Raw genomic sequence first — 115,343 nt, 5'->3', positions numbered from 1 at the left:
CTGAAGAAGCCCGCCCAGTCGGGCAGCTTGGTCCGGTGGAACTTCTGGTAGAGCAGGGCGACGACTATGCCCATCACCACGCCGCCCAGCACACCGGCGTTGACCGGTGCGTCATTCATGACGATCTTGCCGTCCACGACACTCGCGACCTTGGGCAGGTTGCTGTCGGTGAAGGTGGCGAGCACGTTCTTGAAGACCAGATAGCCGGTGACCGCGGCGAGCGCGGTCGAGCCGTCCGACTTCTTGGCGAAGCCGATCGCGATACCGACGGCGAACAGCAGGGCCATGTTGTCGAGGATCGCGTTGCCGCCCGCCGCCATGAAGCCGGCGATCTTGACGACGAAGTCCGGGAACGAGTCCCGCCCGAGCATGTCGGGGTTGCCGAGCCGGACCAGGAGCGCGCCCGCCGGCAGCACCGCGACCGGCAGCATGAGGCTGCGGCCGATGCGCTGCATGACGGCCATCACGCCTGCGCCCTTCTTCTTGCCGACCGCGGGTGCGGTGTCAGCCGTGGACATCAACTTCCTCCATGGGGCATGTGCCGCCCAGGTCATTGATGAAGGGAGGCGGCGACTCGAAGTAACGCGGCAGACGGCCACGTGGTCTGGACCACTCAGTGGTGTAGACCAGTTTTAGCACGGTGAGGGTTAGATAAGGAACCTGCAATTTGCCACTTCTTCGCAGTAGCAGATCGGGCACTTTCGGTGACATGACGAAGGCCCCCGGACCGGATGGTCCGAGGGCCTTGCGTGACCGGGACCGAAGTCCCGTAGAGAGGGTGCTACTTGGTGAGATCCTTCTCGATCTCCTGCTCCACTTCCTCGGGTTCGCGCCCTGGGGTCTGAAGATTGAACTTGGTGATCGCGAACCGGAAGATGACGTAGTAGATCACCGCGAAGCACAGTCCGATCGGGATGATCAGCCACGGTTTCGTGTCCAGATGCCAGTTGACCACGTAGTCGATCAGGCCCGCGGAGAAGCTGAATCCCGCATGGACCCCCAGTGCCCAGGTGACGCCCATCGAGACGCCGGTGAGGACCGCGTGCACGCCGTACAGCAACGGCGCCACGAACATGAACGAGAACTCCAGTGGCTCGGTGACACCCGTGACGAAGGAGGTCAGTGCCACGGACAGCATCAGGCCCGCCACCTCCTTGCGCCGCTCCGGCCGCGCGGTGTGCGCGATGGCCAGTGCTGCCGCCGGGAGGCCGAACATCATGATCGGGAAGAAGCCCGAGGTGAACTGTCCGGCCGACGGGTCCCCGGCGAAGAAGCGGGAGATGTCGCCCTGCACCGTCGCGCCGTCCGGGCCGGTGTACTCGCCCGCCTGGAACCAGAAGAAGGTGTTCAGGAACTGGTGCATGCCGATCGGGATCAACAGGCGGTTCGCGAAGCCGAAGATGGCCGCGCCCCATGCGCCGAGGTTGATCAGCTGCTTGGAGAACGAGGTCAGCGCGTCGCCGACCGGCTGCCACAGCAGGCCGAACAGCACGCCCAGGATCACGCAGAGGAACGCCATCAGGATCGGCACCAGGCGGCGGCCGTTGAAGAAGCCCAGCCAGTCCACCAGCTTGGTGCGGTGGTACCGCTGCCAGACCACGGCGGTGAGCAGGCCGATGAGGATGCCGCCGAGTACGCCCGGGTTCTGCGGAGTGCCGTTGGGCAGCGCCTCGGTCACCGAGTCGTCGACGGGGAAGGCGCCGAGCACACCCCGGTAGACGAGGAAGCCGACCACGGCGGCCAGTGCCGTCGAGCCGTCCGCCTTCTTCGCGAAGCCGATGGCCACACCGATGCAGAAGAGGAGGGGCAGGCCGGTGGTGCCGTCCAGGATGGCGTTGCCGCCGTTGAGCATGACCTTGGACGTCTTGTCCCAGAAGGCGCCGTGCAGATACGAGCTGAACAGGTTGCCGAGACTGACCAGCAGACCCGCCGCCGGGAGGACGGCCACCGGCAGCTGTAGGCTCCGCCCCACCTTCTGGAGGCCCTGGATCGGTCCGTTCCACCACTTTCGCTGCGGTACCGCAGCCGCGCTCGCACTCATCGGCATCCTCCCGGAACAAGCCACGTTTGGCGGTCGTTGCAAACTGGTGTAGACCAGTTGCGTTACGGTGCGGAGCCCGCCCGGAGGGCAGGGCGCCGGTGATCGTCATCCTTTGGGATAGTTCGGTTACTCGCCCGCGAAGATGGGCCAACCGTGCGTTAACGTGACGAAGCGGACCTATTGGTGGGCGCCGCGAAGCACGCGAAATCCAGGGAGAAGGACATGGCCAGCAAGGCTGAGAAGATCGTCGCCGGGCTCGGCGGTATCGAGAACATCGACGAGATCGAAGGCTGCATCACTCGCCTTCGCACCGAGGTCCACGACCCCAGCAAGGTCGACGAGGCCGCTCTCAAGGCGGCCGGTGCGCACGGCGTCGTGAAGATGGGCACCGCGATCCAGGTCGTCATCGGGACCGACGCGGACCCGATCGCCGCCGACATCGAAGACATGATGTGACCCGCTGACCCGCTGACCCGCTGACCCGACGGCAGGCGGTTCGAAGGCCCACGGTTCACCGCTCGACGGCCCCCCGCACGACCGCGCGACGGCCCCACCCCTGACCACCCGGGTCCGCGGCCCGCAGGCCCCGCTCCTCCCGAGGAGCGGGGCCTGCGCCGCTCCCGCGCACGGCCCCGCCCGCGCGGGTTCTTCACACCCGAACGGAGCCCCGCCGCCAGCGGATAAAGTCGACGCCATGTCTCGCATCGACGGCCGCACCCCCGAACAGCTCCGCCCCGTCACCATCGAACGCGGCTGGAGCAAGCACGCCGAAGGCTCAGTCCTCATCTCCTTCGGCGACACCAAGGTCTTCTGCACCGCCTCCGTCACCGAAGGTGTCCCGCGCTGGCGCAAGGGCAGCGGCGAAGGCTGGGTCACCGCCGAGTACTCCATGCTGCCCCGCTCCACCAACACCCGCGGCGACCGCGAAGCGGTCCGCGGCAAGATCGGCGGCCGCACCCACGAGATCAGCCGTCTCATCGGCCGCTCGCTGCGCGCCGTCATCGACTACAAGGCACTCGGCGAGAACACCATCGTCCTGGACTGCGACGTCCTCCAGGCCGACGGCGGCACCCGCACCGCCGCGATCACCGGCGCCTATGTCGCCCTCGCCGACGCCGTCGCCTGGGCCCAGGGCAAGAAGATCATCAAGCACGGCCGCAAGCCGCTCACCGACACCGTCGCCGCGATCAGCGTCGGCATCGTCGACGGCATCCCGCTCCTCGACCTCTGTTACGAGGAGGACGTCCGCGCCGACACCGACATGAACGTCGTCTGCACCGGCGACGGCCGCTTCGTCGAGGTCCAGGGCACGGCGGAGGCCGCACCGTTCGACCGCACGGAACTGGGCGCCCTCCTCGACCTCGCCACCGCGGGCTGCGTGGACCTCGCCGCGCTCCAGAACCAGGCACTGGCCGGCACCCTCCCCGAGTAGGACCGGCCGGCACCCTCCCCGGGTAAAGAAGCAACCAAGTACGCACCACATGGCGTCGTTACGTTCACGGGCGCACGGGTCGAACCGTGCGCCCGTCCACGTATCGCCCCCCGGGGAGGGACCGCATCATGGCCTCGCGCCGCCACCACCGCACCGCAATAGCCGTCACCGCCGCCCTGCTGACCCTCACCGCCGCGGCCGGCTGCGGCGCCGTCGACAAGGCCATCGACTGCGTCCGTACCGCCGACGCCATCGCCACCAGCGTGAACAACCTCCAGCAGGCCATCTCCAACGCCTCCGAGGACCCGACGCAGGCGTCCGAGGCGCTGGACGAGATCGACAAGGAACTGAAGAACCTCGGCGACACCACCGACAACGCCGACCTCGGAAAGGCCGTCGACGATCTCCAGGACGGCGTCGGCAACGTCCGCGCCTCCATCGAGAAGGGCGACGCCACCCCGGACATCACCCCGGTCACCGACGCCGCCACCGAGATCGGCAAGGTCTGCACGTCGTAGCGCCCATGCCCCGGCCGGGACCCCGGCCGCGCACGGCGATAATCGGGGCATGACCCGCCTGATCCTCGCCACCCGCAACGCCGGGAAAATCACCGAACTCCACGCGATCCTCGCCGACGCGGGCCTGGCCCACGATCTCGTCGGCGCGGACGCGTACCCCGACATCCCCGACGTCAAGGAAACCGGCGTCACCTTCGCCGAGAACGCCCTCCTGAAGGCCCACGCCCTGGCCAGGGCCACCGGCCACCCGGCCGTCGCCGACGACTCCGGCCTCTGCGTCGACGTCCTCGGCGGCGCCCCCGGCATCTTCTCGGCCCGCTGGTCCGGGACCCACGGCGACGACCGGGCCAACCTGGACCTGCTCCTGGCACAACTCGCCGACATCGACGGCGAGCACCGCGCCGCCCACTTCGCCTGTGCCGCGGCCCTGGCCCTTCCCGACGGCACGGAACGCGTGGTCGAGGGCCGCCTCCTGGGCACCCTGCGCCACACCCCGTCGGGGACGAACGGCTTCGGCTACGACCCGATCCTCCAGCCCGAGGGCGAGAGGCGTACCTGCGCGGAGCTCACCCCGGCGGAGAAGAACGCCATCAGCCACCGGGGCAAGGCGTTCCGGGCGCTGGTGCCGGTGGTACGGGAGCTGGTGGGCTGAGCCCGCAGACACGGAAACGGCCTGCGCATCGGTCCTTCGATGCGCAGGCCGTCCGTTCTGTGCGGCGGAAGGGATTCGAACCCTCAAGCCGTTTCACGGGCCACAGATCCTAAGTCTGCTGTGTCACCTCTGCACCACCGCCGCCGGCCGCCTGCCATGGTACTCGCCGCGAGGCCGATCAGAACTTGGGTTCCGGTGTCTGGGCCGCGCAGATTTCCGCGGCCTCCTCGTCCGTCTCCACCGAGGGCGGGGAGCCGGCCAGGGGCTTGTTGGCCGTTTCCTTCATACAGGCCACGGCGATCACACCGACCAGGGCGGCCGCCATCGCGTAGTACGCGGGCATCAGGTTCGAGCCGGTCCAGCTGATCAGCGCGGTGATCACCAGGGGGGTGGTGCCGCCGAAGATCGACGCGGAGAGGTTGTAGCCCACCGAGAGGGAGCCGTAGCGGACGTTGGTGGGGAAGAGCGCGGGCAGTGCGGCGGACATCGTGCCGAGCATGCAGACCAGGGACAGGCCCAGCATCAGCATGCCGATCGTGATGGCGGGGATGCTGCCCTGGCGGATCAGCAGGAACGCCGGAAGCGACAGGACGAGGAAGCCGAGCATGCCCGCCATCAGCAGCGGCTTGCGGCCGAAGCGGTCGGAGAGCTTGCCGACCTGGCTGATGATCAGCATCAGGAAGACCATGACGGCGAGCAGGATCAGCAGGCCGTGGGTCTCGCTGTAGCCGAGTTCGTCGGAGAGGTACGTCGGCATGTACGACAGCAGCATGTAGTCGGTGATGTTGTACGCGCCGACCAGACAGATGCAGAGGATCAGCGTCGGCCAGTACTCGCGGAAGATCTTGGCGAGATCGCCCTTGGCGGTGGACTCGACGCCGTCGGCGGCCTCGGTCGCGTGGGCGGTGCCGCCCTCCAGCTTCTGGAAGGCCGGGGTCTCGTCGAGGCGCAGCCGCAGATAGAGGCCGACCAGGCCGAGGGGGCCCGCGACCAGGAACGGGATGCGCCAGCCCCAGGACTCCATCTGGCCGGTGTCCAGGAGCGCGTAGAGCGCGGTCACCAGACCCGCGGCGCCGACGTATCCGGCGAGGGTGCCGAACTCCAGGAAGCTGCCGAAGAAACCGCGGCGCTTGTCGGGGGCGTACTCGGCGATGAAGGTGGACGCGCCGCCGTACTCACCGCCCGTGGAGAAGCCCTGGAGCATCCGGAAGAAGATCAGCAGGGCGGGGGCCCAGATGCCGATCGTGCCGTGGGAGGGGATGAGGCCGATGGCGAAGGTGCCGACCGCCATCAGGATCATGGTGAGGGCGAGGACCTTTTTCCGGCCGACCTTGTCGCCCATGGGACCGAAGAACATTCCCCCGAGTGGCCGAACGAGGAAGGCCACGGCGAAGGTCGCGAACGAGGAAAGCAGCTGGGTGGTGTCGTTCCCGGACGGGAAGAAGACATGCCCGATGGTGACGGCCAGGTAGGAGTAGATACCGAAGTCGAACCACTCCATGGCGTTCCCGAGCGAGGCCGCCTTCACCGCACGCTTGACCGCCTGGTCGTCGGTGACCGTGATGTCGGTCCGGCGCAGCTTGGGATTCTGACGCTTCCGGATGGCCCGGAACAGCGCGGGATGGCGTTTGACCGCTTCGGGGTCGGCCGCCTGGTGGGGGTCGGAGGCCGCCATGGCCGGGTCCTTTCCTCGGAGGGTGTTCCAGGAAAGGCTTCTGCGCGGGCATGGCGGCTGCAAACCGAATCAGGGACCGATTGCGATGTCCCTCACATATTTTCGGCCATGGAGGAGACCCGGAACGGCCCCGGCTGCCGGTGCTCGGACTGCCGGGGCCGTCGGTGTCCGGGCAGCCGGGCCGGCGGGGACGCGCGGCTCAGATACCGAGGTCCTTGATGATCTTGGCGACATGGCCGGTCGCCTTGACGTTGTAGAAGGCGTGCTCCACCTTGCCCTCCTCGTCGACCACGACGGTCGAACGGATGACGCCCGTCACCACTTTGCCGTAGAGCTTCTTCTCGCCGAAGGCGCCGTACGCCTCAAGGGTCTCCTTGGACGGGTCGCCGACCAGCGTGACCTTCAGGTTCTCCTTCTCCCGGAACTTGGCGAGCTTCTCCGGCTTGTCGGGGGAGACGCCGATGACGTCGTATCCGGCGGTGGCCAGAAGGTCCAGGTTGTCGGTGAAGTCGCAGGCCTGCTTGGTGCAGCCGGGCGTGAGGGCGGCCGGGTAGAAGTACACGATGACCTTGCGGCCCTTGTGGTCCGCGAGCGAGATCCCGTTGCCGTCGGCGTCGGGGAGGGTGAAGGCGGGGGCGGTGTCGCCGGGCTGGAGTCGCTCGCTCATGGTTCTCCTCAGGTGGCACGTGGGGTGTATGGGACCGAGCGTAATAGGGGTGCCGCCGGGTGTGCGGGCGGTCGAGCTGACAGACTGTCGATGACGGTTTACCGGACGAGGACCACGGAGGCGGCGCAGTGTCGGATGCCAGGAGCCCTGCGCAGATCGAGGCGGACATCATCAGCAGGCGCGAGCAGCTCGCGGTGGTGCTCGATGAGATCGGGGTGCGGGTGCACCCGAAGACGATCATCGGCGACGCGAAGGCCAAGGTCGCCCAGACGGTGGACCGGACGGCCGGCCGTGCGTTCGTCGCGGTGAACCGTTCGGTGTCGGACGTGAAGGCCCAGTTCGTGTCGGAGGACGGTGCTCCGCGTCTGGAGCGGGTGATCCCGGCGGCGCTGCTGGTGGTCGGCGTGGTGGGCCTGCTCACCCTGTCGGCGCGGCGCGGGAAGAAGTGACCGGTCGCACCCCGGAGGCGTACGGATCAGGGCGGGGCAGGTAGGTTTCGGGTCGTGAGCGACGACACCCACGACGACAAGCTGCCCATCCGTATGCTGCACGACCGCGTGCTGGTACGGAGCGATACGCCCGAGGGCGAGCGGCGTTCCGGCGGCGGCATCCTGATTCCGGCCACGGCCGCGGTGGGCCGGCGGCTCGCCTGGGCCGTGGTGGTCGCCGTCGGTCAGAACGTGCGGACGGTCGAGCCCCGGGACCGGGTGCTGTACGACCCCGAGGACCGTGCCGAGGTCGAGGTGCGGGGCGTGGCGTACGTGCTGATGCGGGAGCGTGATCTGCACGCGGTGGCCGCGGACCGGTTCGAGGGCTCGGTGGATTCGACCGGGTTGTATCTGTAGCCGCGTTTCGTTGCGTGTTCCGTCCCGCGCCGTGGTGTGAGCTGTGGGGAAGGGCCTGGTGACCGGTGTCACCGGGCCCTTTGCCCGTTCTTTGCTACGGTGGGGGGACCCCGACGAGACGCGCCGTACCGGGCTGGCAAAGACGACGCACCCGTGTTGTTCACGAGTTTTCGTCGGAGGTGCCGTCATGGCCTGGGTTCTGTTGATTGTCGCCGGTCTGCTCGAAGTGGGCTGGGCGATCGGGATGAAGTACACCGAGGGGTTCACCCGGCTGTGGCCGAGTGTGTTCACCGGCCTCGGGATCGTGGCGAGCATGGCGCTGCTGTCCCAGGCGGCGAAGACGCTCCCGATCGGTACGGCGTACGGCGTGTGGGTCGGTATCGGTGCGGCCGGAGCCGCGGTGGTCGGCATGCTGGTCCTGAACGAACCGGCGACCGCCGCGCGGATCTTCTTCGTGTGTCTGCTGCTGATCGCCGTGGTGGGCCTGAAGGCGACCTCCGGACACTGATCCGGTCACCGCGCTCCGACCGGTCACCGTTCGCACGCCCGCGGCCCCCGCCCACGCCATCCGGTCACCGGTCGCGTGGGCGGGGGCCGCGGGCGCCTTCGGTGAAGCCGCCGCCGTCGCCGCCCGCGGTGTCGGTCCCCCCGTCCGCCGCGCCGCCGTTGCCTCCGTTGCCGCCGCCGGTGTCCGCGCCGCCGTCCGTCCCTCCGGTGGTCCCGCCGTCGGTGCCGCCCGTGTCCGTACCGCCGTCGGTCTGCCCGCCGGTGTCCGTCGCGCCCTCGGTCGGGCCGGGGGTGGTGGGGGCCGTGCTGGAGGGGCTGGACGGGGGCGGGCCGGAGGGGGTGTCGCTCGGTTCGGCCGGTGCGCTGGATCCGGGTTCCTCCGTGGTGGGCGGTGCGGATTCGTCCGCGCCGTCTTCCAGTTCGAGGTCGAAGTCCTGTACGTCGGAGGAGCGCAGGGCGGCGGCCGTGTAGGCGGCCCAGGTCTGGGCGGGAGCGCCGCCCCCGTTGACGCGGGGCAGTCCGAGCGCTCCGTAGAGCGGTTTCTGTACGCCGGTGTCGGGGTCCTGGCCCATGACCGCGATGACGGTCGCGAGGTCGGGGGTGTACCCGGCGAACCAGGCGGCCTTGTCCTCCTCGGCGGTGCCGGTCTTGCCCGCGGCGGGGCGGCCCGCGGCTTGGGCTGCGGTGCCGGTGCCGCCGTCGACGACGCTGCGCAGGATCGAGGTGGTGGTGTCGGCGGCCTCGCGGGTGACGGTCTGCTTGGTCTTCCGGCCGGGGAGGGCGACGTCCGCGCCGTCCTTGCTGACCTTCTCGACGAGGGTGTACGCGCCGTGCCGGCCGTGGTTGGCGAGGGTGGCGTACGCCTCGGTCATGTCCAGGACGCTGGCGGTGGCGGGGCCGAGCGCGATGGAGGGCGACGCGGTGAGGTCGGGGGTGTTCGCGGGGATGCCGAGGGCGACGGCGGTGTCCTTGACCTTGCCGGGGCCGACGTCCTGGGCCATCTGTGCGTAGACGGCGTTGATGGACTTGTCCGTGGCGGTCCGGACGGTGACGGGGCCGTAGCTGACGTCGTCCTCGTTGGCCGGGGCGTATCCGGTGGAGCCGCCGGGGCCCTGGACGGTGCGCTTGTTGGTGCCGTCGTAGATCGTGTTGGGGGTGATCCGCCGGCCGTCCCGCGTGGTGGAGTCGTTGGCGACGGCGGAGGTGAAGACGAATGGCTTGAAAGTGGAGCCGACCTGGTAGTCGCGGCGGGTGGCGTTGTTGACGTACTGCTTCGTGTAGTCGATGCCGCCGTACATGGCGACGACCTCACCGGTGCCGGGTGTGATGGAGGCGCCGCCGACGCGGACGTTGCGGTCGGCCTCCCGGTCGTCGCTCGTCCTGGACATCACCTGGGTGTCGACGGCCTTGACGAGGGCGTTCTGCTTCTTCTTCTCCAGTGTGGTGGTGATCCGGTAGCCGCCGGTGGCGAGGGTCGTCTCGTCGATGATCCCGTTGCCGGTGAGGTAGTCCTCGACCGCCTGGACGAGGTAGCCGCGCTGCCCGGAGAGCCCGGTGGCCGGCTTGGCCTTGCCGGGGACGGGGAACTTCGTCGCGGCGCGCTCCGCGGTGCCGAGCCACTGCTCCTTGACCATGCCGTCCAGGACGTAGTTCCAGCGGCCGAGGGCGGCGGCCTTGTTCTCGGGGTGGACGACGACGTCGTACGCGCTGGGCGCGTTCAGCAGCGAGGCGAGGTAGGCGCCCTCGCCGGTGCTGAGGTCCTCGACGTTCTTGCCGTAGTACGCCTGCGCGGCGGCCTGGATGCCGTAGGCGTTGCGGCCGAAGTAGCTGGTGTTGAGGTAGCCCTCGAAGATCTGGTCCTTGCTCTCCTCGCGATTGAGCTTGACCGCGATGAAGAACTCCTTGGCCTTGCGGACGACGGTCTGTTCCTGGCCGAGGTAGTAGTTCTTGACGTACTGCTGGGTGATGGTCGAACCGCCCTGCTTGCCCTTGCCGGTCAGGGTGTTCCAGGCGGCGCGGACCATGGCCTTCACGTCCACGGCGCGCTCGGAGTAGAAGTCGCGGTCCTCGGCGGCGAGCACGGCGTGCTGGACGGTGAGGGGGACCTGGGAGAGCTGGACCTTCTCCCGGTTGATCTCGCCGTCACGCGCGATGACGCTGCCGTCCTGGTAGAGGTAGACGTTGGACTGTGCGGTGGCGCTGGCGTTGGCGGCCGGGATGTCGACGAGCTGGTATCCGGCGATGAAGCCGCCGACGAGCAGCAGGGCGATGCCGAGTACGGTGCCCAGGACCATGCGCCACGTGGGGACGAGGCGGCGCCAGCCGGTCCTCCTGGGGCGCTTCTTGCGCCCCTTCTTTCCCTTCGCGCCCGGCGCACCACTTCCGTCGTCGGGGGTGGCCGCGGCGTCCGTGTGGTCCCGCGGGGCCCAGTTCTGTGGGTCGTCGCTCATATCGGTGGAGACTCCTCGGCCGCGGTCAGTTCTCCCATAGTGCCCGTTTCGCCGGGAAATCTTCGGATCATCCTTCAATGAGGGTCCCGGATAACCGCTCGCGGTGGCCGCCCGGCGTGCACTAGGGTCGTGCGCTTTGGTGTCGGGGCCGGGTCGGGGGCCCGGCCGGGGTGGGGGGAAGGGGGCGACGTGCGGCTCTACGCAGTGGTGGCGGCCGGTGGATTCCGGCGCCATGCCACGTACCGGATGGCGACGGCGGCGGGCGTGTTCACCAACACCGTCTTCGGCTTCATCATGGCGTACACCTATACGGCGCTGTGGGACGAGCGTCCGCAGCTCGGCGGCTACGACACCGCGCAGGCGCTGACCTATGTGTGGCTGGGGCAGGCGTTGCTGATGACCTGCGCCATGATGGGCGGCGGCTTCGAGGACGAGCTGATGGAGCGGATCCGTACCGGCGACATCGCCGTGGATCTCTACCGGCCGGCCGACCTCCAGCTGTGGTGGCTGGCGGGGGATCTGGGCCGGGCGGCGTTCCACCTGCTGGGGCGCGGCATCATCCCGATGGCGCTCGGCGCGTTCGCCTTCGATCTGGCGCTGCCCGGCTCGGCGTGGACATGGCTGGCGTTCCTCGTCTCGGTGGCGCTCGGTGTGGTGGTCAGTTTCGCGGTGCGCTACGTGGTCGCGCTGTCGGCTTTCTGGCTGATGGACGGGGCGGGCGCGATGCAGATCACCTGGCTGGCGGGGCTGTTCTTCTCCGGGATGCTGCTGCCGCTGAATCTGTTCCCCGGGGCGCTGGGCGAGGTGGCGCGGGCGCTGCCGTGGTCGTCGCTGCTCCAGGTGCCGGCCGATGTGCTCCTCGGGAAGCACGAGGGGTGGGGGCTGGTGCGGGCGTACGCCTTCCAGGCGGGCTGGGCGGTGGCGCTGCTGCTGGCGGGGCGGCTCCTTCAGGGCGTGGCGACCAGGAGGGTGGTGGTTCAGGGTGGTTGAGACGGTGGTGGCCGCGGACGCGGGGGGAGAGCCGGGCAGGGGGCTGGACGAGGTGCCGCGGGAGTCGCCCCCGATCGCGTTCGGGGAGCGGTCCCGGGTGGTCGAGGGGTTCCGGGCGTACGGGCTGATCGTGGCGATGTGGCTGCGCTCGACGATGGCGTACCGGGCCTCGTTCGTCATGACGACGTTCGGGAACTTCGCGGCGACGGCCTTCGACTTCGTCGCGATCATGCTGATGTTCTCCCACGTCGACTCGCTGGGCGGCTATTCGCTGCCCGAGATCGCCCTGCTGTACGGGGTGTCGGGGACCGCGTTCGGGCTGTCCGATCTGGTGCTGGGGTCGATGGACCGGCTGGGCAGGCGGGTGCGGGACGGGACGCTGGACACCCTGCTGGTGCGCCCGGTCCCGGTGCTGGCGCAGGTGGCGGCCGACCGGTTCGCGCTGCGCAGGCTGGGGCGGGTCACCCAGGGGCTGCTGGTGCTCGGGTACGCGCTGGTGTCGCTGGACATCGCGTGGACACCGCTGAAGGTGCTGATGCTGCCGCTGATGGTGCTGAGCGGGGCGGCGGTCTTCGGGGCGGTGTTCGTGGCGGGGGCGGCGTTCCAGTTCTTCGCGCAGGACGCCTCCGAGGTGCAGAACTCCTTCACGTACGGCGGGACGACGCTGCTCCAGTACCCGCCGTCGATCTTCGCGAAGGATCTGGTGCGCGGGGTGACGTTCGTGGTGCCGCTGGCCTTCGTCAGCTGGCTGCCCGCGCTGTATGTGCTGGGCCGGGACTACCCGTTGGACCTGCCGCAGTGGGTGGCGTTCCTGCCCCCGGTGGTGGCGGCGCTGTGCTGGGTGCCGGCGGGTCTCGCGTGGCGGGCGGGGCTGCGCGCGTACCGGAGCACGGGAAATTGACCGGCGGACGTGAGGACGGCGAGAGGGTGACGCGGGACATGGGTACGGATACGGACACGGGTACCGGAATCGGTAGGGGCGGCACCGGCGCGGACGCGGATTTCATCGTGCTCGACGGGGTCGAGAAGGTCTTCGACGTACGCCGCAGAACGGGCTTCCTGCGCCGGGAGCGGCACGAGGTGCGGGCGGTCGACGGCATCAGCTTCCGGGTGCCGCGCGGCGAGATGGTCGGGTACATCGGCCCGAACGGGGCCGGCAAGTCGACCACGATCAAGATGCTGACGGGGATTCTCACCCCGAGCGGCGGCAGCCTGCGGGTCGCGGGCATCGATCCGTCCCGGGAGCGTACGCGGCTGGCGCACCGGATCGGGGTGGTGTTCGGGCAGCGGACGACGCTGTGGTGGGACCTGCCGTTGCGGGACTCGTACCGGCTGATGCACCGGATGTACCGGATTCCCGACCGCCGCTTCCGGGAGAACCTGGACCGCTGTGTCGAACTCCTGGACCTGGGCGAGCTGTTGGAGGTACCGGTACGTCAGCTCTCGCTGGGTCAGCGGATGCGCGGGGACATCGCGGCGGCGCTGCTGCACGATCCGGAGGTGCTGTATCTGGACGAGCCGACGATCGGGCTCGATGTGATCTCGAAGGCCAAGGTCCGGCAGTTCCTGCGGGACCTGAACGAGGAGCGGTCCACGACCGTTCTGCTCACCACGCACGATCTGACCGATATCGAGCAGCTGTGCAAGCGGGTCATGGTGATCGACCACGGGCGGCTGATGTATGACGGGGCGCTCGCCGGGCTCCACGAGGTGGGGGAGAGCGAGCGCACGCTGGTGGTCGATCTGGAGCGTGAACTCCCGCCGATCGACCTGGACTCGGGCACGGGCCCCGGAGCGGGTGCGGCGGCCGGGGGGCCGGGCTCGGGGGTCCGGGTGGTGAAGGTGGAGGGGCCCCGGCAGTGGCTGTCCTTCCCGGCGTCGGTGTCGGCGGCCCCGCTGGTGGCACGGATCGCGGCGGAGTATCCGCTGGTCGACCTGTCGGTGCGGGAGCCGGACATCGAGGCCGTGATCGCGAAGATGTACGCGTCGGCCCCGTAGCGGAGCGGGCGCGTTCCGGCCGCGGCGCGCGGGCGTGGGCGCGCTCGTCTGTGACGGGAGCCGGTGCGTTCAATAGGCTGCGCGGTATGACAAGTGAACTTCCGGAAATGCGTGCCTCCGACGCCGAGCGTGAGCGCATCGCCGAGCTGCTGCGTGAGGCGGTGGCCGAGGGCCGGCTGGACATGGACGAGTTCGAGCAGCGCCTCGACGCGACCTACAAGGCCCGTACGCATGGGGAGTTGGAGCCGATCGTCCGGGATCTCCCGGCACCGGGCACCGTGGTCGCGCCGCCCGGTGCGCCGACGCCCCCGGTGCCGGGCAGGCCGGGGAGCTGGCCGTCGCGGATCGGGGGCCCCGCCACCTCCACGGGGGCCTTCGCGTTCTGGAGCGGGTTCACCCGGAAGGGTCACTGGACGGTGGGCCGGAAGTTCACGGCGTTCGCGATGTGGGGCGGCGGTGAGATCGATCTGCGCGAGGCGAACTTCGAGGACCGCGAGGTGGTCATCCGCTGCTTCACGGTCATGGGCGGCATGCATGTGACGGCGCCGCCGGAGCTGAACGTCGAGGTCAAGGGCATCGGCATCATGGGCGGCTTCGGCGAGGGCTCGAACGAGGAGGGCGCACCCGCACCGGACGCCCCGCAGGTGCGGATCACCGGCTTCGCGCTGATGGGCGGTGTCGGCGTGGACCGCAAGCGGACCAAGGCGGAACGGCAGCGGCTCCGGGACGCGGAGCTGGCGCGGGACCGGGAGCGGAACGCGCTGGGGAAGCCGGACGAGGGCGACGGCCGCAAGGAACTGGGCTGAGCCCTGCCCCCGTGCCGGACACTCCCGACGGACCGGAGCCGTCCGGCACGGGGGGTTCGCCCCGCGCGGGGGACGTCCCGCGCCGACGTCGCCCCGCACCGGGGCGGCGTCAGAACGTGTCGGACTTCGGGGCGCCGACCAGGGACTTGAGGTCGATGTGCCGGCCGAGGGTGCGGTAGCCGTCGTCGTTGAGGTGCAGATGGTCGCCGGAGTCGTACGACGGGAGGAGCCGGTTGGGCGCGTACGGGTCGCGTACCGCCCGGTCGAAGTCGACGTACGCGTCGAAGATCCCGCCCGCCCTGATCCGCTCGTTGACGGCCAGCCGTACGGCGTTGCGCGCGGGCGTCCAGGTGGCGTACCCCTCGTACGGGGTCAGCGTCGCCCCGACGACCCGCAGCCCGCGGGCGTGCGCCCGCTCGGTGAGGGCGCGGAAGCCGTCCAGGATGCGCTGTGGGTCCGTCTCCTGCGGGGCCTGCTGCACGTCGTTGATGCCGAGCGCGACGAACACGGTCTTCACTCCGGCGACCGAGAGGACGTCGCGTTCGAAGCGGCCCGTTCCGCCCTGGCCGCTGATGCCGGTGAGGCCGTCGCGCAGCAGCCGGTTCCCGGCTATGCCCTGGTTGGCGACGCCGTACGTGCCGCGCAGCCGGTCGGCGAGGACATCGGGCCAGCGGGCGTTGGCGTCGGTGGTGGAGCCGCTGCCCGCGGTGATCGAGTCGCCGATGACGACGACGGTGCCGGGCGCGCGCTCGTTGCGGACGTCCACGGCGGTGAGGTAGCGCCACCGGGTGGTGCTCCAGGTGCCGTGCTCGTCGGCCAGGTAGGACGTCTGGTGCGCGTTCGGGTGGAAGGTGACGGGACCGCCCCCGTGCGGGGTGCGCAGCGTGACCAGCAGGTCGGTGTCGGCGGCGACGGGCACCACGACGGGGTCGCTGACGACCTGTCCGCCCGCGGCGACGGTGACACGGGGCGCGCCCTTGAAGGTCACCGGACGGGTGTTGACGGTGGCCTGGTCGACCACCAGGGGAGCCGCGCCGAAGAGGTTGGAGAGGGTGATGCGGGCCGCGTCACCGCCGACGCTGGTGTGCACGGTGTTGCGGATGGTGCGTCCCGGGAAACCGTGCGCGGTACGCGGCTCGGCGCTGACGGGTGCGCTGGTCCAGGTGGCGACCCAGTTGCCGCCGGAGTGGGCCGGGGCGGCGGGACTGCGGGCCGCCGCGTGCGCCTCGGCGCCGGTGAACGGGGCCGGGGGCCGCGGGCCGGAGAGCAGCGTCGTGCCGAAGGCCACGGCGGCGGCGAGTGCGGCGGTGCCCGCCACAAGGGCGATGAGCAGGGCATACCCCTGGCGCCTGGGCATGTGCGGTGTTTCTCCTTGTGCTGATCGGGCTGGTCCCATGATGCGACAGGCCGCGGGGAACTCGACGTGCGGCCCGGGAGTAGGTGAGGTAAGGACAATGCGTACGGCGCGGGGGCGATGCGTACGCGGACGGGTGGAGCGGATGGAACGGGCCGGAGCCGGAGAGCAGGACGCGGTGCAGAAGTCAGTGGAGGGCCCACAGGACCGGCAGGTCCCGGAGGGGCAGGGGCGCGCGGAGGGCGGGTCCGGCACGCCGCCGGACCCGGACGACGGGTCCGGTTCCGGGCGCCGGGCGGCCTCGCCGCTCGCCTCGTTCGCGTACACCGCGGCCGACGAGGAGAAGCGGCGCGGAGTACGCCGTATGAAGACCACCGCCACGGGTCTCCTTCTGCTCGTCGCGCTCGTGTACGTCCTCGCCACCTGGGCGAAGAACGCGGGTGTGGGCGGCTGGCCGGGCTACGTCGCGGCGGCCGCCGAAGCGGGAATGGTGGGCGCGCTGGCGGACTGGTTCGCCGTCACGGCGCTCTTCCGGCGCCCGCTCGGCCTGCCCATCCCGCACACCGCCATCATTCCCACCAAGAAGGATCAGCTCGGAGCGTCACTTGGTTCCTTCGTGGGGGAAAACTTTCTCTCCTCAGGGGTCGTTCGTGACCGAATTCACGCTCTGGGCGTCGGCCGGCGGGTGGGTGCCTGGCTCGCGGAGCCGGATCACGCCGACCGGGTCACCGCCGAGCTGGCGACCGCGCTGCGCGGTGCGCTGACCGTCCTGCGGGACTCCGACGTCCAGGCGGTGGTCGGCGAGGCGATCACCCGGCGGGCGGACGCGGTGGAGGTCGGCCCCGGACTCGGCAAGATGCTGGAGAAGGTCGTCGCGGACGGGGGGCACCGCAGGGTCGTGGACCTCGTCTGCGTACGGGCGCACGACTGGCTGGTGGAGCACGGCGACTCGGTGATGGACGCGGTGCAGGGCGGGGCGCCGGGGTGGACGCCGCGCTTCGTGGACAAGCGGGTGGGGGAGCGGGTCTACAAGGAGCTGCTGCGCTTCGTCACGGAGATGCGCGACATGCCGGGGCACCCGGCGCGCGGCTCGATCGACACGTTCCTGACGGATTTCGCGGCGGATCTCCAGACGGACTCCGACACCCGGGCCAGGGTGGAGCGGCTGAAGTCGGAGGTGCTGGGCCGCCGTGAGGTCCAGGACGTCATCGCGTCGGCCTGGTCCTCCGTACGCACGATGATCATGGCGGCTGCGGAGGACGAGCAGAGCGAACTGCGGCTGCGGGCCCGCGCCTCGCTGATGTCGCTGGGCGCCCGGCTGGCGACGGACGAGCGTCTGCAGGCCAAGCTGGACGGCTGGCTGGAGGACGCGGCGGCGTATGTCGTCACGACGTACCGCGCGGAGATCACCTCACTGATCAGCGACACGGTGGCGGGCTGGGACGCGGACCAGACCTCGAAGAAGATCGAGGCGCACATCGGCCGTGACCTGCAGTTCATCCGGATCAACGGCACGGTGGTGGGCGCGTTGGCGGGGCTGGTCATCTACACGGTGTCGCGGGCACTGGGGGGGTAGGGGCCGGCCCCGGACCAGGGCCTCGCGTCCGGACCGGGGCCTCGCGTCCGGACCGGGACTTCTCGTCCGGACCGGGACTTCTCGCCCCCGGACGAGACCTCTCCTCCGGGGGCGAGAGCTCTCGTCCGCACCAGGAACCGGAGCAGGGCCTCTCGTCCGGACGAGAGGCCCCGCGGGTGGTGCGTTTCTCAGGCGGCGCGGCGGGTGACCGCCCAGGACGCGGCGGCCACGCCGCCCGCGACGGCGAACACGGCGGGCCAGGCGCCGACCTTCTTGGCGAGCGGGTGCGATCCGGCGAACGCGGCGACGTACGCGACGGTCAGCCCGGCCGCCGCGCGGGGGCCCGCCTGCCGGTTCCACTCGTACGCGGCGAGGGACCCGGCGGCGGCGAGCGCGACCCCGCCCAGCGGCCGCTTCTTGGTCCACCGGGCGACGCCGTAACCCCCGACAAGTCCGCTCGCAGCCACTGCCGCTGCCGGAACCTTCGCCATTGCCGCCACCTTCGCTCTCGTGTTCTCGACTCCCGGCCTCCGGCCCCCGGCTCTCGCCGTCGGGGCCGTCGGGGCCGCCGAGCCGTCGTCAGGTCTCGCCACCGAGGCTAACGCGGACACGGGAGGGGCGCTCCGGCGGCTTCGTTAGGGTGCCGGCATGAAGGACCAGCCCATGGATCTCGACTTATCCGCCCTCGCTGACACCCTCGCCGCCTGGGAAGTGGACCCCGCGTCACTGACGTACGCGCCCGTCGGCTTCGGCGATCACCACTGGACCGCGCGGACCGCCGACGGGCGGCGCTGGTTCGTGACGGTGGCCGACCTGGCGCACAAGCCGTACTGCGGCGCGGGTGTGGAAGCGGCCCGGGAGGGGCTGCGCCGGGCGATGGACACGGCCGCCGCACTGAACGCGGACGCCGGTCTGGACTTCGTCGTCGCACCTCTGCGGACGGCCTCCTCCGGTGCCTCCTCCACGGCCTCCTCCGGTGCCACCGTGCGCCGGCTCGGGGACCGGTACGCGGTGAGCGTCTTTCCGTACCTGGACGCGTCCGCGGGCCGCTTCGGGCGGGAACTGCCGCCGGAGCACCGCCGCCTGCTCGTGGAGCGGCTGGCCGTGCTGCACCGCACTCCCACGCCCGCTGCGACGCCGGTGCACCGGCCGGGACTTCCGGACCGCGCCCCGCTGGAAGCGGCTCTGCGCGAGCCGTTGGACGCCTTCGCGCCGGACAGCGGCCCGTACGCCGAACGCTGCCGCGCGCTGCTGACGGACAGCGCCCGCGGTCTCCGCCACCGGCTCGGGGAGTTCGACGAGCGGACCGCGCGCCTGATCCGGCAGGCACCGACCCCGGTCGTGACGCACGGCGAACCGCATCCGGGCAACGTCCTGGACCCGGGCGGGCGGAACCTGCTGGTCGACTGGGACACGGTCGCCCTCGCGGTGCCCGAGCGTGACCTCTGGCTCTGCTCCCCGGACCCGGACGACCTCGCCCGCTACGAGGAGCTGACCGGCCACCGCCCCGACCGGGACCGGCTCACCTATTACGCGCTCCGCTGGGCCTTCGACGACGTGGCCGCCTGCCTCGACGTGTTCCGCGCCCCGCACGCCGCGACACCGGACACCGCACAGGCATGGGAGGGGCTGACGGGGGCCGTGGCACAGCTGAACGTCTGAGGGCCCATGGGGTTCACGGAAAATTTGACCACGGTGGTGCCATAGAAAAAGCGCCACTGATCTGCGGTTTCCTTCGTCGGAGTCACATCGTGGCGCCACTCACGCCATGCATGGCGCCGCGAATGACTCGTCATGGCGCCATTGATGTGCCATGATGGTGTCACGGAAGCGGGGGTGGTCAACCACCACCGCGAAGACCAGAAACCGAAGCAGATTCAGAGGAGCACCCCACCATGTCCATCACCCTGACCGACCAGGACAAGAACACCCTGCGCACCGCCGCGTACGGCGCCGTCGCACTGCTGGCCGCCGCCGACGCCGCCGGTTCGCCCCACAAGGCCGCCACGCGCGGCAGCATCGCCCTGTACTCCGCGACCGGCCCGGTCGGGCACGTGCTCGCGGAGAAGTCGAAGGGCGTGAAGCTGAACGGCAAGTCCGTGGCCGCCATCGCCGACGAGGTGCTGCCGGCCCTGACGGAGGGGATGAGCCTGCTCAAGAAGGAGGACCCGGCGGAGGCCGACAACTTCCGCAGCGCGGTCATCGTCGCCGTCGAGGCGGCCACCGTGGCACACAAGGGCGCGCCCAGCCCCACCCTGGCCGAGATGACCCGCAAGATCACCGGGGCTCTCGACGCCGCCTGATGGGCACGCTCTCGCACCGGCACCACCAGAGCTGTCGGCACCACCGGCACCACCAGCGCTGTCGGTGCCACCAGCAACACCAGCACCACCAGCAACACCAGCACCACCGTCGTCCAACTCGTCCGTGTCCGGAGCGCGATGGCCGCAGCGCTCCGGACAGGGACGCCTCCTCAGGCGGTATAACCGTCCGGGCGGACCAGGAGCGTGTCCTGCCGGTCGCTCGCCCAGTGGACGACGGTGGTGCGCTCGTCGCCCGGCTCCACCCGGCCGCGCGGCACGACACGGACGAACGTCCCCGCGCGCAGCGCCTCGTACAGCCGGCCCTCCTGGAGCCGGACATCGGGCACGCGCCTGACTCCCGGTCCGTAGGTGAGGCCGATCCCGGACAGTGTGCCCAGCAGGCGGCGGTTGGCGAGGGGCAGGTGGCCGACGGCGAAGGCGGCGACGGTGCGCAGTCCGCGCAGGGCCGGGGTCTGCGCCATGGCGAAGCGCAGCATCGTGCCGCTGCTGCGGATCACCTCCCTGCCGATCGGGTGCCGTTCCGTGTGGTAGGTGTCCAACAGCCCTTCCGGCTCCTGCCCGTTGATGACGGCGGCGAGCTTCCATCCCAGGTTCGCCGCGTCCTGGAGCCCGGTGTTCATGCCCTGGCCGCCCACGGGGGAGTGGGTGTGCGCGGCGTCCCCCGCGAGCAGTACGCGGCCGACCCGGTACCGCGCGACCTGCCGTTCGTCGCTGTGGAACCGGGACATCCAACGGGCGTCGTGCATGCCGAAGTCGGTGCCGAAGACGCGCTGGAGGATCCCGCGCAGTTCTTCCGGATCGACGGGCTCGGCGTCGGCCATGTCGCCGTGCGTACGGTCCCAGCCGCCCACGCGCCAGTAGCCGTCGCCGAAGGGCATGGTGAAGGCGAAGGACCGCCCCGACCGGCTGACCGCCACCGTCGGCTCCGGCTCCCCGGTCAGCCTCACGTCGGCGAGGACGATCGACTTGATCACGGAGTGTCCGGGGAAGGGCAGCCCGAGCGACTCGCGGACGGCGCTGCGGGTGCCGTCCGCGCCCACCGCGTAGGCGGACCGGAGGGTTTCGGCCGTCCCGTCCTCGCCGGTGAACTCGACCGTGACGCCCTCACCGTCCTGCGAGACACCGGTGACCCGTGCTCCGTGGCGGAAGGTGGCTCCGTGCTCGACGGCGCGGCGCAGCAGAAGGTTCTCCACCTCGTACTGCGGGGTGGTCAGGAGGTACGGGAAGCGGGTGCGGAGTCCGGAGAGGTCGATCGCGAGCGAGCCGAGGAGGCGAAGCTCGGTGATCTTGTGGCCGATCGTGACGAGTGGGTCGGCGAGGCCCCTCGCGTCGAGCTGTTCCATGGTGCGGGCGTGCACGCCGAAGGCGCGGGTCAGGTTGCTGATGCCCGCGGGGCGCTTCTCGATGACGGTGACGGACACACCCGCGGCGGCGAGATCACCCGCGAGCAGCAGTCCGGTGGGTCCTGATCCAACGATGGTGACGGTGCCGTCCATGATGGCCTCCCGAAGCCCACGCTTGTTGGTCAACGCTTGTTGTCAACGTAGAGCTGCCGTTCTGGACTGTCAACGCTTGTTGGCCTACGTCTGTTGGCATACGTTTGTCGGCATGAGCCGAGACGTGAAGCAGGACCCGACGCGGGGGCCGCAGGAGCCGCAGTCCCGCCGTTCCGACGCCACCCGCGCGACCATCCTCACCGCGGCACTCGAACGCTTCGCGGCCGACGGTTACGAGCGGGCCACCATCAGGGCGATCGCCAAGGACGCCCGTATCGACCCCTCGATGGTGATGCGCTACTACGGCAACAAGGAGAAGCTCTTCGCGGCGGCCTGCGCGGTCGATCTGCGCCTCCCCGACCTGACGGCGGTCCCCACGGCGGAGATGGGACGCAGGCTCGTGGGCCACTTCGTCGACCTCTGGGAGCAGAACGGAGTTCTGACCGCACTGCTCAGGGTCGGGGTGACCAACCCGGCGGGCGCGGAGCGCATGCAGGAGATCTTCAAGCAGCAGCTGCTGCCGCTGGCCGTCCGGATCTGCCCGGCCCCGGCCACGGCCCCCGCCCGCGCCGCCCTGGTCTCCTCCCAGATGCTCGGTATGGCGCTGACCCGCTATGTGCTGCGCTTCCCGGTCGCCGTCGCGATGACCCGCGAGGAGGTCATGGACTGGCTGGCCCCCACGGTCCAGCGCTATCTGACCGCCGAGGGGCCGTAGGCGTCACCGGGCGCCCGATGACGTAACCGCGCGGGAAGCCGGGGGCGCGGTCCGGCCGGACTCAGGCCAGGGCGTTGAGGGCGACCTCTGCGGCCCCGGCGATGAGGGCGTCATCCGCCTCGGCGTCGCGGGTGTCGCGGCGGGAGAGGACGGCGATGGTGATCGGCGCGGCGTCCGGGGGCCAGACGATCGCGATGTCGTTGCGCGTGCCGTACCCGCCGCTGCCGGTCTTGTCGCCGACCTGCCAGCCGGCCGGGGCACCGGCCCGGATGGTCGTGTCACCGGTGGTGTTGCGCTTGAGCCAGTCGGTCAGCACGGCCCGTTTGCCGACGGGCAGCGCGTCGTCCAGGACGTAGGCGCGCAGGTCGGTGGCGAGGGCGCGCGCCGTGCTGGTGTCACGGACGTCGCCGGGGACGGCGTCGCTGAGGGCGACCTCGTAGCGGTCGCACCGGGTGACGCGGTCACCGATGGCGACGAGGGCGCTCTGTAGGCCCCTGGGGCCGCCGAGTTCGCGGAAGAGGAGGTTGGCCGCGCCGTTGTCGCTGTATCGGACGGCGGCGTCGCACAGTTCCCGCAGGGTGAGCTCGGAGCCGACGGCCTTTTCCGTGACGGGTGAGTGTCCGACGGGGACGTCGCGGCCGATCCGTACGCGCCGGCCGAGTCCCTTCAGGGAATTCCTGTCCAGTACGGCGCCGGCGAGCAGCGCCTTGCAGGTGGACGCGTAGGCGAAGCGTTCGTCGGACCGGTGGGTGACGAACAGACCGTTGCCGGTGTCGAGCGCGTAGACGCCCAGCCGGGCGTCGAACTTCCGCTCCAGTGCGGCGAACGCGCGGTCCGTCCGGCGCTTGTCGGGGGCGGGGGCCGGGGAGCCGGAACCGGAGCCGGAACCCGATGGGGGTCGTGGCGTGGCATCGGGCGCGGCATCGGACGTCGTCGTTCCGCAGCCCATGAGGGGGAGGGTGGCGGTAAGGCCGGTCAGTCCGGTGAGTGCGGCGCGGCGTGAGATACGGGTACGCATGGGTGGGCGGCTCTCCGTTCGTTCGTCGGGTCGTTCGTCAGGCGTTCGTCGTCGGTCGGTTCGTCGTGTCGTTCGTGGAGCACATCGGCAGAAACGCGCGACGGTCATGAACGAGGACGGTCATGACCGACGGCGGTCATGAACGAAGGCGGTCATGAACTGCGACGGGCATGACCGGAGAGAAACAGCCCCGTTGCCATGAGGTCCAAGACCGCTATCGCTCCCGGATCGATTGATCCGCGATATCGTTGCTGGTCGTGGACCTGATACGGCACTTGCGGTGCTTCGTCGCTGTAGCGGAAGAGTTACATTTCGGCCGCGCCGCCCAGCGTCTCGACATGGCCCAGCCGCCGCTGTCCCAGCGCATCCAGCGGCTGGAACGGGAACTGGGCGTACGCCTCTTCGAGCGCTCCAGCCGCCAGGTGACGATCACCAAGGGCGGCACGCTCCTGCTGGACGAGGCGCGCCGGCTGCTGGACCAGTCCGAGGCGTTGATGGCCACGGCCCGCCGCATCCAGGACGGCCACAGCGGGCTCCTGCGCGCCGCGCTGCCGCCCGACATCACCGGTGAGACCGTGGCGGGGGCCCTGGCCGGCTTCCAGGAGCGCCAGAGCGGTGTGGAGCTGGAACTGCACGAACTGTCGACCGCCGAGCAGCTCGCCCGGCTGGCCTCGCACGACCTGGACGTCGGGCTCATCCGCCACCCCAGCGATGTGTCCGGGCTGGAACTGGGCCCCGTCCTGCGCCATGAACTGGGCGTCCTGCTGCCGCACGACGCCCCCGTGGCGCGCCGCGAGACGGTTGCCCTCTCCGCGCTCACCGGATACGACCTGATCCTCTTCCCCCGTGCCCAGGCCCCGGCCGTGCACGACGACCTCCTGACCACCTGCGCCCGCCACGGCTACACCCCCACCGCCGTCCGGTACGGCCAGGGCCCCAGCTTCACGCGGGGCCTGCTCCTGTCCTGGCGCGCCGTCACCTTCAGCACGCGCGACGCCCACCACGCCCGGGACCCCGACCTCACCTGGCGCCCGCTGAGCGGCGCCCCGCTGGCCCTGCGCCACTCCGCGGCCTGGTCCCGGGGGCGCGGCGACGCCGCCGTCCGCGCCTTCGCCGATACGGTCACCGATGCCCTGGCCCGTACGGCCGCTCCCGGCCCCGACCTGACCTCCGGCCCGCTGCATCTGCGCCCGGCGGCGGAGTACTGGATATGACCGATCCCCGCACGCGACACCACCCCGGCCCCCAGGCCCACCCGCAGGCCGGCGACCGTATCCGCGCGGCTTTCGCCGAAGCCGGGGTCACCGGCTGGCTGCACGCCGTGGACATCGACTCCGGCGCCCAGATCGACGCGGGCGCGGACCGGCCGGTCGTCACGGCCAGCGTCCACAAGCTCTGCCTGCTCGTCGCGCTCCACCAGCAGGCGGAGGCCGGGCGGCTGGTTCTGACCGAGCAGACCGAGTGCCCGCGGGAGGGCCGTACGGCGGGGCCCACCGGTCTCGCCGCGATGCTCGACGCGGCCCGGGTCTCCCTGCGCGACGCGGCGTACCTGATGGTGGCCGTCAGCGACAACACGGCGGCCGACCTCCTGCTGGAACGCGTCGGCCTGGACGCCGTCAACGACACCACACGGCGGCTGGGCCTCACCCGTACCCACGCGACCCAGACGTTCCGGGAGTTCCTCGCGACCATCAGGGAGGACGCCGGGAACGGCGGCCCGCAGGCCCTGGCCGACCCCCAGGTCGTCGCCCGCCTGCGCGCCGTGGACCCCGCGCGCACCAACCGCAGCACCCCGCGCGACATGACCCGTCTGCTCGGCGCGATCTGGCGCGACGAGGCCTGCACCCCGGAGCACGGCGCCGCCATCCGCCGTCTGCTCGGCCTCCAGGTGTGGCCCCACCGGCTGGCGTCGGGCTTCCCCTTCGATGACGTACTGGTCGCCGGAAAGACCGGCAGCGCGCCGACGGTCCGCAACGAGGTCGGCGTCGTCGAGTACCCCGACGGGGGCCGTTACGCCGTCGCGGTCTTCACCCGCGCCGCCAGCCCCGCCGCCACCCTCCCGGCGGCCGACGCCGTCATCGGTACGGCGGCCCGCATCGCCGTGGACGCCCTGCGCACCCCCGGCCGGGGCGCCACCGGCCGGGGCGCCACCGACTGAGGCCCCACGCCACCGACGCCGACGACCGGGGCACCGTACGGGGAGCGACGCCCCGTAGTCCGGAGGGACCGCACTGGGACGCCGGATCTACGATGCCGGATCTACGGTGCCGGTTTACGGCGCTGCCGGGCCTAGGACGCCGGGCCTACGATGCCGGATCTACGGCGCTGCCGGGCCTACGATGCCGCCTGGCCGGCCGCGTCCAGCAGGGTGTCGAGCGCCGCCGCCACCTGTCGGCGGAGCTCCGGATCGGTGCTGATCCCGTCCGCGCCGACGGTGTTCCGGTCGAGGGCGACCCGTACGCAGGCGGCGTCCACGATGGCCGCGCCGGTGTAGCCGAGCACGGTACGGAGCGTCGCCGAGGCGCCCTCCCCGCGACCGGGAGCGGCGGCGTTCAGCCAGGCGGCGGGCTTGTCGCCGATCTCGGTGCCGCCGACGGTCCAGTCCAGCAGGTTCTTGAACGACCCGGGGAGCGTCCCCGCGTACTCCGGGGAGCAGATCAGCAGGGCGTCGGCGGCGGCGATCGCGGCCCGGAGCTCGGACACCGGCTTCGGCAGCGGATCGGTGTCGTCGTCGGGGTTGAAGTGCGGCAGATCCCCGAGTCCGTCGTAGAGGACGGTACGTACGGTGGTGGGCGCCACGTCCTGGGCGGTGCGCAGCACGGTCTCGTTGGAGGACCCGGCCCGCACGCTTCCGGACAGCAGGAGAATCACGCGTGGTGTTGGCATAACCGCTCAACTCCGAGCGGCACCGGACTGTTCCGCTCCGCCCCGACGGGTACGGCCGTCAGCCGGCCGCGCGAACGGCAGCGTGAGAGGCGGCCACCTCCCCGGACTGCGGGATCCTCCGACCGGCACGGTCCAGGCTCAGCCGGACCAGCATGACGACCAGCGCGGCGACGGCGAACCCGGCTCCGACCCACGGCAGCCGACGGGCTCCCGCGGCGGACAGGACCCACCCGCCGGCCGCGGTGCCGAGGGTGATGCCGAGATTGGAGAAGGAGATGAAGAGGCTGTTGCCGAACTCGGGTGCGTCCCGCGCGTCCCTTCCCAGCCAGCTCTGGGTGACGATGAGCCCACCGGAGTGCACGGCTCCCCAGACCAGGACGCCCAGGACCATCGGGACGAACCGTGGCCCGATCGCGTACACGAGTACGTAGACCAGCAGGCAGAGGGCCGGATAGGCGAGGGCGGTGCGGACGAGGTTCCGCTGGAGCAGGCTGCCGAAGGCGAAGTTGCCGAGGATCATCACGATGCCGAACGCCATCAGCATGGCGCTGACCCAGGAGCCGTCCATGTCGGTGACCTGGCCCAGGTACTCGGCGAAGTAGCCGTAGACGGAGAACATCGCCGCGAAGATCAGGACGACGGACGTGATGGTCAGCCACATCCGGGGCTGCCTGAGCACGCTCAACTGGGATCCGTACGAGACGCGTTGTCCGACCGGAAGGCTCGGGAGCAGGCGCAGGATGCCCAGGAACGCGATCAGATTGACGAGCGCGCCGAACCAGAACGCGGCGGGGAGCGAGAGGTGTTCGGCGAGGTACGAGGTCAGCGGTACCCCGAAGGCGAACCCGACGGTGACACCGGCGAAGACGGTCGTCGTCGCCCGGGTGGCGGCCTTCGCGTCCTCACCGTCCTCGCCGTCCTTCGTCACGACCATGCGCGCGGCCGTGGCCAGCGCGACCGAGAAGAACACCGGGTGGAAGACGGCCGGAATGATGCGGAAGGCGAGCATCACCTCGTACTGGGTGGTGAGCGCGTAGACGGCGTTGGAGAGGGCGAACACCGCGATCGAGGCGGCGAGGACCTTCTTGCGGTCGATCCCGGAGGCGAGCAGCGTGGTGAAGGGCCCGGTCACGGCGATCACCAGGGCGAACGCCCCGACGAGCCAGCCGGCGGTGGAGGGCGGGACGCCGAGTTCGGCGGAGAGCCGGGGGAGTACCCCGACGATGCCCATCTCGGTGGTGATGATCCCGAACACGCCCAGGGCGAGCACCAGGACGGCGGCGGAGGTTTTTCTCATGGTGATCTTTCTTTAAATCTAGAAAAGTAGATACGTTTGGTCGTGGGTGCGCCGTGCGGGGCGCGGGACTCGGCTCTCGGCGGTCACGCTCGGAGGTGGGGCGGGGTGACTACAGCTCGTCGCGCACCTGGGCGGCGAACTCGGCGATCACCGGCTCGTTGCGGCGGTAGTACGTCCACTTGCCGACGCGCTCCGAGGTCAGGAGGCCCGCGTCCCTGAGGGTCTGGAGGTAGCCGGACACCACGGACTGCGCGAGCCCGGCCCGCTTCTGGATGTCACCCACGCATACGCCGATGTGGAAGCCCAGTCCCTGCTGTGTGTACGAGTCCTCGTCGAAGTACTTCTCGGGGTCGCGCAGCCACTGCATGAACTGCAGGCGGGCGGGGTTGGCGAGGGCCTTGTGCACGGCCAGCGGGTCCATGGGGGCCTCTCTGTGAATCCTTGGGGGCTGCCTTCGGGTCTTCTGTTCCCTCCCAGGCTACGCATCTAGCTTTCTGGATATGTAGGCGCAAGTCAAATCGTCGGCGACGGCGACGGCGGCGGGCGAGGGGGCAGCGGGGGCAGCGGGGGCGGGCCGCTGTGGGCCGTCGGGGCGGAGGGCCTTCGCGGCCTGCGGTGGCTATCCCATGACCGCTCGGGCCGCGTCGAGAAAGGCCAGCCGGTTGTCCTCCAGGTAGTCGCGCAGGCTCTCTCCGTCGGGCAGGCCCTCCCACACGGTCCGGTTGAGGTCGAGGGAGTACGTGCGTGCCGCGTCGTGCACGGCCGGCGGGAACTGGACACGGATCAGCCGTTCCACGACCCAGAGTCTGTTCATGGATTCCCGGGTCGTGAGGAACCAGGGGGTCGTTTCGTCCCACTCGTGCGGCCGCCTGAAGGCCGCGAGCTCCGCCTCGCCCCCCGCCTCGATGAACCGCTCCAGCAGCGCGAGCCGCTCCGCACGCCGGGCCTCGGACAGTTCGGTCCGCTGCCGCCGCTGCTCCGTCCGCTCGGCCGACCGCTGCGTCGCGAACTGTACGAGGAAGGACAGCGCGCCACCGAGTGCGACGCCGCCCAACGATATGAGGGACACCCAGACTTGACCGGACATGGTGGCCATCGTTCCACGCTGTCGATCGGTGGGCGCTGTTGACCAGCCGCTACGGACAAGCGTCAGGTCCTGCAAGCACAATGAGCTGACGACGGGCTGACGGCTACAGGCCCCCGCGCGGACGCGGAGGGCCCCGGACGAAGGGCGTACATGCACGAGGACTCCGGCTTCGAGGACATCCCCACGACCACCCTCGCCGACCTTCTGGGGCGCGAGCAGGTCATGGACGCCGGCATACGCCCCCTCTGGTCGCCGGTGCCCCGCGTGGCCGGCCCGGCCTTCACGGTGCGCTGCCCTCCCGGCGACAACCTGATGCTGCACGCGGCGATCCACCGCGCGGAGCCCGGCTCGGTCATCGTCGTGGAGTCGGGCGACATGGACTATGCGCTGGCCGGCGGGAACGTGTGCGCGGTCGCGCACCGCCGGGGGATCGCGGCGTTCGTGCTCGACGGCGTGATCCGCGACCTGTCCGAGGTGCGCGAACTGGGCTTCCCGGTCTTCGCGTTGGGCGTCATCCCCATCCCCGGTACGAAGAAGGCGGTGGAACCGCTCAACACCCCGGTGCGCTGCGGCGGCACGACCGTGAACCCCGGCGACATTGTGGTGGCCGACGAGGAGGGCGTCGTGGTGACCCCTCACGCCCGCCGGGACGAGGTACTGCGCGACGCACGGGCGAAACTGGCGAAGGAGGCGGCCGAATCCCTGGACGAGTGGGAGGCGGCGCACCGCGCCCGTATCGACAAGATCCTGTCGGAGAACGGCTATACGGCCTGACGGCAACCAGCACCCCCTGGCAGCGGCGACAACGCCCGCGCCCCACCCGCCCCCCGCCTCCCCGGAGCCCAACTTGGCGCACACGGCCCACCACTACCCCCCGTCGCAGACCCGGAAGACGTACGACGGCCTCCCGGGCAGCCCGTGGCACTGCGTGGTCGTACGCGATCTGCGCTACAGCCGCCGAAGCCTCACCGAAGCGGTCAAAGAGTCCCGCAGGCCACGGCCGAGCGCGGTGCGCCGCGAGGTGCGGGTCTACTGCTTCCCCCGGCACAACAGGGACGGCGGGGTGGCTCGGTGGTCGGCACACGAGGAGCGCCGGGCCAGGCAACGGCTCCGTACGCAGGTGGGACGGCTCCGGGGCCTGATGAACGCGGACGCGGACGCGGGCGGCGGCATCGGCGTCGAAGCGGCTGAGACGGTGGAGATCCCTCCGGCGAACCACCGGCACGGCTCGCTCTGGCTGGCGTAAGTCCCTTTCGTGTGGTGGGAGATGGAGCGAGTGCGGTACGGTGACGAGGCAATCACCCTCCGTGCGCACCTATATGCATGGAGCGGCCCCCGACGGTGCTGTAACACCGACCGAGGGCCTACACCACCAGTGCCGCTGAGAGGCAACCGGAAATGCTGCGTCATGTTATCGCGCCCTCTTCGGGCTATACGAAGGCATCGAACGACGTCGTGCGTGAGCGGCGGTTGAACAGTGATGCGAAGGTCCTTCTGCTGTATGTCCAGGGTCTGCCGGAGTCGGCCACGGGCCGCCCGTTGGGCGAGTTGGCCGACCAGCTGGGGATGAAGGGGCATGCGTACCAGAGGGCGAAGAAGCAGCTGGTAGCGCAGGGTTTTGTGCATGAGTGGAGCGGCCAGGGTGCCGGTGGCCGCTGGTACACGGAGCAGCTGTTCACGAACACCCCGCTGACGGAGGCCGAGGCCAGGACCGTACGCGCGAGGCTGACGACGGCTCCCGCACCGTCCGCCTCACTGCCTTCGCCTGTTGTGCCTGCTCCGCCGACTGTGCGGATTCCGACCGTCGGTGAGCCGACTCCCCGGACGGCCGGTGGCTATCAACCGGTAGAAGACAACAGAGATAAGACCACTACCCACCCACCCTCCGAAGCGGAAGCGGCGACAACGGCGGAAGCGGCAGCTGTGGTGGCAGAGCCGCAGCCTCCCGCACCGTCCTGTGCGCCGCCCTCCTCCAGCCCGGCTCAACTGGCCCGCGCGGAACAGATCCTGCTCTCGCTGCGCCATACGCGCCGGGAGCTGCACCTGGGGGTGCGTGAGGCCCGTGCGCTGGCGGTGGAGGCGGTGAAGTGGCTGGAGCGGGGCCTGGGCGAGGCGGACCTGCGTCAGGCGTTACTGGCCGAGCGCCCGGAGGGCGGCGTACGTTCCGCGGTCGGCTTTCTCCGCTACCGCCTGGCCCAGAAGTGCCCGGAACCCCCACAGACACCACCCACGCCACCCGCACCGCCCATCACAGCGCCCATCACGGCGTCCCCGCCGGTCCGCGAGCTGATCACGTGCGACGGCTACGGAGATGAACACCTCTTCCGGCCACTGGGCGACGAGACGTCCTGCCCCGAATGCCGCCGGGCGACGGCGTACGAGAACTGGCTCCAGGACACGGACACCCACCACTTCCCCGAGGGCACCCCCTGGCGCGAACGCTTCGCCACGGTCAGAGCCGCCGAGGGCTTGCCGCCGGGGTCACTCGTGTGAGGTCTACGGCGCCCTGGTGCCCGATCCTGTCGAGCCCGGTGCACGGAGTCGCTGCGGAGGCGGTGTGCGTCGGGGCCTTGCTCGGTAACGCGCGGTCGAACAGGGGCCGTGCGGGCGTCCGGTTGTCCGTCCACTGCGGCGCCTGGGCTCTCCAGGGCGCGGCGACCGCATACGGGGGCCCCGTGTTCGCCCTGGCCTCGCTGCTGCGGGCCCCTTGCCGGCTGCCGCACGACTGCTGCGGCGGGACGCTGTTCCGTCGGCTTCCTCGAAGACGGGCGGACGAACCGCGGTTCCAAAGATTGAAGGGGCGGGGCGACCGGATTCGAACCGGCGTCCTCCTCCATGCTGTGTAGGCGCACTACCTCTGTGCTACGACCCCGCCTTGCAGTGATCATATGCAGCCTGCCCCACCACTGGGCCAGTGATTTTCGAGGGGCGGGCGGCACGGAAGCTCGGTGGACCACGAGGCCGCCTGTGAGCTTGGCTGCGTCCCGAAGCGTCACAGAGTTCCCCGACCGACCCCGTTGGTCAGTGCTGCCGCTCCCAGTAGTCCATGAACGGCACAGCGGCGGCCAGAGCGCGCTCACGGTAGTTCTGGTATCGGACGAGATCGCGGGCGGGAACTCGTTCACCCCCGATGAAGGCGCCGTTGGGGGTGTAGTGCATTCGGTACGCCTCCCGGTTGTCGAACAGCCAGAAGTCGTGGTCGGGCAGTCCCGGTGGGGGCTGTTCCCTCAAGTCGATGACGCCGGTGGACTCCCCGGCCCTGGTATTGCCGAGATAGGCGACCAGTTCGTAGCGCAGATAGTCGGTCAGGGGTGAGCGCAGCAGTCGAAGCGCTGTCCGAACGCGTCACTTCCGAGCATCTAAGTACCCCTCACTCCGGTTCACTTGGCCAGGTAATCGATTGCCGACTCGGTGCCACGGTGATCTCGAACCGGTCCAACGACGGTGAGCCATCGCTGCGCCAGCGAGTGACGTGATCTTCCACCGCGTCCCAGAGACGGTCCGGCCCACCCTGGCGCGCGGTCCAGCCGACGTTGCCATCTGCCCTAAGAACAGCCCACGAACCTGCCTCGACATCGAGCAGCACATGCTCCGTACGGCCGTCGCGGTCGAGGCGGACGCGCTGGGCGCGAGGGGCGGCGAGCTGGGCGACGAAGCGCGTATCCCAGTCGTCGAGAACGTCAGCCCCGATGGCCGCTCGTCGCTCGTCTCCCCGGTCGAGATCGGGGAGCACCCCGAGTGGAGGCGGAGTCTGGGGGCGGGCGAGCATGAAGGAGACCCCGCCGCCGAGGAAACGGCCGGAGGCGGTGCCGTCATCGTGCACGGTGAGCCGCGCGAGTTCGGAGGAGTACATCCATCCGCCCACGGTGGCGAGGACCGATCCTCCGGGCCGGGTCTGCTCGATCCAGCTGTACGGCAGGGTGACCACGCCACATGTGGCGATCACCCGGTCGTAGGGAGCGCGCCCCGTGTGCCCCGCGAGGCCGTCACCGACAACCCGATGCGGGAACAGGCCACAGCTCCCGAGTGCGGCCCCGGCACGAGCGGACACACCGTCGTCGACCTCGACCGTGGTCACCAGACCGTCCCCGAGCCGATGGCACAGCAGGGCGGTGGAGTAGCCGGTGCCGGTGCCGATCTCCAGTACACGCTGACCGTCCGCGACATCGAGGTCTTCGAGCATCCGCACGACCAGGCTGGGCATGGTGCTGGAGGACGTCGGGGCCCGCATGATCTCGCCCCGCAGATCTCCCGGCGCGATGGTGCCCGCGATCTGTGTAACCAGGGATTCGTCCTCGTAGCATCGCTCCAGCCAGCCGGGCTCGTACGACATCACCGGCGCCCAGGCGGTGGGACCCGTGCCGTCGATGCGGTCGAAGAAGCCGCCCCGCAGAAACTCATGCCGGGGAACCGCCTCAACGGCTTCACGCCAGGGCCGCGTACGCAGATGCCCGCCGCTCACCAACCGGCCGGCGAGCCGCCGCCTCAGCATGCCGTCGTCACTCACGCACTCTTCCTCTCCGGAGTCCGGTGGCAATCGAACCGGACTCACACCCTGTCAGGGGAGGTGGCGTGGTACGCGCAGTTCAGGGACGGGTGTCACTCGGTCTCGGCGCGCAGGGCCCGGACGTACCGGTCGAGCGTTGTGCCGTCCTTCGTGAGCATCTGCCCGTCGGGGGTGAACGCCGCCCGCCGTGCGACCGCCGCAGATCCGGGGTTCTCCGGCTCCACCTGGATCACCGCTTCCGCCCCGCCCTCAGCCGCCGCGTACTGGGTCACCAGGAGGACGGCGCGGGTGGCCAGGCCGCGTCCTCTCCAGGACGGATAGAGGCCGTACGCGACGTTCACCTGCCCGGGAGCCAGACCCTCGCCCGTGAACCGCAAGTCGACCGTCCCCGCGAGTTCCTCATCGGCGCCCACCCGGATGCCGAAGGCGCGCAGCGGCCCGGTGGTGTCCCACTGGTCCTGGCAGTGCCGGACGTACGCCTCGACGCCCTCGCGCGTCCCGGGACCGCCGTTGAGCCAACGAACGAGCAGTTCGTCCTCCCCCGCGAGGTGCGCCTCCACGTCGTCCAGGCGCAGGGGGGACAGCGTGATGAACCCGTCGGAGAGCTTCACTTCATGCATCGGGTGATTCTCGACCCCGCGAGCCGCGTCGCACCATCGGATTCCGCGGCACGTCGCACAGAGCGAGCCAGTCAGCCGGTCTGGATACGGGCGGCGGGCAAGTTGTCGAGGATCTCCGAGACCGTCTGTTCCGGGGTCTGCTCCGACGTGTCCAGCCAGAGACCGATGCGTGGTGTCTCCGCACGGAGGATGCCGTCGAGGGCGTCGACCGTCCAGGGGCCGTATCCGGTCTTCGCGCGCCCGGTCTCCCTGCTCCGCACGGCCGTGGTGGAGGGGGCCAGCACGATGACGTACAGGGGACGCGTGCGCACCCGGGCGATGTAGTGGTCCAGGTCTTTCCCGAGGACGATGTCCTGGACGACCGCGGTCCACCCGTCGCGCGCGTACTCGTCGGCCACGAGCGCGGAAAGGCGATAGCGGAGCTCAAGTTGGGACCTGGCCTCCGCGGTCTCTTCCGGCATCACTTCCTCCCGCCCGGAGGTGAGCATCCGGCGGAAGACGTCACCGCGCACATGCGCGGCCCGAGGCAGCCGCTCGGCCAGGAGGCCGGCCACGGTCGACTTCCCCGAAGCCATCACACCGGTGATCAGGACGACTGCGGAACTCAGTTCGGTGCCCATGCGGACCTTTCGCTCAGGGGGAGGGCGGCGGGTTACGGGGCTACCTTCGGAGGCAGCGTGCGGCCGATCCCCTCCACACCAGAACACCCTTGCCGCCCCGTAGTCATCCTCGGGCGCGTTCGGCTCACCCCTTTGAGCCATGCGCATGTCCGACTGTCGCGCTCCCCAGCTGCGGTCGGGCGCCGCGGGGGGATTGGAGCGACCTTTGCCTCCGGGCCCGAGTCGTACGCTGGTTGGCGAAGGGTGGTGTCGTATGTCGGACGAACTCGCGGACAACCTGAGGAAATACCGGCGGGCGAGCGGCCTCAGCCAGGAGCAGCTCGCGCATCGGTCGGGACTCTCGGTCGGCCCCATCCGACGGATCGAGCAGGGCGCCGACGGTGTGCGGATGGAGACGCTGCACCAGATCGCCAGAACCTTGGGGGTCAAGACGTCGGACCTGATGGCGGCCGGAACACCGGAGCCCGTCAAGCACGACGATCCGAACAGCTTGAATCTTCGGGAACTGCGCATCGCGCTCACACCCGCGATGGGCCTCCTTCCCCCGCGTGCGCCGACCGGTGAGGAACCGGATCTCCGTCGTCTGCGACGCATGACTCACGACCATGCGGTGCTGTACTTCGGCGACAGCTACAAGAGCATCGCCGCCGATCTGCCCGCCCTGATTCGCGCGGTGAGCGAGGCCGGCGCGTACTACGACTCGGGCCAGGACCGCATCGACGCCCTGGTGGCTCGATCGGAAGCGCTGCAACTGGTCGGCCGCTACCTGACGCAGATCCGCCAGTACGACCTTGCGCACAGTGCCATTCGGGAATCCATCGCGGACGCACGGGAGGCCGAGGCCCCGCTGACGGCCGCGTCCGGGGTCGGCGGTATGTGCTGGATGCTCATGCGTACCGAGCGCTACGACGAGGCCGAGGACATCGCCGTCGCGACCATGGACCTTGTGGAGCCGAAGATCAAAGGAGCCTCGCCCGACGAGTACGCGACGTGGGGAGGTCTGGCCATGGAGGCCGCTGCGGCGGCCGCACGGAACAACCGTCCAGAAGAGGCCAGGACGCTTCGCCGGGCTGCCGGTACGGCGGCCAAGGCCGTGGGTGTGACGCACCGGAACCTGCTCCGTCACTGGTCGATGTTCGGTCCCGTCACGGCGGCGATGAAAGAACTTGAGGACTCCATGATCGCCGGGGACGCGCGATCGGTCGTCCGTAAGTCGGGCGAGGAGGAGAGCCTTCAGCCCAAGAGCTGGAAACGGCTCGGGAAGCCGAGCAGCAACGACGGAAATCGTTACTACCTCGACCTGGCTCGTGCTCAGGTCCGCACCGGTGACCCGACAGGCGCCATGGAGGAGCTGGCCCGACTCGACGCCGTGGCGCCCGAGTGGTTCCGTCACCAGTCGTCGGCCGCGATCACCTTCGAGGAGATCACGAAGAAGCGCCGGACGCTCACGACGGAGATGCGGGAGGTAGGCGCTCACCTGGGCGTCTTCGCCTAACTGCACGACTGCGATGCAGTTCTGACGATACGTCGACCCAAGTGCATCGTCTCGTGCCTGGTTGATCACTCTCGGTGGCTCTAGTGTTGCGTGCGTGGGGAGCGTCCAGGGGATTCACCTCCCGGAGTGTGACGTTCTCCATCGGCCGGTACACGTCCTCGCGACTCGGGGCCGCCGTGGAACCCGGACCGGACGCTGTGCCCGGAGGCGATTGCGCCTGCTTCGGGACGTGTCGAAATCCCTCTTTTGGGCGGGACACCCCAGGTGCCCGCGGTGTCATGGGAGTAGTGATCGGGATGGACGGCTGTCGCTTCGGTGTGGTTCGTAAGGCGTGGGACCTGCCCTTCTTGGCGGAGCCCGAAGAGCTGGCCGGCCTGCGCCGAGTGATTCGCCTGCACTTGGGACTGTGGGGCCTGGTTCCGGTGATCAGGGACGCCCAACTCTGCGTTTCGGAATTGGCGGCGAACGTCATCAAGCATGTGGGGGGCGGGTACCCCGGCGCGCCTGACCGTCTCGATGAACGGCAGCCGCTTGCGCATCGAAGTGAGTGACCCCGATACGCGGGTGCTCCCTGTCCTCTGCTCGGCGGGGGACGGAGCGGTGCAGGGGCGGGGGCTGGCCCTGATCGACGCCGTCGCCGAGCGATGGGGCGTTCTCCTCCGTGACGACTCCAAGATCACCTGGTGCGAGCTGGCCACCGGCCTGCGCTCGTCGATCGACCATGCCGATGGCCCCCAGGTCGCCAAGGCCGAGGCGCTGCTCGGGCTGTTGGGCATGGCGGTGAGGCCGGACGGCCTGTCGTACGGGCGACTCGGGGTGGCGGCGGCCCAGGAGTCCGCGATCGGCCTCATCGCGGACCTCCTCCACTGGCTGCGCGCCCACGGCTGCGACCCGGACAGCGCTCTGGACCGTGCGCAGACGCACTTCGAGGCCGAGCTGGGCGAAGCCGTGTGAGCGTGCGGTCAGGACCGCAGCGCCTCGCCGAAGAACCCGATGGACGGATCCTCCGGGGTGCCGATCAACAACGCCCGGTCGAGCAGGCCGTTGTTGTGTTCGCAGCTGGTTTCGGGCAGGAGGACGCAGGCGTGGCAGGCCGCCAGGTTGATGCCTCCGACGCCGCTCGCCTCGGACTCCACGCAGAGCGGATCGGCCGAACACCACTGGGCCCGGACGAGTGCCGACCGCAGGGAGAGGGCAAGGTGGTCCGGTTCGCCCTGGGCGACCAGGCCGCCGAGGCTGCCGGCGGAATCGCTCGTCGCCGTGGCGACGAGGATTCCCGCCATGGAGTCGTCCGCGTACAGACGCTCGCGCAGGGACGCTGCGGGGTAGCCGCCGTCCAGGCTCCACTCATTGATCAGCGCGTGCGCCAACGTGTGCAGGAGAACCATGCGCGGGGTGGCCGGCGACTCGGGAACATCCGCCGGTGCCTGGGCGCGTTCCCGCATCATGCGCTGGTGGTTGGCCCGGATTCGGTCCACTCTGGCCGCGACCGCGACGCTCCGTGCCCAGGAGTCCAGCCGCTGCTCGTCGAGCCGCAGGAAGACGCCTTCGCCCTGGACCTCCATGGCGGGCAGCCAGTCCATGTCGACGAGGGACAGCGCGGCCTCCTGGACGTCCGTGCGTGTCTCGGGTGTGTCGACCCGCGAGAACGCCTTGAGCGCACGGACCTCCCGCAGACGTTTGACCAGCATCGGGCCTTCCAGGCCGTAGGGAGCCAGGACGGACGCGGACGATCGCGGCGGCTCGCAGACGAACTGGTCCTCGTGGTCGGTCTCGCTCTCGGCGCGGCCCGCGATCAGCCGTTCGTACTCCTGCTTTCGAAGCGCCGTGTAGGCGTCGTCCTTGATCTGTTCCTGGTCGGGTGCCACATCCTCGTGGTTCTCCGCTTCGAGGAGGGCGATGACCCTCTCGGCCGAGAACTCGTACGGCTCCCTGAGCGTGAATGCCTTGAGGAAGCCCCTGATGCCGGATGTGTCTCCGTCCTCGTACATGTTGCGCAGGTCGTCCATGTGCGGGGCGAGCCGGGTGAAGTGCCCGTCGCTCCACGGGGGGATCGACAGCGCCGTCCGCACGATGGGCTGCCAGGCGACGGACGAACCGCGCTGGAGCGTCCGCGGCCGCTCCGAGCAGGAATCCGTCGGAGCGTCCTTCAGCCAGGGGCGCTTACCGCCGCAGAACACCTTCAGGTCGGACAAGGCGGTGCTCCGGAAGGCGCCCTCCATGGACACCTCCGGGATACCGCAGGTGCAGGAGATCAGGATCGAGCGGAGCGAAGCCGTCCTGCCGGTGGTCCGCAGCCGCATCCGGCCACCGCAGAGACCGGATTCGCCTTCCTGCCGGTTCTTGCGGTGCGCCCACTTCCAGTACGGAAAATCGTCGATGTGGCCCTTCGCGCACGCCATGACGAAACGCGAGGGGACGAGGTCCTCCTCGCAGTCACCGCATTCGTTCTTCCCCGGCGGGGAGTTGAACAGTCGCACATGCTGCAGGGTGTGGCAGGACGGGCACGAGTGCCACAGGGGGAAGCGGCGGACGTGCACGCCGTCCCTGCTCGTGTCGTCCGATGCGGGAGGCAGGCGGAACGACTTCACGCCGAGCACCCGGGCCAGGCGGTGCTCGTAGATCGTCGGTGCCTCACTGATGTTCCACGAGTCGATGCCGGTCACTATGAACGACTCGTTGTCGACGGCGACGAGCGAACCGACACCGTACGTCGTGATCATCTGCGCCCGGCGGACGGAGCCCCGACGGGGATAGCTGCGTTCGGGCGCACCGGCCCGGCGGCGCCGGGAGTGGGGAGGGGTCATCGGGTTGCCTCCATGAAGAGAGCGGACTCGGCGTCGACATCGCGCAGGCTCCACAGGGTGGGCCACGCACCCTCGTTGTCGTCGTCGAACGCGCACAGCAGGGACGGTGTCCTCCGGCCCCGCCTGGGCTCGTAGGTGAGCCCGCCATGGAGCTCGGCCTCCTCGGCCCACCACTCGACGAACTCGTCGAACGCGGCGGCCGTCGCCGCGTACTCGTCCGGGTCGACCGCCTGGACCCGGTCCAGGAGCGCAGTCCTGACGATCCGGTTCAGTTCGTCGCGGAACTCGTCGATCCGTCCGGCACCGTCGTCGGGGCGGGCCGCGGGGATCAGGATCCGGGCGAGCGCGACCACCACGGCGTGCAGACCGCGTTCACGGGAGCGGGAGGAGAAGGGCGTCACGCTGGTCGACTCGACCTCGCGGTACAGCGCCGAGTGGAAGTGCTGGAAGCTCTCGTAGTGCGAACGGTCGCGCGAGCGGTTCGAGTTGAGCATCACGGCCACCAGCCCCGGGTGGCGTCGACCGACCCGGCTGGTCGCCTGGATGTACTCGGCCGTGGTCTGCGGCTGCCCCATGACCGCCATCAGACCGAGCCGGTCCACGTCGACACCGACCGAGATCATGTTGGTGGCCAGGAGGACATCCACGACATCGGGATGCGGCAGCCGTCGCTCGACCTGCTTGAGCCGCTTGGGTACCTCACTGGAGTTCGCCCGACTGGTCAACTCGGTCTGTTCCACGATCTTTCGCTGCTCGCAGCCGTCACGTTCGGCAAGGTAGCCGAGGTAGGCATCGACATCGTCGTGGACCTGCAGCTCGGCGGCGGCCAACAGCCGAAGGCTGTTGAAGTAGCCGACGAGCGTCCAGTAGGCGTCACGCACCTCGTCGGTGCTCCCGGCCCTCGCCGCCCGGTGCAGGAGGTTGGCGTAGGTACGGATGAGGAGAGTGGACTGGCTCGTGCTCGGGGTGAGCAGACCGACGTACTGGCGGCTCGCCTTGCGTTCCTTGGGCGTCTCCACGGCGAACCAGGAGTCGCGGGCGTCGATGCCCGCCGGCGGGAACTGGGCCACCTCGCGGGCGAACAACTTCCTGCCCTGGTCCGAGGCACGGCGGATCGTCGCCGTCGAGGCGATCACCTTGGGTTCGTCGGCCAGCAGGTCCACGGCCGTCTCGTACAGACCGGTGAGTGTTCCGAGCGGACCGGAGATGAGGTGCAGCTCGTCCTGGACGATCAGCTCGGGAGGCGGGGTTCCGTCGGAGCGGTCGCGGTTGAACAGCGCGGCCGTCTGCTCCCGCCACGGCATGGCGGCGAACTTGTCGACGGTGGCGATCACCAGCGTGGGCCGCGCGTCGTAGACCGCTTCGTCGATCAGATGGACCGGGAGCCCGTTGTGGAAGTCGCACCAGGTGTCCGGGCATCGGACGTGCATGCGCTTCGCCGGCTCGTCGACCTCGTACTGATGCGCGTCCATGCGGGTGCCGCACCACGGGCACGCGTGCAGTTGGACGGGGTTCTTCTCCTGGAGTTCCTTCTCCTTCCGCAGTTCGGCGAGGCTCTCCTCGGCCACCGACAGTTTGTTGGGGGTGGCGGACTGGCCGACCCACATGCCGATGGAGATGGGTTCCGTCCCCAGCGTCCGCTCGTCGCCGAGGCGGATGCGCTCCATGGCGCAGATCAGAGCCGCGGCTCGTTCGAACTGCTGCAGGGTGAGCAGCCGCAGCGTGTAGCGCATGAGGACGGTGACACCCCCTCCGTGCTCCTTCAGCCGCATGCGCCGAAGGAAGGTGGTGAAGGCGATCAGGCCGAGGTACGCCTCGGTCTTGCCACCACCGGTGGGGAACCAGAGCAGGTCGGCGACCGAACGGTCCGGGTGCCCGGGGTCCACGATCCCTTCGAGGCACAGGAGCACGAAGGAGATCTGGAACGGACGCCACCGCCCGACGGATTCATCGGGGGAACCCTCCCTGCCCTTCTTCACCCACTCGCTGCGGGAGCGCTGCTGGGCCATCGCCCGATTGGCCAGCCGAAATGCCCGCATCGCGTCGCTGTCGGTGCCGAGGACCCGGATACCGCGACGCATCCGGGCGAGGGCCGTACGACAGTGCTCGATCTGTGTGCGGGCCGGTGCCGCGTGCGGGGTGCCGCGAAACGCGCCCGACTCCGCCTCCTTGCGATCGATCCAATCGGCGTACGCGGCCGTCAGATCGTTGAGCGCGGCCAGGATCTCGCTCTCGGGCCTGGTCGCCAGGCCCTGCATGGTGAGGGCCGAATCGTCGATGTCGGGGTTGGAATCTGTCAGCAGCACATCGTGCGCCGGGACGAACTCGGTCCGTACGGTGTCGATGGCGGCGCGCTCCGTGGTGGGCTCGCCGATGGGCGCGGGGGTCCAGTCCCATGCGGCCGAGCAACCGTGTCCCACGGCGAAGGTCGGGGCATGACGGTGCAGCAGCCTGCTCGTCGCCACCTCCGGGTCGATCACCCGCCGCTCGGAGGGGCGCTCGACGAAGCCCCGGGCGCCGGACTCCGTCGTGACGGTGAGGCGGGGCTGGTACAGGCAGAAGGCGTCCTGCAGCGCCCTCTTCCCCACGAGGTGCGAGTTGATCAACGTCACCGTCACCGTGACGGTCCCGCTCGCGGGAGCCACGGGGCGGACCACGACGTCGACGGCGACACCGGCGTGCAGATCGTCGATCCGATACCGACGGGGCACGGACACGTCGATGGTCTCCGGGCGCAGGGTCAGTGGGCGCCTGCGCCAGTGCTCCTTCTGCTCCGAGACGGTGCGGGCCCGGGCGCGCTCGGCGGCGACAGGACGTCCTTCGGCGTCGACCGGATCGTAGACGGCGGCTTCCGTGCGCACGACGAGGCGTCGCGAGACGGAGGGGTCGACGGCGAACGTCAGTCCCATGGACGAGGGGCGCCGGTCGCCGACGTGGGCGACGCCGAGGTCCGGCGCGGACTCCTCGATGTCCCTGCCCCTCCTCGCGAGCGGCGCGTCGTCCAGACCCTCGTTCTCGGCCGCGTCCTCACCGAGTGCCCGCTCGGCTTCGTCGTCCGAGGCGCGCGGAAACAACACCCCGATCGGATAGGTGGTGATCGGCGGGTCCTGCGTCAGGACCTCGTCGGGTGATCCGGGGCCCAGCAGGTCCCTGCGGAGCTGTGCGACAAGGCCGTCACGCAGCTCGTAGTGCGCGGAGTGCGGGTTCGTGTCGTCGGTCATGCGTCGTCGCCTTCCTGCACGGTCTTCCCGGCTCGCCTGTACCGACCGAGTCCTGTCATACGGGGCACCGTCCAGATGCCGTGATCCCCCAGTCCCGCGCGGGCGCCGGAGGCGACGCTTCCGGCGACACTCTCCAGACAGTCCACCGTGAACCCCTCGATCTCCACCGGCCAGTTGACGTCCCAGGTCCTGCTGATCTTCAGGGAGGCGTGGAGATCCCTGCGGAACCGCTCCGAGACGACCGCGATCGGACGGTCCCGGTGGAGGACGGTGTACGGGGGGCTCTGGTCGGCGGCCACGGGCAGCTCGTGCTGGGCCCGGAGAACCAGTGCGTCTCCGGGGGACACCGCCGACGTCACATAGTCCTGCACGGCCGCCGCGTCGTCGGAGAATCCGTCCGTTCCGGGCGGGTGCTCCCGGCACACGTCGCGCCCCGAGGCGGCGATGCCGTCACGGATGTACGACTTCCAACCCCCCAGGTACCAACGGTCGGTCGACCTGTCACGACGGATCAGCGCCGTGTCCGGCGCCTCGATACGGAACAGGTCGTCCCGAGGGCGGGTCATCGCGACGTAGAGCGAACGCGCCTCGGCCGCAGGGTCGACATGGGTGTGCTGCTTGCGCAGCTCCGCCATCGGGGCGGGGTCGAGCACGATCACCCGATCGAATTCCAGGCCCTTGGCACGGTGCACGGTCGACACGATCAGGTCCGCGGGTTCGACGGCCGCCAGATCGTCGGGGAACCGTCCCTCGGCGACCAGCCGTCGCACGGCCGACACATCCATCAGCCCCCTGGGGGCACGGGCGGCGCCCCGCAGGGAACGCCAGATCCTCGCACGGTCCCCGACCGGCGCCACCGGGCTCGCGGAGAGCAGCGCCAGGAAGCGTTCCTCGGTCAACGTGGTGGTGCCCGTTCCGCGCAGGACGGAGGCGACCCAGGCGGGAACGGGCCGATCCTGGAGGGCTCGCTGCACACGGTGGCGGACCCCGAGCGAGAACAGCTTGTCGGACAGCACGAGCGTCTGCCGATTGTCCCTGCAGAGGATCGCGCAGGTCCCCGGGTACGACTGCAGCGACTCGACGGTGAACGGGTCCCCCGGATCACCGAAATCGGGGCACGAACGCAGCAGGTCGGTCAGCTTCCGGTGATAGTCCTCACCGGCGGCATCGGACTCCGCCGACTCCGACGGCAGTTGCCGGAGCGCGCCGCCGAGAGCCAGCGCGGTGCGGGCCTCGTCCGTACGTGCCCGGAAGTTGGTGGAGAGATGCAGCTCCACCAGGTCGTCCGGATAGGAGGCGCGCAACCAGTCGAAGAAGTAGTTCGTCTCGGCGGCACGGGCATCCTCGTCCGACACCTGGAAGCCGAAGATCGCCTGAGCCCCGTCGCCCACCACGGTGAAGCCGCAGCTCTCCTGGAAGCGGTCCAGCAGGGTCTCCACCATGTCCCGCCGATCACCGACGAGGTCCTGGACCTCGTCGATCACCACATGGGCGGGTGCGCCCTGCTCGCCCGCCTCCACCGCTCCTCGCAGAATGGCCTCGGTGGTCTCCCTGATCCGCTCGTCGAAACGGAGAGCACCCCAGTCACGGTCCGGCTGCTCGCTCCGCAGCACGCTGTACGCCCATGAGTCGAAGGTCTGGACCCTGACCCGACGAGCCTCGGTGGCGTGCGCGGCGATCCGCTCGCGCAGCTCCCGGACCGCCGCCCTGGAGAAGCTGAGGACCAGGATCTCACCGGCCTCCAGAGCCTCGTCCTCGTCGCTCATGAGGGCGTCGAGACGGCGGACCAGGGTGTGTGTCTTACCGGCGCCTGCACCCGCAGTGACCAACAACCTGGTGTCCCAGGGGTGGTCGACCACCGCCTGCTGCTCCTCGGTGAGGGGCGGGCTGTCGAGGTAGGCGTCGGTCACTTGGCCCTCCACAGGTGCTCGAACCGCGTGAAGGCGAGCGCCTTGTCGTAGTTGGTGATGTTGTCCCGGACGTTCAGGATGAGGCAGGTCTCCTTGCCTCCGTTGCCGGGACCGCGCAGACCACGACCGATCATCTGCTGGTACACGTTCGGGCTGTAGGTGGGGCGGGTGATGACGACGGCGCGGGTGGCAGGCGCGTCGAACCCCTGCGTCAGGACACCGTAGTTGGTGAGCACGCGCACTCGACCCCGGCGGAAGTCGTCGATGCTCCTCCTTCGTTCGCCCGCCGCCGTGGCGGAGTCCACGGAGACGGCGGTGATGCCCCGGTCCTTGAGCTTCGCGGCGAGGAACTTGGCGTGAGCGACGGACGTGGCGAAGACCAGCACCGGCCAGTCGGCGGGCATGGCCTCGATCTCTTCGAGAATGCGCCTGTTGCGGTCGTGGTCGTCGGCGAGACGCTGCTCGGCGGCCTTCGACAGCAGGCTCATCTGATCGGCCCGATGCTTCTCGTCGTTGGTCAACTCGATCGTCCCACCGAGCAGTTCGCGGTGGGTGACCTTCGCCAGCATGCCGAGCTCCTGAAGCTCCGCGTACGCGTCGTCCGAGGCGAAGATCCCGTCGTCGAGTCGCTGGGCGCCGAAACGCTGGACCAGGCGCCGGGTCTCCTCGTCGTTGGTGTTGCGGAACGGGGTGGCGGTGAGTCCGAGCAGGTGACGCCGTGTCTCGCGGGAGGTGAGACCGAGGTGCGCGAGGATCTCCGTGTACTGCGGAGAGATCGCCACGTGCGCCTCGTCGACGATCACGAGACACGCCTGCCGGAGCCAGGCGTACGCGTCCTCGCCCAGGCAGTTGCGGAGCTTCGCGTCCGTCGCGACCACGAGATGAGGTCGGTCGCCGACCGGCCCCGCCTCGTTGGTCGTCCACAGCCTGCTGATCGTCAGCGGGGATTCGGCTCCCACCTTCGACCAGACGAAACTCCAGCTCTGAACGGCCTGTTCGCAGAGTTCCTCGGTCTGGGCGATCCAGAGAATGGGACCTTCCAGTTCGCCCATCTGCTTGACCCAACGAATGACCGCTTCGGCCGCCACCCGGGTCTTGCCCGCGCCGGTGGGCAGCGACAGCATCCCACGCTGCGGGGTGAACCGGTCCAGCATCGCGAAGACCTTCGTGGCCAGGCGTTCCTGGTAGTCGTGCAGACGGGGGAACTCCGTGGGGCCCGGAACCTCGACCCGCGGAGCCAGGGAGGGGGTCCTGGTGCCGGCGAAGGAGTCGGGGAAGCCGAACTCCGACACGAACCTCACCGCGGACGAGGAGCCGGTGAAGCCCGACGGGGCATGGCTCGGGTAGGCGGACAGGAGATCGCGGGTGTGCATGTGCAGGACGCTGTCACCGTGGGCGTTGTACGCCATCCGCGCGATGCGACGGGCCGAGGGATCGACATCGCCGAGTTCGGCTCGCTCGCTCTCCATCAGACCCGGCGGCAGGCCCGCGCGCAACGCGTCCGCCCCGATGAGCAGTTCCAGCTTCTCCTCGACGCTCTCCGCCTCCCGGACCCGGCGGAGGGCGGCCTGGAGCTGCTGATCGGTCTCCTGCCGTTCCTGCGCGTCGAGAACCGCTCGGCACCCCGCTTCCTTCAGCCCCCAGCGCAGTTCGCGATCCACCGCCACCAGGGCGGCCAGTCGATCCTCGGGTTCCAGGACGAGGACGGTGGTGCCCTGGAGGGCGCTGCTCAGAGACGTGGCCCGGGTGCCTTGCGGAGTTCGGATCAGCTCCTCCAGCTCGGAGCACGGCTGCAGTGTGTAGTTGTTGATGGAGTTCCCCATGCGCCGGCGGAGCGTGGGGAACTCGTCCTGCAGGAGCGTGGGCTCGCCGATCCCCACATGCCGGATCTCCTTGCTGATCACGTCGGCGTAGCGCAGCATGCCCCACGTCTTGACCAGGAGCGCGGCGTCCTCCGGGCTCCCGGCGAACAGGGCGGGCAGCTGTTCCGCGCGAAGCGCGCGGTACTCCGCGTCGGTCGCCGCGACGGCGATCTCGTGGTCCTCGCGTGCGGACCACTCCGATCCGACTCGGCAACGGGTGAGTTCCCCCTCGGGGAAGTCGACTTCGAGGCGGGTCAGCATCACGTACGTACGACCGACGAAGGTGTCGTCGTCGCTGGTGCCGAGCTGTTCGAGCAGGCGGGTCCACTGCTTCGCGGGGACGTCCTCCACCACGGTCGGAAGGTGCAGCTTCCGTGCCTTCTCCGCACTGATGTCCGCGACGGGAAGGACATCCGCGTAGCCGCGGAGCTGCGGGCCCACCGCGCCGGCGAGCGGCACGACACCCTGCGAGGTGGGCACCCTGCCGTGTCGGGCGAGCATCCACCGCAAGGGGGAGTAGACGGTCTTGCGTGTGGAGACCTGGACGCCGAACTGCATGGTCCAGGTGTCGATGACACTCGCGTCGGGCAGCGCCTTGACGAACGCACCTCTGCCTTCCTCCGACAGCCGTTCCAGGAGGTGCAGCGGCCCCCCGATGGGGGAGCCCTCCAACTTGAGCCTGTTGAACGAAGGGCGACCGGCGCTGCTGCTCAACGTCCGGCAGTAGCTCTCGTACATGGCCGTTCGGTACTCCTCGTACCACTGCTCGTCCGTCGGGCGGTGACTGGTCGTCGGCAGTGCGCGCAGGCCGAACTCGTGGAAGACCATCCTGTCGTCGGAATGGAACCGCAGGTCCACGGCGACCGAGCCGTCCCGGCTTCCGTCACCGGGCACCACGTCCCCCGGGAGCAGGCAGTCCCGCATGGGGTGGAAACGACCGTCGACCGTCCGTACGTACAGGGTCGCCATCGGGTCGGGGACGCGGGCGCTGACCTCTCCACTGACCTGACTGCCGCCGGCGCTGTGGAACAGCTCCCAGAAACGTGCCCAGTCCTGCGGACCGTAGTTGTCAAAACCCTGTTCGAGGACGCCGATGAAGCGTCCTCGGGAGTCCGCCTCGCGGATGCCGATCTCGTTGAGATCGCTGATCAGGGACTGATCCTCGGACAGCTTCTGATCGACATACGTCGTCCCGTCCCGAAGGCCGTCCTGAACGGCCCGGCGGAAGACCTTGCCCACGACGGCGGGCACCATCCCGCTCTCCTCGGTGAGCACGATGCGAGCGGCTCGGGCCTCGGCCGCGAACGGGGACGCCTCACGGATCATCGCGGCGAGGATACGGATCGCGACGGCGGAGGCCTCGGCCGTGCCGTCGGTGACCAGGGCCTCCAGCCATTCCCGGACGGTGGCCCGGCCCTGGCGGGTCTCGTCGAGGATGTGTCCCACCTTGCCGGGGCGGAACTCGGCGGCCTCCACCGAGGGGTGGATCCAGTCCGAGGGGCGCCCGGGGTGGGCGTTCCACATGCGGAGCCATTCGAGCTTGAGCGGGACCTTCCTCACCGGGGCCGGGTGGATCCGCAGATCCCGGGGGATCCTCAGGACACCGTCCTGATCGGGGAGGGAGGGAAGCTGGGCCGTCAACTTCCAGATCTGTTCGGTCAGATACTTGTCCGCCCAGTTCAGGGTCTCCGAATCCCTGGGCCGGCCGGGCAGGAGGGGCAGATAGGCACCCGGGTCCTCGGCGGGAGCCAACTGCGGAAGCGATTCGACCACCAGCCGCGCCGCGACCTGGATGATCTCCTGGTTGAAGGGGCTGGAGTCCAGAAGGTTCTGTCTGTCCTCGTTCGTCTTCCAGGCGCCGTTGAGAATCCCGCCCAGGGTCATCGGGTACTTGGTCGGGAAGAACGACCAGAACTGGCCACGCCCCTTGGGAGCGGTGAGCACGGTGTCACCGGTGTACTCGGGAACGGCCCACGCGATGTCGATCGTCCCCCGGTCGTGCATCTCGCCCGCGCTGGCCCTGGCCACCTCGGTGGGGCGGTGGGCGTGGGCGAAGACCTTCCAGGTGGACCGCGCATCCGGCTTGCCGGTACGCGTCTCGTGGATGGTGTGGACGAAACCCTCGTGCTCGACCGTGATCTCACGGCGGACCTGCGGCATGGATCGACGGTCCTCCAGGACCACCGTCCCCACATGGTGGGAGAAGAGCTGGAACCGGGCGGGGAACTCCCGCTGGACCTCGGGCTTGTTCGCGGAGGTGTGGATGTCGTGGCCGAGACGTTCCGCGGCCCCCGGCAGCAGGGGAAGTCGCACCACGGTGGTGGCCCAGTCCAGCAGTCCGGCCAGCACCGAGTCCGACGCCCGCTCCTTCTCGACGTCCAGCGGACGGGCCATCCGCAGGACCGGCGCCTCGAACTCCTCGTCGGCCGCGCCGCCGCGCGCCTTCCTGATCTCCTCGTAGGACCATCCCCGGTCGAATCCGAACGAGCCGGACGTGCTGAAGAACTGAGGAGTGTCGGTGACGGCCAGAATCGACTTCACGCCGACCCCGAATCGTCCGATCTGGCCCCCGCGCTTCTTCGACACACCCATCCGGAGAATGGTCTCCGCGCCCTGCGGCGTGACCGCTGTTCCTCCGTTCGCGCAGTAGAGGTGCGTGTTCGTGAGAACGACCTGCACCTTCCCACCGGGGGAGTCGGCGATCTCGTCGGCCGCATTCTGGACGAGTTCGAACAACTGCCGGTCGCCGTATCCGCCCTGGGTGATCCGCCGCTCACCGTTGGCGTGCTCCAGAATCAGTCCCGGATCGACTCGGTACGTCTCCAGGACGCGCGTCGACTGCTCGATGATTGTCTGGATGACGGACGAGTCGCCCGAACTGCCCGTCACGTTTGGGTGGTTCAAAATGATCCCATTTCATGGCCGTGAGCTGAAACGCCGGGAGGAGCCGGGGCCGGCCGCTGCGGGGGTGCGGCCGGCCGTCAGATGAACGATAGACGCGGAGTCCGACGGTGTGTTCGGTCAGTCCAGTTCGATGACGATGACGAACACGATGCGCCGACGCCGACGCGGGGGCATACGCCGGATGTCGCCCCTGTTCGGCGGGCGGGTGACGTTCACCCCGGAGTGACGGGGCGTGCGGCGAAGGCGACGCCGCGACTGCCGACGACGTTCGTGCGTCGAGGAGCCGTTCGACTCCGACTCCTCGGCAGCCTTCGCCGCGTTACGGGCGGCTTCGGCGTCACGGAGGCGCCGAAGGTGCTCGATGCGGGGGCGCGTCGTGCCGACGGCATCGAGGAAGTCGGACCGGAGCTGCGGGTCCGGAAGGGAGTCGTATTCGTCGACGAGGTGGAATTCACCCTTGGGCATGACTGTTCACCCTTGCTCTCGTGTTCTTTGTACGTGATCGAATCGGACGGTATCGAAGATGGCGCACGTGCAGAGAGGCTGAATACACACGAGAGGAGAGGGGCGTGAATTCTGCGGAACGACGGGATGGGGTTACGGAACTTCCTGACGGTTGAAGGGTGTTGCCGTCGCAGTGACGGATGTTGCGTGAATCAAACCCCGTTCCATCGAATCGAGCAAGGGTTTTCGAAGATTCGGCCGAAATTGCGGATCGGACATGATTTTGGTGTCCGGGCACGCAAAAGAAGGCCCCTGTTTTTCGGTGCCGATCGAGGCTGGCAAGGCTTCGCCCGTATCGACGCTACAGGGTTATTCCCGTTTGCCGCAAGCGTGTTCGTCGTACGTTTGTCGCGCATCGGGAGCGGTGCGTTTCGGGCATGAGTCGCATATCGGCCTCAGGGTTTATTCCTCGCATTACTTCGACTACGTGACGCATCGGTGTATTTGAACGATGGGGCGATGAGAACCTTCCTGGGCCCCGTGAGTGATGTCAAACAGGATTGTCGCCCGCGTGTCGTTGTCAAATGAGGGTGTACGGTTGGTTCCCTGGGCAGCGCAGGAGCTGAGGAGTGGTGACGTTGGACACCGGCATGGACTTCGGTCCCTGGCTCGCACGACAGCTGAAGCAGTCGAAGATGAGCCAGGCCGATCTCGCTCAGGAGATCGGGCTGACCCGAGCGGCCGTCTCGGCCTGGATCACCGGGCGGGCGACTCCCCGCGAGGAGACGATCGTCAAGATCGCCGAAGCGCTGGGGACGGATCTGGGGACGATCCACACCCGCACCGCCGATACCCTGGCCGGCCTGCCGGTCTCCTGGTACCACCGTCCCGGATACGCGGACGGGGGACGCGAGTTCGGCAACGCGGCGGCCTTCGCGTTCCGGGCCGATGTCGGAGTGCTGGCCCGCGAGGCCACCCAGAACAGCCTGGACGAACGCCTGGATCTCGACCGGCCCGTGCGGGTGCGGTACACGCTGCACGAACTGACCGGAAAGTTCCTGGCCCGGTTCAAGGACGAGATTCGCTGGGACGACCTCCTTCCGCACTACCGGGCGGCTTCCGCACAGGACCAGAAGGTCGGCCGGACGATCGCCGCCGGGCTGCGTGACATGCACGAGCGCGACCGACTGGTCCTCCTGCGCATCGACGACTACAACGCCTCCGGTCTGACCGGCGACGACTACGAGACCGGACGCTTCGCCGCGGTCGTGCGTCGTCAGCTCGACAGCCACAAGTCCGTGCGTGGTGCCGGTGGCTCGTACGGACTGGGCAAGGCGACGCTCTGGGCGACGAGCCGACTCGGCCTGGTGCTCATGAACTCCACGCTGTCGGAACCGCACGAGGGACGGACCGAGCGGCGGCTCATCGGCCGACTCGATCTGCCCTGGCGCGAGGTGGACGGAACACCCTGGGCCGGCCCGGCCTGGTTCGGTCGGCCGGATCCCGACGCCGACGATGCGAACGTCGCCCGTTCGTGGTGGGCCGACGAGGGCGGAGCCGAGCGGCTCCATCTCTCCAGGGAGAGCGCGGAGCCCGGGACGTCGTTCCTGATCGTGGGGGCCCACGACGTGGCGAGCCTCGCCGACGCGACAGAGAACGGCGACGTCGAGGACAGCGACAGCGTGCATCGCATGCACCACCGTCTCCGGGAGGCACTCGGCCGGAACTTCTGGGCGGCCATGACCGGTGGAGGAACCGGGCAACCGTTGCTGGAAGCCTCCGTCCGGACGCTCCGCAACGGGGAGGAGATCATCGCGGAGGCACGCGTCGACCCCCGCGACACCCAACCTTCGCGGACCCGTGCGCTGCAGGCGTTCCTGGACGGTACGACCGTGGAGCGGTTGACGGAGTCCGGACAGGTGGCCATGACCACCGTGCCCCTGGTGGTGCCGGGGCGCGGGGGACGGAGCGACGGGGAGCACCGGGCCGTCGTTCTGGTGACCGAGGCCGCGGACGGCGAAGGGAAGCCGAACCGGGTGACGACCATGCGGGGCAACCGCATGACGGTCAGGATCGGTTGGGTGCCCAACCTGCCGGTGGGAACGAATCTCTTCCAGGCCGTGCTCCTCGCGGGCCGGGCGGCGGGTGACGACGCGCCCTTCGCCGACGAGGCGGAGGCGTTCCTTCGTGCCGCGGAACCGCCCGAGCACGACAAGTGGGGACAGACGGAAGAGCTGCGGATGCTCTACTCACCCTCCGCGTACCGACGCATCGGCGCTCTCACCACCGAGACGAACAAGGCCGTGCGCGATCTGGTGGCGCTTCCCGCCAAGAAGCGCAAGGGCGGTTCGGAGCGGCTGCGCAAACGGCTCGCCGTGGGAGGCCGCAAGGTCGCCCGGCCCGTGACGGCGCTGGGTCCGCCGACACTGGAGGAGCTCGACGCGCAGATCGACGGCGACGGCGCGTGGTGCGTCACGGGGGAGATCAAGGTTCCTCTCGGAGGAGACTCCTGGCACCCCGTCCCGGTGGCGAAGCTGGAAGTGCGCTCCGGGCCGCGACCGGTTCTGGGCTGGTCCGAACTCGTCGCCGTGCACAACTGCGAGGTGGTCGACGGGGCGATCCACATCGCGCCCGGCGCACGCAGCGCGACCTTCCGGGGAACCACCGACGTATCCACCCATCCGGTACGGGCCGTGTTCAGCGGACTCGTCGTGGAGCTGCGCACCGACAAGGGGGGCCAGGCATGAGGGTCTATCCGTACAAGCGACTTCCCGGTGTCGTGTCGCTCCGGGTCGACGCTGTCGAACTGCGGGGCCCGGGCGAGTTCCGGGAACCGCTGGACACCAGCGCGTTCTCGACCGTCGATCAGGTGGTCGCGCCGGGAGTGGCCGGGCGGGACGACTGGGAGAGCGCCCGACTGAAGCTTTCCGCCACCCTGCCCGGCAGGGCGACCGAGCCCGGCGGCCCCTGGTCCGATGTGGCGGTCGTCGCCGTGCTGAGCGAGGGTGCGACCAACACGAGGATCACGGCGTCCCTGAAGCCTGGACCGGAAGGGGGCCGCCAGTGGACGGGCCATCTGGATCTGTGGCGTGAGGACCATCTGGACCGGGCCACGATGTCTCTCCACGTGGTCGCCACGGTCGACGGCGTGCCGGGACGGGAGATCGCGACCTCGGACAAGGACTGGATCATCGACCTGAAGGCCGATGCGCCCCTTCGCCAGCGGGAACTCGAAGTCCACGAGGTCGGATTCCGGGAAGGGCCGGAATGGCTGCGTCGCTTCCCGGAGGTGCCGTGGATCGTCGACACATCCGGTGACCTCCCCGCTGTACATGTGAACACCGATTTCGAAGGCATGACCGAACTCATCGTTGGAAACGGCACCTCGGTCGACAATCTGGTCCGGGATCTTCTGATCGCGCAGATGTGCACGGACGTGTGGACAGCCGTCTTCCACACCGCCATCGGTGATCTGGAGATCGAGGACGACGGAACGCCGCTATTCCCGCGCGACTGGCGGGGCGAGGTGCTCCGCGAGATGCTGCCCGACGTCGTGCCCGACCGCCCCCTTGAGGAATCCCTGCGTGAGGTCCACCGGCGACGCACCGGAACGGACGGGTGGACCGACCTCCAACCCCGCATCCACTACGCGGCGACGCTCAGGGCGGAAGTGCCCAAGGCTCTGACCGCCACCATCCGCGGCCTCGAACGCATCCACCGGGGGACCGACGCATGACCGAGAAGCCGAACCACCTGCCCGAGCGCCTGGCCCTTCTCGCGGACCTCAACGCCGCGCAATACATCGGTGAAGGCCTGCTCACCGGGAAGGAGGACGTCCCCTCCATCGGGCTCAACAAGGTCACCGAACCTCTGCCGTACGCGGAAGCGAGCCGTGCCGAGCTGGAGCCGGTCCGCGATCTCGTCGACGACGCCATGCACGTCTTCGGTGAGGGGAAGCCGACGGCGGCCGACGCCTGGTTGGCCCCTCGGCTCCACGCGACGCTGCGGCTCAGCCGACGCGAGGCCGCGGACCGGAGGTTCTGGAACTACCTGGCGCTGGGTGTGGCCCCCGACTACGTAGTCTGGCGCCACATGTCCGATTCGAAGAAGGACAGCGGCGAGCTGCCGAAGGTGGCCGCCGCCCGGTTCAGCGGACCGGCGTACACGCAGGCGTTCGCCCGGCTGTGGTGGGCGGCCGAACTGTTCCGCGACGGTTCCGACTACGCACCGGTCGAGACCGTCTGTGCGCACCAGGACGTGTTCAACACCGTGCTGAGGCTCGACGTGATCGATCATCGGCCGACGGCACAGGCGATGGTGCGCCTGATCGAGCGCGCCACAGTGGGGACCGGCCGGGAGATCAACGCGTTGGGGAAGGCGATCAACGCGTCTGCGGCCACACTCATGTACGACCTCATCGCCCCGGACGCCGAACGGGACGGCCGGCCGCTACGGGCGTGGATCGAGGCGGGCGAGTGGGCGGCAGCCGTGCCGCGCAGGACGCTCCCGGAAGGTCCCGCCGAGGAGAAGGCCCCCGAGGCGTCCGTGGCCGCACTGGCCGACCTGTTCGCGAGCCTCTTCGTCGAGGCCCCCGTGCGGGGAAAGGCGGCCGTCGACGAGACGTGACGGCGGGGCCGACGGCCTCAGACGTCGTCGTCCCCGTTCTCGACCGGGGACGGGGGCTGCGGTTTCCAGTCCTTGAGCTCGTCGTACCACTCCTTCTTCGGCTTCTCGCGCAGGAGAGCCATGCTCAGGATGTGGAGGGAGAGCCGGGGCGGGATGGCGTTGCCGATCTGCTGGGCCACGTCGGTGGATCGCCAGGGGTAGGCGGCGGGGAAGGACTGGAGGAGCCCGGCCTCTTCGAACGACAGCCGTTCCAGTTCCTCACCGACCTCCTTCGCACCCGCCTCGCCCTTGAGCAGGTAGAGACGGTTGCGTCGTACCTTGCCGGTGATCGTCGGCGCGGGCTCGTCGGAGGTGCGCAGTCCTCGGTTCTTGGGGTCGCCGCCGGAGCCGTAGTTGGAGACCATGACGAAGTCGTCGGGACGGGTCGCTCTGAGAACGTCCCCCATGGACACCCAGGGCTTGATGGGCTCGTCAACCTCGTCGTCGGGCAGGGGCAGGAACAGGGCGTCGTCCCCGGGGGCGTCCGTCGACGTCAGCCTTTCGGCGCCCTTCACGTACCTCTGGTGCGTCGGCTTCGGGAAGTGGACCTTTCGATTCTCGTTCCCGGGGTCGTACTGTGCGATAAGCACGGCTCGTCGCCTGGCCTGCGGGACACCGAAATCCTCGGAGTGCAGCACATGGGCTTCTGCTGCGTATCCGGTCCGCTTGAGGATTTTGACGTAGTGCTTCCACACCTGCAGAACGGTGGGTACCTGTTCCAGGACGACCACTTCGTACGGGCGACCGCGCTTGAGCTTGGCCTCCATGATCCAGCGCAGGGGCTGGAGCACGAACCCGGTGCGCTCGTCCGACATGAGGTCGGTCTCGGCCTTGACCGCTTTCCACTCCGCCTCGAAAGAAGCGAAGTCCTCGTGGTCGGCCAACCGCGTGGCCAGGCTCAGCACATCGTCCAGGGCCTTGTGACCCTTCCGGCTGCCCGCGACGGAGAAGGACTGGCAGGGCGGCCCGCCGGTGAGCACCGTCGCCTCGACGACCGAGGGGTGGCACGGGCCCAGCGCGGCGACGTCCTTGATCTCGGTGGTCAGCAGACCGGCCGCGTCACGGGTAGCACGCGTGGGGTCGTCCCACTCGACGCCGATGCTCGCCACATCCTCGCCCTCCATGATCGTGGCGGCGATGTCGAGACCGCCGGGCCCGGCGAAGAGATCGACGATCCCGAATTTCGCAGGCGGAAGTGAGGGGTGTGCTGGGCGGGTCATGGTGTGAAAGTGTAGCCGGCGTTCAACCGCACTCCGTCCAGCACTTCGGGGTCGATCGACCCGCTCGGGATCATGCGGCCAGGGCGGCCGCGATGGCCCGCCCCAGCGCGTTCCCGACGGGCGGCGGAGAGGCGTGGCCGATCTGCCGGTAGCGCGCGGTCTTCTTCCCGGCGAATTCCCATTTCGGGGGAAAAGCCTGCAGAAGGGCCGCCTGCTCGACCGTGAGCTTGATCATTCCCGTGGAGTCGTCGTCCGGTCCGGGTACCTCGTCGGCCAGCGCCCCACCGTTCACCCCCATGCGGGCCCATGCCTTCTTCGTACCCGTGGGCCCCAGATCCGCGCCTCCCCGCTTGTCCGATCCCCCCACCAGGGTGGGAGCGACGCTCAGCGCCTGTGCCGCCCACGCGTCCGCGCCGGACCAACCACGAGCGGCCATGGAACGGTGCAGCGCGCTGCCGACCGGGACATGACTGTCGGCCGTGGGTGTCGGCGGGTGGAACGCGTCGAAGTACGGCTCCTTCAATGCGACGAGCACGCCCTGCTTGCGGTCCTGCGGCACGCCGAAGTCGGCCGCGTTCAGGACGAACCAGCGGAACCGGTACCCGAGGTGCTCCAGTTCCTTGCGGATGAATTCCCGGACGGCCTCGAAGGACGGGGAGTCGACCAGGCCGGGCACGTTCTCGATGAGCAGGGCCCGCGGCTGGATGGAATGGGCGAGCAGTACCGCGGCCTCCAGCAGGCGCAGCTCCTCCTCGGTCTCCGCCCTCGCCACGGTCGCGCTGGACTTCACGCGCGGCAGTCCGGCCGACAGCAGATCGACGTCGTAGGTCAGCGGATGCTCGTCCGGGACGAAGTCCAGCAGGTCCATCTCCTGGACGTTCCACGTCGGCCGGTTCATACGCAGGGTCTCGCAGGCCAAGGGCTTCCGGTCGAGAAGCAGTACGGGGTCGAAGCCCGCTGCCTCCAGCCCCAGCGCCAATCCGCCCGCGCCCGCACACACATCGACGAACCGCAGTTTGCTCATAGGTCCCCACCCTTGTGTCGTGTCTGCCGCGCCTGTCGTTCTCGCTCGACGATCGCCGCCACTTTCTCGGCGGCCCCGGACGGAGGCTCGTGCTCCCAGAATCGGAGCACCGTCCAGCCCGCCGCCGTCAGATGTTCGGTCGTCTCCAGGTCCCGCGCCATGTTCCGGTCGAGCTTGTCCCGCCACCACTGGGCGTTCGACTTCGGTTGCGTCGCGTGCACGGGGCAGCCGTGCCAGAAGCAACCGTCGATCATCACGGCCACCTTGGCCCGGGGGAACGCGATGTCCATGGTCCGCCGGGGCATGTCCGGCACCCGCGCGTTGACCCGGAAGCGATAGCCCGCCGCGTGCAGCAGCTTCCGCACCGCGACCTCGGGCGCGGTGTCGCGGCTCGCCTGGCGGCTCATCCGGGCGGAGACGCCGGGGGACGAAGGTTTGGCCGTGCTCATCATCACCAGTCTCCTACGCCCCGCCCGCCCCGCGTTCGATGATCGCGGAATCTCTTCGGGTCGAGTCGACGGTCCGGAAGCGCACCAGGCTCTTCCGCGGTCCGGTCGACGACCTCGGGGCGACCAGGGAGAAGGCCATGACGAGGTGCTCGGGGTCGATGGCTCCGGCGGTGGAGATACGGGGTGCCCCGTCCTCCACCACGGGGTACAGGACGAGCACGCCGCGTCGCTCGCGTACGAGCGATTCCACGATCTCGTTCCCCGTCCCCTTCTCCGTGTCCCTCGCGCGAGCGATCCGCAGCGCGGCCCCGCGGTGCTTCGGTTCGCTGATGGCGCCGAAGAGGTCGCCCCGACGCCGTACGCGGTGTGCCAGGGAAAGGGAACGGGAGCCGAGGACCGTGGCCGCGACGCGACGGGAGGACGTCTGCTGCGGAGCGATCACCAGCCAGTCGTCGACCCCCGGACCGTGTTCCCCGGCCGTGAGCAGGGACTCCAGGTGCGGCGAGAACTGGGAGGGGGCGGACCACCGCAGATCGCACAGGACCTTGAGCAGGGCTTCGTGGTCGAGGGTGCCGTGCAGTGCCTCGAAGGTGTCACGGTGGCCGTGGGCCATGGTGACGGGGGTGGGGTCGAGGACATCCAGCACCGGCCGCCACACCTCCGCGTTGTGCCTCAGGTCCGCGGGGGCCGTCGGGTAGGCCGTCGGTTCGACCCATTCGCCGGGGGAGCGGATCTCCACCAGTTCCGCGTTGAACATCTTGTTGCGGGCTGACGGCTTGAGCCAGGAGAGGTGCTGGGAGACCAGGGGCGGGATCTGGGCCGGGGTGACCTGGGGCTTGCCGTCGATCAGGGTGGCGTAGCGGGTGAGCTGGGCGCGGAACGTTTCCTCGTCGCGGCAGATCGCCTCGAACGCCTCGTACAGGTCGACCGTCCTCGTCCGGCCCATCGGCTCCTCGCGGCCGATGTAGAGCCGGACCAGGTCCCGGTAGTTGGGTCGGAAGCCGAACCAGCGGCCCATCTGCATCAGGGTGTCGGCCTGCTGGGTCCTGCGGCGGTAGTACGTCACCGTCAGGCCCTCGACCGTGAAGCCCCGGGACAGCTTCGTGCCGCCGACCAGGATCTTCCATACGTGCGGGGTGCGGTCGAAGTCGAGGTCGGGCTGGGCGTAGTCGCGTTCGGTGTCGCCGTTGACGACGAGCACCGGGGTGCCGCCGGAGTTGATCAGCTGGCGGGCCCGGAAGACGTGCGGCTTCAGTTCCTCGTACGTCGTGGGGGTGGGCAGTTCGTCGTCGGCGAAGCGCCGGAAGTCGGAGGCGAAGAGGGCGGCGAGGCGGTCGTGGCCCTCCTGGCCGGTGTAGGCCGCCTTGTGCCACAGCGTGCTGATGCGCAGGGCGAGGGCCGCGTGCTCGGCCATGCGTACGGACTCGTGGACCAGCATCGTGTGGTGGCGGAACGGCCCTTCGGGGACGCCGTTGGCCGCGCGGTACAGCTTCAGGGCTCCGGTGAGGAGGAAGGCGTCCAGCGCTTCCTGGAGGCGGTCGCCCCTGGCGTCGTCGTGGATGCCCCTGATGTGGGACTCCTCGGCGGGGCCGGTGGTGGAGTCGTCGGTCCGGTCCAGGTCGTGGAAGTCCCGCACGCCCATGTAGCCGGTCGGGCGCGGCAGCGAGATCAGGAAGTCGCGGGGGAAGATGTCCTCGCCGTCGCCCGGGTCGACGAAGACATTGGCGAAGGGGGTCGCCGTGTAGCCGACGTACTGGGCGCGGGGGAGCAGGCCGAGCAGCTGGGAGATCTGGCCGTTGATGGCCGTACGGGCGACCTTGCCCTCCTCCCACTTCTTCGGGTCCGTCGTGTTGACCGATGCCTGGTCGGACTCGTCGTCGATGATCAGCGCCGGGATCTCGGAGAGGATCATCGGGCCGATCTTCTTGAGGTCCGTGATGAGCTTGGCCAGCACGGACTTGTTCTTCTTGACGACCATCACGCGGGCGGCGGCCCGGTGCAGGTTGTCGGGTGCGTACAGCGGCTGCGTGCGGTGCTGCTTGTCGAACTCCAGGGCCCGGATTCCGGTCGCCAGGCTCTTGTAGTCGTCGTCGCGCGTGGTGAGGCGCTCGATGTCGAAGGACCCCCGCGTGGACGGGCGGCCGCCGTGGCTGACGAACTTCGCCGGCCAGTCCTCGTCGTCCTGGTAGTCGACGCCGATCAGGGCGTCCGTGTCCGCGGGGTCGGCGCCGCGCAGGATGTTCTCCCGGCCGATCAGCTCCATGTCCAGGCGGCGCTGGGTCTGGCCGCGGAGCAGGTTCAGCGTGCCGCCGAGGACGATGACCAGGCGGTAGCCCGCGTCGATGGCCTTCGCCGTGACGCCGGTGAAGTTGGCGGTCTTGCCCGACTGCACGTAGCCGACGACCAGACCGCGGGCGCCGTAGGCGTCGGTGCGCGTGGGGTCGGCGAGGCGCTCGACCACGGCGTGGCTCGCCTCGTCCAGGCCGGAGACGGCGGCGTCCGACCAGCCCTTGCGGCGCAGCAGCTGCTCGTACGCGTCCCAGTAGAAGGAACGGGCGGCAGCGGTGTCGCGGGAGTACCAGGACGTGGGGGTCGTGCTGATGACGGTCGGGCCGGGCTCCTTGAAGACCGGAACCGCGTGGTCGAGCGCCTTGCGCAGGTCGGCGCCGAAGCCGAGCCGGGTGTACGTGTCCGCGCGGCGCTCGTCGGTCCGGGCCGGGGAGGCCGACCAGTCGGCCTGTTCCGCCAGGTCCCAGCCGGTCAGGGTGCGGTGCCAGAGCGCGGTGAGCTCGTCGCCGGGGCTCGCGCCGATGAGGCGGTCCCTGAAGTGGCTCAGCTCCGTGTCGGCGGGTTCGTCGGCCTCGGCGATGACGAACGCCAGCTTGGCGAAGTGCTTGGGGCCCCGGCGCATCGCGCCCAGGACATCGCCGTGCAGGTTGAACAGGTGGTCGGTCATGGTGGGGACGCTTCCTCGGGTGGGGACGGCCGGACGCGACGGGTCAGCGCGCGAGTTCGCAGCGCGCGGCCGTCACCAGGACGCTGTTCCACAGGGCGACGTTGTCGGTGTGGACGGCCCGGACCCGCTCCTTCTGGAAGATCTCGTTGACCATCAGATAGAGCATGCTCTTCACCACCGGGGCGTCGTTCAGGCCGCCGCGCCGCCCGCCGTTGAACACCTGCCGGTACTCCTTGTTGAGCCTGACCTCCCGCTCCTCGCGGTCGAGTTCGAAGAACACGTCCGAGGGCAGCGCGTCCCAGCGGAACGTGATCGGGGCCTCGCCCTCCAGCTCCGGCAGCTCGTCGCGCAGCGTGCGCCGCAGCCGGGGGTCCAGGCCCTTGCCGGCCGGGAGGACCGCCTTGCGCTGCGGCTCCGTGGCGCGCCGGGCCGCTTCCCGGTACGTCGTCTCCGCCTCCTGGAGGTACGTGGCGAAGCTCCGGCCCGTACCGTCCACGGCCTGTTCCAGGCCGCGCGCGAAGGCGGGCGTGACCGTCACCCCGTCCTTCTTGACGGTGAGGCTGAAGACGTCGTTCGGCTCGGTCGGCAGATCGACGGCGATACGGGCCAGGGCGAGGTGTCCCTCGGCGCTGCGGGTGCTGTTCCAGCCGCCCGCCTGGACGAGCCGGTCGTTGCGGTAGACGTAGAAGCCCTGGCGTTCGGCGAGCGGGCCGATGCCCCGGTAGCTGACCAGCGGGGACTTCGGCGGCCAGATGTGCGCGGTGAGCGCCACCTCGCCGACGCCCTCGACGGGGGCGGTGTACGTACGGGGGTAGCCGGGCCGGCCGGGGACGCGGTAGCCGAACGGGTCGATCGGCTCGACTCCCCGGTGGTCCAGTTCGTCCGTGGTCCGTACGTCCTCGACGACGATGTCGACGTTGAAGTCCTCGCGGGCGAGGAAGCGGTGGAGATGGAGTCCGAGGTGGGTCTCCAGCTTCTCGATGGCGTCGTTGAGGAAGCGGTCGGCCTGGCCGGTGGTGACCGTCTCGAAGGCGCGGACCCGGTCCCAGCGGACGATCGTGCCGTGCCACTCGATCAGGCCGTCGTACCGGTCGACGAGGTCCTGGCAGTAGCCGGGGTCGACGATGTCGCACGTGAAGTCGGCGCGGGCGCGGGCGGTCAGCCAGCGGCGTCCGGCCGACGGACTGCGCTTGGTGCGGCTGATCACGGTGAGCGAGTCGGCGTGCGAGAGGGAGGCCGCCTTGAGGCCCGCGCCGAAGTGGCCGAGCGCGCTCTCCCCGTACTCCTGCCGGCCGCCGACCGTCATCGCGGTGTCGAGCGCCTCGTCGTTCATGCCGGAGCCGTCGTCGACGACGAGCAGGCCGACGAGCCGGTCCTCGTCGCGGAGGAAGCTGACCACGACGTTGCGAGCGCCCGCGTCGATCGAGTTGTCGACCAGGTCGGCGATGGCCGCCTCGAATCCGTACCCCTGGTGAGTCAGCGATTCGACGTAACGGGCGGCGGGCGGGAGCCGCTTGCTGCCGGCCGTCGGGATCTCGTACTGCCAGTCCGAGGACGGCTGATAGGGCGGCATGAAGACTTCCTCGCGCGCACGGAGCGGGGCCGCGCGGGAGGCGTACGGCCCTGGGACGATTGGTGAATTGTGATCGTATGGCAAAGGTCGGACATCCGGGAATCCCTCTCGTTGAATCGGCGACGGGTGGCCGGAAGTGCACCTTGAGTGACGGATGGTGGCTCGTCTCCGCCCTTCGCCATGCGGGACAAACGAGTGCCTTGTGTCAACTGCCGTGAAATAATGGCTTGTTCGATGGGGCTCGGAACTGCGGGCGGCAATGGGGCCGATGGGGGCGGGCGAATGGCGGACAGCGGGCGGGTCGGCGGGCAGGTCACGGGAGACGGGGGCGGGGGTGGGGACCCGACCGTGGCGTTACGGATCACCGTCAGTGGTACGCACAGGCGCAAGGAGGACCTTGCCGCGTTGTGCGCCTGGCTGGAGAGCGCTCCCGCGCTGAACGAGGCGCGGGGGCGGGCCGAGCTCCGGGTGGAGCGTGGGGTCTCGCGCACCCAGAGCGAGTCGATGGGCGGGGACCTGGTCCAGGACATCCTGCTCATCGTGGCCGCCGAGGCCGTGCGGCCGCTCGCCGACATCGCCTGGAACTCGGTCAGGACCTGGCACCGCAACCGGCGCAGGCTCGCCAACCCCGAGGAGGAGCCGCGCGTCAGACTCGACGCGGAGGGCTTCGAGAGCGACCCCGCGCTGCACCGGGACACGGACACACCACCGGCGTCCGGCGGCGGTCCGGCCCCCGGCGGGAGGCAACCCGGGCACGGCGACGACCGGCCCGAGGGGGTATAGGCGTCGTGCCGCCGTACAACACCCGCAGTGCGGAGAACCGCGACAAACAGCATCGTGCCGTGCTCATCGGCGTGGACTCGTACGAGCACGAGATCGACCTGCCCGCGGTGGCGCAGAGCCTCCGGCTCATGACCGAGGCGCTCACCGCCCCGTCCTCCGGGGTGTTCGACACGGCCGATGTCCTCACCTTTCCCGCCCTCGGCGAGGGGGACGGGGAGGGGCGTCCGGGCGCGGCGCGGTCGGTGGATCCGATCACCGTGCATGCCGCGTTGCAGTCTGCCCGGAATGAGGTGACCGGGCTGCTCGTCGTGTACTTCGCCGGGCACGGCATCGTCCGTACCGACGGCAGCGATCTGCACCTGCTGTTCAGCCCCTCGCGCATCACCCAGGACCGGGACCATCCCTTCGTGGACGCCCTGTCCTGGCACGCGGTCGTGATGGCCGAGCTGCGGCACGCGAAGGCCGACCGGGTCGTCGTGATCCTCGACTGCTGCTTCGCGGGCAACGCGTCCCATCACTTCACGCCGGACGTCCAGCAGAACCTCGCCGTTCTCATGGCGGCGGAACCGGGGGTCGAGATCCCGCCCGGTGCCGCCGGCCACGGCACCGACTTCACCATCGCCCTCCACAAGCTGCTGACCCGCTGGGCCGTGGCCGACGAACCGGCCGGCTTCACCCGGATCGTCCCCGCGATACGGAAGGAGATGGCGCCGTTCAAGGCCGTCGACGGTCACCGGTGGGTTCCCAAGGAATGTCGCCAGGGCGGTGACGTCCTGCTCGCCCTGACGTCGGCGAGCGAGCGGGCGAAGCCTGAACCGGCGCAGCCCCGGCCACCGTCCCCCGTGGTGCCCGAAGGCGACGGGCCGGGGGCGCCGGACGAACGGGCTCAGCCCAGGTCCGTCGAGCCGAGTGAGCCCGGGTCCGTCGAGCCGGGCGACCCCGGGTCCGTCGTCGAGCCGGACGAGCCCGTGGTGCCGGATGAACCTGGTGAGCCCGCGGTACCCGAGCCGGCCTGGGGCCTCGGCCGGGTACGTCGGCGGCTGCGCGCCCTCGGCCACAACCGCGTCGCCGCCGTCGCTCTCGCTCTGGTGCTCGGTGCCGGAACGGTCCTCTGGGTCGCCCTGTACGGACCGCCTGGAGGCGGATCCGGTGGCTGCGCCCCGCCCATGGAGCTGCGCGTCCTCGTCGATCCCGACCTCCGGCCCACCGTGCAGAAGGCCGCCGACGCCTATGTGAACCGTGACGCGGAGGGCTGCCGCACCGTCGGGATCGGCGTCTACGCGGGTAAGTCCACCGACGCCGTGGCCGCGTTCCAGTCCGCCGCCCTGTGGCAGTCGCCGCTCCCGTCGTGCCCCGCGTCCGGCGACTGCCCGCGGCCCCAGCGCGACCTCGGCGCACAGCCCGACATCTGGATCCCGGCGGCCGGGAGCACCCCGGTGCGGGCGGAGGCCGGGCAGACCGGGTCCGCACGCGCGACGGTGTCGCTCGATCCGATGGGACCGCTGGCCTTCACACCGATGGTGCTCGCCGTCCCCGACGGCGGGCCCGCGACGGCCGATGCGCAGACTCCCGCCCCGCTCGGCTCGCTCATCGCCGGGCTTCTCGCCGGCCGGCCGGACGGCGAGAAGCCGATCCAGGTGCTGCGGCCCGATCCGGAGGGGGCGGACGGGGCCCTGTTGTCCACGGCCGCTCTCTACGCCTCGCCCTCCGCAGGGCCGCCCTCCGTCATCGAGGCGGGGATGGCCGGCGAACTCCGGCCGATGCCCACCACGGCGCAGGAACTGATGTGCGCGCTGTCCGACGGGACCCGCAACGAACTGGAGGACCGGGCCGCCGTGCTGGTGCCCGAGCAGACCATGGCGCTGTTCAACCTGCCACCCAAGGTCTCGGGGCAGGGGACCCGCCCCTCCTGCGCGAGCGACACCCTTCAGCGCCGTACCGCCCGCTACCCCACCGACGTACCGGTACTGGACCTGCCGTTCGTCCGGGTCACCTGGGCGGATGCCGACCGGGACGAGAAGGCGCGCGAGCGGGCGGTGCGGGACTTCCACGACTGGCTGGTGGAGGACGACGCCGCCCAGGCGATCTTCGTGCAGGACGGTTTCCGCGGGGTCGAGGACGGCAAGCCGGCGCCGCCCGGTACGGCCTCGCCGCTTCGCGCGCTCGCCAACGAGGGGGCGGTGAGCATCGACGTCCCGGACTCGGCCCCCGCCGCGTCCGCGGCTTCGGTCGCCGACGCCCTGCGCGACTACCGGCGGGCGCTCGGACCCGGCCGGGTGCTCTATCTGCTGGACAACTCGACGTCCATGGCCGACAACCGGGTCTGGTCCGGGCCCGGCCGTGCCAAGGAGCTGGTCACCCGGTCGATGCGCTCGCTCAGCACAGGGGACCGCTACGGGGTGTGGACGCTCGCCCCGGTGAAGAAGGACGACCATCCGGACGTGGTGTCGTTCGGGCAGCACGGACTGCCCGACGCGCAGAAGGACGTGGGAGCCGCGAAGGTCGTGGACACGAACGCGGACATCGTCGCCGGGCTGACCGACGCGCTGGCCGAGCTCCGTGAGGGTGCGTCGGGCCCCGATCCGCGGCTCCTCGTCCTCGTCACCGATGACGAGGACTCCGCCGGGCTGCCCCGGAAGGACATCGACGCGCTGGTGAAGGCCGCGGGGAAGGGCGCGCCCGTCCGGGTGGTCGCGGTTTCCCTGCGCGACGGGGGCTGTGCGCCGGGGCAGCTGAATCAGCGGCTCGCCGAGGCGACCGGGGGGCGCTGCCTGGACCCGTCGGACGGAATCGCCACGGAGCTGACGGCCGAGGTCGCCAAGACCGGTACGGGGGACGCGGAATGAGCGCGACGGAGAAGGAGACCGGGAACACCGCGGACAGGGGGACGGAGAGTGTGGCGCGGACCGGGACGGAGCGCGCGGCGCGGGCTGCGGGCGCGTACGGCCTGCGCGCCGCCGTGAGTCTGCGCGCCGTTGTGCGCCTACGCGCCACCGCACGCCCGGCCGCCGTCGCGCGCCCGCGCGCCCATCACTCCCGCCGCCTGCGCCGCCTCCGCGCCCTCGCCCTCGGCGCGCTGCTCGCGCTCGTCGCGCCGGCCTGCTCCGGGGGATCCGGTGACGCGGACCCCGGCCCGGACGGGAGCGGGAAGGCGGACGGTACGACGGCCGTCGGGCCCATCGTGGTGGCCAGCGGGCTCGATGTGACCGGTTCCGGCGGCGTACGGCAACAGCTCATCGAGGAGTGGAACCGACAGCACCAGGACGAGCCGAACCTCCGGGCCAAGCTCGTCGAACTGCCGGGCGGCGCCGACCAGCAGCGCAGCCAGTTGCTCGGCGCCCTCCAGTCCGGCAGCTCCGCGTACGACGTGGTCAACCTCGATATCACCTGGATTCCCGAGTTCGCCGAGGCGGGCCTGATCCAGGCGCTGCCCGACAACGAATCCGCCGACCCCGACTTCCTCTCCCGGGTGCGGGGCACCACCGTGTGGGAGGGCCGTACCTACGCCCGGCCCTTCAACAGCGATGTCGGGCTGCTCTACTACCGCCGCGACCTGCTCAAGAAAGGCGGGATCACCAAGGACCGGATGCCCAACGGCGACTGGACCTGGGACAGCCTCTACTCCTCCATCACCACCCTCGACAACGGCATCCTCGACCGGGAGGGCGGCCAGGCGGGCTGGACCACCCAACTGCGGCAGTACGAGGGGCTGACGGTCAACACCATCGAGGCGTTCGCCGCCGTCGGCGTCGAACTCGTGAAGGAGGACGGCACCTACCGGTCCGACCCGAAGGAGCTGAAGAAGGGGCTCAACGAACTGCTCCGGCACACCGACAGCGACCGCCTGCTGCCCGCCGCGCTCTCCTCGGACGAGAACACCACGCTGGCCGACTTCGCCGCCGGTCACGTCGCGTACCTGCGCCACTGGCCGTACGCCTACGGGTCGTTGCAGAGCCGGCTGAAGCCCGACCAGTACTCCGTCACGGCCCTGCCCGGCCACGCCGTGCTCGGCGGCCAGAATCTCGCCGTCTCCGCCGACTCGCCCCGGGCGCACAACGCCCGCGAGCTGATCAAGTTCCTGACCTCGTCGGAGAGCGAACGCTGCCTGCTCGACGCGGGGTTCGCCGCGACCCGTACCTCGGCCTACGAGCCCACGGCGGCGTCCCGGCCCTGCTGGCCGGGTGTCGCCGCCGCCCTGCGGCCCGCCGGGAGCGCTCCGGGAGCGCCCGCGACCGGGGAGGGCAGCGCGCAGATCCCTTCGGAGTCCGACCGCGCGGCGTTCACCCGGACCCTGAGCGAGGCGCTGGAGACGGCGGTGCAGCGGCCCCGTACTCCGTACTACGGGGCGTTCACGCAGGTGCTCCAGTCGGCGGTGCACGAAATGCTGGCCGACGGTTCGCCGGACATCGACGCGATGGCCGAGAAACTCGACGCGGCCCTCGAAGTCGCCTTCGAGGGCCGGTAGAGGGGCGCGATCCGTCATACGGGCAAGGTGATGCGCGGTGCGTGATCGGTCATGCGCGCCGCGTGATGTGCGCCCCGTATCCCGCGCCCGTATCCCGCGCTCGGTGCCGCGCCGTGCAATGCCGCGCCGAGGCGCCAGGACGCGGGCGCCCGTGGGTCAGGCGCGCCCGTGGCATTGCCGGTACGCGTTCCCCGAGCCGCACCAGCACGCCGCGCTGCGGGCCGGCGGCCAGGGCACGGCACGGCCGCGGGCCGCGAGGATCGTGGCGTACTGGGGGAGCAGATCCGGATCGGCGGGGGACGCGGCCTCCGACGCGGCGAACGCCTCGTACGAGGGGACCGTGCCCGTGACGATGCCCAGATTCGGGGTGCCCGTCGCGTGCAGATCGCGCAACGCGGCTTCCAGCTGGTCCAGATGATCGGCGTGGGTGGGGTACTCGATCGTCAACACCGGGTACGCGGTGAGCAGTTCGCGCAGCTCGGCCTCGGTCCAGTGCAGGACGGCGACCGGGAAAGGGCGGGACAACGCGGTCCGGTAGGTGCCCAGTTCGGAGCGGAGCCGGATGATCTCGGCCTGTAGCTCGCCCGGGTCGGATGAGCCGAGGGCCCACAGGCGCTTGGGGTCGTGGAGTTCGTCGAGCGGCACGGTGGCCGTGTGCAGGGCGTCGGCCAGCTCGTCCCACGGGTCGTGCTCGACCCCCATCAGCCTGCGGACGCGATGGCGTCCGGTCAGCAGGGACTGGGTGGCGTACGGGACTTCCTCGCCCGGCGACAGCAGCAGCTTCAGCGCGGTCGAGAAGAAGTCGTGGGCCGACTCCAGCTCGTCGTGGGCTTCCAGGGTCTGGGCGGCGATGTCCCACGGGGCCGCGTCCGGGGGGCTCGCGGCACGGATGCCGTCGATGATCGCGCGGGCCTCGGCCTCGTGCCCGTACTCCCAGAGGTTGGCCGCCTTGAGGGCCTTGACCAGGTGCGGGTTGTCGACCGTGGCGTCGGGGGAGGCGAGCAGTTCGTCGTAGAGGGTGCTGGCGCGGGCGCGGTCACCGGCGAGCTCCAGGTGGGCGGCGGCCTGGAGGATCAACGGTTCGTGGTCCTCGGGGTACTGCGCCGCGGTGCGCAGCAGGCGCTCGGCTTCGGTGGTGTGGTCGGCAGGCGTGTCGGGGCGCATGAACCACACGGTACTGCTGTACGGCAACGGGAGGGAGGACGGGGAGAACCCTGGTGGGTTACGGGGATTGCCCTTATCGTGCGGCCCGTGCGGGAGCGGATACCGGTCGTGGTGCAGGGGAGCGCGCGGGGACGGCCACGGGCCGCCGCGTGGCGGAACGCGCGGTGGCACGGGTGGTGGAGCCCGTGGCGGAACGAACGGCGGAACGGGCGCCGGAGCGCGCGGCGGGCCGCTGTGCGCGGCCTGTGGACCGGCGCCGAGTTGGTGATCACCCTCGGCGTCGTCCTGCTGCTCCTCGTCGCCCATCAGCTGTGGTGGACCAACCGGCAGGCCCGCGAGAGCGCCGAGAGCGAGGTGCGGGCCCTCCAGCGGGGCTGGGGCGGGACATCGGACCCGGCGGGCACGGACCCCGGAACCCCGCCCGTGCCGGACACGTCGACGGGCACCTCGCCCGACACCTCCCCGGGCGCGCGGCGGGAGGGCGCCCCGCGCGGCTCCGCGTCCTCCGCCCCGCGCTGGGACCAGGCGTACGCCGTCCTGCGCATCCCGCGCATCGGCCTCACCGCTCCTGTCGCCCAGGGCATCGGCAAGTACGGCGTCCTCGACAAGGGATACGTCGGGCACTACCCGCGCACCGCGCAGCCCGGACAGGCCGGAAACTTCGCGCTCGCCGGGCACCGCAACACCCACGGCGAACCCTTCCGCCGCATCGACCGGCTGCGCCGCGGCGACCCGATCACCGTCGAGACCCGCGAAGCCGTCTACACGTACACCGTCGACAAGAGCCTCGCGCGGACGACGCCGTCGGACAGCGGGGTCATCGCCACCGTGCCGCGCAGCAACGTGCGCACCTCGGCCGGGTACAGCGCGCCGGGGCACTATCTGACGCTGACGACGTGCACGCCCGAGTTCACCTCCCGCTACCGGCTCATCGTGTGGGGCAAGCTCACCGCGACGCGCCCGAAGTAGCCACGGGGCCCGGGGCGGCGGCGGGACGGGGGTAGCGGCGGGGGCCGCGGGTAGGGTCCCTGCGTGCTCAGAGTGCTCAAGACACGTCCCCAGTTGTTGTGGCTGCTGGTCCCCTATGTGCTGTACCTGGGGGCGCTGCCCTTCGTGAACCGGGTCGACCCCGTGGTGTTCGGCCTGCCGTTCCTCTTCGTGTGGCTGCTCGGGGCGACCCTGCTGACACCCGTCGCGGTGTGGCTGACCAGGCGGGGGGACCGCCGGTGAACGCCGCCGTGGCGACCTCCGTCTTCGCCGTCTTCATGGTCGCGACCGTCGCCCTCGGACTGCTCGCCATGCGCGGGCGCGGCGGCGGCACGGGTGGTCTCGCCGAGTGGTCGGTCGGCGGCCGCAGCCTCGGCCCCGTCTTCATCTGGGTGCTGATGGCGGGCGAGGGCTACACCAGCTTCAGCTACCTGGGCGCCGCGGGCTGGGGATACAACTACGGGGCACCCGTCCTGTACGTCGTCGCGTACATGTCCTGCGGCTACGCCATCGGCTATGTCGTCGGCCCGATGCTCTGGGCGTACGCGCGCAAGCACGGTCTCGTCGGGATCACCGACATGGTGGCGCACCGCTTCGGCCGGCCCTGGCTCGGCGCGGTGGTCGCGGTGCTGGCCACCGCCTTCCTGCTGCCGTACATCCAGCTCCAGATCACCGGCATGGGCGTCGTCGTCTCGACCATCTCGTACGGGGCGATCAGCCTGAACTGGGCCTACTTCGTCGCCTTCGCCGTCACCACCGGCTTCGTCGTGGTCAGCGGGCTGCGCGGCAGCGCGTGGGTGTCCGTGCTGAAGGACATCCTCGTCATCGCCACGCTGGGGTTCCTCGCCCTCTACGTACCGATGCACTACTTCGACGGCTACGGGCCCTTCCTGGACCGGCTCGTCACCGAGAAGAGCGAGTGGCTGACCTTCCCCGGCCACGGCGACAGCGGACTGGGACAGGCCTGGTTCATCAGCACGTCGTTCCTGAACTCGCTGACCGTGGTCATCTTCCCGACCACCGTCGCTGGGTACCTCGGCGCCCGGAACGCGGACGCCCTGCGCCGCAACGCGATGTATCTGCCCGCCTACAACATCCTCCTGTTCGTCCCGATGCTGCTCGGCATGGCCGCCCTGTTCGTGGTGCCGGGGCTCGTCGGCGCGGAATCGAACCTCGCGCTCTTCAAGCTGGTCGTGGACTCCCTGCCCGCCTGGGCTGTCGGGATCATCGGGGTCGCCGCCGCACTGTCCTCGATCGTGCCCATGGCCGTCTTCATGCTGGTCATCGGCACGATGTGGGGGCGCAGCGTGCTCTCGCTCGTGCCCCGCTGGGAGCAACGGCAGAAGGGCGCCGCACAGGTCGTCGTCGTGGTGGCGGGCAGCCTGGCGCTGCTGCTCACCTACACCGCGCCGAACACGCTCGTACGCCTCTCGCTCATCTCGTACGAGGGGATGGCGCAGCTCCTGCCCATGGTGCTGCTGGCGCTGGTGTGGCGGAGGCTGACCTTCCGGGGGGCGTTCAGCGGGCTGGTCGTCGGTGTGGCCGTGGTCTGCGTGCTCGTCTTCAACGGGAACGATCCGGTGTGGGGGGTGAACGCCGGGCTGGTCGCGCTCGCCGCGAACCTCCTCGTCGCGCTGGCCGTGACGTTCGCGGGGGCGCGCGACGAGGACGAGCGGCCCGATGACGAGGTGCTGGCGAAGGACGAGATCGAGGAGCCGGTCCCCCGTACGGCTCCGGTGTGACGGGGACCATCGTGTATAACGAACGGAGGGACGGACGCGCGCACGTGCGTACGGACCGATGAGACCGATGAGCGGAACGACAGGACGGACACCGGCCGGACACCCGGCCGGCGGAGCCGAGCGAGGAGGGGCCATGCGTGACGCGAACCGTCTGAGCGGCGCCTTCGCCCGGCTGCTCCGGCCCGTCGGGCTCGTGGTCCTCTTCCTCACCGAGGTCCTCCTCGCCGAGGGTGGCAGCCTCTCCGCCGCCGTCGCGCTCGCCGCCACCGCCGCGGCGGGCTCCGCGCTCCTCGCCTGCTCCGTCATCAGCGCCCGATGCGCCGTCCCGGTGCCCCGCACCAGGGTCCGGACCGCCATCAGGGACCGCGAGAAACGCACCGCGTTCCTGCCCCAACGAGACCCCGACGCAAGGGGCCGCACCCGGCCCCGAGCTCCCGGCCGCGCCCTCCTGACGGCCGCCGCGTAGGGCTTGCTCTCCTCTCTTCCGTAAAGCACGCACCCCGCGCGGGTCGTCATGCCGAGTTCGTTCTCTTCCCGGCACGACGAGACCCCCGGAGGGCTCACCCATGTCCGCCTTCATGTCCGCCTTCGCGAGCCTGGTCGGCTCGCTGGCCGATCTGCTCCAGCCGTTCTTCCAGGGCGCGGCCACCGCCGCCGCGATCGTCCTGTTCACCGCCCTCGTACGGCTCGCCGTGCACCCCCTGTCGCGGGCCGCGGCGCGCGGGCAGAAGGCGCGGACCAAGCTCCAGCCGCAGATCGCGGCCCTGCGCAAGAAGCACGGCAAGAACCCCGAGCGCATGCAGAAGGCCCTGATGGAGCTGCACGCCAAGGAGAAGGTCTCCCCGCTCTCCGGCTGCCTGCCGAGCCTGCTCCAGATGCCCGCGTTCTTCCTGCTGTACCACCTGTTCTCCAGCCGGAGCATCGGCGGCGACCCCAACGCGCTCCTCGGCCACAACCTCCTCGGGGCGCCCCTGGGCGACCGCTGGCACGACGCGCTCGCGGACGGCGGGGTGTTCGGCGGGCGGGGCCTGGTCTACCTGGGGCTCTTCGCGATCGTGGCGGCGGTCGCCACCTTCAACTACGGCCGGACGAAGCGCCAGATGGCCGCGAACCCGATGACGCCCGCCACCGGCCCCGACGGGCAGCCGGTACCCGGCATGGGGGCGATGACCAAGCTGATGCCGCTGATGTCCTTCGCGACGCTCTTCACCGTGGCGGTCGTCCCGCTCGCCGCCGCCCTGTACGTGGTCACGAGCACCACCTGGACCGCGCTGGAGAGGGCCTACCTCTACCGCGACATGCCGGCCACCGGTGCCGCCCTGGCCGCCCCGATGTAGGACCGACCGGGAGGGCACCGGGCCGGTGCGCCGGTCCAGTGTGTGAACAGGGTCTTGCGGGGTGATCCGATGTCTTGGAGGATCGGCCAAGCCTTTCGCTGGCCGCAACCCACCGACGGGCGCGATCTCGACCAAGGGGAGTTGGACCGTTGAAGCTGCTTCGAGTCGGTACGGCGGGCGCGGAACGCCCCGCGCTTCTTGACCGTGACGGGACCCTGCGCGACCTGTCGGGGCTCGTCCCCGACATCGACGGTGACCTGCTCGCCGACGAGTCGGCACTCGCCCGGGTACGGGCCGCCGCGGCGGCCCCCGACGGGCTGCCCGCACTGGACGCGGAAGGGCTGCGGGTCGGCCCGCCGCTCGGCCGGATCGGCAAGATCGTGTGCATCGGGCTGAACTACCACGACCACGCCACCGAGACCGGCGCGGCGATCCCCGCCGAACCGATCCTGTTCTTCAAGGCGCCGGACACCGTCGTGGGGCCCGAGGACACCGTGCTGGTGCCGCGCGGCAGCCGCAAGACGGACTGGGAGGTCGAGCTCGCCGTCGTCATCGGGCGCACCGCCCGCTATCTGGACTCCGCCGAGGAGGCGCTCGGGCACGTCGCCGGTTACGCCACGGCGCACGACGTCTCCGAGCGCGAGTTCCAGATCGAGCGCGGCGGCACCTGGGACAAGGGCAAGAACTGCGAGACGTTCAACCCGCTGGGCCCCTGGCTGGTGACGGCCGACGAGGTGCCCGACCCGCAGGCACTTCCACTGCGGCTCTGGGTCAACGGCGAGCTGAAGCAGAACGGCACCACCGCCGACCAGATCTTCCCGGTCGGCGAGGTGGTCCGCTATCTCAGCCAGTTCATGACGCTGTACCCGGGCGATGTGATCAACACCGGCACGCCGGCCGGGGTCGCCCTGGGGCAGCCCGATCCGAAGCCCTACCTCAGGGCGGGTGACGTCGTGGAGCTGGAGATCGAGGGGCTCGGACGGCAGCGGCAGGAGCTGAAGGACGCCTGATCCGCCGATCGGCCGGTGCGTACGGCAGGGGCGGGGCACCGCGATGCGCGGTGTCCCGCCCCTGCGCCCGTTTCCACCGGGAGCCCGAGCCATGGCCGGCCCGGCTCCGCCCCTGCCCCTGTCCGAGCTCCTGCTGCTGCGCTGCCTCAGGCGCCCAGCGTCGCGGCGAACTGCTCCAGCCCCTCGACCACCAGCGCGTGGTCCTCGGCCTGGGGCAGGCCGGAGACCGTGACCGAGCCGATCACGCCCGCGCCCTCGACCGAGATCGGGAACGAACCGCCGTGCGCGGCGTACCTGTCCGGGTCCAGCCGCGAGGAATCCTCGAACGTCGTTCCCTTCGCCCGGAACCGGGTGCCGACCAGGTAGGAGCTCTCGCCGTACCGCTCGACCACCCTGCGCTTGCGGTCGATCCACGCGTCGTTGTCCGCGCTGGAACCGGGCAGCGCGGCATGGAAGAGCTGCTGGGCGCCGCGCCGGATGTCGATCGCGACCGGGGCGTGCCGCTCGCGTGCCAGGGCGACCAGGAGGCCGCCGAGCGCGTACGCGTCGTCGTACCCGAAGTGCGGCAGCGTCAGGCTGCGCTCCTGGGAGATGAGTTCCGAAATGGTCGGAGCGCTGTGGCTCATGAACGTTGCTCCTCGTCGGTGAACGCGTTCTCGTCGTGGTGCGGCAGCAGGGTCACGGAGACGCCCTCGCGGGCCGAACGGCGGGCGGCCTCCAGAACGTCCAGCGCGGCGGCGGCCTGAAGCGCGGTCACCGGGTTCGGGCCGGTGCCGCGTACGGCGGCGGCCACGGCGGCGTAGTACGCGGGGTAGTCGCCCGGCAGTGTACGGACCGGGGCGCCGCCGCCCGTCAGCGGGGACTCACCGGAGCCGATGCGGCCCCACAGCTCCTCGGGCTCCTCGCCCCAGGTCTCCCCGGCGGCCGGGCGCAGGCCCGCGCGCAGGGCGGCCTCCTGCGGGTCCAGCCCGTACTTCACATAACCGGCCTCCGAGCCGAGCACCCGGAACCGCGGGCCGAGCTGGGCCGCGGTGGCACTGACGTACAGATGCGAGCGGACCCCGTTCGCATGCGTGATCGCCAGGAACGTGTCGTCGTCGGCGGCCGCACCCGGACGGCGTACGTCGGCCTCCGCGTACACCTGCACGGCCGGGCCGAACAGATAGAGGGCCTGGTCGACCACATGGCTGCCCAGGTCGTACAGCAGCCCGCCGATCTCCTCCGGATCTCCCGACTCGCGCCAGCCGCCCTTGGGATGCGGACGCCACCGCTCGAAGCGGGACTCGAAGCGCTGCACCTCGCCCAGCTCGCCGTCGGAGATCAGCGCCGCGAGCGTACGGAAGTCGTTGTCCCAGCGGCGGTTCTGGAAGACCGAGAGCAGCAGCCCGCGCTCCTTCGCCAGTGCGGCCAGCTCCCGTGCCTCGACGGCGCTGCCGGCCAGCGGCTTGTCCACGACCACCGGCAGGCCCGCCGTGAGCGCGGCCGTCGCGATCGGGACATGGGTCTTGTTCGGGGTGGCGATCACGACCAGGTCCAGCTCGTCCGCCCGCGCCCAGAGCTCCTCGGGCGAGGCGGCGAACCGGACTTCGGGGAACTCGGCGCGGGCCTGTGCCTGCCGCTCCTCGTTCGACGTGACGACCGTGTCGAGGACCAGGCCCCCGGTCGCGGCGATCAGCGGGGCGTGGAAGACGGAGCCGGCCAGACCGTAGCCGACGAGTGCGACGCGAAGGGGAGCGTGGGCAGTCATGCATTCCACTTAAGCAACGCTGTTGCCAAAGTGCAAGCGTCGGGGACAATGGGGTGGTGAACAGGAGCGATACCAGGAACGGAGCCGGGGCCAACCTTCCGACGCTGCGCCACCACAACGCCGCGCTGGTGCTGGACCTGCTGCGGGCGGCGGGCGGGGACGGCATCAGCCGCCTCGAACTCGCCGAGCGCACCGGGCTCACCCCGCAGGCCGTCAGCAAGATCACCGCCCGGCTGCGGGCGGAGGGCCTCGTCGCCGGGGCGGGCCACCGCGCCTCCACGGGCGGCAAGCCCCGCACCCTGCTGCGCCTGGTCCCGGAGGCGGGATTCGCGGTCGGGCTGCACCTGGACCGCGATGAACTGACCGCCGTCCTGGTCGACCTCACCGGCACGGCGGTGGCCGCGCGGAAGGCGCCGCTGGACCTCGGCGCCCCGGCCGAGCAGGTGCTCACGGACGCGGCGGACGCGGTACGGGAGGTGTGCGCGGTACGGGAGGCGCCTACGGGGCGGGAGGTGTCCACCGGCCGGGAGGTGGAGGCAGTACGGGAGGTGTCCACGGGCCGGGGGGCGGACACCGTACGGGAGACGGGCGCCGGTGCGCCGGAGCCGCGGGTGCTCGGGGTGGGCGTGGCCCTGCCCGGCCCCCTGGACCACCGCGACGGGGTGCTGCACCGCGTCACGGGGTTCCCGCAGTGGGACGGGTACCCGCTGCGGGACGCCCTCGCCGCGCGGACCGGGCTGCCCGTGGTCGTGGACAAGGACACCAACGCCGCCGCCCTCGGCCTCGCCCTGGGAGCGCCCGACGCGGGCGACTTCGCCTACCTGCACCTGGGGACCGGGCTCGGCGCGGGGCTCGTGCTGGGCGGGGAGCTGCACCGGGGGACACGCACCGGGGCCGGGGAGTTCGGGCACCAGACCCTCCAGCTCGACGGGCCCGTGTGCGGCTGCGGGGGGCGCGGCTGCGTCGAGGTGCTCTGCCTCGCCGCCGAGGCCCGGGGCGACCGGGCGGAGGCCGCACGGGTGCTGGGGACCGGCGCCGCCAATCTGGTCGGGCTGCTCGACATCGACCGGGTGGTGCTGGGCGGGCGAACCGTGGCCGCCGACGAGGACGCGTACGTACGGGGGGTGCGCGCCGTGATCGAGGAGCGCGCCCGGCGGGACGGGACCGGGCGGCCGGTACCGGTCACCGTCGCGGGGGGAGGCGACCGGCCGGTCGCGGAGGGTGCCGCCCAACTGGTGCTCGCGCCGCTGTTCGGGCGGGTGGGGAGAATGGGGCCGGCGTCCGGCTGCCAGGACCTGTCCGGAACGCATGACGGATGACGGATGACCGGTCACAGGACCGGTGTCGGTGACCGGTGGCCGGACCGGTGACGGATGACCGATGGGCCGGACCGGTGACCGGTGACGGGTGACCGATGGCCGGTGGACGGCGTATGACGGACGGCACAAGCGGCGGCGGGCCGAGGGGTGGGGTCGTGGGAGTGATCGAGCGGCTGTGGGCGGCCGGAGAGATGCCGTACGGCGACGCGCTGTACCGGCCGGACGACACCGCCCTGGAGGTGCATGTGGAGGGTCCCGGCGCCTACCACCCGGACGCCGGGCAGCCGATCCCCTTTCGCCTCGGGGAGCCGGTCGACCTGGCGCGGGTCATCGAGGAGGAGGGCATCACCGAGGCGGACCCCTGCTTCGAGAGCCGGTTGCCTGACGGATCGGGATGGCTGTCCGGCGGTGGCAGCGGGATGGGAAACGTCGGCTACCTCGCCCGTCTCGACGCCGACCGCTCCTTGCGGTGGGTGGCCGTCATGTGGCGTTCCAACCCCTTCGTCGGCGTGCGCCACGAAGGGACGACCGCCGTCTTCACCAACGACTGGCACAACCTGCTGACCCTCGATCTCGCCGACCCGGCCTTCGCCTGACCTTCCGCGGGGGCCGTACGGGCGACGGCCCGGCATGTCGCCGCCCCGCATCCGCGCGCGCGTGGCAACGTCGCCGTCCACAGCCGGTGGCCCCCGCCCCGGTCGTTCGCGAGCAGCAAAGGGTGTCCCCCTATGCCCCCCAATCCCCCCGCACGGCTGCGCGACGGCCGCGCCTTCACCACCTTCGGACTGGCCGCGGGCCTCGCCGTGCCCGCCGCCCTCCTCGGCGGGACTCCGGCCGCCGCCCGGCCGGTCCCGGTGGCCGTACCCGCCACCGCCCCCGCCGCCGTCCCCGCGGCCCTCCCCGCCGACCAGCAGCCCGCCTGCGGTGACCCGGACACCAAGGACTTCCCGATCGGCACCCGGATCCACGGCGGCCCCGACACCTACGCCTCCGGCGGCGGCTACGGCACCTGGTACCTCGATCTCACCAACACCACCTCCGAGTCGTGCCGCGCCATCCACCCGGTCCTGGTCCTCACCGACCAGGACCGGAAGCTGACCGCGGACCAGATCCAGCTGGAGTTCTCCGACGGCACCGGCCCCGGCACGGAGCACCGGGTGACGTGGGAGACCACGGACCGGGACGAGCAGATCGGGGTATTCGGCGGCGGTGAGCCGGACGGGGCGTTCCCCGGCTTCACCGTCCCCGCCGGACGTACCGTCACCGTCCAGGTCCGGATGGCCTTCACCTCCGACACCCGGCCCGGCCGGGTCACCGCCAACGCCGCCGTCGTCCAGCGCCACCCGGGGAAGCCCACCGGCAAGGGCGCGGGCAGGGACAAGGACGACGGGGGCTGGGTGGGGGAGTCGGAGGACTACCCCTTCCGCATCGTCGAGGGGGATCTCGACGGCGGCGAACCACGCGACTCCGGCGCGGACGGCGACACCGACGCGGGCACCGGTACGGACCCGGGGACCGGCACCGACGGTACGGCGCCCCGCCCCGACGCCCCGCTGCGTGACGCCGCCGGGAATCCCCTTCCCGAGCTCGCCCGCACCGGGCAGGACCTGACGGCCTGGGCCGGGATCACCGCCGGTGCGCTGTTCGTCGGCGGGTCGGCCATGGTCGTCCGGGTCCGCCGGCTCCGTCGCGGCCAGGACTGAGCGCGCCGCGCACGCGCCACACCCGTACACCCGCTACACCCGCGCACCCGCGCGCCCATACATCCGCGCATCCGCACACCCCGCGCACCCGCAGGTCCGCAGGTCGGCGCGGCGCGCCGTCCGGCACCGAGATGTTCATCTGTGTCTGCCACCATCGGGCCGTGGACTACCTGAACGACCAGGCACCTGGCGCACCGATCCGTTCCGGCATTCCGGAGCACGGCCGTATCCCCAAGTACTACGCCGTCAAAGCTCATATCTCCCTCCTGGTGGACGAGTTGGGCGAGGGGGGCCTGCTGCCCACCGAGCGGGAACTCGCCCTGCGCTACGAGGTGTCGCGCGAGACCGTGCGTCAGGCGCTGCGCGAACTCCTGCTGGAGGGGCGGCTGCGGCGGCAGGGCCGGGGCACCGTCGTCGCCGGTCCCAAGCTGGAACAGCCCCTCTCCCTGGCCAGCTACACCGAGGGTGTCCGCCGCCAGGGCCGGCAGCCCGGCCGTCATCTCATCGGCCTCGACCGCTTCCCCTGCCCCGAGGCCATAGCGGCCGAGATCGGGGTCCCGCGCGGCGAGCCCGTCTGGCACCTGGAGCGCGTGCTGCTCGCCGACGACGAGCGGGTCGGCCTGGAGAGCACGTACGTCTCCGTCGCCCGCGTCCCGGAACTGGACACGGGGTTCGACCCCGACTCCTCCTTCTACGCCTACCTCCACGACCGGCTCGGGGTCTCCTTCGGGGACGCGGACGAGCGGATCGAGACGGTGCTGGCCACCCCGCGCGAGGCGCTGCTGATCGGTACGCCGCCCGCCCTGCCGATGCTGCTGCTCCACCGGCTCTCGCGGGACACGGAGGGCCGCCCGCTGGAGCGGGTGCGGACCCTGTTCCGCGGCGACCGGTTCTCCTTCACCGCCCACCTGGGCCGCCGCGGCTGACCTGCCGCACGCGAGCGGCGGTCGACGTGATCGACTCACATCGATAACGGGAACGTAACGGGTCTAGGCCAAGCTTGGGTGGTCGTTCACCGTCCCGTTGCCGTACGGATCCGTACGGGCCACCCGCCCCGAGGAGCGTTGCCGTCGTGAGAGTCATCGTCGTAGGAGCCGGCGTGGTGGGAACCATGCACGCCTGGCACGCAGTGAACCGCGGCCACGAGGTCGTACAGATCGAGCGCGAGAGCGAGGCACGCGGAGCATCGCTCCGGAATTTCGGACAGATATGGGTCAGCGGGCGGGCCGGTGGTGAGGAGCTGGAGACCGCGCTCCGCGCCCGTGAGCTGTGGCAGGAGATCGGGGAGCGGGTCCCGGACGTGGGCTTCCGGGCCTGCGGCTCGCTCACCCCCCTGCGCAACGAGCTGGAGACCGCCGTCGCCGAGGCGGCCGTCGCCAGGCCCGACGCGGCGGCCCGCGGCTACAAGCTGCTCACCGCCGCCGAGGCGCGCGCGGTCAACCCCGCCCTGCGCGGTACCTTCTCCGCCGCCCTGTGGTGCGAGCGCGACGCGGCCGTCGAGCCACGCACCGCCCAACTCGCCCTGAAGGAGGCCCTGCTGGCGTCCGGCCGCTATACGTTCCTGGGGGGCCGCGAGGTCCGCGAGGTGGTCGGTACCGCCTCCGTGCGCGACGACCACGGTGACATCCACACTGGTGACGCCGTCATCCTGGCCACCGGCGCCTGGCTCGGCGGCCTCGTCCGCGAGCTGGCCGGACCCGACCTCCCCGTGCGCCGGGTCCGCCTCCAGATGATGCAGACCGACCCGCTCGGCGAGGCGCTCACCACCTCCGTCGCCGACGCCGACAGCTTCCGCTACTACCCGGCGTACCGGGGCGGGGCACTGGACGCGCTCAACGCCGGACAGGCCCAGGACCCGACCGCCGCCGAGCACCGGATGCAGCTGCTGATGGTGCAGCGCCGCGACGGCGGACTGACCATCGGCGACACCCACGAGTACGAGCACCCCTTCGCCTTCGACACGGTCGAGGAGCCCTACGAGCACCTCACCCGGGTCGTCGAGTCCTTCCTCGGCCGCCCGCTGCCGCGCGTGCGGCACCGCTGGGCCGGGGTCTACGCCCAGTGCACCGACACCAGCCGCGTCGTCCACCGCCGGCAGGTGCGCGACGGCGTCTGGCTGGTCACCGGGCCCGGCGGGCGCGGCATGACCTGCTCGCCCGCCATCGCCGAAACGACCGCCAACGAACTGGGCTGGTGAACACGTTGACCACGCACAACCCCCAGGGCCCTCAGGCCCCGCAGAGCACGCAGAACACGCAGAGCACGCAGAGCACGCAGAACACGCGGGCCAAGCAGGGCGCGAAGAGCCCCCGAACCCCCCTGAACCTCGTCGTCCTCGACATGGCGGGCACCACCGTCATCGACGGCGGCCTGGTCGAGCAGGCCTTCGCCACCGCCGCCGGGCGCCTCGGTGTGGTCCCCGGCTCCGCCGACCACGCGGCCAAGCTCGACTACGTCCGCGCCACCATGGGCGAGTCCAAGATCTCCGTCTTCCGCCACCTCTTCGGCGACGAGGACAAGGCCCAGCAGGCCAACCTCGCCTTCGAGGCGGCGTACGGCGAACTCGTGGACGGCGGCCGTATCGCCCCCGTCCCCGGCGCCCGCGAGGCCATCGAACGCCTCACGGCCGAGGGCCGGACCGTGGTCCTGTCCACCGGCTTCGCCCGCACCACCCAGGACGCGATCCTCGCCGCCCTCGGCTGGCAGGACCTCGTCGCGCTGACGCTCTGCCCCGCCGACGCCGGTGGCCGCGGCCGCCCCTACCCGGACATGGTCCTCGCCGCGTTCCTGCGCACCGGCGCGGTGGACGACGTCGCGAGCCTCGTCGTCGCGGGGGACACCTCGTACGACATGCTCAGCGGGGTCCGCTCCGGCGCCGGGATCGTCGCGGGTGTCCTCACCGGCGCCCACGACAAGGACCAGCTGACCCGCCACGGAGCCACCCATGTCCTGGGGTCCGTCGCCGAACTGCCGGACCTGATCGCGCGGGCCGAGGCATGACGGGCGGGGCGGACGCCGTGCGCGGCGGCATCAGGTTCGACCGGGTCAGCGTCGCGTACGGCGGGAACGTCGTCCTCGACCAGCTCGACCTGACCGTCGAACCCGGCGAGGTCATGGCGCTCCTGGGGCCCTCCGGCTCCGGGAAGACCACCGCCCTGCGCGCCGTCGCCGGATTCGTCCGGCCGGCCTCCGGGCGGGTGTACCTGGGCGACCGCGACGTCACCGGGCTGCCCCCGCACAAGCGGGGCATCGGCATGGTCGTCCAGCAGTACGCGCTGTTCCCGCACATGCGGGTCCAGGACAACGTCGCCTTCGGGCTCAAGGCCCGCAAGGCGGCGAAGTCCGAGATCCCCGAGCGGGTCGCCGAGGCCCTCGAACTCGTCGGCATGGCCGCGTACGCCACGCGCTACCCGCGCGAACTGTCCGGCGGCCAGCAGCAGCGCGTCGCCATCGCCCGCGCGCTCGCCATCCGCCCCGACGTCCTGTTGCTCGACGAACCGCTCTCCGCGCTCGACGCGCAGCTCCGCTCCGGCATGCTCGCCGAACTGGCGCGGCTGCACCGGGAGTTGCCGGACGTCTCCATCCTGTACGTCACCCATGACCAGGTCGAGGCGCTCACCCTCGCCGACCGGATCGCCGTGATGGACCGGGCCCGGCTCCAGGACTGCGGCACCCCGCAGGAGCTGTACCGCCGCCCGCGCACCGAGTTCACCGCCTCGTTCGTCGGCAACGCCAACCTGCTGCCGGTCACCGTCACCGACACCACCGACCGCGTCGACTTCGCCGGTCACCACCTCGCCGTACCCACCGGCCAGGTCGCGAGCGGCGTCACCGCCACCCTCTGCGTCCGGCCCCACCTGGTCGGACTCGGCGACGGCCCCAACGCCCTCACCGGGGCCATCACCGAGGTCCAGTGGCGCGGCTCCACCCACCGGCTGTACGTCGACATCGACGGCCACCGGATCAAGGCCGACCTGCGCGAACTGCGCGAGACCCCGGCCCTCGGCGACAAGGTCACCCTGCACTTCGCCGCGGAGGACGCGGTACTCCTGCCGGTCGGGGCGGCGGCCGGACCCCAGAGCCCTCCGGCGGCCGGACCCCAGGACGGTCCGGCCGCCGAGCGCGCGACGATATCCGGAGGGGTCCATGGCTAGCGTCGCCGCCCAGGACGTCCGCCGGGGCCCGTCCGGCAGCCGCGTCGTCCGCGAACGCAGGACGGGCGTGCTGTGGGCGCTGCCGCCCGTCATCGTCCTCGCGCTCGTCTTCCTCTACCCGCTGGCGCTCGTGGTCCAGCAGTCCTTCTCCCCGGACGAGGGCGGCACCTCCCTCACCCCGTACGCCGACGTCTTCGCCTCCCGGTCCTTCCGCGACGCGCTCACCACCACGGTGTGGCTCGCGGTCGGCTCGACCGTCGGATGTCTCGTCCTCGGCTTCGTGCTCGCGCTGGTCATCGCCTTCGTGCCGTTCCCCGGCGGCAAGGCGGTCGCCAAGTTCATCGACGTGTTCCTCTCCTTCCCGTCGTTCCTGATCACGCTCGCCCTGCTCTTCATCTACGGCAGCGTCGGCATGGCCAACGGCATCTGGACGGATGTCACCGGCGCCGCGGACGGCCCCTTCCACTTCCTCACCACGCCCTGGGGCGTCCTGCTCGCCGAGATCACCTTCTTCACGCCCTTCGTGATGCGGCCCCTGCTCGCCGCGTTCTCGCAGATGGACACCGCCCAGCTGGAGGTCGCCTCCTCGCTCGGCGCCAAGCCGGCCCGGATCGTGCGGCAGGTGATCCTCCCCGAGGCGCTCCCGGCGCTCGCCGCGGGCGGCAGCCTCGTCCTGGTGATGTGCCTGAACGAGTTCGGGATCGTGCTGTTCACCGGGGCGAAGGGCGTCACGACGCTGCCGATGCTCGTCTACGGCAAGGCGATCCTGGAGTCCGACTACCCGGCCGCCTGTGTCGTGGCCGTCGTGAACATCGCGATCTCCGTCGGCCTCTACAGCCTGTATCGGATGGTGAGCCGCCGTGTTGGTGCATAGCCGAACCGGGAAGTGGGCCACCTGGTCCGTCTTCTTCCTGCTCTTCGTCCCGCTCTTCGCGGTGCCGCTGCTGGTCATCGTCGCCGCGTCGTTCACCACGAACTGGTCCGGCGCCTTCCCCTCCGGGCCCACCACCAAGCACTACGCCGCCGCCACCAGCGGCGACTCCCTCCAGGCACTCACCACGAGCCTGGTCACCGCCCTCTCCGCCAGCCTCCTCGCCCTGCTCATCGGCAGCTGGGCCGCGCTGGCCGCCGCCTCGCTGCGCAAGCGGGGGAAGCGGTTCCTGGACGCGCTGTTCATGCTGCCGGTCGCCGTGCCGTCCGTCGTCGTCGGCCTCGCGGTGCTCGTCGCGTTCAGCCGGCCGCCGGTCCTGCTCAACGGAACGCGCTGGATCGTGATCCTCGCGCACACCGTTCTTGTCACGGCGTTTGCCTATCAGTCGGTTTCGGCCGCCATAGTGCGTCTTGACCCGATGTACGAGCAGGCGGCGGCCAGCCTCGGCGCCCGCCCCTCGTACGTCCTGTGGCGGATCAGGCTGCCGCTCCTGCTGCCGTCCCTGACGGCGGCGGCGGGGCTCTGTTTCGCCCTGTCCATGGGCGAGCTGAGCGCCACGATGATGCTCTACCCGCCCGACTGGACACCGCTGCCGGTGCAGATCTTCGCGGCCACCGACCGCGGCTCGCTCTTCACCGGAGCGGCGGTCGCCGTGGTCCTGATGGGGACGACGCTGCTCGTCCTGCTCGGCGTCTCCCGCATCCGCACCAGGGCCTCGTACCGCTGATCCGCGGCCCCTCCTTCGTACGCAACGACTTTTTTCCCAGGAGAACGACACCCATGCGCAAGAGCCACCTCAAGCCGATCGCCGCCGTATCCGGCGCGCTCGCCCTCGCCGTCACCCTCTCCGCCTGCGGCGGCTCCTCGGCCGCCTCCGACGAGAAGGTCGTCACCGTCTACAGCGCCGACGGCCTCAAGGGCGAGAACGGCGACGGCTGGTACGACAAGGTCTTCAAGGACTTCGAGAAGAAGACCGGCATCAAGGTCAAGTACGTGGAGGGCGGCTCCGGCGAGATGGTGCAGCGCGCCGTCCGCGAGAAGTCCAACACCCAGGCCGATGTGCTCGTCACGCTGCCGCCCTTCATCCAGCAGGCCGACTCCAAGGGGCTGCTGACGGCGTACGCGCCCGCCGGCGCCGACCAGGTCGACGGCGCCGACAAGGCGGCCGACAGCAAGTGGACCTCCGTCGTCAACAACTACTTCGGCTTCATCTACAACAAGAAGGAGCTGAAGACCCCGCCGAAGAGCTGGGAGGAGCTGCTGGAGGGAAAGTTCAAGGAGAAGGTCCAGTACTCCACCCCGGGCGTCGCGGGTGACGGCACGGCCGTCCTCATCAAGGCGATGCACGACTTCGGCGGCCAGGAGCCGGCGATGGCGTACCTGAAGAAGCTCCAGACCAACAACGTCGGCCCCTCCGCCTCCACCGGCAAGCTCGCCCCCAAGGTGGACAAGAGCGAGCTCCTCGCCGCCAACGGTGACGTCCAGATGAACTTCGCCCAGTCCAAGGACATGCCCAACCTCGGCATCTGGTTCCCGGCGAAGGGCGACGGCAAGCCCACCAGCTTCGCCCTCCCGTACGCGGCGGGTCTGGTCGACAAGGCCCCGCACAGCGCCAACGGCAAGAAGCTGCTCGACTTCATGCTCTCCGAGCAGGCCCAGAAGGACGTCAGCGCGGTCGGCGGCGGATTCGCCGCCCGCAAGGACATCGAGGCGGCCGACGCCAACGCCATCGAGCTGACCAAGCTGATGGAGGGCGTGGAGATCTTCGAGCCGGACTGGTCGGACATCGGCACCAACCTGGACGACTACGTGGACGCCTGGAAGTCGGCCACCGGCAGCTGACCACCCTCGGAGGGCGGGCCCACCGCACCGGCGCGGACCACCGGCACAGCGTAACGAAAAGGTAACAGGTCTGGACCCATGTTCAACTCCTCGTCGGCGGACGGGGAGTTGAGCGCTCCCGTCGGCCGTGCGGCGGTCCGCGTCCCCGACCGGGCCCGCCGGGCGGACCGCGGACCGGCACCCCTCTAAAATCGGGTACGTCGGCGCTGCACAACGCGGTGCCGCCGGCGTCCCGGCACCTCGTGTGCACAGCGTACGTACGGCAGGAGTCCCGTCACATGGCAGAGCGCAAGCCGATCGAATCCTGGCTCACCGACATGGACGGGGTCCTCATCCACGAGGGCACGCCGATCCCCGGTGCGGACGCCTTCATCAAGCGGCTGCGGGATTCCGGGCTGCCCTTCCTCGTCCTCACCAACAACTCCATCTACACCGCACGCGACCTGCACGCCCGGCTGAAGCGCATGGGCCTGGACGTACCGGTGGAGAACATCTGGACCTCCGCCCTGGCCACCGCCCAGTTCCTCGACGACCAGCGCCCCGGCGGCACCGCGTACGTCATCGGCGAGGCGGGGCTCACCACGGCGCTGCACGACATCGGGTACGTCCTCACCGACCACGACCCGGACTACGTGGTGCTCGGCGAGACCCGTACGTACAGCTTCGAGGCGCTGACCAAGGCGATCCGGCTGATCAACGGCGGCGCCCGCTTCATCTGCACCAACCCGGACGAGACCGGACCGTCCGCCGAGGGCCCGCTGCCCGCCACCGGCTCGGTCGCCGCCCTCATCACCAAGGCCACCGGCAAGGACCCGTACTTCGCGGGCAAGCCCAACCCGCTGATGATGCGGACCGGACTGAACGCCATCGGCGCCCACTCCGAGACCAGCGCCATGATCGGCGACCGGATGGACACCGATGTCCTGGCGGGCCTGGAGGCGGGCATGCAGACCTTCCTGGTCCTCACCGGCCTCACCTCCCTCGCCGACATCGACCGCTACCCCTTCCGGCCGTCCACCGTCGTCGACTCCATCGCCGATCTGGTCGACCTCGTCGACCTGCGCTGACACCGCTCCGCCGTCGCCCGACCGGGCGTGTGCGGATGCGGAAAGCGGCCGCACGCGTGAACCTTCCAGAAGGAGGTTCACGATGCGTTCACTGCCCCTCACATTCTGTGCCGCAGCGGCGGTCGCGGCGATAACCCTGCCCGCGCCCGTCGCTCTGGCCGTCCAGGCCGCCCCGGCCGGTAACGACGACCGAGGTTCGGTCTCGGTGACCCCGTCCACGATCGCCCCGGGCGGGGAGGTGGAACTCTGGACCGACGCCTGCGGCAAGGGCAGGTCGGCCAAGGGCAACTCCGACGCCTTCGTCTCCGAGGCCCGCTTCGCCCCCGCCGACGGGAAGGGCATCCTCGCCGAGGCCCGGATCCGCTCCGACGCCGAGCCCCGCTCGTACGACGTCTGGGTGACCTGCAAGGACGGCAAGGGCAAGGCCACCGGCAGCCTCACCGTCATGCACCACAGCCGGCCCTCTCCCGTCGCGCCCGTCAGGGCCGGCGGCGGTGGCACCGCGACCCTCGCCGACCAGGCCGCCCAGTCGGACGGACCGGGCACCCGGCACGCGGTGACCGGGCTGGTGCTCGCCGCCGTCGCGGCCGTCGCCGTCGCCTTCCGCAGCGTGCGCCGCCGCCGCCCGGCCACGGACTGAGGTGTCCGCCTCGGACCGCCCGGCAGGCACCGGGCGGTGGCTCACCGGAGTGGCCTGGGCCGTCCTGCTGCTCGGCCTCTGGCTCTGGGGCCGCGAGGCCGGGGACGGACCCGGCGGCAACTCGGCCCCGACGACCGGCGATGTCGCCGCTGTCGGGCGCCCCCTGGGCGTCCCGCTGCCCCCGGCGCACGACCCGCTCGACGGGGCGCCGCCGCGGAGCGTCGAGATCCCTTCCGTGGGCATCGACGCACCCGTCGTCCCGCGCGGCCTGGACAAGGCGGGGGCGATCGACCCGCCCCCGTACGGGACGCCGCAGACCGTCGGCTGGTACGGCAGCGGCACCGAACCCGGCACCGAGGGTGCCGCGCTCTTCGTCGGCCATGTCGACACCGAGACGAAACCGGCCGTCTTCTACGGGCTCAGCGCCGCCCGCCCGGGGGAGAAGGTCCGGGTGACCAGGACCGACGGCACGGTCGCCGAGTTCACCATCGACGACGTCCAGGTCTTCACCCGGGAACGCTTCGACGCGCAGAAGGCGTACGGACCGCGCGAGGACGGCCGGGCGGAGCTCCGGCTGATCACCTGCGGGGGCACCTACGACCACCGGACGCGCTCGTACACGGCGAACGTGGTGGTCTCCGCCTATCTGACCGGTCAGAGGACGGCCGAGAAGGCCGGGAAGGCGGCCGGGGCGAGGGCCGGAGGGTCCGGCGGCGTCCGGCAGGCGGCCTCATGAGCGCCCGGATCGCTGTGTCAGGATGGATCGGACCGGCAGTACATCGGTGCAAACAGTGAGAACAGTGCGGGCAGTGCACCCAAGGGGGAGTGGATGTACGGCAGTTACACCGGCCGGTCCGGGACGGGCGCTCGCGCGCGAACGGGCCTGCGGAGCGTCACGGCGGCCGCGGTCGGCGCCGTCCTGCTGCTGGCGGGATGCTCGTCGTCCGACGACGGCGACAAGGGCGGCCCGGCGGCCGTCGAGCAGCAGCCCAAGGACAAGGACCCGTTCTGGGTCAACCCCGACGGGAACGCGGCCCGGCAGGTCGCCGACTACACCGAGGACGGCGACAGCGAGAAGGCCGGCCTGATCAGGAGGATCGCGCGGCAGCCGGTCGGCGAGTGGATCGGCACGGACAATCCCGAGGGCGAGGCGAAGGGCTTCACCGAGGCGGCCGCGAAGGCCGACCGGGACGCCCTGCTGGTCCTCTACAACATCCCGCACCGCGACTGCGGCCAGTTCTCCAAGGGCGGCGCCGCCGACGGCAACGCGTACCGCGCCTGGCTGGACAGTGTCGCCAAGGGCATCGGTGACCGCCGGGCCACGGTGATCCTGGAGCCCGATGCCCTGCTGCACCTGGTCGACGGCTGCACGCCCCAGCAGTTCCACGAGGAGCGCTACGACCTGCTGAAGGGGGCGGTCCAGCGGCTGAAGCGGCAGCCCGGCACCTCGGTCTACGTGGACGCGGGCAACGCGGGCTGGCAGTCCCCCGACGCGCTGTTCCAGCCGCTCCAGCGGGCGGGCATCGCGGACGCCGACGGCTTCGCGGTCAACGTCTCCAACTACCTGACCACCGCCGCCAGCACCGACTTCGGCAAGCGGCTCTCGGCGAAGGTCGGCAACAAGCCGTTCGTCATCGACACCAGCCGCAACGGCAACGGCCCCTACAGCGGCGGCGACCCCGCGAAGAGCTGGTGCAACCCACCGGGCCGCGCGCTGGGCGAGCCCCCGACCACCCGGACCGGCGACGACCTGGTCGACGCCTACCTCTGGATCAAGCGTCCGGGGGAGTCGGACGGCGACTGCGGGGGCGGCCCGAAGGCAGGGGCCTGGTGGCCGGAGTACGCCCTGGAGCTGGCCCGCAACGCGGGCCCGTGACGCGGGCCGCCGGCCCGCCACCCGAGCCCCGTGACGCGGGCGGCGGGCCCGTCCGGTGAGGTGAGGGCGAAGGCCGCGTCCGGCGGCCGTCGCCCTCGATCTCCGGCGGGCTCGGTCTCCGGCCGGGCTCACTCCGGTACCTCCACCCACGTCCCCTCGGACGGGGTGCCCTTGTCGTCGGTGACGAACAGCATGTACCAGCCCGACGGCACGAGCGCCCGGTTCCTGGGCACCTTCACCGTGATCCCGTCCGCCGACTTCTCCAGCTCCAGGGCCACCGACCGCTGGTCCGTGTCCGTGACATGGGTGACCGCGCCGGGCCGCATCAGCTTCGCCGAGGTGATCGACGACGCGTGCCGGGTGGTGAACAGCCCCTTGCCGCCGCGTGCGATGCTCGCCGGCCCGGCCGTCAGCTCCGGCCGCGAGTCGCGGTACAGATAGGGCGGGGTGTAGATCTCGATGCGCTGCTCGAACGTGCCGGGACGGGTGTTGGCCTTGTCCGAGTAGAGCGAGTCCGAGCCGAAGATCATGACCCGGCCGTCCGGCAGCAGCACCGAACCGGAGTGGTAGTTGCGCCCCACCGCCGGGTCCGCGACCCGCTCGTACGAGTCGGACTTCGCGTCGTACAGCCGGGCCTGGAGCACATCCGAACCGCCGCGCCCGCGGTAGTCGTTGGAGCCGCCGGTGACCAGCAGGGAGTCGTCGGGCAGCAGGGAGGCGCTGGGGTAGCGGGTGCCCTCGGCCAGGGACGCGCCGTCGGCGAACCGCGGCTTCTTCTGCCCGAGGTCGACCAGCCGGGACTTCTCGCTGGACTCCTCGGACTCGCCCACCCCGCCGCCGCCGATCACCATGAACTTCTCGTCCTGGGCCGGGGGCAGCCGTACGGTCGCCGAGGTCTCCAGCTTGTCCGGGTCGCTGAGCCCGGGGATCTTCGTGAACTCGTTGGTCGCCAGGTCCCAGACGCCGGGGGCGCGGCCGACGTCGGCCGGCCCGTATCCGGCGTTGGAGCCGGAGTAGAAGAGCTTGCCGTCGTTGAGGAGGAAAACCGCGGGGTAGGTGGGGAACTTCCGGACGATGCCGGTGTACTCCCACGTCTTCGTCTCCGGGTCGTAGACCTCGTCCTTGCCGGGCACGATCTGCCCGATCTCGTCCAGACCGGAGAGGGCGAGGACCTTGCCGTCCTTGAGCGTGGTCAGCGTCGGGTACCAGCGGGCCTCGTTCATCGGGTCGACGGTGATGTACTTCTCCGCGACCGGGTCGAACTCGAAGGCTTCCCTGATGCCCTGGAAGTCCTTCTTGTCCAGGGCGAGTTTCTGGGCGATCCCGTAGACGTTGCGGGTGTCGGAGCCGGACAGGCCCGCGATCCGGTAGTTGTCCTCGGTGCCCGTCTCGTACTTCGTACCGGACTTCTGGGCCTCGACGTAGATCCGGCCGAGACCGGGGTCGTTGCGCAGGAAGGCGCCGGTGTTCCTGTCGAAGACCTTGGTGGCCTTCTCGATCAGCACCGGGTCCTTGGAGACGAACGTCCTGCCGTTGTCCTTGCCGGTGAACCGGGTGCCCGCGGGCAGGGTGACCGGCTTGTCCGGGTCCTCGTTGTGGACGATCATCAGGCCGCCGGCCTTGGTGACGTCGCCCTTGAGCTTCTCGTACCGCTTGGTGCCGCCGGCTATGAGGAGCTTCCCGTCAGGCAGTTGGGTGTGACCGGAACAGAACATGTCCTTGGGCGTGGGTATGTTCTTGAAGGCGTTGGTCTTCGGGTCCCACAGCACCGAGCGGAAGCTCTTCGCGTCGAAGTTCTTCTGGTTGTTCCCGGAGCCCGCGACGAGCAGCACCTTGCCGGTGTGCAGCAGGGCCGCGTGGATCGTGTTGATCCGTAACTCGGACGGGATGTCCAGGAAGTCCCAGTGACCGTTGGCCGCCTTGTACTCCGGCTTGTTGATCGCGTACTCGTGATAGCGCTCGGTGCTGAAGCGGTACAGCCACGGCCCGTTCGCTCCCGCGAGCGCGAGAACCACCGCCGTACTGATCGCCATGCGGCGCGTACGGCGGCTCGGACGGTACTTCATTTCTTACGTCCCCCAAGGGCGATCTGCATGGTCTGGTCGTTGCCGGGGAAACCGGTCTGCGCCGGAACGGCCGGCTCCGGACGTGGGGCCGTCGGTCCGCCGCCGCGGTGCGATCCGCTCCGGCGCTTCTTCCTCTCGGCGCGGACCGTGTACCGCCAGCCGAAGATCGGGGCCGCGGTGATCAGCAGCGCCAGGGACGCCCAGGTCAGCATCGCGGGATGGCTGTGGCCGAGGAAGAACGAGGCGGTGATGGACCCGGCGAAGACCAGGATGAAGAACAGGTGGATACGGAAGGTGCCGAAGAGGGTGTCCGGGCTGGACGAGTCACCCTTGGGCGTCACCACGAACGAGCTCTTGCGGCGCAGTACCGCGTCCATCAGGGAACGGGCGTAGATCGGGGCGGAGAGCGCGGACATCACCATGCCGGCCAGTCCGCCGGAGCCCTCGGGCTCGTGCGGCGAGACGTTGTGGCGGCGGTTCCAGATGTACAGACCGATCTGGAGCGCGGACGCGTTGCCGTACAGCATCATCCAGATCGTCGGGTCGATCTGCACGCCGGAGGCACCCATGCCCAGGAACAGCGCGCAACTGAGCGCCGCGAGGATCCAGTTCATGGCCGACATCGGATAGAAGATGATCATCATCGTGTAGTTGAAGAGCTTGCCCGCCGGCATGGTGCCGAAGCCTCTCCAGAACTGCTTGAGGATCGTCTCGTACGTCCCGCGCGACCAGCGCAGCTGCTGGGTGAAGAAGTCCGTCCACGCGGTCGGGCCCTCGCCGACGGCCAGCACGTCCGGGGTGTAGACCGAGCGCCACTTGCGGCCGGTGACGGGGTTGCGGTGGCGGTGGATCTCGAATCCGGTGGCCATGTCCTCGGTGATCGAGTCGTACAGGCCGCCGATCTGCTTGAGAGTGGTGATCCGTACGGCGTTGCTCGTGCCCACGAACATCGGGGCGCCGTAGCGGTTGCCCGCGCGCTGGATCAGGGCGTGGAAGAGGAACTGCTGGGACTCGGCCGCCTTCGTGACGAACGTGTCGTAGTTCCCGTACACCTGCGGGCCGATGACGAAGCCGATGTCCGGGTCGCGGAAGTAGCCGAGCATCCGCTCCAGGTAGTTGGGCAGCGGTACGTGGTCGGTGTCGACGGAGGCGAAGAAGTCGTAGTCGCCGCCGTGCGCGTCGAGCCAGGCGTTGTAGTTGCCGTGCTTGGTCTTGGCGCGGTGCGGCCCCTTGGCCCGGTTCCAGTGCGCGACGCCCTTGCGGGAGAAGTGGTGCACACCGAGCCGGGCGCAGACCTCCTTGACCGCGGGGTCGTCGCCCTCGTCCAGCAGCCAGACGTGCATCAGTCCGCGGTGCCGGATGTGCACCGCCGCCTCCAGGGTCTTCGTCACCATCTCCAGGGGCTCCTTGCCCGGCACGAAGGAGGTGAGGAAGGCGACCCGGGTGCCGGACTCGGGAACGACCGGCACCGGGTCCCGGGCGACGAGCGTGGCGTGCGCGTTCGACAGGACGTTCATCGTGCGGAAGAGCTCGATCAGACCGATCGAGACCAGCATGACGATGTCGAGGATCAGCAGGGTGTCGTTCTTGAGGTTCGGGTCGCGGTCCGTCCAGTGACCCGGCTGCATCAGCCAGGCGAAGAGGCCGAGCGAGACGAGCGGAGCCGCGCCGAGCAGCAGCGCCGCCCGGAAACGGTGCGGCTCCTGGGAGAGCAGCGAGCGGTACCGCACGGTGTACGGCTTGACCGGATCGGGCTGGGTCAGTGGTCCCGCGAGCCGGCTGTAGTGCTCGTAGTCGTAACGCGGCAGCGGCTTCGTCGCGCGTCGCCGCTGCCCCCCGGCCCGCAGCTGCGGCGGTATCCGTAGCTGCGTGGTCCGGGAAGGGTCGTTGTCCTGTCGGTCGCCCGGCGGCGTCGACGTCATGGGTCATCCCCCCGCACGCATGCTGGTGCGTGATTGGTCGGTCACTTGGTGCACGGCGGGCGCCCCCTGTTCACCGCGCACACATCTGGTGGGCCGCCGTTCCCACATGGACATGGAAACGCGGCCTTCCGGTTGCATGATGCCCTCTCGGTATCCGTACCTGAGCGGAACCTCCGTCCCGTGGCACCCACAACCGGAATGTCACGCTCTGCTGTCCCAACTGCCAGGAACAGCAGCTCCCTTGAAGCGCTGCGGATGCCCTCCTCGCGGCTCCCCCCGAAGCCGACGGCACCCAGACAGGGTGGCCGACCCCGGGCGCGATCGCAAGGGTGAAACAAGCTGTTTGTCGTTCATATGCGCGATTTGGGTAGCCCTTGTGGAGGGGGTGTGTGGAGGTGTTCATGAGCGCACCGCAACCGTCCGGTTACTGCCCGGTGACGGTCCGAATCCTGTGAGGGGGCTGTGCGTGCCGGGCGTGTGCCGCGCTTCCCGGGTGGGTCGACCGTGAGCGACCGGAAACGGCCGAAGCCCCCTCACGCTCGGTGAGGGGGCTTCGACTGTGCGTGCGCCGTCAGGGACTCGAACCCCGGACCCGCTGATTAAGAGTCAGCTGCTCTAACCAACTGAGCTAACGGCGCCTGCTGACCTGGAGAACTCTACCCGACCTCGAAGCGTGCTCCGAACCATTTCCCGGCCGCCACGCCCTGTCGGATGGTCGTTTTTTCTCATTGGTCCGTCAAAATGCGATATGTCAGGAGAGTTGAGACACTGACGCCCGTTGCAGATGCGCCCAAAGATCTTGACGAGTGCGGAGGGGAATCGCATGACTGTGCCGGTCTTCGAGGAGTACGAACCCACCATCGACTGCGTCTGTGCGGGGTGTGCCCTGCAGCGGCGCACCGCCGCCAGGGCCCTGCCGGTGCGGCACGGCGGCCACCCGGCCGCGCACGGCGCGCGCCGTGCGCTGGTCCTGGTCACGGCCGCCGGGGTGTGCCTGTCCGGCGGGGCCGTCGAGGCGGCGGTCGCGGCCGACCACGCCGGCGGAGCCGCCCGGACGGACGAGCGGGCCGATCCCGAACCGGCCACCCCGCAGGGCGAGACGGGACCACTCGTCGGTTCCGGGGCGTCCGGGCCACCGTCCTCGACGTCGGGCCTGCGCAGGACCACCCGGGCCGACATCATCAACCGGGCCAAGAAGTGGGTGTCCGCGAAGGTTCCGTACAGCATGGCGAAGTACTGGTCGGACGGGTACCGCCAGGACTGCTCCGGCTTCGTGTCGATGGCCTGGAACCTCGGCGGCAACGAATGGACCGGGAGTCTCGCGGCCTACGGGACCCGGATCTCCCGCTCGGAGCTCCAGCCCGGGGACATGCTGCTCTTCCACAACCCGGCCGACCCGTCCAAGGGCTCCCACGTCACGATCTTCGGCGGCTGGACCGACCACACCCACAGCCACTACATCGCCTACGAGCAGGCGCGCCCGAACACGCGCAAGCAGTCGACCCCCATGGCGTACTGGAACAACTCATCCAAATACGTGGCCTACCGGTACAAGGGGCTCACCGGAGGGACGAGCGGCAGCGGATCGTCCACGAGCTTCCCCGGCGCCGGGAAATTCGGCCCCGGCGTCAGCAGCAAGTACGTCACCCAGCTCGGGAAGATGCTGATCGAGCGGGGCGGGAAGCGCTTCTACAAGGTGGGGCCGGGGGCCGCCTGGGGCGACGCGGACAAGCGGGCGACCCAGGCGTTCCAGAAGGCCCAGGGCTGGAAGGGCAAGGAGGCGGACGGCCTCCCCGGCCCGCACACCTGGCGCCTCCTGGTGAACGGCACCGGGCGCAACATCCCCGCCGCCACGGGTGCGGGCGGCAGCGCGAATACGGCCGTCCCGTTCCCCGGACGCGCCTATTTCCAGCCGGGTCGGTCCAGCAGCCATGTCGACAGGCTCGGCAAACAGTTGGTGAAGAAGGGCTACGGCAAGCACTACGTGTCGGGACCGGGGCCGGGCTGGGGCGAGGCGGACCGCCGCAACGTCGAGGCGTTCCAGCGGGCGCAGGGCTGGCGCGGCGGCGCGGCCGACGGCTACCCCGGGCCGGAGACCTGGCGCCGGCTCTTCGCGTGACGGATCCCTTCGCGTGATGGATCGGACATGACGGAACGGACATGACGGAGGCGGGAATGCGACCCACGGTGTCGGACAGCTCCGGGCCCCCGGAGAACGGAAAGGAACGGGAACCGGTGAACGCAGACGAGAACCACCCGCGGCCAGCCCGCCCCTCCGGGCAGCCGGAACGGTCCGGGCAGCCCCGGCCCGCGCCGCGGGGCCCGGGGGCGGCTCCCTCCCCGGCGGGCTCGGCGCTCCCCTGGCCCACCGAGGGCCAGGCGTCCCCGACGTCCCCCGCCCGCACCGACGGCTCCGACACCGCCCGCACCGCCCCCGACGCCGACGGCCCCGGTCTGGATCTCGTGCTGGACCTCGCCCCCGGAGGGTCCGTCGCCGCCGGAGGTGCCGTCGTCCGGGGAGGCGCCGTCGTGCCCGGGGCGGCGACGGCGCCCGGAAGGGCTGTCGCGTCCGCCCTCGGGGCGGTGTCGGCCACGGTCTCCGTACCGGTACGGGGTGCTGACGGTCCGTTCGGCCGCGGCGGCGGGGGGCCGGACACCGGGATCACCCCCGTGACCCTGCCCGCCGCCGCCGGCGACTCCCGCCGGGAGGCGGGCCGCCGGCACTCGGTCATCGCCAACGAGACCACCGCCTCCATCCCCGTGCACCTGCTCTTCCGCGACGAGCGGGAGGACACCGGCGCCGCCACGCTCCCGGCGGCGGTGGCGGGGCGCCCGTCCCACGCGGAGCGGACCCCCGGTGTGCGGCGTCCGCCCGAGCCGCGTGCGCCCCGGGCCCCGGCGCACGCGCGGGCCCAGGTGCAGGCGCCGACCCGGCCCTCCCCGCTCGGCGACCCGCGGCTCGCCGAGCGGCCCGGCCCGGTACTGCCCGGCTGGGCCGCGCTGCTCACCGGGGCCGCCGGGCTCGCGGCCGGCCTCGCCACCCTGTGGTGGGTGGGGGCGCTGCCCGCCGCCGCGCTCGCCCGGCTCGGCCTCGGCTCCCGCCCGTACCACGGCATCGGCATCGGAGCCTGGGCGGTGCTCGCCCTCCTGGTGACCGTGGTGCTCTTCGCGCTCGGCGGTCTCGGCCGCGGACGGGTCGGGTACGCCTGGGTGCTGACCCTCTTCGGCGACTACCGGGGGAGCGTCCGGCGCACCGGCCTGCTCTGGGTCTCCCCGCTGCTGCTGCGCCGCCGCGTCGACGTACGGCTGCGGCACTGGCGCAGTGAGTCGCTGCGCGCCGTGGACGCGAACGGTACGGCGCTGCGCGTCGTCGTCCTGGTCGTCTGGCGGATCAAGGACACCGTGCGGGCCGCCCTCGGGGTCGCCGACCACGAGGAGTATCTGCGCGAGCAGGTCGAGGCCGCCATGGCCCGGGTCCTCTCGCAGCTGCCCGCCGACGCGTTCCACGAGGACGCCCCGACCCTGCGCGACGCGGAGGCGGTGGGCGACGCGCTGACCCGGATGCTGAAGGCGGACTGCGAGCCCGTGGGCATCGAGGTCTACTCCGCGCAGCCGACCGGGATCGAGTACGCCCCCGAGGTCGCGGCGGCGATGCAGCGGCGCCGGGTGGCCGCGATCGACGCGAAGCACCGCGACAGTGTGCTGACTTCGGTCGTGGACGCGGTCGACGACACGGTCAACCGGCTGACCTCACGGGGCATCGTGGAGCTCGACGACTACGAACGGAAGGCGCTGGTCAAGGATCTGACGGTGGCTTTCTACACCGGCCGCAGCGGTGGGGACGGGGCCTGAGGGGCTCAGGACACCGTCGGGGCGGCGATTCGGAATCCGACGCTCATTGGTCTGGACATGTTCACGTCGCGTCAATAATCTAGACCTTGGTCTAGACCGCACGACACGCGCGCAGCAGTCGAGCAGTGCTCATGGAACATCCCCCACGTTCTTGAGGAGCGACAGCAATGCGGAAAAGGGCAAGCGCGGCCGTGGTCGGCCTGGCGATCGCGGGTGCTTCGGTGCTCGCTACCAGCAGCGCCAGCAGCCACGGCTATACGGATTCCCCCATCAGCCGTCAGAAGCTCTGTGCCAACGGCACGGTCACCGGCTGCGGCAACATCCAGTGGGAGCCGCAGAGCGTCGAGGGGCCCAAGGGCTTCCCGGCGGCGGGTCCCGCTGACGGCAAGATCTGTTCGGGTGGCAACGGGACCTTCTCCCAGCTGGACGACCCGCGCGGCGGCAACTGGCCCGCCACCCAGGTCACCGGCGGGCAGGGTTACAGCTTCCGCTGGCAGTTCACCGCCCGTCACTCGACGAGCGACTTCCGTTACTACATCACCAAGGACGGCTGGGACTCCACGAAGCCCCTCACCCGGGCCGCCCTGGAATCGCAGCCGTTCATGACCGTGCCGTACGGGAATCAGCAGCCTCCGGCGACGCTGACCCACCAGGGCACGATCCCCACCCAGAAGACCGGCAAGCACATCATCCTCGCCGTCTGGAACGTCGCGGACACCACCAACGCGTTCTACGCCTGCTCGGACGTCAAGTTCTGACGCCTGACCGGTTACTGTGCGGGGCCGTGAGGGGTGCCCACGCTGCCGCGCGGGCGGCACTCCTGATGGACCTGCCGACCACGAAAAACACACTGGGTGCTCCCCGTGATACGGAGAGCACCCAGTGTGGTGTCTGTGCGCCGTCAGGGACTCGAACCCCGGACCCGCTGATTAAGAGTCAGCTGCTCTAACCAACTGAGCTAACGGCGCCTGCTGACTCGAAAATAATACCTGGTCTCCAGGGGTGCTGATGACACGCGCCCGCCGGGCCCGCGGAGCCGCCGCCCCGCCGTGTGCGGAGTCGCCTACAGCGCCATCGACAGCAGCACCGGTGCCGCCCGCCGGTTCAGTGTCTCCGCCGCCGACCGCAGCCGGTGGGCGTCCTCGACCGGCAGGGACAGCGCCAGACAGCCCGCCGCCGACCCGGCCGTCAGCGGTACCGCCGCGCAGACCGTGCCCACGGCGTACTCCTGGAGGTCCAGCACCGGGACCGTCGCCGGCTGGGCGTCCAGCTTGGAGAAGAGGACCTTCTCGTTGGTGATCGTCCGCGAGGTGAGCCGGGGCGTCCGGTGCCGGGAGATGTGGTCGCGGCGGCCGTTCTGGTCGAGCTGGGCCAGCAGGCATTTGCCGACCGCGCTGGCGTGCGCCGAGGAGCGGAAGTCCACCCACTCGTTGACCGCGGGAGTCAGGGGACCGTCGGCCACCTGGGTGACCCGGATCTCCCCGTCGACGTACCTGCTGAAGTAGACCGCCGCGCCGACCGAGTCGCGCAGCTGCATCAGGGTCTCCTGGAGCTTGGTCTCCAGTGCCTGGCGGCGGGCCGCCCCGGAGCCGAGCAGCAGCAGCGCGGCGCCGACGGCATAGGCGCCGTCGGCGATCTGCTCGACGTACCCCTCGCGGCGCAGGGTCAGGAGCAGCGAGGCGAGGTGCCCGGCGGGCAGTCCCGTCTCGCGGGAGATCTGGGCGTCGGTCACACCGTCGCCGTGCTTGGAGACCGTTTCGAGCACGCGCAGGGCGTACTGCACCGAGTGGAACGGTGCGGTCGGCTCGGGCTTCAACGCCACGGTTTCCCCCTACCAGGTTGTGACCGCAAGCTTTCGCCCCACGATAGCGGCCAAGAAGCCCTTGATGGGCGGCCGTTGACGAGTTCGCGGATGCGCCCCGGCGCTGTCAGCTGGGGCGCACCCGTATGGCATATGCCAGAGTCACGATCGGCACCTCAATGGCGAGGTCACAGGACCGCGTTGAGGAACTCGCGCGTACGTTCGTGCTCCGGGGCGGTGAAGATTTTTTCCGGCGAACCGGCCTCCACCACCCGGCCCGCGTCGAACATCAGCACCTTCTTGGAGACGTCCCGGGCGAAATTCATCTCGTGGGTCACACAGACCATGGTGATGTCGGTGTTCCTGGCGATGTCGCCCAGCAGCTCCAGCACCCCGGCCACCAGCTCCGGGTCGAGCGCCGAGGTCACCTCGTCGAGCAGCAGGATCTCCGGCTCCATCGCGAGCGCCCGCGCGATGGCCACCCGCTGCTGCTGCCCGCCGGAGAGCTGGGAGGGGTGCGCGTCGGTCTTCCCGGACAGCCCGACCAGGTCGAGCAGCTCGCGGGCGCGGGCCTCCGCCTCGTCGCGGTCCTTGCCCAGCACGCTGATGGGCGCCTCGGTGATGTTCTGGAGCACCTTCATGTTGGGGAAGAGGTTGAACTGCTGGAAGACCATCCCGATCTTCTTGCGGGACTCGCGCAGCTGCTTCTCACCGGCCGGGCGCAGCGAACCGTCCGGGGCGCGGACATGGGACAGCGGGGAGCCGTCCACCCAGATCACCCCGTCGCTGACCTTCTCCAGCGTCATCAGCAGCCGCAGGATCGTCGTCTTGCCGGAGCCGCTGGGGCCGATCAGGGTGACGTGCTCGCCGCGCTCCACGGTGAAGTCCAGCCGGTCCAGCACCACATGGTCGCCGTACCGCTTCACCACGTTGTCGAAGCGGACCAGCGGACGGGCGGTGTCCGGGATCACCGGGGCGGTGTCCTCGGGGGCCGCGGCCGTGGTCTTCCGTACGGGGAGAGGGCCGAGGGGGAGCGGTTCGGTGGGCAGGGGTTCAGTGGCCAAGGCGCTTCTCCAGCTTTCTCATCAACAGCGACGTGGGGTAGCTCGCGACCAGGAAGACCAGGCCCGCGAGCGTGAACGCCTCGGTGTACGCGAAGTGGTCGGCCCCGTACTTCCGGGCCTCGAAGACCATTTCCTGCACCATGATCACGGCGAGGAACGGGGTCTCCTTGAACATCGAGATCGCGTAGTTGCCGAGGGCCGGCAGCACATTGCGCACCGCCTGCGGCAGGATCACGGCCTGCCAGGTCCGCCGCGGCGACAGCGACAGCGCCCGGCACGCCTCCCACTGGCCCTCGGGCACGCCGTCGATCCCGGCCCGGTACACCTCGGAGGTGTACGCGGCGTAGTGGACGCCCAGCACCGCGATCCCGATGGTCAGCGGCTCCACCGAGGTGAACAGGGCGGCGGCCCCCACCAGTTGGACGAGCAGCGGGGTGGAGCGGACGAACTCCATGACGACCCGTACCGGGACCGTCACGAACCTGCTCGGGGCCCGTCCGGCCACCGCGACGGCCAGTCCCAGGACCGCCGCGACGAGGGTGCCGAGCACGGTCGCGAGCAGGGTGACCTCAAAACCTTCGAGCACCAGGGGAAGGACGTCCATGGCGGCGTTCCAGTCGAAGCCGTTCACCGGGCACCTCCGACGGCGGTGGTGGTCGCGCTGCGGCTCTTGAGCAGGCTGTCCGCGCCTGTCCGGAGCCCGAGCCGCCGCTTGGCGGTCCGCTCCAGCAGGTTCATCAGCAGGGTCAGCGCGTAGGCCAAGACGAAGTAGGCGGCCAGCAGGGTCAGATACGCGGTAAGGGTCTCACCGGTGCGGTCGCGCAGCTGCTGGATCACGGTCATCAGGTCGGCCGCGGAGATCAGCCACAGCAGCGGGGTGCACTTCAGCAGCTGGATCAGCAGATTGGTGAAGGACGGGATCATCTGCACCCACGCCTGCGGCAGGATCACCTTCCGCATCCGCCGGGCCGGGCTGAGGTTGAGCGCGAGGGCCGCCTCGTACTGCCCGCGCGGTACGGAGTTGATGGCGCCGCGCACGATCTCGGAGCCGTAGGCCCCGTAGTTGAGGCCGAAGGCGACGACCCCGCAGAGCAGTGGCGTCAGCTCGTACCCGGTCAGCGGCGGCATCGCGTAGTAGAGCCAGAACAGCTGGATGTAGAGGGAGGTGCCGCGGAAGAACTCCACGACGACGCGGGAGGTGCCGCGCACCAGGAGGAGCCGGCTGCCCGCCATCAGACCGAGGAGGAAGGACAGGGCGAGAGCCAGCAGGGAGCCCAGCACGGTGGCCTGGAGGGTCACCCACAGACCCGCGCGGACCTGCGGGAACTCATCGACGAGAGTGGAGAAGAAGTCACTCATGCAGTGGTCCGCCCCGTCAGCCCTTGCACAGATCCGCGGTCTTCAGCGTGGCCGGCGGGATCTCGGTCGCCCCGAAGCCGTACTCCTGGAGGAGGCTCACATAGCGGGACCTGTCCGCGACGATCTTCTTCAGCTCGCGGTTGAAGGCGTCCCGCAGATCCTCGTTGCCCTGGCGGAACACCGCGCCGCCCGGTGAGAACTGCTGCTTGCCGTCCAGCTCCGGGACGAACGCCTCGGTGACCTCGGTGGCGGGGTTGGTCTTCGCCAGCCAGCGCAGCGAGATGCCGGTCAGCAGGAAGGCGTCGATCCGGCCGCCCTTGACGGCGTCCGCGCCGTCCTGCGGCTTCTGGAGCGACTTGATCTTGCTCTCGGCGATGCCCGCACCCTTGGCGTACGAGCCCTCGACCGCACCCGACATCACCCCGACGGTGATCCCGGCGGCCTTCGCGGAGGCCAGATCGGTGATCTTCCTCGGGTTGCCCTTCTTGACCATCAGGGCGGTCGGGGAGATGAACTCCGGTTCGGAGAAAAGGGCGTTCGCGCAGCGCTCCGGGGTGATCGCCATGCCCGCGCTCACCACGTCGTACTTCCCCGCCTGGAGCCCGGGTATCAGTCCGTCCCACTCCGAGAGGGTCGGCTTCAGCTCGTCGACGCCGAGCGCCTTGAAGATCTCCCGGTGCAGGGTGGGCGCCTCGCCCTTGAGCTCCTTGCCCTCCAGATAGCCGTACGGGGCCTCATTGGCGTACGCGACCCGGACGAAGCCCTGCTTGCGGAGCTTGTCGAGCGCGCCCTCGCCGTCCGTGGCCCCGGCGTCCGTCTTGCTGCACGCGGCCAGCAGACCCGGCACGACGAGCAGTCCGCCCACGGCCGCCGATCGATGGAGAAAGCCCCGGCGGGAAAGGTTCGGGAAGTCAGCCATGGTTCGCAATCTCCTGGAGGGCTCGGACAGTCCGGACAGGGTGAACGCCTGCCCGATCCCGTACGTCTATGCAGGAAGAGGTCGCATGTAACCGAAAAGCGGCCGGAGGGTGACCTTCCCGTGCCCTGTTGGGGGCGGAGGGCGACGAGGGGTGTGCGGGGCGTATCCCCCGGAGCGGCACGGTTCATGACTGACCGTCATCGGAGGCGGTCCGCCCGGTCGGCCGGTCCGCCCGGTTCGTCCCGTGTCGTCGTCCTCGTCAGGTGCGGGGCGCGTCGCCCTGGTTCAGGTCGGGGGAGGGGACGTAGCCACGCCTCTTGTCCACCACGTTCGGCAACGGCTGCCCGTCCGCCCACAGTTCGTACATCCGCACGAACTGCTCACCCAGCCGGTCCCGCCAGCCGACCGTGTCCCCGCTCATGTGCGGCGAGATCAGCAGCCCCGGCACGTCCCACAACGGACTGTCCGGCCCCAGTGGCTCCTCCTGGAAGACATCCAGCGCCGCACCCGCGATCCACCGCTTGCGCAGCGCGTCCGTCAGCTCACCCTCGACGACCATCGGACCGCGCCCGACGTTGATGAACCGTGCCGACGGCTGCATCAGCCCGAAGAAGCGCGCGCCGAACATCCCGCGCGTCGACTCCGTCAGCGGTGCCGCGCAGATCACCCAGTCCGCACGGGCGGTCAGCCGGTCCAGGTCCTCCGGGCCGTGGATCGTCCGCCGCGCCGTACGCCCCACCAGCGCGACCCGCACACCGAGACCGTGCAGCAGCTTCGTGATCTCCCGCCCGATCGGCCCGGCGCCCACGACGACCGCCCGTGATCCGGAGATCTGCTGCCCCTCCCGGTGGTGCCAGTGTCGCTGCCGCTGGAGATCCAGGGTGCCGGGGAGGTCCTTGGCGAAGGCGAGCACCAGCCCCGCCACGTACTCGGCGATCGGACGCTCGAAGATGCCCCGCGCATTGGTGACCACGGTGTCGGACGCGGCCAGTTCAGGGCAGAGCAGCCGGTCCACACCCGCGCTCGCCGTATGCACCCAGCGGGGCCGCGGTCCCTCGCCCGGCCAGGCGGCACGGACGGCGTCGGAGGTGAAGTCCCAGACCAGCAGCACATCGGCGAGGGGGAGCTGCGCGGCCAGGCTCCGCTCGTCCGCGTACCGGACGCCGACCCGGCCGGTCAGCCGGCCGAGGCGCGGGGGCGGGTCGGAGTCGAGAACGAGGAGCACGGGCTCTGGCATCAGTGGGCAGCCGCTTCGCAACGTCTGAGATGTGCGGATTGACCACGCTCGCATCCGAACCTGCCGCCGTCAACAGGGCCTACCGGGTTCGCCCTGGTCAGACCCGGTACGGCCGCCCCGATGACGCACCGGGGGAATACTGGGAAGAGGCCGGGGCACCCGTGACCGGTCACGCGTTCCGGGACGAAAAGGAAGGGTGGACATGACGACCGTAGGACTTCTCTACCCGGGCCACTCGGCCGAGGGCGACTTCCAGCGCATCGAGATCATGCTCGACAGCGACATCAGACTGCCGCTGTTCCACACCGACACCGGCGAGGACACCCGGCGTGTCGACCGCCTGCGGGACATGGGCGCACCGGGCCGGCTCGACGCCGGGGTGGAGGAGCTGCGCCTGGCGGGTGCCGAAGCGCTTGTCTGGGCCTGCGCCGAGGGAAGCTTCGTGTACGGCTGGGAGGGCGCCCACGAACAGACCGCCGCCCTCGCCCGCGCCGCGGGTCTGCCCGCCTCCAGCACCTCCTTCGGCTTCGTCCACGCGGTACGGGAGCTGGGCGCCGGACGGGTCGCGGTGGCCGCGACCTACCCCGAGGACATCGCCGGGCTCTTCACCGGCTTCCTGAAGGCCGGCGGCGTCGACGTGGTCGCCGGTCCGGGCGGCGGCATCCCGGCCGCCGACGGGCCCGGCGGCGAGGACGCGGAACTGGTGAAGCGGTTGGCCGTCGCCGGGGACCACCCGGACGCGGAGGTGGTGCTGTTCCCGGACACGGCCCTGCACACCGCCGCGTACATTCCCGAGCTGGAGGAACTCCTCGGCAAACCGGTCCTCACGGCGAGCCAGGTGGCGGTCTGGGAAGGGCTGCGGCTGGCGGACCGCCGGGCCTGGTCCCCCGAGCTCGGCACACTCTTCGCCACCCGCGTACCCCCGCCGGGGACATGGGACCAGAAGGGAATCGAGGTCCGGGAGTAGGACGCCGTTTCCCGGCCGGCCCCGTATCCCGGCCCTGTCCGCAGGCCCCGCCCGCCGGCCCGTCCCCAGGTCCGGGCGCCGGGCCGAGGGGCGGCGGCGCCGTCCCCGAGGAATAAGCGGAGCCATCCTCCTGTTGCATTCTTCCGCAGACACATCAGCACCACCGGGAGAGGCCGACACGTGGACGAGATCCGAGGCGACGAGATTCGCGGCACCGCAGGCGGAACGGCCTCCGTGCCCCTGTCCGTGCTCGACCTGGTGACCGTGGGGCAGGGCCGCACCGCGACCCAGGCCCTGCGCACCAGCGTGGAGATCGCCAAGCTGACCGAGCGCCGCGGCTTCCACCGCTTCTGGGTCGCCGAGCACCACTCCATGCCGGGCGTCGCCTCGTCGTCCCCGGCCGTGATCCTGGCGCACCTCGCCGCCCACACCGAGCGCATCCGGCTCGGCTCCGGCGGCGTGATGCTGCCCAATCACGCCCCGCTCGTCATCGCCGAACAGTTCGGCACGCTGGAGGCCATGGCCCCCGGCCGCGTCGACCTGGGCCTGGGTCGCGCCCCCGGCACGGACGGCGCGACCGCCGCCGCGCTGCGCCGCACCGAGCGGCTCGGCGAGGGCGCCGACGACTTCCCGCAGCAGCTCGCCGAGCTGATCAGGTTCCTCGACGACGACTTCCCCGACGGTCACCCGTACGCCCGGATCCACGCCGTGCCCGGCCCGGTCCAGGCCACCGCGCCCGGCGGGGTGCAGTCCGCCGGGCGCCCGCCCGTGTGGCTGCTGGGCTCCTCCGGCTTCAGTGCCCGGCTGGCCGGTGTCCTCGGGCTGCCGTTCGCCTTCGCCCACCACTTCTCGGCCCAGAACACCGTGCCCGCCCTGGACCTCTACCGGGAGTCCTTCAAGCCGTCCGCCGTGCTCGACGCCCCGTACGCCCTCATCGGTGTCTCGGCGCTGGCCGCCGACGACGAGCGCGAGGCCCGCCGCCAGGTGCTCACCGGCGCCCTGTCGATGGTGCGGCTGCGCACCGGCCGGCCGGGCCTCATCCCGAGCCCCGAGGAGGCCGAGGCGTACTCCTTCAGCCCCATGGAGCGGGAGTTCGTCGACAGCTGGCTCTCCAACGTCATCCACGGCACCGCGGACGAGGTCCGCACCGGCCTGGACGACCTGGCCAAGCGCACCGGCGCCGACGAGCTGATGATCACCGCCAACGCCCACGGCGGAGACGCCCGGCTGCGCAGCTACGACCTGATCGCGGACGCGTACGGGCTGCCCGCCTGATCCTGGACGCAGACGCAGACGCAGACGCAGACGCAGACGCAGACGCAGACGCAGACGCAGGCCCGTGCGCGACCGGGACCGGGACGACGGTCGGGTCGCGCACGGGGCTCGCGGGGTGCATGGGGCTCACGGGGCTTACGGCAGGGGTCGCGCACCGATCAGCCCGGCGATCTGTTCCGGCGCGACCGCCCGCGAGTACAGCCACCCCTGCCCGGTGTCGCACCCGATCCTGCGCAGCCGCTCCGCCTGCCCCGCCGTCTCCACGCACTCCGCGGTGACGGTCAGCCCCAGCCGGTGCGCCAACTGCACCATCGCCTCGACGATCGTCTCGTCGGCGGGGCTGGGGTGGGTGCCGTCGTCGTAACGGAAGCCCCGGACGAAGGAACCGTCCAGCTTCAGTACGGAGACGGGCAGCCGGCTCAGATAGGCGAGGTTCGAATAGCCGGTGCCGAAGTCGTCGATGGCGATCCGTACGCCCATGTCGCTCAGCTCCTGGAGGGCCCGCAGCGGGCGGCCCGCCGAGCCCATCACCGCGGACTCGGTCAGCTCCAGTTGCAGCAGCCCCGGCTCCAGTCCGGTGTCGGCCAGGATCTCGGCCACATCGGCGACCAGATCGGAGTCCCAGACCTGCCGTACGGCGACGTTGACGCTGATGAACAGCGGCGGCGCGTCCGGGTGGTCCAGCTGCCAGTGCCGCGCCTGCCGGCACGCGGTGCGCAGCACCCACCGGCCGAGCTGGACGATCGAGCCGTCCTCCTCGGCGATCGCGATGAACCGGTTCGGTGCCAGCACCCCGAACCGCGGATGGTTCCACCGGATCAGGGCCTCCACCCCGTGGACGACCCCGTCGGCCATCCCGACCAGCGGCTGGTACTCCAGGGTGAACTCACCGCGCTCCACGGCGGGCCGGAGCGTCGAGGCGAGCGCCTGGCGGGTCATGCGGTGGGCGTTGCGCTCGGGGTCGAAGAGGGTCCAGCGGGCCTTGCCGTCCGCCTTGGCCCAGTACAGCGTGGTGTCGGCGGCCTGCATCAGACCGGTGGGCGAGGTACCGGCCGTGGCCCGTTCCACCACCCCGATCGACGCGGAGACCGAGAGCCGCTGCCCGGCCAGGTCGAAGGGCTGCTGGATCGCGACGAGCAGCGCGTGGGCGAGATCGGTGAGCTGTTCCGTGCCCGAGGAGTCCTCCACCAGGATCGCGAACTCGTCACCGCCCAGCCGGGCGACCAGAGGGCTGCCGCCCCGGTGCCGGGTCTCGCTCCCGGCGCAGTCGGTGAGCCGCCCGGCGACGGCCGCGAGCAGCCGGTCGCCTATCCGGTGGCCCAGGGTGTCGTTGACCGCCTTGAACCCGTCCAGGTCGAGGTAGCAGAGCCCGATCCGGCCGTGCCGGGGCAGTGTGTCGTCCTGGTACGGGGTCTCCAGGGCCGTCGAGAGCCGCTCGAAGAACAGGGTCCGGTTGGGCAGCCGGGTCACCGGGTCGTGCATCTGGAGGTGGCGCAGCCGCTTGTGGAGCTCGTGCCGGTCGCTGACGTCCGCGACCGACATCAGCATCCGGCCGACGGTGCCCCCGTCCGAGCCCTCCGCCCCGTCCGAGGTCTCCGCCGCGTCCGAGCCCTCCGCCGTCTCCGAGGTCCCCGGCCCGGACAAGGTCCCCGGCCCGTACGGACTCCCCGCCCCGTCCGAGATATCCGCCCCCTCCGAGATCTCCGCCCCGTGCATCGGTACGACGGTGATCTCGGCCCACAGCGGGCGCCCGTCGGGATGCTTGAGCCGGCGGGTGCAGCGGAACCGGGAGCGCCGGCCGAGCAGCACCTCGCGGTACGCGTGCCAGATGTGGCCGTCCGCTGCGAGGTCGACCAGGTCGGCCGCCGGCTGCGCGGCCAGGGCCGACGGGGCGGTGCCCAGCAGTCCGCCCAGCGCGTCGTTGGCGCTGACGACCTGGCCCCGCGCGTCGACCACGGCCATGGGCATGGTGGCGACCCGGAACGCGGCGCGGTAGTCGCGCAGCTCGGAGGCCGTGGGTGCCACCGTGTCCGAGGCCGCGGGTTCCGCCGCGTCACGCTCCGTGACGGAAAGGGGCGTGGGGTCGGGGGCTGCTGGGCCTGCCGTGGGCCTCGGCCCTTCGGAGGTTCCGCTCACCGCTCGCTCCCGCTGTGAAGGTCGTCGTGAACAGGTGGGTCGGACAGGGCGCCGGGTGGAGGGCCCGGGTGAGGGGCGGAAACCACGCGGGAAAACGTGGTGAAGCATAGAGGGTGGCGCGGCGGGCGTTCCAGCCAGTCCACCGTGGCGGGCTCCGTGTCCACAGGGTGTTCCCCTGTTCGCCGTCGATCCGGTTTGTCTGCTCGTGATCTCTTCTGTGCGGATCTGTTATTTCACGTCAATGGATTGACCAAAGGTGACTGTCCGTGAAGGGGTGCGGCCGGTCGGTCCCTGACCCGAGTGGGGCAGCACAACTGGGCGTACGGCTCCGAACCGGCACAGGGTGGTCGAGGTGTCCCGCATTTCCCCATCCGGAGGTAGATGTGCCGCGTCAGCACAGACCCGGGGGAGTGGAAAGGCCGAGTCTGCGCAGTGTGGCGGCCGCTCTGACCTCCCTCATGGCGCTTGCCGCCACGTCTCTGGTCGCGGGCCCCGCCCAGGCCGCCACGGGCGACGCGGGCCCGTGCGCACTGCCCCGGACGGCGGCGCACCACTCGCTGGGGCTGGACAACTGGAACGGCGCCTATCCGCGCCCCGACCGCGGCCTGGACGCCGTCATGATCTTCCTCTCGTTCCCGGACTCCGAGCCCGCCGTCACTCCGGAGATGCTGGCCGCCGACCACTTCCCCGCGACCACGCACTTCTTCGAGCGCGCCAGCTACGGCACCTTCACCCTCCGCCCGCACCCGCAGCGGCGATGGACGCGGATGCCGCACCCCTCCGCCCATTACGGGATACAGCGTGACTGGGACTCGGGGCGGCGCACCGCCTACCTGCGCGACGCGATCGCCGCCGCCGACGACGACGTCGACTTCTCCGCGTACGACATCGTCTATCTGGTCGCCGATCCGGACGCTCCCGGTGTCGATTCCGACGCCACCAAGGTCGTCAACTTCGACCGGCCGCTGCGCGCCGACGGCACGGACATCAGGCGCGTCGTCACCGTCTTCGAGCAGCACCCGCCGGACCGCAATGTCCTCGCGCACGAGACCGGGCACGTCTTCGACCTCGCCGACCTCTACCACCGGCCCACGGACGGCAAGGGCGACTGGGACACCTACGTCGGCGACTGGGACGTCATGGGCAGCCAGTTCGGACTGGCGCCGGACCTGTTCGGCTGGCACAAGTGGAAGCTGGGCTGGCTCGACCGGCGCCAGGTGGTCTGTGTCCAGGGAACGGCCGATCTCACCCTGGAACCCATCGCCGCCGCCCCGGTGCCCGCCGGGTCCGTCGGGACCCGGCTCGCCGTCGTCAGGACGGGCGAGGGCAGCGCGCTGGCCATCGAGGCGCGCAGCGCCGTCGGCAACGACAGCGCGACCTGTTCGGAGGGCGTCCTGATCTACCGGATCCGCAACGAGACACCGTCCGGCGGCGGCCCGGTCGAGGTGATCGACACCCACCCCGACACCCAGTCCTGCTGGGACCGGTCGGTCTACCCGCCGCTCGCCGACGCCCCGCTCGGGGTCGGCGAGACATTCACCGTGCCCGGCGAGCGGACCAGAGTCGAGGTCGCCGACCGCACCCCGTCGGGCTCCTGGACGGTCCGGATCACCACCGGTGCGTAAGGGGCGTCCCCCTCGGGCCGCGTCGCTTCCGCACGGCTTCCGCCGGGCGCACGAAGAAGCCCCCTCGCTCTCGCGAGGGGGCTTCTTCCGTCTGTGCGCCGTCAGGGACTCGAACCCCGGACCCGCTGATTAAGAGTCAGCTGCTCTAACCAACTGAGCTAACGGCGCCTGGTGACGTCGTAGACATTAGCATCCTGATCGGCCGGAGGAAAAATCGAACTCCCGTCGGCCGCCAGGGGTGCCGACCGGCCCACCCGTACGCAGGCCCAGAGCATGACGTCCGGTCCGGGGAGCCATGGGCTACGGGTGTCGGGGGCGACCACCCAGCGGGGCCCGGAGTGGGTGGAAGTGCAGGTCAGGGGTGGGACGGTCACCGCGTCGCCGGTGCCGTGACAGAGCAGTGGCGGGACGGTCCTCTCCTGCCCCCGGCGCTGCTCGGGCCCCCCGGTGCCCCACTCCTCCCAGGCCAGCAGCGAGGGCAGCCGCTGGGCCGTTCCGGGGGCCGTGAACAGCATCATCCGGCCCCGGTGCGTGGCGACCGGTCCGGAGCCCGGCCCCTCGGCCCAGAGCTGCTCCAGCATCCGGCGGCCGAACAGCGCGGGAACGTTCACCACGTCGAACGCGGAGCCGCACGGCAGTACGCCGGGCGAGCCGGGACGGGCTTCCCACTGGGAGAGCGTGCTGCGCGGATAGGCCGTGGCCCCGGCCAGCCACGCGGCGCCGGCCGCGGTGACCTGTGCGGTGTGATGGGTGGCCTGGTCCCGCAGCAGGGCGAAGATGTCGACGCCGTGGTGCGGGGTGGCACCGGCCTGCAGGGTCGTTTCGTCTTTCAGCCAAGCGCTCATGGACCCAGGTCTACCGGGAGTGACGAGATCGATTCCGAGAGTTGCCAAAACTGGGACATGGTGGGAGGCGAGCGAGTATCTTGCCCGACGGCATATGCCAGGGGTCGTACCCGAAGTCAACGAAAGCGACCGTGCCCCAGGCCGGTCAGCGCCGCGGAATGTCCGGTCAGGAGGGCTTCCGGGGGTCCGGTCAGGGCCTCGGGGTGTTCAGCAGGGACCGGCCGAACTCGATCATCTTCTTGGCGTAGTCCTCGGTCCACTCCGCGCGCTCGGCGACATCCGTCACCGTCAGCCGGTCGAACCGGCGCGGGTCGGCCAGCTGGGCGGCGGCCATCGCCTGGAACTCGACCGCCCGGTCGGTCGCCGCCCGGAAGGCATGCGTCAGCTCGGTCGCGCGGGCCAGCAGGTCCTTCGGGTCCTCCAACGACTCCAGGTCGAAGAAGTGCTCGGGATCGGCTGCCGCCTCCGACGGCTCGAAGAGCAGCGGCGCGGGACGCAGCCTCTGCCGCTCGTTCCGCTCGGGCTGTGCCATGGGGTGTCCCTCCTTCGGGCGGCCGGACGGCCACCCTCCATTGTCCAGCCCCGCGCAAGGGGGCTTCCCGCCCCGGGGCCGGGGCGTGGGCGTACGCCGTCCGTCAGGGCCGCCACCGGACCCGGTGTTCCGCCAGATGTGCCAGCACCGCGTGGTTCGCCTCCCACCCGTCCGGGAACTTCACCGTGACCCCCAGCTGCACCGGCTCCGTCGACGGATGCTCGTCCAGCAGGTCCGCCACGCCCTCGCGGCACACCACGACACAGGCGTGCCGGTGGCGCGAGGCCAGCACACACAGCCGGCCCGTCTCCAGGTGGAAGGCGGTCGCGTCCGGGCGTCCGGACAGCGGATGCAGGACCACCGTCACATCGAACTCGCGGCCCTGGAGCCGGTTCGCCGTGTCCACCGCCACCCCCGTGACGCCCAGCTCCACCAGGGCCGCCCGGACCGCCGCCGCCTGATCGCGGTGGGCCGTGCCGACCGCGACCCGGTCCGCCGTCACCGGGACCGGGTCCTTTGACCGCTCGCTCGTCGCGACGCCGCCCCGGTCCAGCATCCGGCGCACCACCAGGGCCACCGCCCGTACCGCCTCCGGGTCGGTGCGCGGGGTGTGCCTGGCCGGCAGCTCCAGCAGCCCCCAGCCGGACTCCGCCGCCTCGTCCAGCACCCGGTCCGGGCCCGAACCGTCCGACGCGACCCCGAACGAGAGCCGCCGGTCCCCGTGGCCCGTACCGCTGCGGAACGGGGTGTACGGGTAGAACGCGTCCGACACCAGCGGCGCGGCCGACGCGGGCAGCCGCCAGGACACCGGCAGCCGGTGCTGCGGCAGCTGCGGATTGTGCGCGAGCAGCGTGGAGACCGCGCTCGCCGAGGGGTCGTAGCTCAGCCCCGCCCACTGGTCCGCGCCGACGATCGAGAACGGGTCCAGCTGGCCGGGATCGCCCACGAACAGCGCCCGCTCGAAGAGCCCGGCGACGGCCAGCAGCGCATCCGAACGCATCTGGTACGCCTCGTCCACGATCGCGTGCCCCCACGGCTCCACGTTCTTCACGTGCGCCCACTTGGCGGCCGTCGAGATCACCACGTCGAGCCCGGCCAGATCCGCCGCCTTCGCCGACTTCCGTACGTTCGCCAGCCCGTCCAGCACCTTGTCGTACGGGTCGGAGTCGTTGCTGTGCAACCGGCCCACCGGCAGCCCCGGGTCCTTCTCCGCCAGCCGCACCACCAGGTCGTCGACCTGCGCGTTGGTCTGCGCGATCACCATCAACGGGTGCCCCGCGGCGGCCAGTTCCAGCGCGGCGCGGACCACGAGGGTCGACTTCCCGGCGCCCGGCGGCGAATCCACCACGATGCCGCGCGAGGTGCCGCGCAGGGTGTCGCCGAGGATCGCGTCGGTCGCCCGCGCCGCCGCGGCGCCCGGGTCGAACGTGGCCGTCACAGCAGGTCCTCGGGGGTCACGGGGTCGGGATGTTCACGGAGTCCGTCGGCCGCGCCCGGTGGGCCGCCATGGGTCCACGGGGTCTCCTCCGGGTCCGGCAGCTTCGGGCCGCCGCGCTGGTCGTGCTCGAACAGCGTCCAGGCGATCCGGTCACCCGGCTCCGGAACCGAACCGGGTGCCGGTTCCCTGCCCCGCCCCATCCGGTCCAGGATCCGCAGCACCAGCAGGATCTCGCCCGCGTCGTCCGTCCCGCCGATAGCGCCGTCCACGGCGTCCGAGGTGGCCACGGCGTTCCCGGCAGCCCCGGTGGCGTACCCCGCGAACTCGGCGGTCTGCGGCTTGCCGTCCAGCGAGCGGTACACCTTGGTCCGCTCGCCCAGGTGCGGGCGTTCGGCCGTACGGACGGTGACCAGGGGGCGCGGCGAGGGCCGCTTCGACTCGCTGTACGCCATCTCCACCTCGGTCACCTCCGCGAGGAACGCCTCGCCCGACAGCCGTCTTCCGGCGAGCACCAGCGGATCGTCCAGTGCCTCCTGCGCGTCCAGCTGTGCCTGGGCCGTCTCCCGCGAGGCCAGCTTCTGTGCCGCCGTCACGGCGTCGTCCCGGCGCGGCTGCGGCGGCTCACCGGAGCGCACCCGGTCCCGGTGGCCGGTGAACGACCAGCGGTCCCGGGTCCACCGGTCCTCGGCCCTGGCCCCCTCGGGCAGCTCCCGCAGCAGATCGAGCCCCCGCCACACGGCGTCCCAGGTGGGCAGCAGCACCCCGGCCAGCAGTGAACGGATCTCCCGCTCGGCGGAGCTCAGCTCACCCAGCCGGGCATCCGCCGCGAGCCCGTCCTCGGCGGCGGCCAGCGAGGTGCGCGCCCGGTCGTACTTCTCGATCGCGGGTGCCAGCAGCCGGTTGTCGAACGCCGGATCGGTGGCCGGTCCGGCGGGCGGACAGAGCAACTGGCCCTCCCGGTCCCGCGCCAGCTCAGCACGGAGCGCCGCCTCGGCCCCCGACTCGCCCGCCGACGGGTCGATCCAGGCGAGCAGCGCCCCCAGATGCTGGTCCTCCAGGCTGCTCTGCCCGGTCGCCCAGTGCCGGTTCAGCAGATCGGTGGTGGCGAGCAGCAGCGAGGAGCCCGGTACCCGGGCGCGCTCCCCGTAGTGCGTCAGCCAGCGGCCGAGCAGGGGCACCCGTGCGGGTGCCGGATAGGGGGTGTCGGGATCGTCCTCGGCGGTCCGCCGGAAACGCATCGACCGCCCCAGCAGCCGTACGAACTCGATGCCCGCGCGGCTCGGCACGATCAACTGGGCGGCGTCCGCGCACAGTTCGACCTCGACCTTGACCTTCTTGCCGGTCTCGGGGTCGACCTCGTTGCGCTCGGCCGGCTCGACGACGTCCGCGTACTCCTCGATGTGCGGCAGGACCGCCTCGGCCAGCTCCGCCAGGAAGGCGAACCGCAGGTCCCGGTCGCGCGGCTGGGCGACGGCCAGCAGCCGGGGCGCCTCGCGGTCCGTCCCGACCAGCGCCCCCAGCGGGGCGCCCGCCTCACCGGCGGTGGTCAGCGGCACCAGCACCAGGGGCGCGGCGGTGAGATGACGGTGGCGGACGGTGGCCATCGGCTGCGCGCGGCCGCTCTCCACGGCCTCCAGCCGGGCCAGCGTGTTGATCAGCGACATGCGGCCGCGCCCTCCAGTGCCTCCGCGCGCAGGGCCGCGGCCCTGCGCAGTGCGGCGACCGTGGGGTCGGCCGGGTCGCCCTCCTTGCCCGCCGCGGCGGCCAGGACCCCGGCCACCGTCGTCAGCCCGCCCAACTCGCCCCGTACGCTCCGGCCCAGCGACTCCACCGCGCCCTCGGCACGCGACTTCGCCCGGCAGTGGAAGGCCAGCTCGCACGCGGCCAGGCATTCCGGGGCGTAGGCCGCGGTGACGGATTCGACCGCGGCGTCGAGCTCCTGCGGGGAGCACTCCGGGTCGAACGTCGTCCCCTCGGGCAGCGTCGCCGCGATGTCCTCGATGCGGGTCAGCCGGGTCAGCTGGCGGCTGGTGACGGCGCGCTGCTTGCGTACGTCCACGACCGAGGCGGTCGGCAGGTTGGAGAAGTCCTTCGGGCAGACCAGCAGCACCCGGTGCCCGACCTCGGCACCCTCGGTCAGCGCCGCGACCCGCTCCAGGGCCAGCACGTAGACGGCGGACTGGCGGGCCGCCGCGCCGACCTTCGCGGCGTCGGCGGAACTGTCGATCATGGGAAAGGACTTGATCTCGACGACCGTCCACCGGCCGCCGGGGTGCACCACCACCGCGTCCGGCTCCAGATAGGCGGGCGATCCCGCCACCTCCAGGGCCAGCATCGGGTGGTCCAGCAGCGTCCAGCCGCCCGCCGCCGTCGCCTCCCGCAGGGCGAGCGCGGTGCGCGCGGCGCGGCCCTCGGGCCCGGCCGCCGTCAGATCGGGCACCCGCACCTCGGCGGGCGCCTCGGCACCGCCGCCGAGGCGTTCGTGCAGCAGGCGCAGCAGCTCCGTACCGCCGTCGGCCTTGACCTTCGCCTCGAACGCGTTGCCCCGCATGAAGGCGAACTGGGACTGGCCGAACGGGGCGGGGGAGCCGAGAGCGGTGGCCAGGACGGCCTTGTCCACTCCGGCTCCGTCGAGCAGCGCACGGCGTTTGCAGCCGGGGTTGGCGGCGAGGGCGGCCAGCGCGCGGGCGTCGAGCGGGTGCGGTGCGACGGACGGGCCGCGCAGTTCAGCGAGCCGCTGCCGGAGCGTCGTCGCTCTCCGCCGCGTCGCTTCGGACCGCGTCGATTGCTGCCGCGTCGCTTCGTCCGGCGTCGCTTCGTGCCGTGTCGGTGGAATCTGCGGAGGTGGTCCGCTGGCCGGGGATTCGCTCACCCGCGGAAGTCTTGCATCCGGCACTGACAATCGGGGACTTCGTCGCCGTGGAGGCCGCGGCGACAGAGGCGGAAGCCGCCCGGAACCGGTCCTTGACCCGGTCGGCCAGCCGCATCACCGGCCTGGTCAGCAGTGCTCCGACGCCCATCACGGCGGCGCCCGCGACGGCGTCGAGGAAATAGTGGTTGGCGGTGCCCATCACCACGAAAGTGGTCAGCAGCGGGTAAGCGATGCCCGCCGCCCGTATGAGGGGGTGGCGGCCGTGGCGCCACAGCAGGATCCCGCACCACACGGCCCAGCCCACGTGCAGACTGGGCATCGCCGCGTACTGGTTGGTCATTCCGCTGAGCCCGCGCGGCGCGCTCGCGCCGGTGCCCCACCAGCCGTACGAGCTGTACTGGGCCATCGTGTCGACGAATCCGTATCCGGCGTCCAGCAGCCGGGGCGGGCAGGTCGGCATCAGCGTGAAGCCGATCATGCCCAGCAGGGTCGAGGTCATCAGCCAGGTCCTGGCCGCCCGGTAGGCGGCCGACCTGCGCCGGAACATCCATATGAGAACGGCCGGGGTGACCAGGTAGTGCAGGGAGGCGTACGCGAAGTCGGCGGGTATCCCGAGCGATGGGGTATCGGTCAGCAGCCGGTTGAGCGGGTGCTCGGCGTTGATGTGGAGCGCCTGCTCCAGGCGGAGGATGGCCAGGCCGTGGTCGACCGCCGTCGACACGTCGCCGCGGACCACGAGCCGTCCCGCCGAGTACAGCGCGTACACCACCGCGATCAGTGGCAGTTCCGTCCACCAGCGGGGCCGGTGGCCGGGCACGGGCGCGGCAGTGGCGTGCGGCATCCGGTAGCTCTCCCCATGTTCATGCGGCCGACGGCGGGCGTTCAACCGTACGGTGGCCGTGAGCCGCCGTTCCCCCCGGGGGGTCTCTTTCGGACGCCCCGTACCCACGCGGTTCCCGGTCGCGGCCGGGCCGCGTAACAGGACTGCTCAGGGTGGGACGCGGTTACGGCCCCGGAGGTTGCCTGCCGGGCACGTGAGAGATGATGGAGCGGGACGAATCGGCTCCGCCCTCGACCGAGCCCGGAGCCGTGCCGCCGTCCCTCCGTCGCCGTCCCGGCCACCGCAGTCCGGGACCTGTTCACCGTTCCACCGTTTCAGGGAGAGCCGTCATGGCACCGCGAATCCTGCTCGCCCGGCATGGCCAGACCCAGTGGTCCGTCCAGGGCAATCACACCGGCAGGACGGACATCCCGCTCCTCGACTCCGGCCGCGCGGGCGCGAAGCTGCTCGGCGCACGGCTGCACGAGGAGCCCTGGGCGGGGCTCCCCGGGGTGGAGGTGCGGACCAGCCCGCTCGTCCGGGCCGCCGAGACCTGCGAGATCGCCGGGTTCGGGGAGCGGGCCGAGCCGTGGGACGCGCTGATGGAGTGGGACTACGGGGCGTACGAGGGGCTGACCCCGGCGCAGATCCGGGCGGACCGTCCGGACTGGCTGATCTGGCGCGACGGTGTGCCGGAGGGGGAGACGACGGCGGAGATCTCCGCCCGCGCCGACGAGATCGTCGACTGGGCGCGCTCGGCGGACCGGGACGTCCTGGTCTTCGCCCACGGTCACATCCTGCGGGCGCTGGGCGCGCGGTGGCTGGGCGAGGACGTGTCCTTCGGGGCCAGGATCAGGCTGGATCCGACGTCGCTCTCGGTGCTGGGGTGGGCGTACGGGATGCCGGCGGTGGAACGCTGGAACGACACGGGCCACCTGCACCACTAGCCGCGGCGCCGCGGTTCCAGCCGGTCCGGGGCGCCCATGTTCAGCCGGTCCGGGGCGCCGCGCTCCAGCCGGTCCGGGGCGTCCACGTTCAGCCGGTCCGGCGTTTGAGGACGGAACCCTTGTGCCGGGGTGGGGCGCACCTTTGAGGTACTCCGGCGCCGGGCGGGCCTGATTTGGCATCCCGGGACGGGCTGCGTGCGCCCGGAACGTGGGGGTGCCGGGACGGGTTCGGTGGGTGTGCCCCGGACGTGGGGGCGGCGGGCGCCGGGCGGGCCCGATCGGGTGCGC

The 115,343-nt window shown here is 70.7% G+C and carries 101 protein-coding genes, 5 tRNA genes and 1 riboswitch (1 of these 107 only partly in view); of the genes, 56 read left to right on the top strand and 50 right to left on the bottom strand.

Going from position 1 to position 115,343, the window contains the following annotated elements; genetic code table 11:
- Positions 1-518, bottom strand: partial view of a PTS transporter subunit EIIC gene (locus tag OG251_RS14175; protein ID WP_326677518.1) — the 5' portion only. Its footprint begins 748 nt before the window's first position; 518 of the gene's 1,266 nt are visible here — the first part of the coding sequence; its start codon is at positions 516-518; the stop codon falls past the left edge of the window.
- Positions 519-781: 263 nt separating this feature from the next.
- On the bottom strand, positions 782-2,041 hold the full coding sequence (locus OG251_RS14170; protein WP_326677517.1) for a PTS transporter subunit EIIC: 1,260 nt from the start codon (positions 2,039-2,041) through the stop codon (positions 782-784).
- A 183-nt stretch (positions 2,042-2,224) separates the two neighbouring features.
- On the opposite strand from OG251_RS14170, the gene OG251_RS14165 reads away from it, so the two are divergent.
- The 4 genes from OG251_RS14165 to rdgB all read left to right on the top strand — a co-directional run bounded on the left by OG251_RS14165 (position 2,225) and on the right by rdgB (position 4,643).
- Complete coding sequence (locus OG251_RS14165) at positions 2,225-2,497, top strand: PTS glucose/sucrose transporter subunit IIB (protein ID WP_266806404.1); 273 nt, start codon at positions 2,225-2,227, stop codon at positions 2,495-2,497.
- A gap of 238 nt (positions 2,498-2,735) precedes the next feature.
- Complete coding sequence (gene rph, locus OG251_RS14160) at positions 2,736-3,473, top strand: ribonuclease PH (protein ID WP_326677516.1); 738 nt, start codon at positions 2,736-2,738, stop codon at positions 3,471-3,473.
- Between the two features lie 128 nt (positions 3,474-3,601).
- Positions 3,602-3,991 (top strand): hypothetical protein, encoded by a 390-nt coding sequence (locus OG251_RS14155; protein ID WP_326677515.1) that lies wholly within the window; start codon positions 3,602-3,604, stop codon positions 3,989-3,991.
- A gap of 49 nt (positions 3,992-4,040) precedes the next feature.
- Positions 4,041-4,643 carry an RdgB/HAM1 family non-canonical purine NTP pyrophosphatase gene (gene rdgB, locus OG251_RS14150; RefSeq protein ID WP_266806408.1) on the top strand — a complete coding sequence of 201 codons (603 nt, stop codon included), beginning with the start codon at positions 4,041-4,043 and terminating at the stop codon, positions 4,641-4,643.
- A 60-nt stretch (positions 4,644-4,703) separates the two neighbouring features.
- On the opposite strand, the gene OG251_RS14145 is transcribed toward rdgB, so the two are convergent.
- The 3 genes from OG251_RS14145 to bcp all read right to left on the bottom strand — a co-directional run bounded on the left by OG251_RS14145 (position 4,704) and on the right by bcp (position 6,985).
- Positions 4,704-4,787: transfer RNA gene (locus OG251_RS14145), tRNA-Leu, on the bottom strand.
- Positions 4,788-4,821: 34 nt separating this feature from the next.
- Positions 4,822-6,318: a glycine betaine/L-proline transporter ProP gene (proP, locus tag OG251_RS14140; RefSeq protein ID WP_326677514.1), complete on the bottom strand. Its 1,497-nt coding sequence runs from the start codon at positions 6,316-6,318 to the stop codon at positions 4,822-4,824.
- 199 nt (positions 6,319-6,517) lie between these two features.
- Positions 6,518-6,985, bottom strand: a complete 468-nt coding sequence (bcp, locus tag OG251_RS14135; RefSeq protein ID WP_326677513.1) for a thioredoxin-dependent thiol peroxidase — start codon at positions 6,983-6,985, stop codon at positions 6,518-6,520.
- Positions 6,986-7,113: 128 nt separating this feature from the next.
- Between bcp and OG251_RS14130 the strand changes: the two genes are divergently transcribed.
- From OG251_RS14130 to OG251_RS14120, 3 genes are all read left to right on the top strand, one after another.
- Positions 7,114-7,434 carry a DUF3618 domain-containing protein gene (locus OG251_RS14130; protein ID WP_326677512.1) on the top strand — a complete coding sequence of 107 codons (321 nt, stop codon included), beginning with the start codon at positions 7,114-7,116 and terminating at the stop codon, positions 7,432-7,434.
- Between the two features lie 54 nt (positions 7,435-7,488).
- Positions 7,489-7,830 carry a GroES family chaperonin gene (locus OG251_RS14125; RefSeq protein ID WP_073723676.1) on the top strand — a complete coding sequence of 114 codons (342 nt, stop codon included), beginning with the start codon at positions 7,489-7,491 and terminating at the stop codon, positions 7,828-7,830.
- Positions 7,831-7,913: 83 nt separating this feature from the next.
- A riboswitch (guanidine-III (ykkC-III) riboswitch) is annotated at positions 7,914-7,982 on the top strand.
- Between the two features lie 35 nt (positions 7,983-8,017).
- The gene (locus tag OG251_RS14120; protein WP_326677511.1) at positions 8,018-8,338 is read left to right on the top strand and encodes a DMT family transporter; all 321 of its coding nucleotides are present in this window, start codon (positions 8,018-8,020) and stop codon (positions 8,336-8,338) included.
- 64 nt (positions 8,339-8,402) lie between these two features.
- Here OG251_RS14120 and OG251_RS14115 read toward each other — a convergent pair whose 3' ends face one another.
- A complete protein-coding gene (locus OG251_RS14115; RefSeq protein ID WP_326677510.1) occupies positions 8,403-10,787 on the bottom strand; it encodes a transglycosylase domain-containing protein in 2,385 nt (794 codons plus the stop codon).
- Between the two features lie 189 nt (positions 10,788-10,976).
- Between OG251_RS14115 and OG251_RS14110 the strand changes: the two genes are divergently transcribed.
- From OG251_RS14110 to OG251_RS14095, 4 genes are all read left to right on the top strand, one after another.
- Positions 10,977-11,777, top strand: coding sequence for an ABC transporter permease (locus OG251_RS14110; protein WP_326677509.1), 801 nt, complete (start codon positions 10,977-10,979; stop codon positions 11,775-11,777).
- Between the two features lie 43 nt (positions 11,778-11,820).
- Positions 11,821-12,678 (top strand): ABC transporter permease, encoded by an 858-nt coding sequence (locus OG251_RS14105; RefSeq protein WP_326681257.1) that lies wholly within the window; start codon positions 11,821-11,823, stop codon positions 12,676-12,678.
- Between the two features lie 38 nt (positions 12,679-12,716).
- Positions 12,717-13,775 (top strand): ABC transporter ATP-binding protein, encoded by a 1,059-nt coding sequence (locus tag OG251_RS14100; protein ID WP_326677508.1) that lies wholly within the window; start codon positions 12,717-12,719, stop codon positions 13,773-13,775.
- Between the two features lie 107 nt (positions 13,776-13,882).
- Positions 13,883-14,581: a DUF1707 SHOCT-like domain-containing protein gene (locus OG251_RS14095; RefSeq protein ID WP_326681256.1), complete on the top strand. Its 699-nt coding sequence runs from the start codon at positions 13,883-13,885 to the stop codon at positions 14,579-14,581.
- A 109-nt stretch (positions 14,582-14,690) separates the two neighbouring features.
- Here the strand turns inward: OG251_RS14095 and OG251_RS14090 are convergent, their stop codons facing one another.
- Positions 14,691-15,938, bottom strand: coding sequence for an SGNH/GDSL hydrolase family protein (locus OG251_RS14090; RefSeq protein WP_326677507.1), 1,248 nt, complete (start codon positions 15,936-15,938; stop codon positions 14,691-14,693).
- A 97-nt stretch (positions 15,939-16,035) separates the two neighbouring features.
- On the opposite strand from OG251_RS14090, the gene OG251_RS14085 reads away from it, so the two are divergent.
- Entirely contained in the window at positions 16,036-17,511 is a 1,476-nt protein-coding gene (locus tag OG251_RS14085) for a DUF445 domain-containing protein (protein ID WP_326677506.1), read from the top strand.
- Between the two features lie 188 nt (positions 17,512-17,699).
- Here the strand turns inward: OG251_RS14085 and OG251_RS14080 are convergent, their stop codons facing one another.
- A complete protein-coding gene (locus tag OG251_RS14080; protein ID WP_266931401.1) occupies positions 17,700-18,002 on the bottom strand; it encodes a hypothetical protein in 303 nt (100 codons plus the stop codon).
- A 157-nt stretch (positions 18,003-18,159) separates the two neighbouring features.
- On the opposite strand from OG251_RS14080, the gene OG251_RS14075 reads away from it, so the two are divergent.
- Together OG251_RS14075 and OG251_RS14070 are read left to right on the top strand one after the other, a co-directional pair.
- Positions 18,160-19,173 carry a phosphotransferase gene (locus tag OG251_RS14075; RefSeq protein WP_326677505.1) on the top strand — a complete coding sequence of 338 codons (1,014 nt, stop codon included), beginning with the start codon at positions 18,160-18,162 and terminating at the stop codon, positions 19,171-19,173.
- Positions 19,174-19,406: 233 nt separating this feature from the next.
- On the top strand, positions 19,407-19,814 hold the full coding sequence (locus OG251_RS14070; protein ID WP_326677504.1) for a hypothetical protein: 408 nt from the start codon (positions 19,407-19,409) through the stop codon (positions 19,812-19,814).
- Positions 19,815-19,984: 170 nt separating this feature from the next.
- Here OG251_RS14070 and OG251_RS14065 read toward each other — a convergent pair whose 3' ends face one another.
- Entirely contained in the window at positions 19,985-21,331 is a 1,347-nt protein-coding gene (locus OG251_RS14065) for an FAD-dependent monooxygenase (protein ID WP_326677503.1), read from the bottom strand.
- Between the two features lie 112 nt (positions 21,332-21,443).
- Here OG251_RS14065 and OG251_RS14060 point away from each other — a divergent pair, with 112 nt between their 5' ends.
- Complete coding sequence (locus tag OG251_RS14060; protein ID WP_326677502.1) at positions 21,444-22,046, top strand: TetR/AcrR family transcriptional regulator; 603 nt, start codon at positions 21,444-21,446, stop codon at positions 22,044-22,046.
- A 61-nt stretch (positions 22,047-22,107) separates the two neighbouring features.
- Here OG251_RS14060 and bla read toward each other — a convergent pair whose 3' ends face one another.
- Positions 22,108-23,064 (bottom strand): class A beta-lactamase, encoded by a 957-nt coding sequence (gene bla, locus OG251_RS14055; protein WP_326677501.1) that lies wholly within the window; start codon positions 23,062-23,064, stop codon positions 22,108-22,110.
- Positions 23,065-23,321: 257 nt separating this feature from the next.
- Here bla and OG251_RS14050 point away from each other — a divergent pair, with 257 nt between their 5' ends.
- Together OG251_RS14050 and OG251_RS14045 are read left to right on the top strand one after the other, a co-directional pair.
- Positions 23,322-24,278: a LysR family transcriptional regulator gene (locus tag OG251_RS14050; protein ID WP_326677500.1), complete on the top strand. Its 957-nt coding sequence runs from the start codon at positions 23,322-23,324 to the stop codon at positions 24,276-24,278.
- A complete protein-coding gene (locus tag OG251_RS14045) occupies positions 24,275-25,222 on the top strand; it encodes a serine hydrolase (RefSeq protein WP_326677499.1) in 948 nt (315 codons plus the stop codon). Before OG251_RS14050 ends, OG251_RS14045 begins: the two co-directional genes overlap by 4 nt.
- A 176-nt stretch (positions 25,223-25,398) precedes the next feature.
- On the opposite strand, the gene OG251_RS14040 is transcribed toward OG251_RS14045, so the two are convergent.
- The 4 genes from OG251_RS14040 to OG251_RS14025 form a co-directional block, all read right to left on the bottom strand.
- Entirely contained in the window at positions 25,399-25,950 is a 552-nt protein-coding gene (locus OG251_RS14040; protein WP_326677498.1) for an NADPH-dependent FMN reductase, read from the bottom strand.
- A 58-nt stretch (positions 25,951-26,008) separates the two neighbouring features.
- Positions 26,009-27,247, bottom strand: coding sequence for an MFS transporter (locus tag OG251_RS14035; RefSeq protein ID WP_326677497.1), 1,239 nt, complete (start codon positions 27,245-27,247; stop codon positions 26,009-26,011).
- A gap of 109 nt (positions 27,248-27,356) precedes the next feature.
- Positions 27,357-27,668: an ArsR/SmtB family transcription factor gene (locus tag OG251_RS14030; protein WP_326677496.1), complete on the bottom strand. Its 312-nt coding sequence runs from the start codon at positions 27,666-27,668 to the stop codon at positions 27,357-27,359.
- Positions 27,669-27,866: 198 nt separating this feature from the next.
- Positions 27,867-28,343 (bottom strand): hypothetical protein, encoded by a 477-nt coding sequence (locus OG251_RS14025; RefSeq protein ID WP_326677495.1) that lies wholly within the window; start codon positions 28,341-28,343, stop codon positions 27,867-27,869.
- A gap of 141 nt (positions 28,344-28,484) precedes the next feature.
- Between OG251_RS14025 and OG251_RS14020 the strand changes: the two genes are divergently transcribed.
- The 3 genes from OG251_RS14020 to OG251_RS14010 all read left to right on the top strand — a co-directional run bounded on the left by OG251_RS14020 (position 28,485) and on the right by OG251_RS14010 (position 30,827).
- The gene (locus OG251_RS14020; RefSeq protein ID WP_326677494.1) at positions 28,485-29,108 is read left to right on the top strand and encodes an RraA family protein; all 624 of its coding nucleotides are present in this window, start codon (positions 28,485-28,487) and stop codon (positions 29,106-29,108) included.
- A 73-nt stretch (positions 29,109-29,181) separates the two neighbouring features.
- Positions 29,182-29,580 (top strand): hypothetical protein, encoded by a 399-nt coding sequence (locus tag OG251_RS14015; RefSeq protein WP_326677493.1) that lies wholly within the window; start codon positions 29,182-29,184, stop codon positions 29,578-29,580.
- Positions 29,581-29,732: 152 nt separating this feature from the next.
- Positions 29,733-30,827 carry a hypothetical protein gene (locus OG251_RS14010; protein WP_326677492.1) on the top strand — a complete coding sequence of 365 codons (1,095 nt, stop codon included), beginning with the start codon at positions 29,733-29,735 and terminating at the stop codon, positions 30,825-30,827.
- A 306-nt stretch (positions 30,828-31,133) separates the two neighbouring features.
- Here the strand turns inward: OG251_RS14010 and OG251_RS14005 are convergent.
- From OG251_RS14005 to OG251_RS13985, 5 genes are all read right to left on the bottom strand, one after another.
- Positions 31,134-31,208: transfer RNA gene (locus OG251_RS14005), tRNA-Ala, on the bottom strand.
- A 147-nt stretch (positions 31,209-31,355) separates the two neighbouring features.
- Positions 31,356-31,655 carry a DUF6879 family protein gene (locus tag OG251_RS14000; RefSeq protein WP_326681255.1) on the bottom strand — a complete coding sequence of 100 codons (300 nt, stop codon included), beginning with the start codon at positions 31,653-31,655 and terminating at the stop codon, positions 31,356-31,358.
- 49 nt (positions 31,656-31,704) lie between these two features.
- Complete coding sequence (gene tgmC, locus OG251_RS13995; RefSeq protein ID WP_442818332.1) at positions 31,705-32,841, bottom strand: ATP-grasp peptide maturase system methyltransferase; 1,137 nt, start codon at positions 32,839-32,841, stop codon at positions 31,705-31,707.
- 92 nt (positions 32,842-32,933) lie between these two features.
- On the bottom strand, positions 32,934-33,461 hold the full coding sequence (locus OG251_RS13990; protein WP_326677491.1) for a GNAT family N-acetyltransferase: 528 nt from the start codon (positions 33,459-33,461) through the stop codon (positions 32,934-32,936).
- A gap of 71 nt (positions 33,462-33,532) precedes the next feature.
- Positions 33,533-34,081, bottom strand: a complete 549-nt coding sequence (locus tag OG251_RS13985) for an AAA family ATPase (protein WP_326677490.1) — start codon at positions 34,079-34,081, stop codon at positions 33,533-33,535.
- Positions 34,082-34,334: 253 nt separating this feature from the next.
- On the opposite strand from OG251_RS13985, the gene OG251_RS13980 reads away from it, so the two are divergent.
- The 3 genes from OG251_RS13980 (at position 34,335) to OG251_RS13970 (ending at position 36,530) form a co-directional block, all read left to right on the top strand.
- Complete coding sequence (locus OG251_RS13980; RefSeq protein WP_326677489.1) at positions 34,335-35,576, top strand: helix-turn-helix domain-containing protein; 1,242 nt, start codon at positions 34,335-34,337, stop codon at positions 35,574-35,576.
- Between the two features lie 278 nt (positions 35,577-35,854).
- Positions 35,855-36,127, top strand: a complete 273-nt coding sequence (locus OG251_RS13975; RefSeq protein ID WP_326677488.1) for an ATP-binding protein — start codon at positions 35,855-35,857, stop codon at positions 36,125-36,127.
- Positions 36,108-36,530: a hypothetical protein gene (locus OG251_RS13970; RefSeq protein ID WP_326677487.1), complete on the top strand. Its 423-nt coding sequence runs from the start codon at positions 36,108-36,110 to the stop codon at positions 36,528-36,530. Before OG251_RS13975 ends, OG251_RS13970 begins: the two co-directional genes overlap by 20 nt.
- Before the next feature lie 8 nt (positions 36,531-36,538).
- Here the strand turns inward: OG251_RS13970 and OG251_RS13965 are convergent, their stop codons facing one another.
- From OG251_RS13965 to OG251_RS13945, 5 genes are all read right to left on the bottom strand, one after another.
- The gene (locus OG251_RS13965) at positions 36,539-38,383 is read right to left on the bottom strand and encodes a DUF1998 domain-containing protein (protein WP_326677486.1); all 1,845 of its coding nucleotides are present in this window, start codon (positions 38,381-38,383) and stop codon (positions 36,539-36,541) included.
- Entirely contained in the window at positions 38,380-41,604 is a 3,225-nt protein-coding gene (locus OG251_RS13960) for a helicase-related protein (RefSeq protein WP_326677485.1), read from the bottom strand. Before OG251_RS13960 ends, OG251_RS13965 begins: the two co-directional genes overlap by 4 nt.
- Positions 41,601-43,514: a UvrD-helicase domain-containing protein gene (locus OG251_RS13955; protein WP_326677484.1), complete on the bottom strand. Its 1,914-nt coding sequence runs from the start codon at positions 43,512-43,514 to the stop codon at positions 41,601-41,603. Before OG251_RS13955 ends, OG251_RS13960 begins: the two co-directional genes overlap by 4 nt.
- A complete protein-coding gene (locus OG251_RS13950; RefSeq protein ID WP_326677483.1) occupies positions 43,511-48,280 on the bottom strand; it encodes a DEAD/DEAH box helicase in 4,770 nt (1,589 codons plus the stop codon). Before OG251_RS13950 ends, OG251_RS13955 begins: the two co-directional genes overlap by 4 nt.
- A 117-nt stretch (positions 48,281-48,397) precedes the next feature.
- Positions 48,398-48,745, bottom strand: a complete 348-nt coding sequence (locus tag OG251_RS13945; RefSeq protein WP_326677482.1) for a hypothetical protein — start codon at positions 48,743-48,745, stop codon at positions 48,398-48,400.
- Positions 48,746-49,374: 629 nt separating this feature from the next.
- Here OG251_RS13945 and OG251_RS13940 point away from each other — a divergent pair.
- The 3 genes from OG251_RS13940 to OG251_RS13930 are packed head-to-tail and all read left to right on the top strand — an operon-like array spanning position 49,375 to position 53,350.
- Positions 49,375-51,471, top strand: a complete 2,097-nt coding sequence (locus OG251_RS13940; RefSeq protein WP_326681253.1) for a helix-turn-helix domain-containing protein — start codon at positions 49,375-49,377, stop codon at positions 51,469-51,471.
- Positions 51,468-52,460 (top strand): hypothetical protein, encoded by a 993-nt coding sequence (locus OG251_RS13935; protein ID WP_326677481.1) that lies wholly within the window; start codon positions 51,468-51,470, stop codon positions 52,458-52,460. Before OG251_RS13940 ends, OG251_RS13935 begins: the two co-directional genes overlap by 4 nt.
- Positions 52,457-53,350, top strand: coding sequence for a DUF6339 family protein (locus tag OG251_RS13930; RefSeq protein ID WP_326677480.1), 894 nt, complete (start codon positions 52,457-52,459; stop codon positions 53,348-53,350). The genes OG251_RS13935 and OG251_RS13930 overlap by 4 nt, the downstream gene beginning before the upstream one ends.
- Positions 53,351-53,367: 17 nt before the next feature.
- On the opposite strand, the gene OG251_RS13925 is transcribed toward OG251_RS13930, so the two are convergent.
- From OG251_RS13925 to OG251_RS13905, 5 genes are all read right to left on the bottom strand, one after another.
- Positions 53,368-54,609: a DNA cytosine methyltransferase gene (locus tag OG251_RS13925; protein WP_326677479.1), complete on the bottom strand. Its 1,242-nt coding sequence runs from the start codon at positions 54,607-54,609 to the stop codon at positions 53,368-53,370.
- Positions 54,610-54,679: 70 nt separating this feature from the next.
- The gene (locus tag OG251_RS13920) at positions 54,680-55,633 is read right to left on the bottom strand and encodes a DNA cytosine methyltransferase (protein ID WP_326677478.1); all 954 of its coding nucleotides are present in this window, start codon (positions 55,631-55,633) and stop codon (positions 54,680-54,682) included.
- Positions 55,630-56,085: a very short patch repair endonuclease gene (locus OG251_RS13915; RefSeq protein WP_326677477.1), complete on the bottom strand. Its 456-nt coding sequence runs from the start codon at positions 56,083-56,085 to the stop codon at positions 55,630-55,632. Before OG251_RS13915 ends, OG251_RS13920 begins: the two co-directional genes overlap by 4 nt.
- A gap of 10 nt (positions 56,086-56,095) precedes the next feature.
- Complete coding sequence (locus OG251_RS13910) at positions 56,096-59,038, bottom strand: Z1 domain-containing protein (protein WP_326677476.1); 2,943 nt, start codon at positions 59,036-59,038, stop codon at positions 56,096-56,098.
- Between the two features lie 43 nt (positions 59,039-59,081).
- Positions 59,082-60,611 carry an ATP-binding protein gene (locus OG251_RS13905; RefSeq protein ID WP_326677475.1) on the bottom strand — a complete coding sequence of 510 codons (1,530 nt, stop codon included), beginning with the start codon at positions 60,609-60,611 and terminating at the stop codon, positions 59,082-59,084.
- 348 nt (positions 60,612-60,959) lie between these two features.
- Here OG251_RS13905 and OG251_RS13900 point away from each other — a divergent pair, with 348 nt between their 5' ends.
- Genes OG251_RS13900 through OG251_RS13890 form a run of 3 tightly spaced genes read left to right on the top strand, consistent with a single transcriptional unit; the run spans position 60,960 to position 65,859 of the window.
- The gene (locus OG251_RS13900) at positions 60,960-61,394 is read left to right on the top strand and encodes a hypothetical protein (protein WP_326677474.1); all 435 of its coding nucleotides are present in this window, start codon (positions 60,960-60,962) and stop codon (positions 61,392-61,394) included.
- 5 nt (positions 61,395-61,399) lie between these two features.
- Positions 61,400-64,240 (top strand): substrate-binding domain-containing protein, encoded by a 2,841-nt coding sequence (locus tag OG251_RS13895; protein ID WP_326677473.1) that lies wholly within the window; start codon positions 61,400-61,402, stop codon positions 64,238-64,240.
- Positions 64,237-65,859 (top strand): extracellular solute-binding protein, encoded by a 1,623-nt coding sequence (locus OG251_RS13890; RefSeq protein ID WP_326677472.1) that lies wholly within the window; start codon positions 64,237-64,239, stop codon positions 65,857-65,859. Before OG251_RS13895 ends, OG251_RS13890 begins: the two co-directional genes overlap by 4 nt.
- A 156-nt stretch (positions 65,860-66,015) precedes the next feature.
- Here OG251_RS13890 and OG251_RS13885 read toward each other — a convergent pair whose 3' ends face one another.
- Positions 66,016-67,023 carry an SEC-C domain-containing protein gene (locus OG251_RS13885; protein ID WP_326677471.1) on the bottom strand — a complete coding sequence of 336 codons (1,008 nt, stop codon included), beginning with the start codon at positions 67,021-67,023 and terminating at the stop codon, positions 66,016-66,018.
- Between the two features lie 234 nt (positions 67,024-67,257).
- Between OG251_RS13885 and OG251_RS13880 the strand changes: the two genes are divergently transcribed.
- From OG251_RS13880 to OG251_RS13855, 6 genes are all read left to right on the top strand, one after another.
- Positions 67,258-67,992, top strand: coding sequence for a class E sortase (locus tag OG251_RS13880; protein WP_326677470.1), 735 nt, complete (start codon positions 67,258-67,260; stop codon positions 67,990-67,992).
- A gap of 102 nt (positions 67,993-68,094) precedes the next feature.
- A complete protein-coding gene (locus tag OG251_RS13875) occupies positions 68,095-68,253 on the top strand; it encodes a DUF3311 domain-containing protein (RefSeq protein WP_385890579.1) in 159 nt (52 codons plus the stop codon).
- Positions 68,250-69,752, top strand: a complete 1,503-nt coding sequence (locus OG251_RS13870) for a sodium:solute symporter family protein (RefSeq protein WP_326677468.1) — start codon at positions 68,250-68,252, stop codon at positions 69,750-69,752. The genes OG251_RS13875 and OG251_RS13870 overlap by 4 nt, the downstream gene beginning before the upstream one ends.
- A gap of 133 nt (positions 69,753-69,885) precedes the next feature.
- Positions 69,886-70,218 (top strand): DUF6412 domain-containing protein, encoded by a 333-nt coding sequence (locus tag OG251_RS13865; protein WP_326677467.1) that lies wholly within the window; start codon positions 69,886-69,888, stop codon positions 70,216-70,218.
- Between the two features lie 100 nt (positions 70,219-70,318).
- A complete protein-coding gene (locus OG251_RS13860) occupies positions 70,319-71,089 on the top strand; it encodes a YidC/Oxa1 family membrane protein insertase (protein ID WP_326677466.1) in 771 nt (256 codons plus the stop codon).
- Between the two features lie 149 nt (positions 71,090-71,238).
- The gene (locus OG251_RS13855) at positions 71,239-72,099 is read left to right on the top strand and encodes a fumarylacetoacetate hydrolase family protein (protein WP_326677465.1); all 861 of its coding nucleotides are present in this window, start codon (positions 71,239-71,241) and stop codon (positions 72,097-72,099) included.
- Between the two features lie 146 nt (positions 72,100-72,245).
- On the opposite strand, the gene OG251_RS13850 is transcribed toward OG251_RS13855, so the two are convergent.
- Complete coding sequence (locus tag OG251_RS13850; RefSeq protein ID WP_326677464.1) at positions 72,246-72,725, bottom strand: heme-degrading domain-containing protein; 480 nt, start codon at positions 72,723-72,725, stop codon at positions 72,246-72,248.
- Entirely contained in the window at positions 72,722-73,846 is a 1,125-nt protein-coding gene (locus OG251_RS13845; protein WP_326677463.1) for a Gfo/Idh/MocA family oxidoreductase, read from the bottom strand. Before OG251_RS13845 ends, OG251_RS13850 begins: the two co-directional genes overlap by 4 nt.
- Positions 73,847-73,902: 56 nt before the next feature.
- Here OG251_RS13845 and OG251_RS13840 point away from each other — a divergent pair, with 56 nt between their 5' ends.
- From OG251_RS13840 to OG251_RS13775, 14 genes are all read left to right on the top strand, one after another.
- Positions 73,903-75,165, top strand: a complete 1,263-nt coding sequence (locus OG251_RS13840; protein WP_326677462.1) for an ROK family transcriptional regulator — start codon at positions 73,903-73,905, stop codon at positions 75,163-75,165.
- A 155-nt stretch (positions 75,166-75,320) separates the two neighbouring features.
- Positions 75,321-75,761, top strand: coding sequence for a hypothetical protein (locus OG251_RS13835; RefSeq protein WP_326677461.1), 441 nt, complete (start codon positions 75,321-75,323; stop codon positions 75,759-75,761).
- A 132-nt stretch (positions 75,762-75,893) separates the two neighbouring features.
- Positions 75,894-76,868 carry a hypothetical protein gene (locus OG251_RS13830; protein ID WP_326677460.1) on the top strand — a complete coding sequence of 325 codons (975 nt, stop codon included), beginning with the start codon at positions 75,894-75,896 and terminating at the stop codon, positions 76,866-76,868.
- 161 nt (positions 76,869-77,029) lie between these two features.
- A complete protein-coding gene (locus tag OG251_RS13825) occupies positions 77,030-77,794 on the top strand; it encodes a GntR family transcriptional regulator (protein WP_326677459.1) in 765 nt (254 codons plus the stop codon).
- A gap of 146 nt (positions 77,795-77,940) precedes the next feature.
- A complete protein-coding gene (locus OG251_RS13820; RefSeq protein WP_326677458.1) occupies positions 77,941-79,065 on the top strand; it encodes a TIGR03364 family FAD-dependent oxidoreductase in 1,125 nt (374 codons plus the stop codon).
- A gap of 122 nt (positions 79,066-79,187) precedes the next feature.
- On the top strand, positions 79,188-79,868 hold the full coding sequence (locus OG251_RS13815; RefSeq protein ID WP_326681252.1) for a phosphonatase-like hydrolase: 681 nt from the start codon (positions 79,188-79,190) through the stop codon (positions 79,866-79,868).
- Positions 79,865-81,022, top strand: coding sequence for an ABC transporter ATP-binding protein (locus tag OG251_RS13810; protein ID WP_326677457.1), 1,158 nt, complete (start codon positions 79,865-79,867; stop codon positions 81,020-81,022). The genes OG251_RS13815 and OG251_RS13810 overlap by 4 nt, the downstream gene beginning before the upstream one ends.
- Positions 81,015-81,896, top strand: coding sequence for a 2-aminoethylphosphonate ABC transporter permease subunit (locus OG251_RS13805; RefSeq protein ID WP_326677456.1), 882 nt, complete (start codon positions 81,015-81,017; stop codon positions 81,894-81,896). Before OG251_RS13810 ends, OG251_RS13805 begins: the two co-directional genes overlap by 8 nt.
- The gene (locus tag OG251_RS13800; protein WP_326677455.1) at positions 81,883-82,680 is read left to right on the top strand and encodes an ABC transporter permease; all 798 of its coding nucleotides are present in this window, start codon (positions 81,883-81,885) and stop codon (positions 82,678-82,680) included. The genes OG251_RS13805 and OG251_RS13800 overlap by 14 nt, the downstream gene beginning before the upstream one ends.
- A gap of 53 nt (positions 82,681-82,733) precedes the next feature.
- Positions 82,734-83,795 carry a 2-aminoethylphosphonate ABC transporter substrate-binding protein gene (locus tag OG251_RS13795; RefSeq protein WP_326677454.1) on the top strand — a complete coding sequence of 354 codons (1,062 nt, stop codon included), beginning with the start codon at positions 82,734-82,736 and terminating at the stop codon, positions 83,793-83,795.
- A 278-nt stretch (positions 83,796-84,073) separates the two neighbouring features.
- Positions 84,074-84,862, top strand: a complete 789-nt coding sequence (locus tag OG251_RS13790) for an HAD-IIA family hydrolase (protein WP_326677453.1) — start codon at positions 84,074-84,076, stop codon at positions 84,860-84,862.
- Between the two features lie 82 nt (positions 84,863-84,944).
- Entirely contained in the window at positions 84,945-85,502 is a 558-nt protein-coding gene (locus tag OG251_RS13785; RefSeq protein WP_326677452.1) for a hypothetical protein, read from the top strand.
- 1 nt (position 85,503) lies between these two features.
- A complete protein-coding gene (locus OG251_RS13780) occupies positions 85,504-86,238 on the top strand; it encodes a class F sortase (RefSeq protein WP_326677451.1) in 735 nt (244 codons plus the stop codon).
- A 93-nt stretch (positions 86,239-86,331) separates the two neighbouring features.
- Positions 86,332-87,378: a glycoside hydrolase family 6 protein gene (locus tag OG251_RS13775; protein ID WP_326677450.1), complete on the top strand. Its 1,047-nt coding sequence runs from the start codon at positions 86,332-86,334 to the stop codon at positions 87,376-87,378.
- Between the two features lie 128 nt (positions 87,379-87,506).
- Here the strand turns inward: OG251_RS13775 and OG251_RS13770 are convergent, their stop codons facing one another.
- The 3 genes from OG251_RS13770 to OG251_RS13760 all read right to left on the bottom strand — a co-directional run bounded on the left by OG251_RS13770 (position 87,507) and on the right by OG251_RS13760 (position 92,004).
- Positions 87,507-89,444, bottom strand: coding sequence for a galactose oxidase-like domain-containing protein (locus OG251_RS13770; RefSeq protein ID WP_326677449.1), 1,938 nt, complete (start codon positions 89,442-89,444; stop codon positions 87,507-87,509).
- Complete coding sequence (locus OG251_RS13765) at positions 89,441-91,366, bottom strand: glycosyltransferase family 2 protein (RefSeq protein ID WP_326677448.1); 1,926 nt, start codon at positions 91,364-91,366, stop codon at positions 89,441-89,443. The genes OG251_RS13770 and OG251_RS13765 overlap by 4 nt, the downstream gene beginning before the upstream one ends.
- Before the next feature lie 564 nt (positions 91,367-91,930).
- Positions 91,931-92,004 (bottom strand) — tRNA-Lys (locus OG251_RS13760).
- Between the two features lie 185 nt (positions 92,005-92,189).
- On the opposite strand from OG251_RS13760, the gene OG251_RS13755 reads away from it, so the two are divergent.
- From OG251_RS13755 to OG251_RS13745, 3 genes are all read left to right on the top strand, one after another.
- Positions 92,190-93,485 carry a peptidoglycan-binding protein gene (locus OG251_RS13755; RefSeq protein WP_326677447.1) on the top strand — a complete coding sequence of 432 codons (1,296 nt, stop codon included), beginning with the start codon at positions 92,190-92,192 and terminating at the stop codon, positions 93,483-93,485.
- A 116-nt stretch (positions 93,486-93,601) separates the two neighbouring features.
- Complete coding sequence (locus OG251_RS13750) at positions 93,602-95,218, top strand: SPFH domain-containing protein (RefSeq protein WP_442818331.1); 1,617 nt, start codon at positions 93,602-93,604, stop codon at positions 95,216-95,218.
- Between the two features lie 167 nt (positions 95,219-95,385).
- Entirely contained in the window at positions 95,386-95,976 is a 591-nt protein-coding gene (locus OG251_RS13745; RefSeq protein ID WP_326677445.1) for a lytic polysaccharide monooxygenase auxiliary activity family 9 protein, read from the top strand.
- A gap of 136 nt (positions 95,977-96,112) precedes the next feature.
- Here the strand turns inward: OG251_RS13745 and OG251_RS13740 are convergent.
- The 7 genes from OG251_RS13740 to OG251_RS13710 all read right to left on the bottom strand — a co-directional run bounded on the left by OG251_RS13740 (position 96,113) and on the right by OG251_RS13710 (position 101,598).
- A tRNA-Lys gene (locus OG251_RS13740) sits at positions 96,113-96,186 on the bottom strand.
- A gap of 95 nt (positions 96,187-96,281) precedes the next feature.
- The gene (locus OG251_RS13735; protein WP_326677444.1) at positions 96,282-97,040 is read right to left on the bottom strand and encodes an IclR family transcriptional regulator; all 759 of its coding nucleotides are present in this window, start codon (positions 97,038-97,040) and stop codon (positions 96,282-96,284) included.
- 167 nt (positions 97,041-97,207) lie between these two features.
- Positions 97,208-98,083 (bottom strand): ectoine/hydroxyectoine ABC transporter ATP-binding protein EhuA, encoded by an 876-nt coding sequence (gene ehuA / locus OG251_RS13730; protein ID WP_442818330.1) that lies wholly within the window; start codon positions 98,081-98,083, stop codon positions 97,208-97,210.
- Positions 98,073-98,714 carry an ectoine/hydroxyectoine ABC transporter permease subunit EhuD gene (gene ehuD, locus OG251_RS13725; RefSeq protein ID WP_326677443.1) on the bottom strand — a complete coding sequence of 214 codons (642 nt, stop codon included), beginning with the start codon at positions 98,712-98,714 and terminating at the stop codon, positions 98,073-98,075. Before ehuD ends, ehuA begins: the two co-directional genes overlap by 11 nt.
- Positions 98,711-99,442, bottom strand: coding sequence for an ectoine/hydroxyectoine ABC transporter permease subunit EhuC (gene ehuC / locus OG251_RS13720; protein ID WP_326677442.1), 732 nt, complete (start codon positions 99,440-99,442; stop codon positions 98,711-98,713). The genes ehuD and ehuC overlap by 4 nt, the downstream gene beginning before the upstream one ends.
- A gap of 16 nt (positions 99,443-99,458) precedes the next feature.
- Positions 99,459-100,361, bottom strand: coding sequence for an ectoine/hydroxyectoine ABC transporter substrate-binding protein EhuB (gene ehuB / locus OG251_RS13715; RefSeq protein ID WP_326677441.1), 903 nt, complete (start codon positions 100,359-100,361; stop codon positions 99,459-99,461).
- Between the two features lie 259 nt (positions 100,362-100,620).
- Positions 100,621-101,598, bottom strand: coding sequence for a D-2-hydroxyacid dehydrogenase (locus OG251_RS13710; protein ID WP_326677440.1), 978 nt, complete (start codon positions 101,596-101,598; stop codon positions 100,621-100,623).
- A 202-nt stretch (positions 101,599-101,800) separates the two neighbouring features.
- Between OG251_RS13710 and OG251_RS13705 the strand changes: the two genes are divergently transcribed.
- Positions 101,801-102,565, top strand: a complete 765-nt coding sequence (locus OG251_RS13705) for a maleate cis-trans isomerase family protein (protein ID WP_326677439.1) — start codon at positions 101,801-101,803, stop codon at positions 102,563-102,565.
- Positions 102,566-102,745: 180 nt separating this feature from the next.
- Positions 102,746-103,840, top strand: a complete 1,095-nt coding sequence (locus OG251_RS13700; RefSeq protein ID WP_326677438.1) for an LLM class flavin-dependent oxidoreductase — start codon at positions 102,746-102,748, stop codon at positions 103,838-103,840.
- 135 nt (positions 103,841-103,975) lie between these two features.
- Here the strand turns inward: OG251_RS13700 and OG251_RS13695 are convergent, their stop codons facing one another.
- The gene (locus tag OG251_RS13695; protein WP_326677437.1) at positions 103,976-105,976 is read right to left on the bottom strand and encodes a putative bifunctional diguanylate cyclase/phosphodiesterase; all 2,001 of its coding nucleotides are present in this window, start codon (positions 105,974-105,976) and stop codon (positions 103,976-103,978) included.
- Positions 105,977-106,359: 383 nt separating this feature from the next.
- Here OG251_RS13695 and OG251_RS13690 point away from each other — a divergent pair, with 383 nt between their 5' ends.
- Entirely contained in the window at positions 106,360-107,601 is a 1,242-nt protein-coding gene (locus OG251_RS13690; RefSeq protein WP_326677436.1) for a M6 family metalloprotease domain-containing protein, read from the top strand.
- 94 nt (positions 107,602-107,695) lie between these two features.
- On the opposite strand, the gene OG251_RS13685 is transcribed toward OG251_RS13690, so the two are convergent.
- The 7 genes from OG251_RS13685 to OG251_RS13655 all read right to left on the bottom strand — a co-directional run bounded on the left by OG251_RS13685 (position 107,696) and on the right by OG251_RS13655 (position 114,129).
- Positions 107,696-107,769, bottom strand: a tRNA-Lys gene (locus OG251_RS13685).
- Complete coding sequence (locus OG251_RS13680) at positions 107,760-108,446, bottom strand: hypothetical protein (protein WP_326677435.1); 687 nt, start codon at positions 108,444-108,446, stop codon at positions 107,760-107,762. Before OG251_RS13680 ends, OG251_RS13685 begins: the two co-directional genes overlap by 10 nt.
- A gap of 190 nt (positions 108,447-108,636) precedes the next feature.
- Positions 108,637-108,978, bottom strand: a complete 342-nt coding sequence (locus OG251_RS13675; protein WP_326677434.1) for a hypothetical protein — start codon at positions 108,976-108,978, stop codon at positions 108,637-108,639.
- Positions 108,979-109,081: 103 nt separating this feature from the next.
- Positions 109,082-110,416 carry an AAA domain-containing protein gene (locus OG251_RS13670; protein ID WP_326677433.1) on the bottom strand — a complete coding sequence of 445 codons (1,335 nt, stop codon included), beginning with the start codon at positions 110,414-110,416 and terminating at the stop codon, positions 109,082-109,084.
- Positions 110,413-112,080 (bottom strand): hypothetical protein, encoded by a 1,668-nt coding sequence (locus OG251_RS13665; RefSeq protein ID WP_326677432.1) that lies wholly within the window; start codon positions 112,078-112,080, stop codon positions 110,413-110,415. Before OG251_RS13665 ends, OG251_RS13670 begins: the two co-directional genes overlap by 4 nt.
- Positions 112,071-113,252, bottom strand: coding sequence for a hypothetical protein (locus OG251_RS13660; protein WP_442818420.1), 1,182 nt, complete (start codon positions 113,250-113,252; stop codon positions 112,071-112,073). The genes OG251_RS13665 and OG251_RS13660 overlap by 10 nt, the downstream gene beginning before the upstream one ends.
- Entirely contained in the window at positions 113,143-114,129 is a 987-nt protein-coding gene (locus OG251_RS13655) for a phosphatase PAP2 family protein (RefSeq protein ID WP_326677430.1), read from the bottom strand. Before OG251_RS13655 ends, OG251_RS13660 begins: the two co-directional genes overlap by 110 nt.
- 329 nt (positions 114,130-114,458) lie before the next feature.
- Between OG251_RS13655 and OG251_RS13650 the strand changes: the two genes are divergently transcribed.
- Entirely contained in the window at positions 114,459-115,055 is a 597-nt protein-coding gene (locus OG251_RS13650; RefSeq protein WP_073723541.1) for a histidine phosphatase family protein, read from the top strand.
- The last annotated feature ends 288 nt before the right edge of the window (positions 115,056-115,343 follow it).

Origin of the sequence: Streptomyces sp. NBC_01237, from assembly GCF_035917275.1 — a bacterium.
Classification (GTDB): domain Bacteria; phylum Actinomycetota; class Actinomycetes; order Streptomycetales; family Streptomycetaceae; genus Streptomyces.
The sequence above is the reverse complement of the archived record's forward strand: the minus strand, read 5'-3'. Positions and strand labels throughout refer to the sequence as shown.

Coding starts and splice junctions, on each gene's coding strand:
- OG251_RS14170 (WP_326677517.1), bottom strand. CDS start 2,041: ATGAGTGCGAGCGCGGCTGCGGTACCGCAGCGAAAGTGGTGGAACGGA.
- rph (WP_326677516.1), top strand. CDS start 2,736: ATGTCTCGCATCGACGGCCGCACCCCCGAACAGCTCCGCCCCGTCACC.
- OG251_RS14155 (WP_326677515.1), top strand. CDS start 3,602: ATGGCCTCGCGCCGCCACCACCGCACCGCAATAGCCGTCACCGCCGCC.
- rdgB (WP_266806408.1), top strand. CDS start 4,041: ATGACCCGCCTGATCCTCGCCACCCGCAACGCCGGGAAAATCACCGAA.
- proP (WP_326677514.1), bottom strand. CDS start 6,318: ATGGCGGCCTCCGACCCCCACCAGGCGGCCGACCCCGAAGCGGTCAAA.
- bcp (WP_326677513.1), bottom strand. CDS start 6,985: ATGAGCGAGCGACTCCAGCCCGGCGACACCGCCCCCGCCTTCACCCTC.
- OG251_RS14120 (WP_326677511.1), top strand. CDS start 8,018: ATGGCCTGGGTTCTGTTGATTGTCGCCGGTCTGCTCGAAGTGGGCTGG.
- OG251_RS14115 (WP_326677510.1), bottom strand. CDS start 10,787: ATGAGCGACGACCCACAGAACTGGGCCCCGCGGGACCACACGGACGCC.
- OG251_RS14100 (WP_326677508.1), top strand. CDS start 12,717: ATGGGTACGGATACGGACACGGGTACCGGAATCGGTAGGGGCGGCACC.
- OG251_RS14095 (WP_326681256.1), top strand. CDS start 13,883: ATGCGTGCCTCCGACGCCGAGCGTGAGCGCATCGCCGAGCTGCTGCGT.
- OG251_RS14090 (WP_326677507.1), bottom strand. CDS start 15,938: ATGCCCAGGCGCCAGGGGTATGCCCTGCTCATCGCCCTTGTGGCGGGC.
- OG251_RS14085 (WP_326677506.1), top strand. CDS start 16,036: ATGCGTACGGCGCGGGGGCGATGCGTACGCGGACGGGTGGAGCGGATG.
- OG251_RS14080 (WP_266931401.1), bottom strand. CDS start 18,002: ATGGCGAAGGTTCCGGCAGCGGCAGTGGCTGCGAGCGGACTTGTCGGG.
- OG251_RS14075 (WP_326677505.1), top strand. CDS start 18,160: ATGAAGGACCAGCCCATGGATCTCGACTTATCCGCCCTCGCTGACACC.
- OG251_RS14070 (WP_326677504.1), top strand. CDS start 19,407: ATGTCCATCACCCTGACCGACCAGGACAAGAACACCCTGCGCACCGCC.
- OG251_RS14065 (WP_326677503.1), bottom strand. CDS start 21,331: ATGGACGGCACCGTCACCATCGTTGGATCAGGACCCACCGGACTGCTG.
- OG251_RS14060 (WP_326677502.1), top strand. CDS start 21,444: ATGAGCCGAGACGTGAAGCAGGACCCGACGCGGGGGCCGCAGGAGCCG.
- bla (WP_326677501.1), bottom strand. CDS start 23,064: ATGCGTACCCGTATCTCACGCCGCGCCGCACTCACCGGACTGACCGGC.
- OG251_RS14045 (WP_326677499.1), top strand. CDS start 24,275: ATGACCGATCCCCGCACGCGACACCACCCCGGCCCCCAGGCCCACCCG.
- OG251_RS14040 (WP_326677498.1), bottom strand. CDS start 25,950: ATGCCAACACCACGCGTGATTCTCCTGCTGTCCGGAAGCGTGCGGGCC.
- OG251_RS14035 (WP_326677497.1), bottom strand. CDS start 27,247: ATGAGAAAAACCTCCGCCGCCGTCCTGGTGCTCGCCCTGGGCGTGTTC.
- OG251_RS14030 (WP_326677496.1), bottom strand. CDS start 27,668: ATGGACCCGCTGGCCGTGCACAAGGCCCTCGCCAACCCCGCCCGCCTG.
- OG251_RS14025 (WP_326677495.1), bottom strand. CDS start 28,343: ATGGCCACCATGTCCGGTCAAGTCTGGGTGTCCCTCATATCGTTGGGC.
- OG251_RS14020 (WP_326677494.1), top strand. CDS start 28,485: ATGCACGAGGACTCCGGCTTCGAGGACATCCCCACGACCACCCTCGCC.
- OG251_RS14010 (WP_326677492.1), top strand. CDS start 29,733: ATGCTGCGTCATGTTATCGCGCCCTCTTCGGGCTATACGAAGGCATCG.
- OG251_RS13990 (WP_326677491.1), bottom strand. CDS start 33,461: ATGCATGAAGTGAAGCTCTCCGACGGGTTCATCACGCTGTCCCCCCTG.
- OG251_RS13985 (WP_326677490.1), bottom strand. CDS start 34,081: ATGGGCACCGAACTGAGTTCCGCAGTCGTCCTGATCACCGGTGTGATG.
- OG251_RS13980 (WP_326677489.1), top strand. CDS start 34,335: ATGTCGGACGAACTCGCGGACAACCTGAGGAAATACCGGCGGGCGAGC.
- OG251_RS13975 (WP_326677488.1), top strand. CDS start 35,855: ATGGGAGTAGTGATCGGGATGGACGGCTGTCGCTTCGGTGTGGTTCGT.
- OG251_RS13965 (WP_326677486.1), bottom strand. CDS start 38,383: ATGACCCCTCCCCACTCCCGGCGCCGCCGGGCCGGTGCGCCCGAACGC.
- OG251_RS13960 (WP_326677485.1), bottom strand. CDS start 41,604: ATGACCGACGACACGAACCCGCACTCCGCGCACTACGAGCTGCGTGAC.
- OG251_RS13945 (WP_326677482.1), bottom strand. CDS start 48,745: ATGCCCAAGGGTGAATTCCACCTCGTCGACGAATACGACTCCCTTCCG.
- OG251_RS13940 (WP_326681253.1), top strand. CDS start 49,375: ATGGACTTCGGTCCCTGGCTCGCACGACAGCTGAAGCAGTCGAAGATG.
- OG251_RS13935 (WP_326677481.1), top strand. CDS start 51,468: ATGAGGGTCTATCCGTACAAGCGACTTCCCGGTGTCGTGTCGCTCCGG.
- OG251_RS13930 (WP_326677480.1), top strand. CDS start 52,457: ATGACCGAGAAGCCGAACCACCTGCCCGAGCGCCTGGCCCTTCTCGCG.
- OG251_RS13925 (WP_326677479.1), bottom strand. CDS start 54,609: ATGACCCGCCCAGCACACCCCTCACTTCCGCCTGCGAAATTCGGGATC.
- OG251_RS13920 (WP_326677478.1), bottom strand. CDS start 55,633: ATGAGCAAACTGCGGTTCGTCGATGTGTGTGCGGGCGCGGGCGGATTG.
- OG251_RS13915 (WP_326677477.1), bottom strand. CDS start 56,085: ATGATGAGCACGGCCAAACCTTCGTCCCCCGGCGTCTCCGCCCGGATG.
- OG251_RS13910 (WP_326677476.1), bottom strand. CDS start 59,038: ATGACCGACCACCTGTTCAACCTGCACGGCGATGTCCTGGGCGCGATG.
- OG251_RS13905 (WP_326677475.1), bottom strand. CDS start 60,611: ATGCCGCCCTATCAGCCGTCCTCGGACTGGCAGTACGAGATCCCGACG.
- OG251_RS13890 (WP_326677472.1), top strand. CDS start 64,237: ATGAGCGCGACGGAGAAGGAGACCGGGAACACCGCGGACAGGGGGACG.
- OG251_RS13885 (WP_326677471.1), bottom strand. CDS start 67,023: ATGCGCCCCGACACGCCTGCCGACCACACCACCGAAGCCGAGCGCCTG.
- OG251_RS13865 (WP_326677467.1), top strand. CDS start 69,886: ATGCGTGACGCGAACCGTCTGAGCGGCGCCTTCGCCCGGCTGCTCCGG.
- OG251_RS13860 (WP_326677466.1), top strand. CDS start 70,319: ATGTCCGCCTTCATGTCCGCCTTCGCGAGCCTGGTCGGCTCGCTGGCC.
- OG251_RS13850 (WP_326677464.1), bottom strand. CDS start 72,725: ATGAGCCACAGCGCTCCGACCATTTCGGAACTCATCTCCCAGGAGCGC.
- OG251_RS13845 (WP_326677463.1), bottom strand. CDS start 73,846: ATGACTGCCCACGCTCCCCTTCGCGTCGCACTCGTCGGCTACGGTCTG.
- OG251_RS13830 (WP_326677460.1), top strand. CDS start 75,894: ATGCCCCCCAATCCCCCCGCACGGCTGCGCGACGGCCGCGCCTTCACC.
- OG251_RS13810 (WP_326677457.1), top strand. CDS start 79,865: ATGACGGGCGGGGCGGACGCCGTGCGCGGCGGCATCAGGTTCGACCGG.
- OG251_RS13805 (WP_326677456.1), top strand. CDS start 81,015: ATGGCTAGCGTCGCCGCCCAGGACGTCCGCCGGGGCCCGTCCGGCAGC.
- OG251_RS13795 (WP_326677454.1), top strand. CDS start 82,734: ATGCGCAAGAGCCACCTCAAGCCGATCGCCGCCGTATCCGGCGCGCTC.
- OG251_RS13790 (WP_326677453.1), top strand. CDS start 84,074: ATGGCAGAGCGCAAGCCGATCGAATCCTGGCTCACCGACATGGACGGG.
- OG251_RS13785 (WP_326677452.1), top strand. CDS start 84,945: ATGCGTTCACTGCCCCTCACATTCTGTGCCGCAGCGGCGGTCGCGGCG.
- OG251_RS13775 (WP_326677450.1), top strand. CDS start 86,332: ATGTACGGCAGTTACACCGGCCGGTCCGGGACGGGCGCTCGCGCGCGA.
- OG251_RS13770 (WP_326677449.1), bottom strand. CDS start 89,444: ATGAAGTACCGTCCGAGCCGCCGTACGCGCCGCATGGCGATCAGTACG.
- OG251_RS13765 (WP_326677448.1), bottom strand. CDS start 91,366: ATGACGTCGACGCCGCCGGGCGACCGACAGGACAACGACCCTTCCCGG.
- OG251_RS13755 (WP_326677447.1), top strand. CDS start 92,190: ATGACTGTGCCGGTCTTCGAGGAGTACGAACCCACCATCGACTGCGTC.
- OG251_RS13745 (WP_326677445.1), top strand. CDS start 95,386: ATGCGGAAAAGGGCAAGCGCGGCCGTGGTCGGCCTGGCGATCGCGGGT.
- ehuC (WP_326677442.1), bottom strand. CDS start 99,442: ATGAGTGACTTCTTCTCCACTCTCGTCGATGAGTTCCCGCAGGTCCGC.
- ehuB (WP_326677441.1), bottom strand. CDS start 100,361: ATGGCTGACTTCCCGAACCTTTCCCGCCGGGGCTTTCTCCATCGATCG.
- OG251_RS13710 (WP_326677440.1), bottom strand. CDS start 101,598: ATGCCAGAGCCCGTGCTCCTCGTTCTCGACTCCGACCCGCCCCCGCGC.
- OG251_RS13705 (WP_326677439.1), top strand. CDS start 101,801: ATGACGACCGTAGGACTTCTCTACCCGGGCCACTCGGCCGAGGGCGAC.
- OG251_RS13680 (WP_326677435.1), bottom strand. CDS start 108,446: ATGAGCGCTTGGCTGAAAGACGAAACGACCCTGCAGGCCGGTGCCACC.
- OG251_RS13675 (WP_326677434.1), bottom strand. CDS start 108,978: ATGGCACAGCCCGAGCGGAACGAGCGGCAGAGGCTGCGTCCCGCGCCG.
- OG251_RS13665 (WP_326677432.1), bottom strand. CDS start 112,080: ATGTCGCTGATCAACACGCTGGCCCGGCTGGAGGCCGTGGAGAGCGGC.
- OG251_RS13655 (WP_326677430.1), bottom strand. CDS start 114,129: ATGCCGCACGCCACTGCCGCGCCCGTGCCCGGCCACCGGCCCCGCTGG.
- OG251_RS13650 (WP_073723541.1), top strand. CDS start 114,459: ATGGCACCGCGAATCCTGCTCGCCCGGCATGGCCAGACCCAGTGGTCC.